General features: G+C 57.1%; 106 protein-coding genes and 1 tRNA gene (1 of these 107 running past the window's edge). 33 read left to right on the forward strand and 74 right to left on the reverse strand.

Features of this window, described 5'->3' with window-relative positions; translation table 11 throughout:
• Together DFP90_RS14525 and DFP90_RS14530 are read right to left on the reverse strand one after the other, a co-directional pair.
• The coding region (locus DFP90_RS14525; RefSeq protein WP_115937238.1) for a VCBS domain-containing protein at nt 1–6,263 on the reverse strand (6,263 nt) is incomplete at its 3' end.
• Between the two features lie 201 nt (nt 6,264–6,464).
• Nucleotides 6,465–7,214: a substrate-binding periplasmic protein gene (locus DFP90_RS14530; RefSeq protein WP_181905371.1), complete on the reverse strand. Its 750-nt coding sequence runs from the start codon at nt 7,212–7,214 to the stop codon at nt 6,465–6,467.
• Nucleotides 7,215–7,422: 208 nt separating this feature from the next.
• Between DFP90_RS14530 and DFP90_RS14535 the strand changes: the two genes are divergently transcribed.
• Both DFP90_RS14535 and DFP90_RS14540 read left to right on the forward strand, forming a co-directional pair.
• Nucleotides 7,423–8,247: a phytanoyl-CoA dioxygenase family protein gene (locus tag DFP90_RS14535; RefSeq protein WP_115937240.1), complete on the forward strand. Its 825-nt coding sequence runs from the start codon at nt 7,423–7,425 to the stop codon at nt 8,245–8,247.
• Between the two features lie 108 nt (nt 8,248–8,355).
• Nucleotides 8,356–9,513, forward strand: a complete 1,158-nt coding sequence (locus DFP90_RS14540; protein WP_115937241.1) for a sterol desaturase family protein — start codon at nt 8,356–8,358, stop codon at nt 9,511–9,513.
• Here the strand turns inward: DFP90_RS14540 and rrtA are convergent.
• From rrtA to DFP90_RS22925, 3 genes are read right to left on the reverse strand one after another with little or no spacing between them, the layout of a single operon-like run.
• Nucleotides 9,455–10,111: a rhombosortase gene (gene rrtA, locus DFP90_RS14545; RefSeq protein WP_115937242.1), complete on the reverse strand. Its 657-nt coding sequence runs from the start codon at nt 10,109–10,111 to the stop codon at nt 9,455–9,457. The genes DFP90_RS14540 and rrtA overlap by 59 nt on opposite strands.
• On the reverse strand, nt 10,108–12,213 hold the full coding sequence (locus tag DFP90_RS14550; RefSeq protein ID WP_218044686.1) for a VIT and vWA domain-containing protein: 2,106 nt from the start codon (nt 12,211–12,213) through the stop codon (nt 10,108–10,110). Before DFP90_RS14550 ends, rrtA begins: the two co-directional genes overlap by 4 nt.
• A 58-nt stretch (nt 12,214–12,271) precedes the next feature.
• Nucleotides 12,272–12,433, reverse strand: a complete 162-nt coding sequence (locus DFP90_RS22925; protein WP_181905372.1) for a hypothetical protein — start codon at nt 12,431–12,433, stop codon at nt 12,272–12,274.
• A 171-nt stretch (nt 12,434–12,604) separates the two neighbouring features.
• Between DFP90_RS22925 and DFP90_RS14555 the strand changes: the two genes are divergently transcribed.
• Entirely contained in the window at nt 12,605–13,210 is a 606-nt protein-coding gene (locus DFP90_RS14555) for a TetR/AcrR family transcriptional regulator (protein ID WP_115937243.1), read from the forward strand.
• A 224-nt stretch (nt 13,211–13,434) separates the two neighbouring features.
• Nucleotides 13,435–13,743: a hypothetical protein gene (locus tag DFP90_RS14560; RefSeq protein ID WP_115937244.1), complete on the forward strand. Its 309-nt coding sequence runs from the start codon at nt 13,435–13,437 to the stop codon at nt 13,741–13,743.
• Nucleotides 13,744–13,792: 49 nt separating this feature from the next.
• On the opposite strand, the gene DFP90_RS14565 is transcribed toward DFP90_RS14560, so the two are convergent.
• From DFP90_RS14565 to DFP90_RS14580, 4 genes are read right to left on the reverse strand one after another with little or no spacing between them, the layout of a single operon-like run.
• The gene (locus DFP90_RS14565; RefSeq protein WP_115937245.1) at nt 13,793–14,041 is read right to left on the reverse strand and encodes a MoaD/ThiS family protein; all 249 of its coding nucleotides are present in this window, start codon (nt 14,039–14,041) and stop codon (nt 13,793–13,795) included.
• A gap of 4 nt (nt 14,042–14,045) precedes the next feature.
• A complete protein-coding gene (locus DFP90_RS14570) occupies nt 14,046–16,313 on the reverse strand; it encodes a xanthine dehydrogenase family protein molybdopterin-binding subunit (RefSeq protein WP_115937246.1) in 2,268 nt (755 codons plus the stop codon).
• Nucleotides 16,314–16,315: 2 nt separating this feature from the next.
• On the reverse strand, nt 16,316–16,792 hold the full coding sequence (locus DFP90_RS14575) for a (2Fe-2S)-binding protein (RefSeq protein WP_115937247.1): 477 nt from the start codon (nt 16,790–16,792) through the stop codon (nt 16,316–16,318).
• 2 nt (nt 16,793–16,794) lie between these two features.
• Nucleotides 16,795–17,655, reverse strand: a complete 861-nt coding sequence (locus DFP90_RS14580; RefSeq protein WP_115937248.1) for an FAD binding domain-containing protein — start codon at nt 17,653–17,655, stop codon at nt 16,795–16,797.
• A gap of 468 nt (nt 17,656–18,123) precedes the next feature.
• Between DFP90_RS14580 and DFP90_RS14590 the strand changes: the two genes are divergently transcribed.
• Nucleotides 18,124–18,200, forward strand: a tRNA-Arg gene (locus DFP90_RS14590).
• Nucleotides 18,201–18,202: 2 nt separating this feature from the next.
• Here DFP90_RS14590 and DFP90_RS14595 read toward each other — a convergent pair.
• Both DFP90_RS14595 and DFP90_RS14600 read right to left on the reverse strand, forming a co-directional pair.
• On the reverse strand, nt 18,203–19,129 hold the full coding sequence (locus DFP90_RS14595) for an HNH endonuclease (RefSeq protein ID WP_115937250.1): 927 nt from the start codon (nt 19,127–19,129) through the stop codon (nt 18,203–18,205).
• 62 nt (nt 19,130–19,191) lie between these two features.
• On the reverse strand, nt 19,192–20,583 hold the full coding sequence (locus tag DFP90_RS14600) for a tetratricopeptide repeat protein (protein WP_147301023.1): 1,392 nt from the start codon (nt 20,581–20,583) through the stop codon (nt 19,192–19,194).
• Nucleotides 20,584–20,746: 163 nt separating this feature from the next.
• Here DFP90_RS14600 and DFP90_RS14605 point away from each other — a divergent pair, with 163 nt between their 5' ends.
• Nucleotides 20,747–21,676 (forward strand): LysR family transcriptional regulator, encoded by a 930-nt coding sequence (locus DFP90_RS14605; protein ID WP_115937252.1) that lies wholly within the window; start codon nt 20,747–20,749, stop codon nt 21,674–21,676.
• Between the two features lie 2 nt (nt 21,677–21,678).
• Here the strand turns inward: DFP90_RS14605 and DFP90_RS23215 are convergent, their stop codons facing one another.
• The 12 genes from DFP90_RS23215 to DFP90_RS14665 form a co-directional block, all read right to left on the reverse strand.
• Nucleotides 21,679–22,179 (reverse strand): alkylphosphonate utilization protein, encoded by a 501-nt coding sequence (locus DFP90_RS23215; RefSeq protein WP_115937253.1) that lies wholly within the window; start codon nt 22,177–22,179, stop codon nt 21,679–21,681.
• A gap of 18 nt (nt 22,180–22,197) precedes the next feature.
• Nucleotides 22,198–24,459: a mechanosensitive ion channel family protein gene (locus DFP90_RS14615; protein WP_115937254.1), complete on the reverse strand. Its 2,262-nt coding sequence runs from the start codon at nt 24,457–24,459 to the stop codon at nt 22,198–22,200.
• Nucleotides 24,460–24,500: 41 nt separating this feature from the next.
• Entirely contained in the window at nt 24,501–26,000 is a 1,500-nt protein-coding gene (locus tag DFP90_RS14620; RefSeq protein ID WP_115937255.1) for an FMN-binding glutamate synthase family protein, read from the reverse strand.
• Nucleotides 26,001–26,152: 152 nt separating this feature from the next.
• Nucleotides 26,153–27,040, reverse strand: a complete 888-nt coding sequence (locus tag DFP90_RS14625) for a DMT family transporter (RefSeq protein WP_115937256.1) — start codon at nt 27,038–27,040, stop codon at nt 26,153–26,155.
• 172 nt (nt 27,041–27,212) lie between these two features.
• Complete coding sequence (gene arsJ, locus DFP90_RS14630; protein ID WP_115937257.1) at nt 27,213–28,448, reverse strand: organoarsenical effux MFS transporter ArsJ; 1,236 nt, start codon at nt 28,446–28,448, stop codon at nt 27,213–27,215.
• Nucleotides 28,448–29,455, reverse strand: coding sequence for an ArsJ-associated glyceraldehyde-3-phosphate dehydrogenase (locus DFP90_RS14635; RefSeq protein ID WP_115937433.1), 1,008 nt, complete (start codon nt 29,453–29,455; stop codon nt 28,448–28,450). The genes arsJ and DFP90_RS14635 overlap by 1 nt, the downstream gene beginning before the upstream one ends.
• 100 nt (nt 29,456–29,555) lie before the next feature.
• A complete protein-coding gene (locus DFP90_RS14640; RefSeq protein ID WP_115937258.1) occupies nt 29,556–30,548 on the reverse strand; it encodes a LacI family DNA-binding transcriptional regulator in 993 nt (330 codons plus the stop codon).
• Nucleotides 30,545–31,519 (reverse strand): ribokinase, encoded by a 975-nt coding sequence (locus DFP90_RS14645; protein ID WP_115937259.1) that lies wholly within the window; start codon nt 31,517–31,519, stop codon nt 30,545–30,547. The genes DFP90_RS14640 and DFP90_RS14645 overlap by 4 nt, the downstream gene beginning before the upstream one ends.
• Nucleotides 31,516–31,926 carry a D-ribose pyranase gene (rbsD, locus tag DFP90_RS14650; RefSeq protein ID WP_115937260.1) on the reverse strand — a complete coding sequence of 137 codons (411 nt, stop codon included), beginning with the start codon at nt 31,924–31,926 and terminating at the stop codon, nt 31,516–31,518. The genes DFP90_RS14645 and rbsD overlap by 4 nt, the downstream gene beginning before the upstream one ends.
• Before the next feature lie 7 nt (nt 31,927–31,933).
• Nucleotides 31,934–32,935: an ABC transporter permease gene (locus tag DFP90_RS14655; protein ID WP_115937261.1), complete on the reverse strand. Its 1,002-nt coding sequence runs from the start codon at nt 32,933–32,935 to the stop codon at nt 31,934–31,936.
• Nucleotides 32,932–34,512 carry a sugar ABC transporter ATP-binding protein gene (locus tag DFP90_RS14660; protein ID WP_115937262.1) on the reverse strand — a complete coding sequence of 527 codons (1,581 nt, stop codon included), beginning with the start codon at nt 34,510–34,512 and terminating at the stop codon, nt 32,932–32,934. The genes DFP90_RS14655 and DFP90_RS14660 overlap by 4 nt, the downstream gene beginning before the upstream one ends.
• A 98-nt stretch (nt 34,513–34,610) precedes the next feature.
• Nucleotides 34,611–35,537: a sugar ABC transporter substrate-binding protein gene (locus DFP90_RS14665; RefSeq protein ID WP_115937263.1), complete on the reverse strand. Its 927-nt coding sequence runs from the start codon at nt 35,535–35,537 to the stop codon at nt 34,611–34,613.
• 245 nt (nt 35,538–35,782) lie between these two features.
• Here DFP90_RS14665 and DFP90_RS14675 point away from each other — a divergent pair, with 245 nt between their 5' ends.
• Complete coding sequence (locus DFP90_RS14675; RefSeq protein WP_245957084.1) at nt 35,783–36,805, forward strand: lipid A deacylase LpxR family protein; 1,023 nt, start codon at nt 35,783–35,785, stop codon at nt 36,803–36,805.
• A 13-nt stretch (nt 36,806–36,818) separates the two neighbouring features.
• Here the strand turns inward: DFP90_RS14675 and DFP90_RS14680 are convergent, their stop codons facing one another.
• The 19 genes from DFP90_RS14680 to DFP90_RS14775 all read right to left on the reverse strand — a co-directional run bounded on the left by DFP90_RS14680 (nt 36,819) and on the right by DFP90_RS14775 (nt 59,356).
• Nucleotides 36,819–37,169: a hypothetical protein gene (locus tag DFP90_RS14680; RefSeq protein ID WP_147301024.1), complete on the reverse strand. Its 351-nt coding sequence runs from the start codon at nt 37,167–37,169 to the stop codon at nt 36,819–36,821.
• Between the two features lie 348 nt (nt 37,170–37,517).
• Entirely contained in the window at nt 37,518–41,375 is a 3,858-nt protein-coding gene (locus DFP90_RS14690; RefSeq protein ID WP_115937268.1) for an ATP-binding protein, read from the reverse strand.
• Nucleotides 41,376–41,422: 47 nt separating this feature from the next.
• A complete protein-coding gene (locus DFP90_RS14695; RefSeq protein WP_115937269.1) occupies nt 41,423–42,790 on the reverse strand; it encodes a glutamine synthetase family protein in 1,368 nt (455 codons plus the stop codon).
• Nucleotides 42,791–42,867: 77 nt separating this feature from the next.
• Nucleotides 42,868–44,040 carry an iron-containing alcohol dehydrogenase gene (locus DFP90_RS14700; RefSeq protein ID WP_115937270.1) on the reverse strand — a complete coding sequence of 391 codons (1,173 nt, stop codon included), beginning with the start codon at nt 44,038–44,040 and terminating at the stop codon, nt 42,868–42,870.
• A gap of 19 nt (nt 44,041–44,059) precedes the next feature.
• Nucleotides 44,060–45,448, reverse strand: a complete 1,389-nt coding sequence (locus DFP90_RS14705; RefSeq protein ID WP_115937271.1) for an aldehyde dehydrogenase family protein — start codon at nt 45,446–45,448, stop codon at nt 44,060–44,062.
• A 320-nt stretch (nt 45,449–45,768) separates the two neighbouring features.
• Entirely contained in the window at nt 45,769–46,683 is a 915-nt protein-coding gene (locus DFP90_RS14710) for a dienelactone hydrolase family protein (RefSeq protein WP_115937272.1), read from the reverse strand.
• 81 nt (nt 46,684–46,764) lie between these two features.
• A complete protein-coding gene (locus tag DFP90_RS14715) occupies nt 46,765–47,160 on the reverse strand; it encodes a RidA family protein (protein WP_115937273.1) in 396 nt (131 codons plus the stop codon).
• A complete protein-coding gene (locus DFP90_RS14720) occupies nt 47,153–47,599 on the reverse strand; it encodes an acyl-CoA thioesterase (RefSeq protein ID WP_115937274.1) in 447 nt (148 codons plus the stop codon). Before DFP90_RS14720 ends, DFP90_RS14715 begins: the two co-directional genes overlap by 8 nt.
• A 2-nt stretch (nt 47,600–47,601) precedes the next feature.
• A complete protein-coding gene (locus DFP90_RS14725; protein WP_425452173.1) occupies nt 47,602–48,291 on the reverse strand; it encodes an ABC transporter ATP-binding protein in 690 nt (229 codons plus the stop codon).
• Complete coding sequence (locus tag DFP90_RS14730) at nt 48,288–49,037, reverse strand: ABC transporter ATP-binding protein (RefSeq protein ID WP_115937275.1); 750 nt, start codon at nt 49,035–49,037, stop codon at nt 48,288–48,290. The genes DFP90_RS14725 and DFP90_RS14730 overlap by 4 nt, the downstream gene beginning before the upstream one ends.
• Nucleotides 49,030–50,013 carry a branched-chain amino acid ABC transporter permease gene (locus DFP90_RS14735; RefSeq protein ID WP_115937276.1) on the reverse strand — a complete coding sequence of 328 codons (984 nt, stop codon included), beginning with the start codon at nt 50,011–50,013 and terminating at the stop codon, nt 49,030–49,032. The genes DFP90_RS14730 and DFP90_RS14735 overlap by 8 nt, the downstream gene beginning before the upstream one ends.
• Complete coding sequence (locus tag DFP90_RS14740; RefSeq protein WP_115937277.1) at nt 50,006–50,926, reverse strand: branched-chain amino acid ABC transporter permease; 921 nt, start codon at nt 50,924–50,926, stop codon at nt 50,006–50,008. Before DFP90_RS14740 ends, DFP90_RS14735 begins: the two co-directional genes overlap by 8 nt.
• 63 nt (nt 50,927–50,989) lie before the next feature.
• Complete coding sequence (locus DFP90_RS14745) at nt 50,990–52,150, reverse strand: ABC transporter substrate-binding protein (protein WP_181905373.1); 1,161 nt, start codon at nt 52,148–52,150, stop codon at nt 50,990–50,992.
• Nucleotides 52,151–52,209: 59 nt separating this feature from the next.
• A complete protein-coding gene (locus DFP90_RS14750) occupies nt 52,210–53,835 on the reverse strand; it encodes a benzoate-CoA ligase family protein (protein WP_115937278.1) in 1,626 nt (541 codons plus the stop codon).
• A gap of 19 nt (nt 53,836–53,854) precedes the next feature.
• On the reverse strand, nt 53,855–55,018 hold the full coding sequence (locus tag DFP90_RS14755; RefSeq protein ID WP_115937279.1) for an acyl-CoA dehydrogenase family protein: 1,164 nt from the start codon (nt 55,016–55,018) through the stop codon (nt 53,855–53,857).
• Nucleotides 55,019–55,021: 3 nt separating this feature from the next.
• A complete protein-coding gene (locus DFP90_RS14760) occupies nt 55,022–55,834 on the reverse strand; it encodes an enoyl-CoA hydratase family protein (RefSeq protein ID WP_115937280.1) in 813 nt (270 codons plus the stop codon).
• On the reverse strand, nt 55,834–56,307 hold the full coding sequence (locus tag DFP90_RS14765) for a MarR family winged helix-turn-helix transcriptional regulator (RefSeq protein ID WP_115937281.1): 474 nt from the start codon (nt 56,305–56,307) through the stop codon (nt 55,834–55,836). The genes DFP90_RS14760 and DFP90_RS14765 overlap by 1 nt, the downstream gene beginning before the upstream one ends.
• Complete coding sequence (locus tag DFP90_RS14770) at nt 56,304–57,068, reverse strand: SDR family NAD(P)-dependent oxidoreductase (RefSeq protein ID WP_342767805.1); 765 nt, start codon at nt 57,066–57,068, stop codon at nt 56,304–56,306. Before DFP90_RS14770 ends, DFP90_RS14765 begins: the two co-directional genes overlap by 4 nt.
• A complete protein-coding gene (locus DFP90_RS14775; protein ID WP_115937282.1) occupies nt 57,068–59,356 on the reverse strand; it encodes a bifunctional salicylyl-CoA 5-hydroxylase/oxidoreductase in 2,289 nt (762 codons plus the stop codon). The genes DFP90_RS14770 and DFP90_RS14775 overlap by 1 nt, the downstream gene beginning before the upstream one ends.
• 165 nt (nt 59,357–59,521) lie before the next feature.
• Here DFP90_RS14775 and DFP90_RS14780 point away from each other — a divergent pair, with 165 nt between their 5' ends.
• Nucleotides 59,522–60,355 carry an alpha/beta hydrolase gene (locus DFP90_RS14780; protein ID WP_115937283.1) on the forward strand — a complete coding sequence of 278 codons (834 nt, stop codon included), beginning with the start codon at nt 59,522–59,524 and terminating at the stop codon, nt 60,353–60,355.
• A 12-nt stretch (nt 60,356–60,367) separates the two neighbouring features.
• Here the strand turns inward: DFP90_RS14780 and DFP90_RS14785 are convergent, their stop codons facing one another.
• Entirely contained in the window at nt 60,368–61,201 is an 834-nt protein-coding gene (locus DFP90_RS14785) for a response regulator (protein ID WP_181905374.1), read from the reverse strand.
• A gap of 327 nt (nt 61,202–61,528) precedes the next feature.
• Between DFP90_RS14785 and msrP the strand changes: the two genes are divergently transcribed.
• Together msrP and DFP90_RS14795 are read left to right on the forward strand one after the other, a co-directional pair.
• Nucleotides 61,529–62,494 (forward strand): protein-methionine-sulfoxide reductase catalytic subunit MsrP, encoded by a 966-nt coding sequence (msrP, locus tag DFP90_RS14790; protein ID WP_115937285.1) that lies wholly within the window; start codon nt 61,529–61,531, stop codon nt 62,492–62,494.
• Nucleotides 62,494–63,141 (forward strand): protein-methionine-sulfoxide reductase heme-binding subunit MsrQ, encoded by a 648-nt coding sequence (locus DFP90_RS14795; RefSeq protein ID WP_115937286.1) that lies wholly within the window; start codon nt 62,494–62,496, stop codon nt 63,139–63,141. The genes msrP and DFP90_RS14795 overlap by 1 nt, the downstream gene beginning before the upstream one ends.
• Here the strand turns inward: DFP90_RS14795 and DFP90_RS14800 are convergent.
• From DFP90_RS14800 to DFP90_RS14810, 3 genes are all read right to left on the reverse strand, one after another.
• Nucleotides 63,112–63,306 carry a hypothetical protein gene (locus tag DFP90_RS14800; RefSeq protein WP_115937287.1) on the reverse strand — a complete coding sequence of 65 codons (195 nt, stop codon included), beginning with the start codon at nt 63,304–63,306 and terminating at the stop codon, nt 63,112–63,114. The two genes, DFP90_RS14795 and DFP90_RS14800, sit on opposite strands and share 30 nt — an antisense overlap.
• Nucleotides 63,307–63,428: 122 nt before the next feature.
• Nucleotides 63,429–66,839 carry an acyl-[ACP]--phospholipid O-acyltransferase gene (locus DFP90_RS14805; RefSeq protein ID WP_181905375.1) on the reverse strand — a complete coding sequence of 1,137 codons (3,411 nt, stop codon included), beginning with the start codon at nt 66,837–66,839 and terminating at the stop codon, nt 63,429–63,431.
• Nucleotides 66,840–66,844: 5 nt separating this feature from the next.
• Nucleotides 66,845–67,816 carry an alpha/beta hydrolase gene (locus DFP90_RS14810; protein ID WP_115937288.1) on the reverse strand — a complete coding sequence of 324 codons (972 nt, stop codon included), beginning with the start codon at nt 67,814–67,816 and terminating at the stop codon, nt 66,845–66,847.
• A gap of 497 nt (nt 67,817–68,313) precedes the next feature.
• Between DFP90_RS14810 and DFP90_RS14815 the strand changes: the two genes are divergently transcribed.
• Nucleotides 68,314–68,742, forward strand: a complete 429-nt coding sequence (locus tag DFP90_RS14815) for a hypothetical protein (RefSeq protein ID WP_115937289.1) — start codon at nt 68,314–68,316, stop codon at nt 68,740–68,742.
• Nucleotides 68,743–68,787: 45 nt separating this feature from the next.
• Here the strand turns inward: DFP90_RS14815 and DFP90_RS14820 are convergent, their stop codons facing one another.
• The 7 genes from DFP90_RS14820 to DFP90_RS14850 form a co-directional block, all read right to left on the reverse strand.
• Nucleotides 68,788–70,005, reverse strand: a complete 1,218-nt coding sequence (locus DFP90_RS14820) for a M24 family metallopeptidase (protein ID WP_115937290.1) — start codon at nt 70,003–70,005, stop codon at nt 68,788–68,790.
• A gap of 93 nt (nt 70,006–70,098) precedes the next feature.
• The gene (locus DFP90_RS14825) at nt 70,099–70,623 is read right to left on the reverse strand and encodes a PAS domain-containing protein (protein ID WP_115937291.1); all 525 of its coding nucleotides are present in this window, start codon (nt 70,621–70,623) and stop codon (nt 70,099–70,101) included.
• A 68-nt stretch (nt 70,624–70,691) separates the two neighbouring features.
• Complete coding sequence (locus DFP90_RS14830) at nt 70,692–71,147, reverse strand: YtoQ family protein (protein WP_115937292.1); 456 nt, start codon at nt 71,145–71,147, stop codon at nt 70,692–70,694.
• A 116-nt stretch (nt 71,148–71,263) separates the two neighbouring features.
• On the reverse strand, nt 71,264–71,710 hold the full coding sequence (arfB, locus tag DFP90_RS14835; RefSeq protein WP_425452174.1) for an alternative ribosome rescue aminoacyl-tRNA hydrolase ArfB: 447 nt from the start codon (nt 71,708–71,710) through the stop codon (nt 71,264–71,266).
• A gap of 60 nt (nt 71,711–71,770) precedes the next feature.
• Nucleotides 71,771–71,998 (reverse strand): DUF1127 domain-containing protein, encoded by a 228-nt coding sequence (locus DFP90_RS14840; RefSeq protein WP_115937293.1) that lies wholly within the window; start codon nt 71,996–71,998, stop codon nt 71,771–71,773.
• 157 nt (nt 71,999–72,155) lie between these two features.
• Nucleotides 72,156–72,893, reverse strand: a complete 738-nt coding sequence (locus DFP90_RS14845; protein WP_115937294.1) for a hypothetical protein — start codon at nt 72,891–72,893, stop codon at nt 72,156–72,158.
• Between the two features lie 22 nt (nt 72,894–72,915).
• Nucleotides 72,916–73,377, reverse strand: coding sequence for a YaiI/YqxD family protein (locus DFP90_RS14850; protein WP_115937295.1), 462 nt, complete (start codon nt 73,375–73,377; stop codon nt 72,916–72,918).
• A gap of 105 nt (nt 73,378–73,482) precedes the next feature.
• Between DFP90_RS14850 and DFP90_RS14855 the strand changes: the two genes are divergently transcribed.
• On the forward strand, nt 73,483–74,013 hold the full coding sequence (locus tag DFP90_RS14855; protein WP_218044687.1) for a protein phosphatase CheZ: 531 nt from the start codon (nt 73,483–73,485) through the stop codon (nt 74,011–74,013).
• A 23-nt stretch (nt 74,014–74,036) separates the two neighbouring features.
• Here DFP90_RS14855 and DFP90_RS14860 read toward each other — a convergent pair whose 3' ends face one another.
• The gene (locus DFP90_RS14860; RefSeq protein ID WP_245957085.1) at nt 74,037–74,228 is read right to left on the reverse strand and encodes a DUF1737 domain-containing protein; all 192 of its coding nucleotides are present in this window, start codon (nt 74,226–74,228) and stop codon (nt 74,037–74,039) included.
• Between the two features lie 148 nt (nt 74,229–74,376).
• Between DFP90_RS14860 and DFP90_RS14865 the strand changes: the two genes are divergently transcribed.
• The gene (locus DFP90_RS14865) at nt 74,377–74,661 is read left to right on the forward strand and encodes a YciI family protein (protein WP_115937298.1); all 285 of its coding nucleotides are present in this window, start codon (nt 74,377–74,379) and stop codon (nt 74,659–74,661) included.
• A gap of 90 nt (nt 74,662–74,751) precedes the next feature.
• Here DFP90_RS14865 and DFP90_RS14870 read toward each other — a convergent pair whose 3' ends face one another.
• Together DFP90_RS14870 and DFP90_RS14875 are read right to left on the reverse strand one after the other, a co-directional pair.
• Nucleotides 74,752–75,681 carry a pseudouridine-5'-phosphate glycosidase gene (locus DFP90_RS14870; RefSeq protein WP_115937299.1) on the reverse strand — a complete coding sequence of 310 codons (930 nt, stop codon included), beginning with the start codon at nt 75,679–75,681 and terminating at the stop codon, nt 74,752–74,754.
• Nucleotides 75,682–75,695: 14 nt separating this feature from the next.
• On the reverse strand, nt 75,696–76,637 hold the full coding sequence (locus tag DFP90_RS14875) for a carbohydrate kinase family protein (RefSeq protein ID WP_181905377.1): 942 nt from the start codon (nt 76,635–76,637) through the stop codon (nt 75,696–75,698).
• Between the two features lie 253 nt (nt 76,638–76,890).
• On the opposite strand from DFP90_RS14875, the gene DFP90_RS14880 reads away from it, so the two are divergent.
• Nucleotides 76,891–77,394 (forward strand): hypothetical protein, encoded by a 504-nt coding sequence (locus tag DFP90_RS14880; protein WP_147301025.1) that lies wholly within the window; start codon nt 76,891–76,893, stop codon nt 77,392–77,394.
• A gap of 49 nt (nt 77,395–77,443) precedes the next feature.
• Here DFP90_RS14880 and DFP90_RS14885 read toward each other — a convergent pair whose 3' ends face one another.
• The 8 genes from DFP90_RS14885 to DFP90_RS14920 form a co-directional block, all read right to left on the reverse strand.
• Entirely contained in the window at nt 77,444–78,028 is a 585-nt protein-coding gene (locus DFP90_RS14885; RefSeq protein WP_115937302.1) for an HD domain-containing protein, read from the reverse strand.
• A gap of 118 nt (nt 78,029–78,146) precedes the next feature.
• Nucleotides 78,147–80,468 carry a response regulator gene (locus tag DFP90_RS14890; RefSeq protein ID WP_181905378.1) on the reverse strand — a complete coding sequence of 774 codons (2,322 nt, stop codon included), beginning with the start codon at nt 80,466–80,468 and terminating at the stop codon, nt 78,147–78,149.
• 189 nt (nt 80,469–80,657) lie between these two features.
• Nucleotides 80,658–81,074: an ATP synthase F1 subunit epsilon gene (atpC, locus tag DFP90_RS14895; RefSeq protein WP_115937304.1), complete on the reverse strand. Its 417-nt coding sequence runs from the start codon at nt 81,072–81,074 to the stop codon at nt 80,658–80,660.
• Between the two features lie 26 nt (nt 81,075–81,100).
• On the reverse strand, nt 81,101–82,522 hold the full coding sequence (gene atpD, locus DFP90_RS14900) for a F0F1 ATP synthase subunit beta (protein ID WP_115937305.1): 1,422 nt from the start codon (nt 82,520–82,522) through the stop codon (nt 81,101–81,103).
• Nucleotides 82,523–82,540: 18 nt separating this feature from the next.
• Nucleotides 82,541–83,425, reverse strand: coding sequence for a F0F1 ATP synthase subunit gamma (locus DFP90_RS14905; protein WP_115937306.1), 885 nt, complete (start codon nt 83,423–83,425; stop codon nt 82,541–82,543).
• A 44-nt stretch (nt 83,426–83,469) separates the two neighbouring features.
• Nucleotides 83,470–84,999 (reverse strand): F0F1 ATP synthase subunit alpha, encoded by a 1,530-nt coding sequence (gene atpA / locus DFP90_RS14910; RefSeq protein ID WP_115937307.1) that lies wholly within the window; start codon nt 84,997–84,999, stop codon nt 83,470–83,472.
• A 3-nt stretch (nt 85,000–85,002) separates the two neighbouring features.
• Nucleotides 85,003–85,557, reverse strand: coding sequence for a F0F1 ATP synthase subunit delta (locus DFP90_RS14915; protein ID WP_115937308.1), 555 nt, complete (start codon nt 85,555–85,557; stop codon nt 85,003–85,005).
• A gap of 284 nt (nt 85,558–85,841) precedes the next feature.
• The gene (locus DFP90_RS14920; RefSeq protein ID WP_115937309.1) at nt 85,842–88,046 is read right to left on the reverse strand and encodes a primosomal protein N'; all 2,205 of its coding nucleotides are present in this window, start codon (nt 88,044–88,046) and stop codon (nt 85,842–85,844) included.
• 158 nt (nt 88,047–88,204) lie between these two features.
• Here DFP90_RS14920 and fsa point away from each other — a divergent pair, with 158 nt between their 5' ends.
• Together fsa and DFP90_RS14930 are read left to right on the forward strand one after the other, a co-directional pair.
• Nucleotides 88,205–88,858, forward strand: a complete 654-nt coding sequence (gene fsa / locus DFP90_RS14925) for a fructose-6-phosphate aldolase (protein WP_115937310.1) — start codon at nt 88,205–88,207, stop codon at nt 88,856–88,858.
• Between the two features lie 40 nt (nt 88,859–88,898).
• Nucleotides 88,899–89,633 (forward strand): DUF484 family protein, encoded by a 735-nt coding sequence (locus DFP90_RS14930; protein ID WP_115937311.1) that lies wholly within the window; start codon nt 88,899–88,901, stop codon nt 89,631–89,633.
• Between the two features lie 8 nt (nt 89,634–89,641).
• On the opposite strand, the gene DFP90_RS14935 is transcribed toward DFP90_RS14930, so the two are convergent.
• Nucleotides 89,642–90,778 (reverse strand): HD domain-containing protein, encoded by a 1,137-nt coding sequence (locus DFP90_RS14935; protein ID WP_181905379.1) that lies wholly within the window; start codon nt 90,776–90,778, stop codon nt 89,642–89,644.
• A gap of 146 nt (nt 90,779–90,924) precedes the next feature.
• A complete protein-coding gene (locus DFP90_RS14940) occupies nt 90,925–91,563 on the reverse strand; it encodes an SCO family protein (RefSeq protein WP_115937439.1) in 639 nt (212 codons plus the stop codon).
• Nucleotides 91,564–91,852: 289 nt separating this feature from the next.
• Between DFP90_RS14940 and DFP90_RS14945 the strand changes: the two genes are divergently transcribed.
• The 3 genes from DFP90_RS14945 (at nt 91,853) to DFP90_RS14955 (ending at nt 94,996) form a co-directional block, all read left to right on the forward strand.
• Nucleotides 91,853–92,551, forward strand: a complete 699-nt coding sequence (locus tag DFP90_RS14945) for a response regulator transcription factor (RefSeq protein ID WP_115937313.1) — start codon at nt 91,853–91,855, stop codon at nt 92,549–92,551.
• Nucleotides 92,552–92,604: 53 nt separating this feature from the next.
• Nucleotides 92,605–94,197: a stimulus-sensing domain-containing protein gene (locus DFP90_RS14950; RefSeq protein ID WP_115937440.1), complete on the forward strand. Its 1,593-nt coding sequence runs from the start codon at nt 92,605–92,607 to the stop codon at nt 94,195–94,197.
• 91 nt (nt 94,198–94,288) lie between these two features.
• A complete protein-coding gene (locus DFP90_RS14955) occupies nt 94,289–94,996 on the forward strand; it encodes an autoinducer binding domain-containing protein (protein ID WP_181905380.1) in 708 nt (235 codons plus the stop codon).
• Nucleotides 94,997–95,002: 6 nt separating this feature from the next.
• Here the strand turns inward: DFP90_RS14955 and DFP90_RS14960 are convergent, their stop codons facing one another.
• Nucleotides 95,003–96,568, reverse strand: a complete 1,566-nt coding sequence (locus DFP90_RS14960; RefSeq protein ID WP_115937315.1) for a sulfatase-like hydrolase/transferase — start codon at nt 96,566–96,568, stop codon at nt 95,003–95,005.
• Nucleotides 96,569–96,735: 167 nt separating this feature from the next.
• Between DFP90_RS14960 and DFP90_RS14965 the strand changes: the two genes are divergently transcribed.
• Nucleotides 96,736–97,125: a hypothetical protein gene (locus tag DFP90_RS14965; protein ID WP_115937316.1), complete on the forward strand. Its 390-nt coding sequence runs from the start codon at nt 96,736–96,738 to the stop codon at nt 97,123–97,125.
• Between the two features lie 33 nt (nt 97,126–97,158).
• Here DFP90_RS14965 and DFP90_RS14970 read toward each other — a convergent pair whose 3' ends face one another.
• A complete protein-coding gene (locus DFP90_RS14970; RefSeq protein WP_181905381.1) occupies nt 97,159–97,986 on the reverse strand; it encodes a DUF1217 domain-containing protein in 828 nt (275 codons plus the stop codon).
• Nucleotides 97,987–98,278: 292 nt separating this feature from the next.
• Between DFP90_RS14970 and phbB the strand changes: the two genes are divergently transcribed.
• From phbB to yddG, 4 genes are all read left to right on the forward strand, one after another.
• Nucleotides 98,279–99,001, forward strand: a complete 723-nt coding sequence (phbB, locus tag DFP90_RS14975) for an acetoacetyl-CoA reductase (protein ID WP_115937318.1) — start codon at nt 98,279–98,281, stop codon at nt 98,999–99,001.
• A 199-nt stretch (nt 99,002–99,200) separates the two neighbouring features.
• Nucleotides 99,201–99,632: an NUDIX hydrolase gene (locus DFP90_RS14980; RefSeq protein ID WP_115937319.1), complete on the forward strand. Its 432-nt coding sequence runs from the start codon at nt 99,201–99,203 to the stop codon at nt 99,630–99,632.
• Between the two features lie 21 nt (nt 99,633–99,653).
• Entirely contained in the window at nt 99,654–100,400 is a 747-nt protein-coding gene (locus DFP90_RS14985) for a helix-turn-helix transcriptional regulator (RefSeq protein WP_115937320.1), read from the forward strand.
• Between the two features lie 103 nt (nt 100,401–100,503).
• Nucleotides 100,504–101,400 (forward strand): aromatic amino acid exporter YddG, encoded by an 897-nt coding sequence (gene yddG, locus DFP90_RS14990; RefSeq protein WP_115937321.1) that lies wholly within the window; start codon nt 100,504–100,506, stop codon nt 101,398–101,400.
• 20 nt (nt 101,401–101,420) lie between these two features.
• Here the strand turns inward: yddG and DFP90_RS14995 are convergent, their stop codons facing one another.
• On the reverse strand, nt 101,421–102,032 hold the full coding sequence (locus tag DFP90_RS14995; protein ID WP_115937322.1) for a pyridoxamine 5'-phosphate oxidase family protein: 612 nt from the start codon (nt 102,030–102,032) through the stop codon (nt 101,421–101,423).
• Between the two features lie 138 nt (nt 102,033–102,170).
• On the opposite strand from DFP90_RS14995, the gene DFP90_RS15000 reads away from it, so the two are divergent.
• Nucleotides 102,171–103,364, forward strand: coding sequence for a VanZ family protein (locus DFP90_RS15000; protein ID WP_115937323.1), 1,194 nt, complete (start codon nt 102,171–102,173; stop codon nt 103,362–103,364).
• Between the two features lie 9 nt (nt 103,365–103,373).
• Here the strand turns inward: DFP90_RS15000 and DFP90_RS15005 are convergent, their stop codons facing one another.
• A complete protein-coding gene (locus DFP90_RS15005; protein WP_115937324.1) occupies nt 103,374–104,264 on the reverse strand; it encodes a transcriptional regulator GcvA in 891 nt (296 codons plus the stop codon).
• A gap of 188 nt (nt 104,265–104,452) precedes the next feature.
• Between DFP90_RS15005 and DFP90_RS15010 the strand changes: the two genes are divergently transcribed.
• Together DFP90_RS15010 and DFP90_RS15015 are read left to right on the forward strand one after the other, a co-directional pair.
• Nucleotides 104,453–104,719 carry a DUF1127 domain-containing protein gene (locus DFP90_RS15010; protein ID WP_245957086.1) on the forward strand — a complete coding sequence of 89 codons (267 nt, stop codon included), beginning with the start codon at nt 104,453–104,455 and terminating at the stop codon, nt 104,717–104,719.
• Nucleotides 104,720–104,930: 211 nt separating this feature from the next.
• On the forward strand, nt 104,931–105,848 hold the full coding sequence (locus tag DFP90_RS15015) for a DMT family transporter (protein WP_115937325.1): 918 nt from the start codon (nt 104,931–104,933) through the stop codon (nt 105,846–105,848).
• Here DFP90_RS15015 and DFP90_RS15020 read toward each other — a convergent pair.
• The 3 genes from DFP90_RS15020 to DFP90_RS15030 are packed head-to-tail and all read right to left on the reverse strand — an operon-like array spanning nt 105,838 to nt 109,192.
• Nucleotides 105,838–107,085, reverse strand: coding sequence for a class I SAM-dependent methyltransferase (locus tag DFP90_RS15020; RefSeq protein ID WP_115937326.1), 1,248 nt, complete (start codon nt 107,083–107,085; stop codon nt 105,838–105,840). The genes DFP90_RS15015 and DFP90_RS15020 overlap by 11 nt on opposite strands.
• 28 nt (nt 107,086–107,113) lie before the next feature.
• Nucleotides 107,114–108,088, reverse strand: a complete 975-nt coding sequence (locus DFP90_RS15025; RefSeq protein ID WP_115937327.1) for an NADPH:quinone oxidoreductase family protein — start codon at nt 108,086–108,088, stop codon at nt 107,114–107,116.
• Between the two features lie 42 nt (nt 108,089–108,130).
• Nucleotides 108,131–109,192 (reverse strand): asparaginase, encoded by a 1,062-nt coding sequence (locus DFP90_RS15030; protein ID WP_218044688.1) that lies wholly within the window; start codon nt 109,190–109,192, stop codon nt 108,131–108,133.
• 171 nt (nt 109,193–109,363) lie between these two features.
• Here DFP90_RS15030 and DFP90_RS15035 point away from each other — a divergent pair, with 171 nt between their 5' ends.
• The 3 genes from DFP90_RS15035 to DFP90_RS15045 all read left to right on the forward strand — a co-directional run bounded on the left by DFP90_RS15035 (nt 109,364) and on the right by DFP90_RS15045 (nt 112,253).
• Entirely contained in the window at nt 109,364–109,897 is a 534-nt protein-coding gene (locus DFP90_RS15035) for an RNA methyltransferase (RefSeq protein WP_115937328.1), read from the forward strand.
• A 138-nt stretch (nt 109,898–110,035) separates the two neighbouring features.
• Nucleotides 110,036–110,575, forward strand: coding sequence for an invasion associated locus B family protein (locus DFP90_RS15040; RefSeq protein WP_181905382.1), 540 nt, complete (start codon nt 110,036–110,038; stop codon nt 110,573–110,575).
• Nucleotides 110,576–110,729: 154 nt separating this feature from the next.
• On the forward strand, nt 110,730–112,253 hold the full coding sequence (locus DFP90_RS15045; RefSeq protein ID WP_115937443.1) for a sigma-54-dependent transcriptional regulator: 1,524 nt from the start codon (nt 110,730–110,732) through the stop codon (nt 112,251–112,253).
• A 35-nt stretch (nt 112,254–112,288) separates the two neighbouring features.
• On the opposite strand, the gene DFP90_RS15050 is transcribed toward DFP90_RS15045, so the two are convergent.
• Nucleotides 112,289–112,687: a helix-turn-helix domain-containing protein gene (locus tag DFP90_RS15050; protein WP_115937330.1), complete on the reverse strand. Its 399-nt coding sequence runs from the start codon at nt 112,685–112,687 to the stop codon at nt 112,289–112,291.
• Nucleotides 112,688–113,027: 340 nt separating this feature from the next.
• On the opposite strand from DFP90_RS15050, the gene ffh reads away from it, so the two are divergent.
• From ffh to rimM, 3 genes are all read left to right on the forward strand, one after another.
• A complete protein-coding gene (gene ffh, locus DFP90_RS15055) occupies nt 113,028–114,401 on the forward strand; it encodes a signal recognition particle protein (RefSeq protein WP_115937331.1) in 1,374 nt (457 codons plus the stop codon).
• A 68-nt stretch (nt 114,402–114,469) separates the two neighbouring features.
• On the forward strand, nt 114,470–114,883 hold the full coding sequence (gene rpsP, locus DFP90_RS15060) for a 30S ribosomal protein S16 (protein ID WP_115937332.1): 414 nt from the start codon (nt 114,470–114,472) through the stop codon (nt 114,881–114,883).
• 40 nt (nt 114,884–114,923) lie between these two features.
• Nucleotides 114,924–115,343 carry the 5' portion of a ribosome maturation factor RimM gene (gene rimM, locus DFP90_RS15065; protein ID WP_115937333.1) on the forward strand. 123 nt of this gene lie beyond the right edge of the window, so only the first 420 of its 543 coding nucleotides appear in the window; its start codon is at nt 114,924–114,926; its stop codon lies beyond the right edge, outside the window.

Below are 115,343 nucleotides of genomic sequence, written 5' to 3' on the forward strand. Positions count from 1 at the left end.
GCCGTATCACTCTGCGCCTGGAAGCCGCTTTCGCCCGCATCCGCATCGGTCGCGGTCAGTGTGCCGCTGGCGGTCAGGGTGGTATCCTCGGTCACAGCGCCACTGTCATCACCGGAAATTTCCGGCGCATCATCGGTGCCGTTGATGGTAATGGTCACGGTTTCTTCCGTGCCGTCCCCGGTCAGGACCGTGAAGCTTTCGGTCAGGCTGTCGCCTGCGCCAAGCGCCTGAACATCAGTGGCGTCATTATCCAGATCATAAGACCAATTGCCATCGGCATCGATCGAGAAGGAACCGTAAGTGCCTTCGGTGTCACTCTGCGCCTGGAAGCCGGACTCGCCCGCATCCGCATCGGTTGCCGTCAGGCTGCCGCTGGCGGTCAGGGTGGTATCCTCGGTCACAGCACCACTGTCATCACCGGAAATTTCCGGTGCATCATCGGTGCCGTTGATGGTCACGGTTATGTCCTGGGTTGTGCCGTCAGTCGCGGTCAGAGTGATCGTATCGGTGACCTGATCGCCCTCATTCAGCCCCTGAACCGCGCCCTGGTCCAGCGTATAGGTCCAGTTGCCGTCGCCATCCAGTTCCAGCGAGCCATATTCGCCGCTGGCCGTGGTCGCTTCAAACACCGGATTGTCACTGGCATCAATATCGCTGATCGCAATGGTGCCGGTGGCCGTGGCCACATCGCCCGCGTCACCTTCAGAGACCGCACCGGTGAAGCTGCCGGATACCTCCGGCGCGTCATCCGTGCCGTCGATGGTAATCGTCACCTGGCTCTCAACACCCTCATCAGTGACAACCGTGAAGGTCTCGGTCAGGCTCTCGCCATCACCCAGCGCCTGCACATCCGCATTGTCATTATCCAGATTAAAGGTCCAGTTACCACTCGGCGTGATCGAGAAGCTGCCGTAAGAACCTTCGGTATTATTCTGGGAGACAAAATCCGCATTGGCATTGTCGGCGTCGTCAATAGACAGGCTGCCCGTGGCCCGGGCGCTGCCGTCCTCTTCCACGGAACCGGTGAAATCACCGCTGACAATGGCATCATCGTCGGTGCCGGTGATGGTCACCGTGATATCCTGGGTCGTGCCATCGCTCGCCGTCAGGGTAATGGTGTCGGTCACCACCTCACCCGCCGTCAGATCCTGTACGGAGCCTTGATCCAGGGTATAGGTCCAGTTGCCGTCGCCATCCAGTTCCAGCGAACCATAGGCACCGCTCTCCGAGGTGGCCTCAAAGACCGGATTGTCGCCCGCATCAATATCACTGATCGCAATGGTACCGGTGGCGGTGGCCACATCGCCTTCGTCGCCTTCCGTCACCGCGCCGGCGAAACTGCCGGACACTTCCGGCGCGTCATCGGTGCCGTTGATGGTGATGGTCACGGTTTCTTCCGTGCCGTCACCGGTCAGGACCGTGAAGCTCTCGGTCAGGCTGTCGCCTGCGCCCAATGCCTGAACATCAGTGGCATCATTTGCCAGGTCATAAGACCAGTTGCCATCCGCATCGATCGAGAAGGAACCATAGGAACCCGCCGTATCACTCTGCGCCTGGAAGCCGCTTTCGCCCGCATCCGCATCGGTCGCGGTCAGTGTGCCGCTGGCGGTCAGGGTGGTATCCTCGGTCACGGCACCACTGTCATCACCGGAAATTTCCGGCGCATCATCGGTGCCGTTGATGGTAATGGTCACGGTCTCTTCCGTGCCGTCACCGGTCAGGACCGTGAAGCTTTCGGTCAGGCTGTCGCCTGCGCCAAGCGCCTGAACATCAGTGGCGTCATTATTCAGGTCATAAGACCAGTTGCCATCCGCATCGATCGAGAAGGAACCGTAAGTGCCGCTGGTACCATCCTGGGTCTGGAAATAGGCCTCTCCCGGATTTTGATCCGTTACGGAAAGCGAGCCGGTTGCGGTCGTGACGCTGTCTTCAGTGGTTTCAACACTATCGTCACCGGTTACCGTTGCCTCAGAAGGCAATTCCGGCCCATCAAGGGTCAGGCTTTCCCAGTTTTTGACCGTCAGACCAAGGGCATCAAAGGTCTGTTCGACACCGGCATTGTCCGGATTGCCGATGAAATCCTGCAATTCATGGAGGGCGGCCACAATATCCGGATTTTCCAGATCTTCCGCGCTATAGCTGACCACCAGGCTGTCGGTGCCGTCCCCGCCGTCATAAATCTCGCCTTCGCCGCCTTCACCCACGGTGAAGAGACCGGTATCCGAGCCGTCACCGCCGCGCACATCATCCACATCCACACCGCCATCCAGCGTGTCATCCCCGCCGCCGCCGATCAGCGTATCATCCCCGGCACCACCGGTGATGACATCGTCACCTTCTTCAAATTCGGCAACTGTCACGGAAATGGTCTGGCTTTCTGAAGCCGTCTCACCATTGAAGGTCTCCGTGCCCGTGGCGGTCACGGTAACATCAAAGCCTTCCGCATCACTTGGCATCGTGATGGTCACACTGCCCAGCGCATCCAGTTCTTCCGCCGACGTGAATGTCCAAACGGTCGGATCGTCGGGATCCTGTGTCCCGGCACTTAAAACGGCATCTTCGGGGACGCCGCTGATGGTGACTGTAAGCGCTTCGTTATCGTCCACCAGTGCCGCCGCAATACCAAGCGGCGCGGTGACCAGATTATCCGGCTCGCCATCACCAACCAAAACATCGCTGCCCGAACCGCCGGCGATCATGTCATCACCACCACCGCCACGCAGATGCTGGTCACTGTCCGAAGCCGACCCGTCGACGGAATCGTCCCCGCCCAGGCCATCAGAATCGGTTGCGGTAACTTCTTCTTCTGCGGTCAGTGTCACGCCATCCGCACCGATATCAACCGTATGGGTCGAAATCGTGCTGGAAGTAACCGTATTGTCGGCATCATCGGAAGAGGCAACAGAGACCTCAAACTCAGTATCCGCCGCCAGATCCGTTCCCGCCACATCTGCAGACCAGGAGCCATCTGCCCCAACGGTCGCGGTGTAATCGGTACCGTTCACGGTGAAACTGACCGTATCACCTTCCGAGATATCGCCGCCGGTCGCCATGCCGGATACGGTAATGTCACCCCCGGCTTCCGTGGCCGTGACAACATCATCACTGGTGATCGCATCAACCGAGACAGTCCCGGCCTCCGCTTGGGTATCAACCATGTGGGTTGAGGTCGTGCTGGAAGTGGTCGTGTTTCCGGCCGCATCAGAGGAGGTTACAGAGACCTCAAACTCGGTATCCGCTGCCAGATCGGCACCAGCAACAACCACGGACCAAGTGCCATTGGCCCCCACCGTGGTGGAATAATCCTTACCATTGACCGTGAAGCTGACCGTATCACCTTCTGAAACATCGCCACCAGCCGCGGTACCGGATACCGTGACATCCTCTCCGGCCTCCGCCACATTAACCACATCATCGCTGGTGATGGCATCAACCGTGACCGTTCCGGCTTCCGCTTGCGTATCAACCGTATGGGTCGAGGTCGCGCTGGAGGTAACCGTGTTGCCTGCCGTATCGGAAGAGTCAACAGAGACCTCAAACTCGGTATCCGCCGCCAGGTCGGCACCGGCAACATCCACGGACCAAGAGCCGTCCGCCCCCACCGTGGTGGAATAATCCGTGCCGTTAACCGTGAAGCTGACCGTGTCGCCTTCGGAAATATCACCGCCCGTCGCTGTGCCGGAAACCGCCACATCACCGCCGGCTTCCGCCGCATTAACCACATCATCGCTGGTGATGGAGGCCACCGTGACAGTGCCCGTTTCCGCTTCAGTATCAACCGTATGGGTCGAAGTTGCGCTGGAGGTGACCTCATTCCCGACAGCATCGGTGGAGGCAACATTAATCTCAAGTTCCGTGTCCGCTGCCAGGTCGGAACCGGCAACATCCACGGACCAGGTGCCATCCGCCCCAACGGTCGTCGAATAGTCTGTGCCATTCACGGTAAAACTGACCGTATCGCCTTCCGAGATATCGCCGCCGATTGCGGTACCGGAAACGGCCACGTCGCCGCCGGCTTCCGCCGCATTAACCACATCATCGCTGGTGATGGCATCAACCGTGACCGTCCCGGCTTCCGCTTGCGTATCAACCGTATGGGTCGAAGTTGCGCTGGAGGTGACCTCATTCCCGACAGCATCGGTGGAGACAACATTAATCTCAAATTCCGTGTCCGCCGCCAGATCCGTTCCCGCCACATCCACGGACCAGGAACCATCGGCCCCAACGGTTGTCGAATAGTCTGTGCCATTCACGGTGAACCTGACCGTATCGCCTTCCGAGATATCACCGCCGGCCGCCATGCCGGAAACGGTCACATCGCCGCCGGTTTCCTGAGCCGAGAGAATGCCGTCACTGGTGATCGGATCTACTGTGACAGAGCCTGCGTCGGCCTCGGTATCCGCCCCATGGACGGAAACACCGGAACTTGTAACCGCGTCACCGCCGCCACTGGTCGAAGAGACATAAACGGTGAATGCCTGATCCGCCGCCAGATCGGACCCGGCCACATCCACAGACCAGGTGCCGTCGGCACCAACCGTCGTGGAATAATCGGTGCCATTGATGGTGAAGCTGACCGTATCACCTTCGGCAATATCACCGCCGGTCGCAGTACCGGAAACCGTGATATCGCTTTCAGATTCTACTCCCGTCACCAGATCATCTTCGGTGATTGCATCCACCGTAACAGTGCCTGGCTCAGGCTGGGTGTCGCTTGGATTCGTGTCAATGCCGTTCCCGGTGCTGGTAACCGTATTGCCAGCCGCATCCGAAGAAGAGACTGTGACTTCAAACTCGGTATCATCCCCCAGCACGCTACCCGGCACATCCGCCTGCCAGTTACCATCTGCATCCACAGTGGTTGTATAGGTGATCGGGCCATCCGGACCGTCAAGTGTGAAACTGACTTCATCACCTTCGGAAATATCACCGCCGATCGCCGTGCCAGACACAGTAATTGTTTCATCATTTTCCGCCGCAGCCTCAATGTCTGCCGCAGAGATGCTGTTCACGGTAACCGTCCCCGGCTCGGCAGTAAGATCTTCATCAACGGTCTCGGAAGACTGAGCTGTCTGACCAGACTGAGTACTGGAACCGCCGCCGCTGCCACCGCCGCCGCCACCGCCGCCGCTACCGCCGAGGGTTTCCGGACCATCGACGTCTTCACCCCCAATATCGTTATCGAGATTATTGAGAAATTCGATATCCGCCACACCGCTGGTCTGAGCCTCCGGCCCAGCCGCGGTTTCAATGCCTTCCAATTCATCCGCGATGGCATCTAAATCCACCTCGGCACTGTCATTAGCATCCTTGATCTCGGAGGGATCGATATCCGGTTGTTTCGGCGAATAGGACAGCGCATTGCCGTAAGTCGCTTTTTGCGCGCCGTCATCCATGAAGAAGACATCACTGTGCACGCCACCAATGTCACTGATGGTGACACTGTCACCAAAGGCGCTGAGCACGGACTGGCCGCCATCGTTGAAGACATTCACTGCGCCTTCAAAAACAGTGATGGTGGATTCGCCATCCAGGGCGCTGACATTGATCCCGTATTTGGTGCCGCGGATCCCAATGGTCGCCACCGGGGTTGTGACGGTGACGCTGTCGGGATCATTTTTGCCGATAACACCGCTGGCAAAGACAAAGGCGCCCTGCACCACGTTAAACACCTGGGTGCCGAGATTGGTGCTGGGGTCATAAACCATCGCGTCCATGACGAGGCGGGCATCCTCACCCATGGACATGGTGCTTTTATCCACAAAGATAATACCAAGGGACCCATCTGCGCCGGTCTGGATGATGTCACCTTCAAAAACCGGATCGCCGGTTGCCAGTTGCACCTTGGTGCCATCGGCCCGGGTCACCGTGATCGTGCCAACGCCATTTTCAACTTCGCCGATCGGCTCGCCGAGGACTTCGGAGGGGCCGGTCTGCGCAACCTGTCCAGGCGCCAGAGGACCCGCCAGCCGCTGAGCGACTGTGGCGGTAATCATTGCGCCGCTTTCGGTGATCAGATCAGGGGGAATATCCTGGTTATAATAATCCTGCAGCACAACGGTTGATCCGTCAGGCCCTTCCAGGATCATGTCCTGGCCGCTGCGGGAATATTCCGCATCCAGGATCAAGAAACCATGAGGCACCGTTACCGTTTCCGGCCCGGTGATTTCAATCACATCAATTGCTCGGGTCGCATCGGACCCTAACGACTGTGATTCGCTAACATTGCCGGTTCCAGAACCGCCAGGTGTTTCAACGACCATCACAACCCCCTGAATACCAATTGCCCCTCAGTATCCAGACCCGGCTATTATGCCTTCTAAGACTTAATAACACATGAACCATATAGGTCACACAAGCAGTATTACCGCATTTTCAAAGAATTTTGATAAAATGAACTACTTATGCAGGCAACAATTAGCCTGTTTCTCCTCTAACAAGCAAGAAAGACTTGATAGCATGCTTCATGAATTTGGGTTCAGGCCCTGAAGATAGGTTTCAATAAGCCGGTCAAGCTCACCGGTTTTTCGCACTTCTTCCAAGGCTGCATCGAACCGGTCCCGCTTGTTTCCCGCATCGGGCCCGCTCTTCGGATAGAGAACATAATGCCCCACTTTATCCGTGGTCAGTTCAAGCACCCGGAAGACACCCGGCACCAAACCGGTTTCACGAATTACGGTCGGCGCGACAAAATTGTTCAGTTCGACAAAATCAACCCGTCCCTGAGCCAGACGGCGCAGACAACTGGCCATGGAAGTTGCCGTGACCCGTTTGAGTCTGCCCTGCTCCACCAGCCGCTCAATCCGCGTGGTGTTGGCATAGCCATTCGGCAGGCAGGTCTGCCGTCCGGTCAGATCATTATATTCATCGGCGAAAAAATCGCTGTCTGACTTGGTGTAAAGCTGGACCAGAACAAACAGGACCGGCGCGGAAAAATAAAATGCCTCGGCCCGTTCATCGGTCAGGATATAGGGGAATGTCGCCTCAAAGCGACCTTCCAACGTTTCCAGATATCCCCGTTTCCAGGGACGAAACGCAAACTCCACGGCCTCTCCGTTCCGATCATAAATCATCCGCACGATCTTAGTGAATAGACCGCCTTCCGGGAGGGTTTCATCCGTAAAAGGAGCATATTCATTGCCTGTCACCAGGAACACAGTCTGGCCCCAGGCCCCACCCTGCGACGGCACAACCATCGCCACAGCGATCATCATCAGGCAACAACCGCATATACTTCTGGCGAATATGCCTCTGATACGACCGATCATCGGTGTCTCCCGATACCTGTTACTTCCGGTTCACAGCGCAGCGTCAGGTTTTCAGGATAGCCGAGCGAGGTAAAAGAAGAGTGAATCAAAAGCTGGTCAGCCACCGCGCCAGCGGATAAACCAGCGGCAAAGTTAAGACGGAGCGCCCCACATCATGCCTGACTGGGCACAGATCAATCCCCATCTGACAATCGGTCAATCAGACTTGGCCAGCCGTCCGCCTATGGGAGGCTGGCCCGACATGGCCACCGTTTCACGAAATCTGGAAGAAGAAGGCTATCTTCAACTGCCCCCGGTTTTCGACAATGCCTGGGTCACACCATTGCGCGATGGGATATGTAATCTGGCCGCTAACGGTCTGCCGCCGGTCTGTATCTATCTTTATGATCAGCCCTGGCATCTGTTTGCTGCGCTCCGACCTCTGGTCAGCCGCTTCCTCGGCGACGATTATCGGTTGCTGCCCAATTTCTGGGCCTGGCATCTCTCGACCGAAGCCGGTTCGCGCGGCTGGCCCGCGCATCGCGATTGCCAGGCGCAAACCCGTTTCCCGGACGGACTTGGCGGCCATCTGCTGATGAGCCTGTCCCTATGGGTCCCGCTCACCGACGCGGACGAGGATAACGGCTGCATGCATGTACTGCCCAGAAGCGTGGAAAACCAATATGATCCACCGCTAGATGATCCGGACCGCATCGATTATCGACAGGGGCGGCCACTGCCCGCAAAAGTCGGGTCTGTGCTGGGCTGGCCTCAGGATCTGTTCCATTGGAGCGGCCGTGCTACCGGCCGCTCAGAAGTGCCGCGCATGAGCCTGTCCCTGGAATTTCAAAATCCAGCCTTTGACCCGCTGCGCACACCGCTATTGGAAATCGACAACCCGCCGCCACTGGAAGTGCGACTATCCCTGATCAAGGACCAGTTCGCGCGTTACCGGCATATGGAAAAAACCACCTTTGACCCCGAGAGCCTCACAGCATAGCTTTCTTGGAGATTGCCTATGCGCCCCTGATGCGTTTATGACAGCATCATGACAAACCGTCTGAATTCCCTTCATCGTGGGAAGGCCAGACGAACAGGGGGAAAATGAATGAATCAGGCCGAATTTCCAAAACGCCAGACCGAGGATATGAGCGATCGCGCCTTTCGCATGGGCGAAGGTAGGATCAGCGGCTTTATCTCCGTTGCGCTCGGCCTGCTGAGCATCCTGGCTGTGCTTTGTTACAAATTCCCAAGCTACCTCACCACACCGGAACTGCGCGCCGCCTATGATCCCGCCCTTTTGCGCGAGATCCTGAAATATGGCATGTGGGCCTCGATCACCTTCGGCCTGCTGACCTTTATCCTGAACCGGCGCAAACGGCTGGGGGCGGTTGGCATTCTGGCGACTTTGACCGCCTTTGCCCTGGGCGGCTATTGGGCCGAGGGCCCAGCCATTGAGCCGACTGCGTATTTTGCAGGCTTGGACTGGCTGGTGCTGGATCTTCTGGCCACGGCCACCGTCTTTATCTTCATTGAGAAGCTCTGGCCGAAATATCGGGAACAGGCGATCCTGCGTCCGGAATGGGGCCATGACCTGGTCTATTTCGCCTTCAATCATCTGATGATCGGTGTGATCCTGTTGATCGTGAACGGTTTTGCGCCAAGCTATTTCAATTGGGCGGTGTCCGCCGGCTTCCAGGCCTGGATCCAGGACCTGCCGCTGATCCTTCAGGTGATCGGTCTGATCTTTGCCGCCGATTTTGCGCAGTATTGGGTCCATCGCCTGTTCCACACGGTGCCGTTCCTCTGGCGCTTTCACGCGGTACATCACAGTTCAGAAAACATGGACTGGCTGGCCGGTTCGCGCACCCATTTTCTGGATACGCTGTGCGTGCGATCCTTCTCCATGGTGATGATCTACCTTTTGGGTGCATCGAAAGAGGCACTGGATATCTATGTGGTCTTCGCCAGTTTCCAGGCGGTCTTCATCCATGCCAATTTCAGCGGCAATTTCGGTCCGCTGCGCTATCTGATCACCACACCGCAGTTTCATCACTGGCATCATTCGTCGGACGCAATCGCGATTGATATGAATTATGCCGCCCATCTGCCGCTGCTGGACAAAATTTTTGGCACTTACCTCATGCCGGGGCAGCATTGGCCGGAAAAATACGGCACCGTTGGCGACCCGCTGCCCCGGGGCATCATCAAGCAGCATCTTTACCCCTTCCTGCCGGCACCAAAATCCGAAACTCAGCCCAAATAGAAGATAGTGCAGCCCAGATCAGGCCCAGAACCCCGCCAGCCAGGAAACCCGCCAGATGGGCGTCCGGCATGGCGGGCCAGGCCAGATCCATCACCAAACTGTTCGTGCTCAGCATTTCATAGCCGATCTTGAAAAGCGCACCCAAGGCAAAGAGCCAACAAATGCGTCGGTCCAGAACATCGCGCAACGCCACAAGGCAAAAAGCCAGTAGGCCGTTCAATATCGCGGAAAGACCACAATAATAGGCGATGTCCGGACGGCCCAGCCAGAGATAGCCATCCAAAACCACCATCAGCACTGCTGAGACAAGGGCCAGCAGAGCGGCGCGGCAGCGGGCAATCATTTCCAGGAACAGGCCGATCAGCACAAAGGCAAGACCGTTCCAGAGCAAATGCTGCGGATCCAGATGAACCAGATGGCCGGTTACCAGCCGCCAATATTCACCGCCGACAATCGCCTCACGGTGGTAGGTAAAGATTTCGGGCACAAAGCCCGCCACACCAGCCAGCGCCAGAAGAACGGCAAGACCACCCAGGGTGAACCAGGGCGGCGTAAGACCGCCCCGGTTTTCCTCGCCAGCCATAATCCAACCGGTCATTTCCGCCTCCCGCGGGACAGCAGCGCCACCCCACCCAGCAGAGCCATGAAGACCGCCCAGAACGGGCCAAGCGCACTGGAGCCGCCGCCACTGGTGCCACCGCCGCTGTAGCTGGGACGCGGTTTCTGAAAGGCCGGTGTCTGTTGGTCCACGCGGTTGCTGGTGACCTGAGCCTGGGCGCGCGCGGCCTGGGCCAGCTGCTCACTTTCAACCCGATCCTTATTCTTCCGGTCAATGCCGCGTTGTTTGAAAACCTCTTCGCGCAGCACGATCATGGAGGTATAGGGTGTCACGATTCCGTTCTCGACCGAGAGATCCACCACCGCCTGCTTTCGGTCCTCATCAGCACCGAAGGTCGCATCATCCTTCATCATGCCTTCAATGGCAGCAAAGGCCCACAGACGCTCAATCTCGGGATTCTCGTCACTGGTCTCCGGGAAGGGAAAACGGGATTGATAGGTGACATCACGGCCCGATATCTTGGCCCGGATCGTCACATCCGCCTCCCCGCCTTTCCAATAATGGCCGAACAGGACCAATTGCTGGCCACGATAGAGGCTGCCGATCCGCTGTGGCTCCAGGCTGGTCACCTTGACCCCATCGATATCGACCGACATATCATGCAGCGCCTCATGCCCCAGCTTGCTGGTGGCGGACATGATCGCACCGACAATATCGTCACTGTTGGAAAGGGCCAGCGCCGTGCCGCCGGATTCGCTCGAAACCTGGGTCAGCAACGGCCGGTTGGCGCTGTTGCCCATCATCATGGTAAAGAGGCGCACATCCTGATTTTGAACCAATTCCAGGAACTTCCGCTTTTCCGTTTCTCCCACATTGGCAACCCCGTCGGTCACCAGGATCAGACCCGTCGTGCGGTCGGCATCCAGTCCCTTGAGCCCCGTGGCCATCCCGGCATAGAGATTGGTGCCATTATCGGGCCGGACGGTTTTCAACAGATCGATCATCGAGCGGACATTCGCCTCGGTCGCGGGCTGGAAATCCCTTGTGAGCTCACGCACCGAACTGTCAAACAGGACGATCCGGAAGCGGTCGTTGGGCGGCACCTTGTGAAGCGCCTGCTCAACCCCTTCCAGCAGTGTATCGAACTTGCCCTCCATGGAGCCGGATTTATCCAGTACAAAGACCCAATCACGCCCCTTGGTGATCGGGGCCAGATCATCCCCCGGTGTCGCCACCAGCATGAAAGTGCCGCGCTTGCCCGCCTCCGGCTTATGGGTGATCAGGTCGATGGATCCAGGCAGGCCGTCTTGATGCCGCCAATAGGTGATGATGTCCGTGTCAAGGCGGAACGGCTGGCTCTTCAGGGCGATTTCGCCCTGACCACCATCAATCGCCACGGCCTCCCCATCGCCTTCATAACCGGCCAACCGGACACCGTTATCCAGATGCACCTTCCATTCATGGTCTTTCAGGCGGGTGATTTGGGCCTGGGGATGTTTCGGCAGGCGCAGGGCTTCGATCGGATAGCCGTTGCGCAGGGTAAGATCGAAAGAGAACCGACCCGTCACCTGGTCCTGGGACGTCCAAAAGGACATTTTTTCAGGATCAACCCCGCCCTCTTCCAGCGGATAGTTATAGCGCCCGACACCGGTATCCATATGGGTTGGCTGGATATATCCCAGGCGGATCCTCACATCCTGGCCAGCGCGTACCGGCCAGACCGAGATATCGAAGGTTTTATAGTCATCCTGCTCGGTCAGCGCCGCCTCGCGGCCGCTGGCCTTTTCCTCTTCGTAGATCTTGCGGGCCTCAGCCTTTTCCATCACCTCCCCCTGAACCGGCTTGCCGTCGATCCAATAGGTGAAGCTGCTGACCGCGGCCTTTTCCGGGACGGGGAAGGAATAGACCGCTTCCAGATCCCGGCCATGGGGATTGGTGAAAACCTGTTCCACCGTGGTGATGGCATAGCCATCCTCGATCACAACATCGACCTTGTGGTCCCGAATCTCCAGCGGCGCTTGCCCGCCATGGACGGGGGTGAGCAGACCGGCCGCTTGCGCGTCGGTCAGGGTTGCCGTGCCCGCCACCAGCAGGCCCGAGAGACAGATCCCTGTCATGAGTTTTCGTTTCAAGGATATCATTGGATTTCTCCTCTATATGAACGCCGTTCAATATTCAGATGAAAAAGGGGATGTCCCGCTATCGGGCAAAGGGGTTTAACCGGTTTTCCAGGACCTGGATCAGGTCCGGTAAAAAAGTTGCCGCCGGTTTTGCCTGCATCAGGTAACTTGATAGAAAGATTGTCAGAATGCCGGCCATGGTGGCCATGGAGGCAGCAAGGAACTGGGATTTACTCAACATGATACCGTCCTTTCATTCTTTTAATGAACATCGTTCATTTTTTAGCGTGAACAAAACCGCTTTCGCGGATTTTCTGAACATCATTTATTGAACGCTGTTCAGTTTATATAGCTTGAACTGATCAGGGGCGCAACCGTAAAATGAACGATGTTCAAATTTTAAGGAAAAACCATGGCCCGCCGGTCCGACCATAACCGAGAAGAACTCTATGCGCTGGCCATGCAGGCCGCCCGTGATATTGCGGTGCATGACGGGCTGAAGGGCCTGACCGCGCGCAATATTGCCAAGCGGATCGGCTATTCCGCGGGCACGCTTTATAACCTGTTCAAGAATCTGGATGAGATCGCTCTGCATGTGAATGCGGGCACGCTGGATCAGTTGCATGACCGCTTGGGCGAAGTGGCATTATCCGGCAAGCCGAAGAAGGATATCCGCCAGCTGCTGGACGCCTATCTTGATTTCATCGGCGGGAATGACCGGCTCTGGTCCCTGCTTTTCGACCATAAGCTGCCCGACGGCACGCCCCTGCCTGACTGGTACCGGGCGCGGATCGCGCGGGTTCTCTCCCTGCTGGAGGCGGCGCTTGCACCGCTTTTCCCGGAACCGGACCATCCGGAATGCCAGCTCTCTGCCCGCGTGCTCTGGTCCAGCCTGCACGGCATCTGCCAGCTGGCCAATGCTGACAAGCTGGAAATTGTCTCGGACGAGGATACAAGGGCGCTGGCCCATGCGCTGGTGGAAAACTACCTGGCGGGGTTGAAGGCACGGCTGGGGTAGTGCCGGGAACCAGTTGATGTGCGTGTTACACTTGAATCCCGTACCATGGCTGAGATAACAGGACACCTTAGAGAAATCCTACCGTACATCTATATGATACCTTGAGTCCCAGTGGACAATCCCCAGATTTTGACGAGATATCTTAGCTTCAGGATTAGTGACCCGAGTTGTCACAGGGCTCAATCAGCGATAGAAAAACCACAAATTCAACGGGGGAGATTGAAATGAGGCGATCGGTAGTTTTCGGAGCATTGTTGCTCGGGGCTTGTCAAACAGTACCAGTCACACAGCACGGGAATGTGCTCGCAGCAGGACCAGACGCCGTGAAAGATTGCAAGAGCGCAGGTATCGTTTTCGGTCAATCCGATAAAGGTGGAGTGTGGATTAAGTACGGAATCAATGAAGCCAAGATTGAAGCCATGGAGCAAGCCGAGCAAATACAAGCGACACACGTGACTTGGCAGGATTTTCAATCTAATAACGGCTGGACCTCCGTAAAAGGAGAAGCTTGGAGATGCAAAGGACTTGACTAAGCCAGGAGAAAGCAGCGCCAATAGCATCATCTAGCCTTAGGCTCTTTCTTCACCCCCCTGCCAGGCGCGGAATGACAAAGACCTCCGCACCTTCGGGGATCGGCTGGAACCAGTCGTCGCGATAGAGGGTGCCGTCAATGGAGACGGCCACCCCTTTCGCGATCAGCGGCCCGAGATCCGGGCAGGCGGCTTCCAGGGATTTCAGCAGCTGGCGGATGTTGTTCCCCTCCAGCTCCAGCGCGGTCAGCCCGGCTGTCTTGGCCACAATCCCCGAAAGCGTCACCTGATGGACCGGCATTGCCTTATTCCGCCGCCAGTTTGGTGGCACCGATGGCTTTCAACACCTTCGGCGGTGACATGGGCAGATCGGTCAGGCGCACACCCGCCGCCGCCGAGACCGAGTTGGCCAGCGCCGCCAGCGGCGGCACGATGCCGGTCTCGCCAACCCCGCGCACCCCATAAGGGTGGCCCGGGTTCGGCACTTCGACAATGACCGTGTCGATCATGGGAAGATCAGACGCCACCGGCAGGCGGTAATCCAGGAAAGTGGCGTTTTGCAGACGGCCATCCTCGCCATAGATATATTCCTCATTCAGGGCCCAGCCGATGCCCTGCACCGCGCCGCCCTGGAACTGGCCTTCCACATAATCGGGATGGATCGCCTTACCCGCATCCTGAACCACGGTGTAGCGCAGAATTTTGACATAGCCGGTTTCCGGATCCACCTCGGTATCAACGATATGGGTGCCGAAGCTGACCCCCGCCCCGTCGGCGTTATATTCATGATGGCCCGCAATCGGCCCGCCGGTCTTGGCGGCAGAGCCTGCGATTTCCTCAATGGTCATTGGCTCGAAATCACCGGCATTGGGACCAGAGGGATGGGCGGCACCTTCCGCCCAATAAACCGCCTCGGCCGGTATGTCCCACATCATGGCGGCTCGTTTGCACATTTCTTCCTTCGCCTTGCGTGCGGCCTTGATCAGGGCCATGCCGCTGGAGAAGGTCACCCGGCTGCCTTCGGTGGTGTCGTTAAAGCCAAGCGCCGAGGTATCGGCCACGATGGCACGCACCCGCTCGTAAGGGACCTCCAGCTCTTCCGCCACCATGATGCACATGCTGGCGCGCGAGCCGCCGATATCCGGGGTGCCGACCGCCAGGGTGATGGTGCCGTCTTCATTGACATTCAAATTCGAGCAGGTCTCTCCACCGAAATTGAACCAGAAGCCACTGGCCACGCCGCGTCCCTGGTTGGGGCCCAAAGGCGCCGCATAATGCGGATGCGCCTTGGCCGCCTCCAGGCATGCCACCAGGCCGATCTTGCCGAATTTCGGACCATAAGAGCTTTTGGAACCGTCGCGCGCTGCGTTTTTCAGGCGCAGATCAAACGGGTCCATGCCGATTTCCTTGGCCAGTTCATCCACCACGCTTTCCACCGCAAAGACCGACATGGGCGCGCCCGGCGCCCGGTAGGCCGCCCCTTTCGGGCGGTTGGTCACCACGTCAAAGGCAACCGCCTTCACATTTTCCAGGTCATAACAGGCAAAGGCCGACATGGCGCCGAAATCCGCCGGCGCACCGGGGAAGGCCCCGCCCTGGTAATTCAGAGATGCCTCACCCGCCGTGATGGTGCCATCCTTCTTCACACCGATTTTGACCCGCATGGAGGAGCTGGCGGTCGGGCCGGAGGCCTTGAACACCTCTTCCCTGGTCATCACCAGCTTGACCGGTCGGCCTGCTTTACGGGACAAGGCCAGGGCCACCGGCTCGATAAAGACCGTGGTCTTGCCGCCAAAACCACCGCCGATCTCGGAGGCTGTCACCCGCAGGCGCGAGACGTCCATGCCCAGCAGGCTGGCACATTGCGAACGCACATGGAAATGCCCCTGGGTGCAGACCCAGAGCTCGGACATGCCATCGGCGCCAACATTGGCGACACAGGCATGGGGCTCGATATAGCCCTGATGGGTGGCGGCCGTCTTGAAATCGCGCTCGATCACGATATCGGCTTGGGCAAAACCTTTCTCCACATCGCCATGGCCAAATTCATGGCGGGCGTTGATGTTGGAGGGTTTGGCCGGTTTTTCGTCCAGGCCCTGGGTAAACATATCGTCATGCAGGATGGGCGCATCCGGCTGCATGGCCGCATCCACATCGGTGACATGGGGCAGGATCTCATAATTGACCTTGATTCGCTTCAACGCCTGCTGGGCCTTGATCCGGCTGGTCGCGGCCACCGCCGCCACCGCATGACCTTCATAGAGCGCCTTGTCGCGCGCCATGATGTTGGTCAGCACATCCCGGTCCTTGGCATCGGCATTGAAATCCTCAGCCGTCACCACGGCCTTAACGCCTGGCATGGCCAGGGCCTCGGAGGCGTCAATGGATTTGATCCGGGCATGGGGATGGGGTGAGCGCAGGATTTTGCCGATCAACTGACCCGGCATATTCATATCCGCGCCAAAGCGTGCCTTGCCGGTCACCTTATCCATACCGTCGGGACGGGCGGGACGGGTGCCGACCACACGGAAATCCTGGGCGCGGTCTGCGTCAAATTCCTGGTTACCAGCCATGATCACGCACTCCTGAGCTCTTGGGCGGCATCCATCACCGCACGGATGATTTTGTCATAACCGGTACAGCGGCACAGATTGCCCGCCAGCCAGTAACGCACTTCTGTTTCGGTCGGGTCCGGATTCTTTTCCAGCAAAGCCTTGGCCGCAACAACAATGCCCGGTGTGCAGACCCCGCATTGCAGGGCCGCATGATCCAGGATTTTCTGCTGCACGGGGTGCAGTTCATTGCCTTGCGCCACGCCTTCGACCGTGCCGATTTCATGGCCGCCCGCTTCCGCGCCCAGCATCAGGCAGGAACAGGTGAGCCGCCCGTCGACGGTGATTGAACAGGCCCCGCAATCGCCGGTGCTACAGCCTTCCTTGGCGCCGGTCATGCCGAGCCGGTCGCGCAGCACATCCAGCATGGTTTCTTCCGGCTCGCAGACATAATCGATCTGGTCACCGTTGATGGTGGTGGAAACGTGAATGCCGCTCATGATTATTTGCCTCCCGCCCGTTTGTAGGCGATTTTCGCCGCGCGCTTTGCCAGCACACCGGCCACGTCCACGCGGAACTCAATGGTGCCGCGCTTGTCATTAATGGGGTTGCAGGCAGCACTTGCCGCCGCCGCCAATTTCTCCAGCGCCGCCTCGTCCAGTTTGGAGCCGATGATGGCTTTCGCCGCATCCTCGACATCCAGAACGGTGGGCGCAACCGCGCCAAGGCCGACACCGGCCTCCGTTATGGTGCCATCCGCGTCCAGGGTCAGGCTGACGCCGACGCCAACGACGGCGATATCCATCTCGGTGCGCGGGATGAAGCGCAGATAGGCATCGCCCGAGCGTTCCGGCCGCTTGGGCAGGAAGATGCTCTCGACGATCTCACCTTTTTTCAGGTTGCTCTTGCCCGGCCCCGCCGGGATATCCTTGACCAGGATCTCGCGCCGGCCCTCCGGACCGACCACGGTGGCCACCGCCTTGGCCGCAACCAAGCCCGGGACCGAATCCGCCGCCGGGCCGCAATTACACAGGTTTCCGGTCATGGTGGCGCGGCCCTGCACCTGGGTGGAGCCGATCAATTCCGCCCCTTCGACCACGCCGGGCCAGGCCGCGACCAGGGCCGCATGTTCGCCCATGCGCGCGCAACTGACCCCGGCCCCGATGCGGAAACCGCCGTTTTCCTCCACAATGTCCATCATGGCCGGGATGCGTTTCACATCGACCACCAGGTCCGGTTCGATCATGCCGGCGCGCAATTGCACCAACAGATCCGTGCCGCCCGCCAGGACGCGGGCAATCCCGCTTTCCCGGGCCAGCAGGGTTGCCGCCTCTTCTATGGTGCCGGGTGCTTCATATCGCATGAATGTGCCTTCCGTCTTGTCATGTCCCTGTGGGGCCTTGGAGCGCCAGGGCCGCCTTTGATCCGGATTGTTGCAGCCCGGTTGGACCGGGCCTGATTTGTCTAAGCGCGATGCTGCCGCAAGGCCAGGATAGTGTCAATCAGCCCCGCAGCCTGTACTGCCGCCGCCATGTTCCGTTCCGCAACCGCCACGGCGTATTTGTGATCACATTTTGACAAAAGCCTCAGCCGCCCGCAAGGGAAAAGGCGCAAAAAACCGCCCTTGGGCCGGGATACCGCCCGGACCGCCGCCACGCCGCCGCCCTTGGGGGATAATTCCCTGAGCCCCGGAATTTTTTGTGGCCGCAATCAGGATTGTGGCGCGCCAAATCGGGAATATGCAATTTTCATCTTTTCAAGCCGGTCCGGGCGCGATATACAACCCCGGTTCGCGGCGCTCCGCAGAGACGCCACCTTATGCGACAGAGATGCACCCGTAGCTCAGCTGGATAGAGCGCTGCCCTCCGAAGGCAGAGGCCAGAGGTTCGAATCCTCTCGGGTGCGCCACTTCACCCCTTAAAAACCACCCGCCGATGATAGTCCAAGAATCTTGGATGCGGCCGGAAATCCGGGTTCTCAGGCAGGATCAGTTTGCGCTCTTTGCGGATCAGCCGGTCTATGGTGTCGGGCACCTTGTCCTTGGCGGTCAGGATGGTGAAATCATCCTCCAGGCTGATCAGGCCGCGGTCGAACATCCAATGGACCGTGCCAGAGAGCGCGATGCCATTGCGGATGGAATCGGGGCCTTTGTCCGCCACCGGGCGGATATGGGCCGCCTGCACTTCCGGACGTCCACCGCCATTGATGATCTTCCATCCCGTGATGCCGCATTGATTGCCATAGGCCTGTTTGACCTGGCGGGCAAAGGCATGATCGCGAAAACGGCGGCGCTGCAGGCGTTCCACCATCGGGCGTTCGGTCACGCCATGGTCGAAGGTGGCCGTCTCTTCGCCCAAGCTAAACCGCCCTTCTTCCCCATCCTCCGAGATATCCGGGATGAAATCCATTTCATCAGCACGGAAACCCGCTTTAAGGATCCGGTCATATTCCAGATCTTCCAACAGGCGCACGGATCGGCCAAACGCGCCCTTGTTGGTGGAGCCGTCAGCTTTTTGCAGGTTACTCTCATAATAGTCTCCGCCCTGACGGAACATTACCGGCCGGTCAAATTCCAGATAGCCCTCAACCCTGGCATAATGATGATCCTCCAGGACTGGATCAGGCAGAATCTCCACCAGCCTTGCGGTCGCGAAATAGCGCTGTCGGCCACCAGCGCTCATCAGGTCGCCGCTGGACCGCCGCGGCCCGGAATAGAGGATCCAGTCACCAATGGCCTGGGACACCTGATTCAGATAACTGCACGGAAAATGATAATGGATTTCCGGTAAGTCATCATAGTCAGGCAGGATTTTCGTGGAGAAAACAGCTTTAACCATAAAGTCTTCATTATCTGAGCCTTAAAGCCCAATCCCACCAAACCGTTTCGATCGCGCCCGATTCAGACACCCGTTGCATCAGCCCGCTTCTCAACCTCCAACGCACCAATCCGCCGCGCCACGCCGGCCCAGTCGCCGTCCTTTTCCTGGCGGATCAGGCGCAGGCTTGGATACCAGGAGGTCTGATCGCCTGTTGGGCCCCAGCGGAAATCGGGAACATTGGATAACAGCAGCCAGGTCGGCACATCCAGGGCCCCGGCCAGATGGCCCATGGCCGTATCCACCGTGATCATCAGATCCAGGCCCGGCATGGTGGCGGCAATCGCTGCCATGTCCAGATACCCGCAATCCCGCATGAAGGCGCATTTTGCCATCAAAGCGCGGTCCTTTTCATTTATGTCCCGCTGGAAACTGATCAGCTCTATATTGCCAAAGCGCTTGTGCAGCGCCTGCAAGCCCGGCATCAGCTTTGCCAGAGTGGTTGAACGCCGGTGGTCATTGGGCTGGATCGGATTTCCAGCCCATGCCAGGCCTATTTTCAAGGGGCCCGGTTGCAAAGCCAGCGCTTGTGACGGATCCGGGCACAGTTTTGGAAAGTCACGGAGTGGCCCATCGGCATAAACCCGGTGCGGCAAAGCCTCCAACGGGCAATGCCGATCAAAATCCACCAGGCCTTCCTCCGCCGATTGGATTTCCACCTGCCCCCCTAAATCCGGCAGCAACGACAGCAGTCCGGCCTGGATCCGCAGGATGACCTTTGATGCCTTTGATTGCGCCACTGCCAAGGGCACATAGCGCAGGAACTGGATCGTATCGCCCAATCCCTGTTCCGCATGGATCAAAAGAACCTCGCCTGCCATCGCCACCCCATCCCAAAGCGGCTTGCCGCCCTGGAAAACCGCCGAGGTCAGCCGCTGTCCGCGCCAACGATATTCATGCAGCGCCCAGCCTTCGCGATAGTCACCTTTGAAAAGCAGGAAATAACCCAGTTCCTTGTGGCAATCCGCATTATCCGGCGCAACCTCCACCGCTTTGCGGTAGCTGGCTTCCGCGGCGGCCATGTCCCCCTTCAGCCGTTGCAGATAACCCAGAGTGGTATGGTTACTGCCATTGTCCGAGGCAATTTTTAGGGCCTGGCGGAGGGGTTTTTCCGCCTCCTTCAGCAAACCCTGCTCGCAAAGTGTCATCCCCAGATTACGATGAAGATAGTCCAACCTGTCATTGCCCTTTATCGCCTTGCGATAAAAGATCTTGGCCTGTTTGTAATTGTGGCGCTGATGAGCAATGCGCCCCAACCGGAACAGGATCTCCGGGGCCTCCGGGTTATGGCGGAGCAGGTCGAGATAAAGCGTTTCCGCCTGATCCAGTTCCAGACGGGCATAATGCCGCTCTGCGCGGTCAAAAACCATGGATGCCATATTGGCCGCCATGCCGGATGAAGGATGCCGCTGCACTTGAACCCCCAGCTGATGATAACCGGGCAGCAGCCTATTCAGATCCTGCCGATTGTTCAATAGGCCGCAATGCCTCTCTTGGGCATATGATTCCGCCCCAAAAGACACCAGCAAGCATCACCAGGGAAATTCATGACTTTGCCCGTCACTATAAATGTGATTTATGAAGTCCCTCATACCGAAAGCAGGCATCCCCGAGGTTTTGATGGGCATCACCTATCCCCAGATGAAGGCGCTGAACGCGGTGGCGCGGCGCAGGAATATCACCCATGCGGCGCAAGATCTGGGGATCAGCCAGCCGGCGGTGACCGCCCAAATCCGCAAACTGGAAAACGACTATAACAAGCAGGTGATCGAGCGCGGGCCAAACGGGGTCCAGCTCACCCCCTTCGGGCTACAGCTCTACCGTGTCACCCAGGAGCTGGATGATATGGAGGCCGCGGCCAACGCATTGTTGGAAAACACGCCGGGCCTGGGCCAGGTGCCGTTGAAACTGGCCACCTCCTCCTCCCAGGTGTTCATGCCGGTCATTGCCGCCTTCACAAAGAAATTCCCTGAGGTGCGGCTGGAAATCGAACATGCGGATACCGACATCGTTTTTAAAAGCCTGCTGGAACAGCGCGCCGATATCGGCCTGATGCCGGAACGGCCGGAGGACAACCGTCTGGAAGTAATGCGGTTCTGCCAAAACCCGCTGGCCGCGGTCCTATCAAAAGCGCACCCACTGGCCACTTTTGATAGGATCTCGATCCAGGATCTACGCAATGAGACCTTCATTTCCGGCGAACCCAATTCCGTCACCCAGGTGATGACGGAAAAGCTGTTGAAGCAGGCGAAACTAAAGAAAAAAACCAGCCTGCTGCTCTATTCCCGGGAGGCGATCCACGAGGCGGTCGCCAATAATATCGGCATTACCATCAGTTTCCAGCGTGACGTGCCGCCCGATCCCCGGTTCCGGGTGCTGCCCATTTCCGATATCACGGTGGATGTCTGGGAATGCCTGATCTGGCGAAAACAGCGCTCCGACATCCCCGTGATCCAGGAATTCATCAAGATCGCCGACAGTTTCCGCTATCGGCAGAATGCCGAATAACCTCAGACCGATTTCTTGACGAATTCGGTCAGGATCACGATCTGCTGTCCGTTAACCCGGCCTTCGATATGCTTCTCATTGCTGGGCGAGAGCGAGATGTTGCGCACCGCCGTGCCGCGCTTGGCGGTAAAACCCGCGCCCTTGACCGGCAAATCCTTGATCAATGTCACCGTGTCGCCGGCGGCCAGCACCGCCCCGTTGCTGTCCCGATGCACCAAATCATCATCATCCGCGCCGGCCTGGCCGGCACGCGCCCAGGCCTCCACTTCTTCCTCCAGATAAAGCATCTCCAGCTGGTCATTGGCCCAGGCTTCGCCTGCCGTCGCCAGCCGGTTCAATAGCCGCCAGGCCGTGACCTGGACCGCCGGGACCGGGGTCCACATGCTGTCATTGAGGCAGCGCCAATGATGCGGGTCCAGATCCGCGCCCGCGATCTGGACCCGGCAGCTGTCACAGGCCAGGATATGATCGTCGGCGTCACCATGGCGCGCAGGCTCGACCACGGCAAACTGCCCCCGGGGTCAGGACGGCGTCTGGTCCTTTTCCGGCTGGTCCTGGGCACGGGTTGCGGCATGGGCCGCGCCCGCCTCCATCTGGCGGGTTGCCTGTTTGACCTTTTCCGCATTGGCGGCATCGTCATTTTCCTCTGCGCGCACCCGGATCTCGGGCCGGGCAAATTCGATGCCGTTCTGGGCAAAGGCCTCCTGCACCGCCATGAAGGCATAGCGCCGGATCAGGAATTGCCGCCCCGGCTTGCACATGAATTTCGCGCGCACCACCAGGCCGTAATCATCCACCTCCAAAACCCCCTGGGATTTGAACGGCTGGATGAAATCCTCGCCAATCTCGGGATGTTCCAACAGTTTCAGCCCCACCTTCTTGATCACTTTGCGGACTTTCTCAATGTCGGTATCAAAAGTCACCCGGAAGGGCAGCTTCATGATCGCCCAGTCGCGGCTGAAATTGGACAGGGTGCGGATCTCGCCGAACGGCACCGTATTGACCGCGCCCAGATGATGGCGCAGCTGAAAGGAACGGATGGTAATCTTCTCCACCGATCCCTTCACATGGCCGACACTGACATATTCGCCTAGCCGGAAAGCATCATCCAACAGGAAGAACAGGCCGGAAACGATATCACGCACCAATGCCTGGGACCCGAAGCCGACCGCCAGGCCGACCACACCGGCCCCTGCCAGCAACGGCCCAATATCAACACCAAGGGCGGAGAGCGCGACAATCACTGCGATCGCCCCGATGGTAATCTGGACCGTGCGTTTTGCCAAAGGCAACAAGGTGCGGATCCGCGACAGGCCGGTGCCGCCAATCTCCATCTCGGCCAGATCCATGCCCTCTTGGGCAAAGGCTTTATCTTCTTCCGCGATTTTCTTATCGATCCAGATCCGGGCCGCACTCCAGCAGACATAAGCGACCAGGATCGTCACCCCCACCTGGAACAGCGCATTGACCACCTGGCCGCTCAGCCCCGATCCGGCCATACCGGTGACATCAATCCGCCAGGCCATGGCCAGAAACACAATAGTCGCCACAAAGGCACAAACCTTGGCCGCGCGCAGCATGGCCGCGCGCACCTCTTCCTCTTTTGCGATGAAGCGCCTGGCCTCCCGTTCGAGCGCCATGATGATGCCCGGTGCCAACAGCAACAGCGCAATGGAAAAAAGCGCCGCGCCATAATGCGGGGTCAGCCCCAAAAGTGCGGTCAGCACCACCCCGATCCAGATCAGCGCAATGATCGCGGCAAAGGCCCAGGGCCAGGCGGCCGCCATATAGAGCCGGATCATGCTTTGCTTTTGGTCCTCATGCAGCAGATCTTCTTTAAGTGCATGACGCCCCAGAATCACGGTCGCCATCATGCCCAGGGTGATCATGGTGCCGACCAGGATCAACAGCAGCTGATGCACCCGCCCGCCAATGCCCAGAACGCCAAACAGCGCACAGCTGAAATAACCGAACGCGCCCAGGATGACCGTGGCAGAAACTGCCCGACGCACCCCCCCCGCATCACGGTCGGAATAATGGGGAATGCGTAGATTGGGATGATCCGGGCAAAAGAAAATATCTGCCCCTGTGATGACCAGCCGGATGATCAGGATCGCCGCCATATAAAAGACAAAGGTTGTCCGGTAATAACCATCGCCCGCCGCCAGCAACAGCATGCCGCCCACGGTCGCCAGGGTGAAAAGAAAGATTCCTAAGAGATCAGTCACCAGGAGAAAGCCCAGCGCCGCGGCTTTTTCCCCATCGCTGTCACAGGTCCGTTCTCGCACGGCCTCCCGCGCAGCCTTCATGCGGCGGCGCAGCAGATATTCCGCCCCGGCCCCGATCACCAGCGCGGCGATAAAGGCTAGCAGGAACCGGTCCACCCCCCCTTTCCCCCGATCCTGGTTCAACGCCTCAAAGGCCCGGGGGAAAATGCCCGGCAATTCCGGAAAGGCACCAAAGATGGCCGAGGCCTCACTATGCAGCCGCCCCAGATGGCCCTGCAGCTGGAACGCCGTGATCGCCGGATTGAACGATTTCTCAGCGTCTGGCGCTCGCTCCCGCAGCCGTTCCAGCAGCAGCGCACGCACCTCCGCATCAGACAGCCTGGCCAGCGCCGCCTCCGGGTTATCATCCAGTGCCTTTTGAGCCGACTGATCCTGCACCGGTTCCAGCGGGGAATGAGTCGCGGTCAACCCCGCCGCCTGCGCCACCGCTGACGACAGCAGAAAACAGATCAGAAGCAACCAATTGGGAAGCGATCCCCGCGCGACCTTTTGCATGTTTTGCTTCCTCCCTGGTTAAATTCAGTTCATCGGAGGGTTTATGAACCCGTCCGATATTCCGGATAGATCTCTTCCAGCGGCACCGAACGCCCGTTTTCCTGTACCACCCGGCAATGATAGCGCCGGAGGTCGCGGGGTTCGCGTACGCCACAGGAATGGGCAATCACGCCAACACTATATTCCATATTGCGTTTGTAATGGGCGACCCGCACCGATTTATCCACCGGATCCAACCCTTTTTGCAGACCGGGATCATGGGTGGTTATGCCGGTTGGGCAGGTGTTTTTGTTGCATTGCAGGGCCTGGATACAGCCCAGCGCAAACATGAAGCCCCTGGCCGAAACGCAAAAATCCGCGCCCATGGCCAGCGCCCAGGCCACATCCGCCCCATTGACCAGCTTGCCACCGGCAATCACCCGAACCCGGTCGCGCAGGCCGTGTTTGTGCAACAGATCCACCACCAAAGGCAGGCTTTCTTTCAAGGGCAGCCCCATATAGTCCATCAACCCCATGGGCGCCGCCCCGGTGCCGCCATCGGCGGAATCGATGGTGAAGAAATCCGGCGCGCTCTCGATCCCGCGCCGGTTAATCTCGGTAAACAAATCCTCCAGCCAGCCATAGGCCCCAATCACCGCCTTCAGGCCGGTCGGTTTGCCCGTCACCTCGCGCACATGGGCGATCATATCCAGCATGTCAGCCACCGTTTCATGCTCCGGATGGCGGTTCGGGCTGATCGAATCACAACCAGCCGGGATGCCGCGAATGGCCGCAATTTCCTCCGTCACCTTGGCACCGGGCAATATCCCGCCTTTGCCAGGCTTCGCCCCCTGGCTGAGCTTGATCTCAATCATCTTCATCTGGTCGTGAGCGGCGATCGCCCGCAACCGGTCATCGCTCAATCGCCCTTCGGCATCGCGCACCCCATATTTGGCAGTCCCGATCTGGAAAACGATATCCGCACCACCTTCCAGATGATAGGGCGACAAGCCGCCCTCTCCGGTATTCATCCAGGCCCCGGATTCCTTGGCCCCCTTGGAAAGCGCGCGAATCGCAGGCTTGGAAATCGCCCCGAAACTCATGCCCGAAATATTAAAAAAAGACCGGGTGCTGTAGGGTTCGCGGCAATAAGGCCCGATCACCAGCGGCTCCGGTTCGGCGCTATGCTGATCGATTGGCGGGAACGCCCCATTGACGAACAGGATCGTGCCCACGGGACTGAGATCCCGGGTCGAGCCAAAAGCGATGGTATTGTCCAGGTTCTTGGCCGATCGGTAAATCCAGCTGCGCTGGGCCCGGTTGAAGGGCATTTCCTCCCGATCCTGGGCAAAGAAATACTGACGGAAAAACTCGCCCATATGTTCAAAGAAATACCGGAATCGTCCGATCACGGGAAAATTCCGCCGGATCGCGTGTTTGGTCTGGGTCACATCCAGAATGTAAAGAACCGCCACCACAAGAATGGCAATACCCAGCCCCAGAATCAGCAACGTCACCAATATCTGGTTGGCCGACTGCACCAGGGAAAATGTCTCTTCCATCTATCGTCCGATCCGCGGGCCTTCTTCCCGGCCAGCCTGCTGTTCCTAATCCTCATGATCTATAAGCCCATGGCATCACAGGCAAATGACATTATCATCGCAAGGCCGTGAGCCAGGCAAGCAGACTTATGCCATTGATCGGAAGAGACCGGCTATTTCCGGAAGGCCTTGGACCGGGTGATCAGGCCGACACCGGCCAGCACAATCGCGCAGGACCCAGCCATATGCCAGGTCAGATCCTCGCCCAGCACCAAGGTGGTGGCGATCATGGCAATCACCGGCACCAGCAGGGTGAAAGGCACCAGGAAGCTGATTGGCTGTTGACGCAGCAGCCAGGCCCAGGACCCATGGGCAATAATGCTGGAGACAACCGCCACATAGCTGATGCCCAACCAGGCTTTCAGGCTGACCTCCGGCAGGGTCACCAGGGGGCTAGGCTCATTGATAAGCGCGATCGCCCAGCAGAGCGGCGTCCCGAAAGCAGAGGTCCAACAAATGATCGCGAGTGGGGAAATCCCCTGCCATCGGCGCACCAAGACCATATAGGCGCCGACACAAAACGCCGACCCCAAAGCCAGGATCAGGGGCCGGAAATTATCCAGGAAAGCCGGCTCATAAAACAGCACCACCACCCCGATAAACGCGATGGTCAGTCCCGCGATCCGCTTAACACCCGGTTTGTCACCGAACATCGGCCAGGCCAGAAGGATCGAAAAAGCCGGGTTCATCTGCACGATCACAGAGACCGCGCCGACACTGTTGGTGGTCTCAACCGCCCAGAAAAGCAGGCCGAAATGCCCAGGCACCAGCACCGCCGAGATGACCAGAAGCGGCACCAACTGCCCCTTGGGAAAACGGATGAAGGGCAGCAGGATCACACTGACCAGCGAGAAACGGACCGCCAGCGCCGTCCAGACCGGCATTTCCGAGACACCGAATTTGATTGCCAGGAAGTTGAGTGCCCACAGGATCAGAACCGCCGCAAGAACCGCATATTCTTTCGGGCTGACCGGCTGGTCCTGACTGCTAAGCACGCTCATTGGGCAATAATCCTGTGATATACCGATATAACTCCGTCTTCGGTAGCGCGCGCTCGGTATCGGCGGCAAGGCCGATTTTACACCGCGCGAAGAAAGCGAGTGCAGCAAGCAATCAAAATATTGAAATTACTATGAAATCATCCCATGTCCAAAACGGCACAAGAGATATTCCCTAGGCCGTTTTTGGATCTGCAACCCGACTGAGCGGAAACATGGAGAGCCAGGCGACCAAAACCATAAAGGCGGAAACCGCCAGACAAAACCCAAGCCCGCCCAGTTGAAAAGCCAGGCCGGACAGCAGGGTCCCGGCAAACCGCCCCACCGCATTGGCCATGTAATAAAAACCAACGGAGAGCGCTACGGTCTCGCGTTCCGCATAGGCGACAATCAGATAGGAATGCAGGGCCGAATTGACCGCGAAAACCCCGCCAAAAAACAACAGCCCCCCCAGCAAGACCATGTCTTGTTCCACCGGTGACAACACACCTTCCTGCAGAGCAGCGGTCAGGGCCAGCATCACCAGCAATAACCCGCCGGCCCATCGCCGTGCCGATCTGGCCCCTTCCAGGTTGCTGTCGATCTTGCGGGTGAAACGCGGCACAACCGCCTGAATTATGCCATAGCCCACAATCCATAGCGCCATAAAGGCGCTGACCTGATCAAAGCGCCAATTCAGGGAGGAATAGAGGTAGATCGGCAGGCCAACGACGAACCAGACGTCGCGGCTGGCAAACAGGAACACCCGGGCGAAAGAAAGATAATTGATCTCCCGGCTTTTCGAAAAAAGCTCGGCGCCTTTGATCTTACGTTTGGCCTTGCCCAGTTCTTGGCGGATCACGACGATAACCGTGATCAGGATCAGCACCAGACCGGCAGCCATTGCCCACAGAGCCTGCTGGAAACCCAGATATTCCAACAACAGCCCGCCCATCAGAAAACCGACCCCTTTCAGGGCATTTTTCGACCCCGTCAGCAGCGCCACCCATTTGAAGAGGAGATTGTTCGACCCCTCCGTTTCCTTCACCACCAGCTTGACCGCGCTTTTGGAACTCATCTTGGTCAGGTCCTTGGCAACCCCGGAGAGCGCCTGTGCCCCCATCACATAGGCAACCGACATGATCCCGACCCAGCCCGGGTTCAGAAAGGACAGCGCGGTCAGCGCCACAATCTGGGTGGTCAATCCGGCATAAAGGGTAGAACGCAGGCCGAACCTTGTGCCGATCCAGCCCCCCAGGAAATTGGTGACAACCCCCATCGCTTCATAAAGCAGGAACAGGAAGGCAAGATCCAGCGGGCTGTATCCCAGAGCGTGGAAATGCAACAACACCAGCATACGCAGTGCGCCATCAGTCAGGGTGAAGCCCCAATAAGCGGCTGTGACGGCGATGTAATCGCGGATATTGGCCATCAGAGGCTGCGCGCTACCATGCGCGCCACATCGGTCAGACGGTTCACATAGCCCCATTCATTGTCATACCAGGCATAGATTTTCAGCTGAGTGCCCTCGACCACCATGGTGCTGGGGCCGTCAATGATGGTGGACCGGGGATCACCCACAAAATCGCTGGAGACCAGCGGACGGGATTCAAATCCCAGGATGCCGTTCAACTCACCTTCGGCGGCAGCGGCAAACAATCCGTTCACCTCTTCCACGGTGACCGCACGCTGCATTTCAAAGACACAATCGGTCAGGGATCCGTTCAAGGTCGGCACCCGGACCGCATGACCGTTCAGCTTACCCTTCAATTCCGGATAAATGATGGTGATCGCTGTTGCCGACCCGGTTGTTGTCGGGATCAATGCCTGCAAACCGGACCGCGCCCGGCGCAGATCCTTATGCGGCATGTCCACCATCACCTGGGTATTGGTCACGTCATGAATGGTGGTGATCGATCCATGTTTAATGCCAATATTACCCTGCAACACCTTCACCACCGGAGCCAGGCAGTTGGTGGTGCAACTGGCGGCCGTTACCAGATCCTGGCTGCCATCATAGAGATGGTGATTGACCCCATAGACGATATTGAGCGCGCCCTCGGTTTTGACCGGTGCCGCCACCACGACCTTTTTCACGCCGCGCTGATAATAGGGTTGGACAAGATCGGTGGTTTTGAACACCCCTGTGCATTCCAGCACCATATCCACGCCAAGTCCCGCCCAGTCAACTGCACCCGGATCCTGTTCGGCAGAGAAGGAAATCTCGCGGCCATCCACAAGGATTTTTTCACCATCATGGGAAATCGACCGATCCCAACGGCCCTGGATTGTATCAAATTCCAAAAGATGGGCCGCGCATTCCACCCCGCCCTTGATCTCATTCACATGAACGATTTCGAAATCCGGATTGTCAAAAGCCGCCCGCAGCACAAGTTTGCCCATGCGCCCAAAACCGTTGATGGCCACTTTCACCGTCATTTCTTTCTCCATGGAATACCAAAACTGTCCGATCCTGCGCAGTATAGGCCGCACGACCGGCGCAAGCTATAGTCGGCAACGGTTACAGAATTATGAATATTCAGGCAACCGGCCCGGAAGAACCGCGCACGATCAGGCGGCCGGGAAACTGGGTATGGCTGCCGGCGGGACGGGGGTCCAGCACCGCGTCTATGGCGGCTTCGGCTAGGGCGGCGACCGACTGGCGGATAGTGGTCAGCCTGGGCGTGACCAAACCGGCCAGAGGGATATCATCAAATCCGACCACAGACAGATCCTGGGGCACCTGCAAGTCAAGATCCCGGGCTGCGCGCATCACGCCAATCGCCTGCTGGTCACTGGCCGTGGCAATGGCGGTCGGCCGCTCACCGACTGGACGTTGCAGCAATTCCCGGCCCAATTCCTCGCCTGTGGCAAAATCAAAGGCCCCGCGCACGGTTTCAACCCGCACCGCCAAACCGGTATCCGCCTGCCCCTTTTCAATGCCCGCACGGAAGCCCGATTCGCGAGCACGTGCAACGGCAGTACCTTCCGGCCCCGCTATGTAGGCTATATGGCTGTGGCCGTTTTCCAGGAGATGCAGGGCCGCCAGACTGGCGCTCCATTCATGGTCGGTGGCAATGGCGGGATAGCGAGCATATTGGCGGTCAACCGCAACAATGGGAATATCCGTCTCCAGGATCGCGGTTTGATCATCGGTCGCGCTGACCACCAAAATACCACGGGGCGAGCGCTCCAGCAGATTTTCGATCTGCTGTTTTTCATACAAAGGATCATCATGGGTATTGGCCAGCATCACGAAGAGGCCTCTGGCCGCGGCCACCGTCTCCACATGCTTGGCCAGTTCAGCAAAGAACGGGTTGGTGATGTCCGGCACAATCAGGCCGATCACGTCCGAACGGCTCATGCGGAAGGCGCGGGCCAGGTGGTTCGGTTTATAGTTCAGGTCGCGGACAGCCTGCTCGACTTTTTCCCGAAGGCGCGGTTTGACCGTATCATTCTTGGAGAGCACCCGGGAGACGGTCCCCACCGATACGCCGGCCCTGGCGGCCACATCCCTGATTGTCGTTGTCATCCTGCCCCTGCAAAAGTCTCTGCCGCTGCTTGCACCCGATCATCTGCAGCGTGACCGCCACTATTCACAAAGCGCATCACTTCGTCAAACGAAGGTGCGGCGACCGCCGCCCCGGGCCGCGTAGTGGCCAGCGCGCCGGCATGGCTCGCAAAGGCCACCGCCTCTTCAAAGGCCATTTTCCGAGCCAGGCCAACCGCCAGAGCGGCATTAAAACAATCCCCTGCCGCCACCGTATCCACCACATCCACACAAGGGGCCGCCACCTGGCCGGTCGCGCCGTCATGGCACCAGGCAGCGCCCAGACCGCCCATAGTGACAATCGCGCTGCCGCCAGTATTCGAGACGATTTCCGCCGCCGCCTGCCGAGCTTGATCCAGGGTTGCCGGTTCCCAGCCGATCAGCACCGCCACCTCATGTTGGTTGGGGGTCAGTATATCGAAATGTTCCAGTGTTTCTTCGTTCCAGGCCTCTTTTGGCATCGGGGCCGGGTCCATGACCACGGTCGTCCCGCTGGTCTTGGCAATACGAGCCGCCGCCAGAGCCGCCGCCAGCGGCACTTCATTTTGCAGCAGCAACAGATCCGCTTCGACAATGACATCCCGATAGCGTTCAGCCAGCGCCACATCCACCAGGCCATTGGCACCACTGGCGATCCGGATGCTGTTGGAACCATCAGACGCCACGTCAATCAGCGCCAGTCCCGTAGTCTCTTCCGGATGTTCCGCCAGCGCCATATAGACCCGTTCTTCCGCCAGGGTCTTGCGGGCAGTTTCCCCATGGCTGTCATCACCGACCGCGCCAATCATCCAGGTATCAAGCCCGAGCCTGCTGGCAGCAATCGCTTGATTGGCCCCCTTGCCGCCCATGGCCATGGCCAGTTTTTCGGCCATCAGGGTTTCCCCCGGCACCGGATGCCGGTCCAAATAGGCGGTGATATCAATATTGATGCTGCCGAAAACCGCGATACTCAAAAGACAACTCCGCTGATCAGGATGACATTGGCATAGGGCGTTGTTTCGCCGGTGCGGATGACCGCTTTGGCCCTGCCCGTCCGCTGTTTGAAGCTTTCATGGGATTGGGTTTCAACTGCAATGGGCTTGCCCTGCTCGACCGCCCAGGCGGAAAGCACCGATTCCAATTGGCCGCGAAACGGTCCCTGCGCCTCATCGGCCAGGACCACCTGTTCCACCGCCAGTTCAGTGCGGACCGCCTCCAAAAGATCGAAGAACCCCGGCACCCCGGCCAGCACAGCCAGATCAATACACCTGACCCCGTCCGGTACCGGCAGACCGGCATCGGCAATCACGATTTCATCAAGATGGCCCAGGCTGGCAATCAGCGCGCTCACATCCCGGTTCAGCAAAGCCGTTCTTTTCATCGCCGCCTCACCCTTTGGTCAGTTTCGCGCGATAGTGATCCAGGATCACTGCCACGATGATGACGACGCCGGTGATCATCTGGCGCATGAAATCGCTCAAACCCAACAGGATCAGGCCATTTGCCAGAACCCCAATGATGAAGGCCCCAAGCAGGGTACCCAGGACCGATCCCCGGCCGCCGGACAGGCTGGTTCCGCCGATGATTACGGCGGCAATGGCATTCAATTCAAACCCGCTGCCGGCAATGGGGCTGGCGATATTGAGCCTTGCCATATAGATGATGGCGGCAATACCGGCGGTAAAACCACAGATCGTGAAGGCTGCGACTTTGAGCCAGAAAACCGAATGGCCGGCCAGGCGCACCGCCTCCTCACTGTTGCCAAGCCCATAGATCAGGCGGCCAAAGACCGTGCGCGACAGTACCAACCAGGCGACCAGCGCCAAGCCCAACGCCACCAGGAAGACCACCGGCAGCCCCCAGACCGTCAGCGATCCAAAATTATTGAATTCGACCGGAAAGGAATAAATCGTGCGTGCATCCGAGATCTGCAACGCCGCCCCGCGCGCGATATTGAGCATACCCAGTGTGATGATAAAGGATGGCAATCCCCACCAGGCGCTGACCACGCCATTCAGGATACCGCAGAGTGTGCCGGCCACCATAGCCGCCAGCACCGCCAACGCGATCGCTTCTGCAGGGCCCAGGCCCGGCATGCTGATCGCCTTGCCCGCAACCACCGCCGCCAGGGCCAGGACTGATCCCACCGACAGATCAATCCCACCGATCAGGATGACAAAGGTCATGCCCACCGCCAGAATCAGATTGATGGTGATCTGGGTCAGGATATTAGTGATGTTATTGGCGGTCAGAAAATGTTCTGAGGCCAGGGAAAACACGATAATCAGCCCGATCAAGGCCAGGCCGATCCCCGCTTCGCGCATGATCGCACGGATGGAAAACCCCTTCGATCCGGGCTTGCCCGCGGTATCGGTTACAGCAGCGGTCATTCTTCAGTCCCCTCTTCTTCCCTGCGATAGGCAAGACGCAGGATCTTTTCTTCTGAAAATTCTGTATGGTGCAATTCACCCTGGATCTTGTGATCGGCCAGCACCAGGATCCGGTCGCACAGCGTGATCAATTCCGGCAGTTCTGACGAAACCACAAGCAGTGCCACCCCTTTGGCCGCCTGCTCGCGTAAAATCGCATAAATCTCGGCCTTGGCACCGACATCGACCCCCCGGGTGGGTTCATCCAGCAACAGCACCTTGGGCTGTCGGGCGAGCCATTTTGCCAATACGACCTTCTGCTGGTTGCCACCGGACAGGCTCGACGCCGCATCCTTGACGGTGCCACATTTCAGATTGAGGCCAGCCCCCAGTTCTTCCGCCAGATTCCGTTCCCGGCCCCCCAGCAAAAATCCGTTGGAGGAAACCTGGTCCAGGGCTGCCAGCGAACTGTTGGCGGCGATGGACATATCCAGGATCAACCCTTCATCCTTGCGGTCTTCGGTCACAAAACCAATGCCCGCCGAAATGGCCTTGTCCGGGCCGGTAATCTCAGTCACCGCACCTTCGCGCAGCATTTGCCCCGAAACCGGTTTCTGCAGACCAAAGATGGTGCGCAGAATCTCAGTGCGCCCGGCGCCGACCAGGCCTGCGATTCCTAAAATCTCGCCATAATGAAGATCAAAGCTGACCCCATCACTGTGCGGGGATTGAGGCACCTGCAGACAGTCCAGCCGCAAGGCGCTGTCTCCGATATGGTCATGATCCACCTTTTGCGCCATTTCGGCGGCAAGCCTGCGGCCAACCATATGGGCCACAACCCGATCCGGCGAGGTGTCGGCGATATCCTCGGTGATGATTGTCTCACCGCTGCGCAGGACCGTCACCCGGTCGCAAATCTCAAACACCTCGTTCAGGTGATGTGAGACAAAAACAACCGCCACCCCTTTTGCCTGGATCGAGCGCACGATATCAAACAAGCGCTCTGTCTCCCGGTCGGTCAGGGTCGCAGTCGGCTCGTCCAGGATCAGGATCCGGCTTTCCGACTGCAGGGCGCGCGCAATCTCGACCAATTGGCGGTGCGCGATCCCCAGATCCTTGACCGGTGATTTGACATCCACATCACTCAGCCCGATCGCGTCCAGAGCCTGGCGGGCGCGCGCATTCATCCGGGTTTTATCGAGAAAACCGAACCGGTTGCGCGGCAAGGCTTCGAAACTGATGTTTTCCGCAACAGAGAGATGCGGCAGGAGATTGAATTCCTGGTGGACCACTTGCAGGCCCTTTGCCTTTGCGTCCCTCGGGCCCGCGGGGGCGTAGGCCGCATTTTCCAACCGGATCTCTCCGCTATCGGCTGGAAATGAGCCGGACAGGATCTTGATCAGGGTGGATTTACCCGCGCCATTTTCACCGACCAGGGCATGCACTTCGCCCGGTCGCAAATCAAAGGTCACCCCTCGGAGTGCCTTCACGCCACCAAAGCTTTTCCGGATATCCTTCACCACAAGCAGGGAAGATACTTGGGAAGATGCGTTTTCGACGGGGGATTGGGGCGCGATTTTTACGGCGCTGCTATCCATGGCTCTTTCCATCACTGGCTGCTTCACTGATTGAAAGAACCGGTCCAGCAAGGGGTCGCGCCGGACCGGTCTCTCAGTTTCAGGCCGCTACGGGCCGGTTAGTTGCCGGTCACCAGTTCGATCGGGGTTTTCACCCAACCCTGCGGCTCCGGCGCGCCCTTGACCACTTCCAGGGCCTGATCGATGGCATTGGCCGCCATGTCACGGCCGAACTGATCAACAGTCGCCAGCAGACGGCCATCTTTCAGCATCGGGCCGACAGCTGGGATGTTATCGAAACCGACAACCTGGATCTCGCCGGCCTTACCAGCGGATTCCAGCGCCTTCACAACGCCGATCGCCATGGAATCGTTAGCCGCCATGATGCCCTGGATATCGGGATGCGCGGTCAGCATGTTGGTGGCAACCGTATTGGCTTCTTCGGTTTCCCAATGGGCGGTCCGGGAATCGAGAAGTTCCAGACCGCCTTCCTTAATCGCGTCTTCAAAACCCAGTTTCCGCTGCAGCGCATTGTCTGCGCCCGGATTGCCTTCCAGGATCACAACCTTGGCACCCTTGCCAAGCTTCGCTGCCAGCGCTTCACCGGCCAGTTTCGCACCCCCGCGGTTGTCGGGGCCGACAAAGGCCAGCTCAACACCGTTCTGCTCTTTCGCTTTCGGATCGAGTGATACATCAAAATTAATCACGGTGATGCCAGCTTCCATGGCACGTTTCAACGGCGGCACCATGGCGCGGGAATCGGCCGGAGCGATCACAATGGCATCAACCCCCTGGGTTATGAAATTTTCGACCGCGTTGATCTGGGATTCGATATCGGATTCGTTTTTCATGCCGACGGCTTTAAGAACATAATCACCGCGCTTGGCTTCATGTTCCTTCGCCCCTTCCAGCATATCCTTGAAAAACTCATTAGCCAGCGACTTCATCACAAGGCCGACCACCGGTTTTTTCTCGTCTGCGGATGCACCGCCAGCCGCCATCATCAAGGATACCGCTGCGGCGGTTACAAATTTGGTGAACTTCATGGAGAATCTCCCTGTTTAACCATGCCGCAACCAAAATCACCCAACAACAGGCGGCATGTTTTCGTTGATGACGGCAATTATGACGGAATGATGAAACGCGTCAATATGAAACGTATCATTTTTTTGAAACGTTTCATTTTCGAGCCTTTTCAAGGCGGCATTGCTGCCCGGTTATTTTCGAACTATTTGCACAATTCCGTCACAATCCGGTACATAATGGGGCTGGCTGATAAGGGGAAAAAATCTTGAACGCTCGATTAAGGATGTTGGCAGTCACAGTGACCTTCGGCCTGTGGTTCGCACAGACCCCGGCCTTTGCGGAGGAAACTGATCCTGTGCTGCGGGACCGCGAAGATGAACGCGGCACCTATAGCTTTGTTCTGGAGAATGACAAATTCGCCGGCAAGGATGACGGCTATACAAATGGCGTGCGTATCTCCTGGCTGTCACCGGAAACCGATATTCCGGATTGGATTGATGAAGGTGCCGACTATGTGCCCTTCTTCTCCCATCAGGGCCGCCGGCGTTACGGCTTTTCTTTGGGTCAGACCATGTATGCCCCCGATGACCTGACGGTCAAACAACTGCAAGATGACGACAGGCCCTATGCGGGCTTCCTGTTCGGCTCTGTTGGCATTCTGTCCGACACCGGTTACCGGCTGGACAATCTTCAACTGACCCTGGGGGTGGTCGGCCCCGCCTCCCTTGCTGCGGAAACCCAGGATTTTGTTCATCATAGCTTGGATACCACCGACCCCCAGGGATGGGATAACCAATTGCATAACGAACCGGGATTTATCCTGACCTACGAGCGGAAATGGCGTGGCATATATGAATTTTCGCCTTTCGGCTTGGCGATGGACATGACCCCGCATCTGGGCGCCAGTCTGGGCAACATCCATACCCATATCACAACCGGTGCCACAGCCCGGATCGGCTTTGATCTCCCGGCGGATTACGGCCCGCCCTTGATCCAGCCCAGCCTGCCCGGCTCCGATTTTTTCGCGCCCAGCCGGAAATTGGGTGGTTATCTATTCGCCGGTGTCGAAGGCCGCGCGGTACTGCATAATATCTTCCTGGACGGAAACACCTTCCGGGACAGCCATTCGGTTGATAAAAAACCCTTTGTCGGCGGCATCCAGGTTGGCGTGGCCCTGACCTATGGCGATGCCCGGCTGGCCTATACCCACCTGTTCCGCACCAAGGAATTTGACGGTCAGGACAGTGCCGATGAATTTGGCGCCATCACCTTGAGTTATCGGTTCTAAAGCACCTACACCGTCATTCGGCCAGAGAAACCCGGCGGCAATGCCAGCGCAGATGCCCATCAGGCTCACAGACCATATGAAGCGCAAACTGTTTCCGCCCGGGGATGATTTCCAAATCATGGACCACCAGATCCCGGAAATCCTCCCGGTCGCATTCCAGGCCCGAAACCTCTTCAAAAACCAAATCCACCGGCCGTTCCCCGGCATAACCGGGAATGCCGATAAAATCACTGTCTAGGTCATCAAGGGATATTTTCAAACGTGCCTGTCCCGGCTCCCAGGCAAAGGCTGTTATAGAGGCGCTGTGAACGCCACCATGATCTTCAAAGAAACCGACCGGATCTTCCAGCAATTTTGTAACCATGACCATACCCCGCTTTCATACTGGGCAGAATGGCGTTTATCGTAACATAATTTTCCATTACGTTAATTAAATTCCTGTTACGAAATCAATGCTTGGTCCAACCCTTCTTCTGCATGAACAATTCCGTGCGGGTTGAATGACCTTTTTCGTCCCTTACGGGAAAGGGCTGGAACGCGGTATGGATGGTTATTCCCTCAGTCGGCAGTTTCTCGCACGTTCTGCCGACTTACCGGTCCGCCTCGCGGACACCGGTTTTCCCGCGCAGGGTAAATTAGACTGCCGCCGGCTTCATCTTGAACCGGCGGTTTTTTCTTAGGCTCTTCGGTCCGTGCCAGCCGAAGTCATCAATCAATGGATCGTCGGATCCCGATCCAGGAAACCTTCCTCCAGAACACGCCGGATTTCGAGCAAAAGCAGGCCCAACGCCGATACCAGAGATTCCGGATCCGGTGGAACAACATCCTCGTTTTTTCGGCAATCATCCAGTTCCTTTTTGAACAATCTGGCCGCTTTTTCCAGACCTGTTGCACCAATGGTCCCGCTCAATCCGCAAAACGTATGGACAAAGCGGGCGGCTTCTTCGCTTGGACCCGATGCCAGCAATATTGAAAGCTCCCCTTCAAAATCGCTGTATTTGTCCAGATAGTCCCGCAGCATCTTTTGATAGAGTGACCGACGGCCATCCAGATTGGCCAAGCCGCCTTCCAGGGATAGATGCTCAAGGGGATCTCCCGGCACTGCCACCAGGTCCTCACTCTTTGCCATCGGTACTGCGTCTCGCCCGCTCCTTCTCGACCAGCGGGAAATCACCTCGATGGCATGGCTGGGGTTGATCGGTTTCGCCAGATAATCATTCATGCCGTGGTGATGGCATTTATCCACCACTTCCTGGAACACCTCGGCAGTCAGCGCGATCACCGGAAGTTCTTCCGGGCCAAAATCCCGCCGGATCAGACGCACCGCCTCAAACCCGTCCATGACCGGCATATGCAGATCCATCAGGACGATGTCAAAAGCATCCGCACCCCGGTCCCGGATCAGATCCAGGGCATGACGACCATTGCCGGCAATGGTGATCTCTGCTCCCGCATCGCCCATCAGTTCCTCAACCACAAACTGGTTCTGCTCGTTATCCTCCACCAGCAGGATCCGGACATCCGCCAGAGGGCGGTCCCGGCCGCCGGGGCTGAGCGGCAGATGCGGGGCATCAATCTCCATATTCAACAGGGTGCCAATCGAACTTTTCAACCGGCTGATACGCACGGGCCGCGACAGAACCGCGTCCAGAATACCGGTATCCAGCATACGTTCATCTTCCGTCGTGATTGATTGGGTCACGGCAATCACCGCCAGCTTATCCCGCACTCCTGAAGCCTTCAGCCCGGCCAGCATGGCCTGTTTGGCCGGTTTATCCTGATCCCAGTCCATCAGCAGGACCTCAAAAGGGTGATCGGAAACGGCCGCCGCCTTCAGGATATCCACCGCACCGGCATCAAAACCAGCCGTAACCGGCATCATGGAAAGCCTGGAGAAAAGCCGTTCCAGACTGTTCAATTCCCGCTCATCATTGCTGATGGTCAGCACATGAACCGGTGAATCCAGACCGGCAAACGGGTTTTCCTTATCCTGCGCCGCCAGGCCCATCGGTACCTGGAACCGGAAACAGCTGCCCTCGCCCGGTTTGCTCTCCACCGAGATGCTGCCCCCCATCAACTGGACCAGGGTTTTCGATATGGCCAATCCCAGCCCGGTGCCGCCATATTCGCGCGTGGTTGCGCTGTCGGCCTGGGTGAAAGCATTGAAGATGCTTTCCATCTTGTCTTTGGGAATGCCAATCCCGGTATCTCGCACATTGAAAAAGAGTTCCGCCCGATCCCCATCTAAGGGGTCAAAGCGGATATCGCACTCAACATAGCCCTGATGGGTGAATTTGATGGCATTCGTAATCAGATTCAGCAAAACCTGCTGCAGTTTCAAGGGATCGCCGACCAGTTTCCGGTCCAGATTGGCCGGGCGCAACAAATAGGCATCGATCGATTTCTCCGCCAGCATGGGACGGATATGGATCGAAAGATCATCCAGAACATCGTCAAGATCGAATTCGACCGCTTCGGCCTTCAATTTCCCCACATCCATCTTGGTAATATCCAGGATGTCATTGATGATCTTGAGCAGGATCTTTCCGGCCTTGTTCAAGTTCAGCAGATACCGGTTCTGGGCCGGCAGATGTTCCTTCATCAACAAAAGATGGCCGATCCCGACAATGGAATTGAGCGGTGTGCGGATCTCGTGGCTCATATTGGCGAGGAAATTCTGCTTGGCCGCCGCCGCCTGCAAAGCCACCTGTTTCGCGCCTTCCAATTCCGCCGTGCGCTCTTCCACCATCTGTTCCAGATGGCTTCGATACAGCGCGACCTCATCTTCAGCCTGCTTCCTCTTGGTCACATCAATCACGCCGGTGACCAGGGCATCCTCGCCCATAAAGCTGATTGCGCAGGTGGAAACCGACATCCAGAAACGGGTTCCGTCCAGACGCCTGGCCGGGATGACAAAATCGCTGACCACATTGGTGGTCTGCAGCTTCAACAGCAATTGCGCCCGGTCTGCGGGATCATCATAAAAATCCAGGAAGCGCAGCTTATGCTCATCTTCCTCCGGGGGAATGGCGAACAATTCCCGCAGACGCCGGTTCAAATAGAGGACCTTGCCGTCAGAACGCCTGGCGATCACCAGCCCTTCGGGCAGAGATTCGGCTATCAATCGGAACCGGTTCTCGCTTTCCCGCAGCTCTTCAAACGACATGGATAGCTGGTCACGCATCCGGTTGATGGTGCTGCCCAGCAAGTCAATTTCGGTAAAGCCCTTTTCGCGCAGCGGCCGGACCGAAACCCCGCCCAACGGCGAGGCGCTGATCTCACCGGTCATGGCGGCCAGCGGCCGGACCAGCGCCCGGCGCAGCCAAAGGAAAGCGCCGGCCATGCTGACCAGGATAATCGCAATCAACACGGTCAGGATCTGTCCCGTCACCTCACTGGCCCGGTCAATAAGCGGCTGTTGCGGGGTCACCACCACAATCTTCCAATAGACCTTGGGCATGATGAACATGGAGACCAGGACCGGCTCTCCCAGGATCAGATCCTTGCTCATGGAAAAGCGCACCGAGCTTTTGAAATCACCTGCCCCATTGCCGGGGGAGAGCGGATCGGCAAAGGTGGCGGAGATCATCTGGGCTTCATGGCGGTTGATCTGATAACTTTCATTGGCGATCAGTTCCGAAAGCCCCGGATCATAGCCACCATGTTCCTGGGCCAGGGACAGCAGTTGATCGGAAAATTCCTGCAACCTTGCGGCAATGGGTTTGAAATCCGGATGGCGGGTGGCAAATTCCCGCACCGTCACAAATTCCCGTGCCTGATTCTGCTTGCCCGGCACATTCACCACCTTGACCATATCCAGCGCCGGGTAGGACAGAAATTTATTATTGCGGTCGACCGCAAAAGCATAACCGCCAAGCTTTTCCGCACGGGTGGCAAAAAACTGCTGCAAGCCGGCCAGCTTCACATCAACCGTCGCCACCCCAACCATTTCCTCCTCCCGATGCATCGGCACCGAACAGGTGACCATCGGTTCCAGGGAATAGGGATCCATATAGGATTTCGACCAGAAGCAGCGGTCGCGCCCAACATATTTTGCGGGCACGTACCATTCCTCACGATGATAGCCCAGCCCTTCCGGCGCGTTATAATCGTCGTAATATTTCAGTTGGTTATCAAACTTGCGCGCCCAGAAAAAACTGCGCCGTTCCCGGGATGGGTCAAATTGATAAGGTTCCGGCCAGACCCCGCCGCCCGCGATGATCTCCTCATTGCCGCCGGTTTTCATCAGATGCGGCACAACCTGCTTATAAAGCTTTTCGTCAAAAGGAAGCCGCTCCACCAGGCTGGCGATGGAGCGGGTCAGGGCCTCGGTCGCTTCAACCTGCTGGCCAAGCTCGGTCACCAAACCGGTGCCGGCCTGTTCCACCAGGTCGAAGTTATTCTCGATCAGGACGGAACGCAGCAGGGTCTGGTTCACTGTCATGAAAGCCAGGATCAGAATACCCAAGATCACCAGAAGGCCGATAGAGAGCCTAAACTGCAGGCTCTCATACCATTGCACCGGCCTTGGCAGGGCCTTGCCGACCTTGTCTTCCAACTGTTCCGCCATACAACAGGCCGGCGGGTCCGGCCCTCACTCCCGTCTTGGTTATGAGATCAGATGATCTCGAAATAGCGGCTCATCTCCCAATCGGTGATCGCCTTGCGAAACTCCCGCTCTTCCCATTCGCGCGACTGCGCCCAATGGGTGACGAATTCTTCCCCGAAAAGTTCCGCAGCCGCCTTGGATTTGCGCAGACGACCAGCCGCTTCAAACAATGTCTGCGGCAGCTTCATCTCATCGGGATAGCTGCCTTCATAGGCATTGCCCTGGATCGGGTCGGTCGGCTCGATTTTATTTTCAATCCCATAGAGCCCGGAACCGATGGAGGCTGCAAGCGCAATATAGGGGTTAATGTCCGCGGCCGAAATACGGTATTCCACACGCTGGGATTTCGGGCTGCCCGGAATGGCGCGCAGGGCACAGGTCCGGTTTTCAACACCCCAGGTCGCTTCGGTCGGCGCCCAAAAACCGGGAATCAGTCGGGTATAGCTGTTGACCGTGCAGGCGATCATGGAGAGAAACTCCGGCATCAGGGCTTGTTGACCGCCAATGAAATGGCGCATCGTGTCGGACATATTGTGCGGCTTGCTCTCGTCATGGAAGACCGGGCTGCCATCCTTGCCCTTCAGCGAAATATGGATATGCCCGGACTGGCCCGGCCAGTCGGGGGACCATTTCGCCATGAAGGTGGCCATCAGACCATGGCGCTGGGCCATCACCTTGGTAAAGGTCTTGAAGAGCGCCGCCTTGTCGGCCGCATTCAGGGCATCGTCATGGGCAAGGGCTGCCTCCAGGACACCGGGCCCGGTTTCCGTATGCAGGCCTTCGATGGGCATGTCCATGTCGGTACACATGTTCAACAGCTCATGATAAAGCTCCGCATGGACGGAATTACGGATCATGGAATAGCCGAAGAAACCAGGAGTCAGGTTCTGCAGGTCCTTATAGTTCTTTTCCCGGACCGTTTCCGGGGTCTCGTCAAAGACAAAGAATTCAAATTCACAGGCCGCACTGGCGGTCAGGCCCATATCCTCGGCCTTTTTCAAAACCCGGCGCAGGGTGCCGCGCGGGCAGATTTCTTCCGCCTTGCCTTCAAACTCACCGATGAAGAGCAGGGTGTTTTCCTCAAACGGCACTTCGCGGCAGCTTTCCGGGATCACACGCACCGGCGCATCCGGATAGGCGGTGTGCCAGCCGGTATAAGTGGCGGAATCATAGAGCTGGTCATTGGAATCCCAGCCCAGCACCACGTCACAGAAGGCAAAACCGTTATCCAGGGATGAGAAAAACTTCTCTTTCGACATATATTTGCCGCGCATGATGCCGTCGGCATCAAAAATCCCGATCTTGATATAATCGATGCCGCGTTCGGAGATGATCCGCTTGGCATCCTCGATTGTTTTTACATCTCTTGCTTCCATGACCTCACCTGTCTTTTTCTTGTCTTTGAAGGAAGGACGCCCCGGCGCAGGTTGCGGCCGGGGCGCCCGAAATTTTCTTAAAGCGTGCCGTTCACCGCATTGCGGAAGATATTGGCATATTCTTCCGCGCTGAACGGGATCGGGTTGGTGCCCGCCGTCGGATCATTGACCGCCATCTGGCCGACCTTTTCCGCCTGGGCGTCGTCAATGCCGATCTCTGCCAGGGTATGCGGGATGCCGATCCGCTCGCGCAGGTCCAAAACCCAGTTCAGGAAACCGTCAAAGGTCTGGTCCTCCAACCCCATGGAGCGAGCCAACTCCGCAATGCGGGTTTCGATCGAGGACCGGTTGGCCACCAGGATATAGGGCATCACCACCGCGTTCAGCATGCCATGATGGGCATCATAAAGCGCACCCAGCGGATGAGCGAGCGAATGCATACCGCCAAGCCCGATCTGGAAGGCCGTCGCCCCCATGGCGCTGGCCGCCATCATTTTCGCACGGGCATCGATATTGGCACCATCTTCACAGGCAGTGACCAGGGACTCATTCACCAGACGGATGCCTTCCACGGCAATGCCGATGGCCATTGGGTGGAACCCCGGCGCACAATAGGCTTCCAGGTTATGGGAGAGCGCATCCATGCCGGTGGCCGCAGTCACATGCGGCGGCAGACCGACTGTCAGCGCCGGGTCGGCCAGCACCAGGGCGGGCAGCATCTTGGGATGGAAGATGATCCGCTTGATGTGGTTATCCTCATCGGTGATGACAGAGGCACGGCCCACTTCGGATCCGGTGCCCGATGTTGTCGGCACCGCAACGACGGGAGCGATTTTCGCCTCATCCGCGCGCAGCCAATTATCGCCTTCATCGACGAAATCAAAGACCGGACGGCCCTGTTTCGCGACCAGCGCAATCGCCTTGGCTGCATCCAGCGCAGAGCCGCCGCCAAAAGCGATGATACCGTCATGACCACCGGCATTGAAGGCATCAACGCCATCGGCCACGTTTTTACCGGTCGGGTTGCCCTTGATCTCGGAGAAGAGCGCGACCTTCAGGCCGCCCTTTTCCACGATCGCCATGGCCTCGCCGATCATCGGCAGGGCCGCAAGGCCCGGATCGGTGACCAGCAGCGGGTTTTCCATGCCGAGCGCCTTGCAGCAGTCGGCCAGTTCGGCAATGCGCCCCGCGCCAAAACGCATGGCGGTGGGATAGTTCCAGTTGCCGTTCAAATTGGATTGTCCTGACATATTATGATGCCTTTTATTCTTATGCGTGTTTCAGATGATAGGATTTCGGGCGGGTCAGCGCCTCATATCCCAGTTTCGAGAGCGAACATCCGCGCCCGGTATTCTTGACCCCGGTCCAGGCCAGCGCCGGGTCCAGGTAATCGCATCGGTTCATGAAGAAGGTACCGGTATTGATCTGGTCGCCCAGCTCCACCGCCTTGGCCAGATCCTTGGTCCAGATGGAGGCGGTCAGGCCAAATTCGGAATCGTTCATCAATGCAACCGCTTCCTCATCAGAGGAAACCTTCATGATACCGACCACCGGGCCGAAGCTTTCTTCCGTCATCACCGACATGGAATGGTCCACATCGACCAGGACTTGGGGCGCCAGATAGGACCCTTCACCATCATCTGCGGGGAAATCGGCTACACTCACCAGCGCCCGGGCACCGGCCGCCACCGCATCCTTGATCTGCTGGCGGACAAAATTGGCAGCCTTCGCATTGACCACGGGGCCGAGCGTCGTCTCTTCATCCAGGGGCGAGCCCAGCTTGTAACCGCTGACCAGTTTGGCCGCGCCATCGACAAAGGCGTCATAGACACTTTCATGCACATAAATGCGCTCGATCCCGCAGCAGGACTGGCCGCTGTTGAACATGGCACCATCCACCAGGCCATCAACCGCCTGATCAATATCCGCATCGGCGCGCACATAGGCCGGATCCTTACCACCCAGTTCCAGGCCAGTGCCCAGGAAATGGCCGCTGGCAGCCTTTTCAATCTCGGAACCGCCGCGCACCGAACCGGTGAAGGAGACATAATTCACCTGGCCGGAGCCGATGATATCAGCGGCATCCTGATGGCTGAGATGCAGCGCCTGGAACAGGCCGTCGGGCAAGCCCGCCGCGGCGAACGCATCAGCAAAACGCTCGGCACAGCCCAGCGTCTGGGTTGCATGTTTCAAGATCACAGCATTGCCCGCCATCAGGGCCGGGATCACGGAATTAACCGCGGTCATATAAGGGAAATTCCAGGGCGCGATGGTGAAAACCACCCCGACCGGCTCCCGCTTGATATAGCGGGTAAAACCGTCCTTCTCCCCAACCTGGACATCCCGCAGGGCCTCTTCGGCAACGGAAATCATATAGGTGGCGCGTTCCACCAGACCGCCAACCTCGCCTTTGCCATACCGGATCGGGCGGCCCATCTGCCAGGCCAGTTCTTCCGCATGGCGGTCGGCCTCGCCTTGGAATGCCTCAACAAAGGCGGTGCAGATCTTTGCACGCTCCGCAACCGTTTTGCGGGCCCAATCCTTTTGGGCAGCATTGGCTTTGGCGAGGGCCGCGTCGATCGCTTCGCTGGATGCGGTTTCACGCTCCAGATAAACGGACCCGTCGACCGGGGAGATGCATTTCAAAATCGTGGACATATGGTGGCTACCCTTATTCGCTGCGCTATTGTGACACAAAGACCGGATCAACGCTTTACATCCCGGCGCTTTTCACCCCAGCGCTTTACATCAATGACGGGCCGCAGGCTATCATCCCTGCGGCATCCTCACCGGTTTATAGAAGGGCGGCTTTTTCGGAAAGCCAAGAAAAGATCATGGCTGGCGGATGGAAAAGATCATGGTGGAACCGCCCGCCATAACCCCCGCTATTCCCCCGGAGGCCCGCGTAAGATATGCCCGCATAGGCAACCTCGCTAGAGCCAGTCTGAACGGATGAAGCGACCAATTCCCGCACATAATCAGTCCAGATTGGCTTCCAGGAATAACCTAACCTTTTCATGGGTCTTGCGGGCGGCATCCTCATCATAGCCAATGCTGGCCCCCTTGGCAGCTGGGCTGTAGATATTCTGAACATGTTCGATGAAATGCAACGCGCCAGCCCCTTCATCATCATAGCCATGGGCCGCGCCCGGATATTTGACATAATCGACCGGGTTTGCCTTGCCCACGGCCGCAGCCGCCGTTTTGTCGCATTCCTTAGCAAAGGTCCAATCATCCGACGCGCCGATATGGATGGCGAGCGGCAGATAAAACTCACCGCTGGTCATATCCTTGCAATAAGGATAGATCGCGACCGCCGCCTTGAATTTCTGCGGGTAAAATTTCTGCTGGCCGTTGGTGACCACCGCGCTCATGATCGGGCTGAAGCCCCAGCCCATCAAGGCAACATTGTCGCCATCAATGAACGGCAGTTCCTTCAAATAGGCCAACGCGCCATAGCTGTCGGCGGAATTATTGCTGCCAACCCCAAGGTAAAAGGCATCATTCAGGTTGCTGCAGGTTTCCTCGATATTGCGCGGGCCAAAACTGTCGACCTGCAGGGCCACATAGCCCCAGTCTGCCAGCTTCCTGGCCCAATCCTCCTGATAAGGCTGGATCCCGAAACAGCTGTGGATCAACACCACCGCCGGAAACGGCCCATCGCCAGCAGGTTTATGCAGGATGCCCCGGATCTCAATGCCGGGTTTGGTCTCCAGAGTGATCCCCTTGGCCTTCGCCCGGCGCAGCTCAAACGCGGTCGGCGGTGTACCCGCACTGTTGAATTGGACAGTTTCGGTATGAATCGTCGCATCGGCGAAAGCAACACCGCTCAGCAGCCCGATTACCAACCCGCATAAAACCCCAAGAACACCAATTGGTACTCGCGCTGTCATAGCAGCCTCCCCCTGTTTTCTGTCCTGGGGGAATTTATAACATGGCACCGGTCAGTCTGGAATGTTTTGTTCCCCCGCCACTTATGCCGGCACCACCGCCGTCGCTTCGATCTCCACTTGCGCGCGATCTTCGATCAGATCGGCGACCTGGACCATGGCCATGGCGGGAAAGTTCTTGCCCATGGTGTCGCGATAGGCCGCCCCCACATCCTTGAGTCTGGCCAGGTAAACCTGTTTGTCGGTCACATACCAGGTCAGGCGCACCACATGTTCCGGCCCGGCCCCGCCCTCTTCCAGGATGGCGATGATGTTGGCCAGCGCCTGGCGCACCTGATCGACGAAATCGTCGGATTCAAATTCCTGGTCGCCATTCCAGCCGATTTGGCCGCCCACATAGATCTGGCGGCCGCTGGCCACCACGCCGTTGGCATAGCCGATGGGTTTCTTCCAGGCTTTGGGGTGAAGCTGTTCATGCATTGTTATTCTCCTGCTCTTTTGAGCTTATGATGAAAGTCTTAAGGGCCTGTGAAAGGTCGGCGGGCCAGCGCAGGGCCCTGCCCGTCTCCATGCTGAAATAGACCAGGGTCAGCTTGCCTTCGAACCGCAGCACATGATCCGCGCGGCCGGTGACGGCAAAGACGCAATCCGCGCTGGACCCGCCCAGCTTTTCCACGCCGATCTCAAAGATCAGTTCCTCGCCCAGGCGGCTGGGCTTTTTGAAATCCACCTCCAGATGGGCGGTCGGCACGCCGGTTTTGCGGTTGAGATGCATCTCGGCGAAGGAGCAATTCAGCGCCTCTTCGAACCATTCTTCCACCACGCCGTTGAGCATCTCGAAATAGCGCGGGTAAAAAACAATCCCCGCCGGATCACAATGGTTGAATAGTACCTTCTGGATCGATTGATAGGCCGTCATGATCACACTCCCAGGAACCGGTCCTGCAGATCCCGGTCAGCAGAAAGCGCGTCCGGTGTGCCGGTCCAGACATCGCGGCCCTTTTCCAGGATCACACAACGATCGGCAATGGGCAGCAGTTCTTTCAAGGTCTTGTCAATGATCAGGGTCGCCTGCCCAGCGGCTTTCAAGGTGCGGATCGCCGACCATATTTCCTGCCGGATCAGCGGCGCCAAGCCTTCGGTCGCCTCATCCAGGATCAATAGTTTCGGGTTGGTCATGAGCGCGCGGCCCACGGCCAGCATCTGCTGCTCGCCGCCGGACAGAGTCTGTGCCGACTGATTGGCGCGTTCCTTCAGCCTCGGGAACAGGTCATAGACTTTTTCCAGGGTCCAAGATCCTGCGCGTTCGGTCGCCACCAGATTTTCCCAGACCGACAGATTGGGAAAACAGCGCCGTCCCTCCGGCACCAGTCCGATGCCGAGCCTGGCCACCTTATAGGCCGGCAGGCCTTTGGTCTCGGTGCCGCTAAATCGGATGGTGCCGCGCTTTGGCTGGCTGAGATTGCAGATGGAGCGCACGGTCGTGGTTTTGCCCATGCCGTTCCGGCCCAGCAGCGCCACCATCTCGCCCTCGCCAATTTCCAGACTGACCCCGTGAAGGGCCTGAGAGGGACCGTAAAAGGTTTCAATATTCTCCAATGCCAGCATCATTCCTCCTCCCCCAGATAGGCTTCGCGCACCTGGGCGGATTGCCGGATTTGATCCACCGTACCGGTTTCAATCACCCGGCCATAAACCAGCACCGAAATCCGGTCGGCCAGTTGAAAGACCGCATCCATGTCATGCTCGATCAACAGGATTCCAACTTCAGCCTTCAGGCTTTCCAGGAACTCGGTCAACCGCTGCGAGCCACCGGCCCCCAGCCCCGCCATGGGTTCATCCAGCAGCAGCAATTTTGGTTTCAGCGCCAGGGCACAGGCCACTTCCAATTGACGGCGTTGGCCATGGGACAGTTCCGACGTAACCGTCCGGGCGCTGTCCGCCAGGCCGACACGCTCCAACTGGATCATGGCCTCATCCATCAATCCCTGGTCGGACCGCACCTGTTTCCAGAATTTGAAACTGGATCCTTCCCTGGCCTGCACCGCCAGTATGACGTTTTTCAGCGCGGAAACCTCCATCGCCAGGGACGAGATCTGGAAGGACCGGCCAAGCCCCATCCGGGCGCGCTTTGCCACCGACAGTGGGATCACATCGCGATTGAGAAACCGGATCTGTCCTTCATCAGGTTTCAACCCGCCGGCAATCTGGCCGATCAGGGTGGATTTCCCGGCCCCGTTCGGCCCGATCAGGGCATGGATCTCGCCCGCCTGCACATCCAGATTCACATCATCGGTCGCTTTGAGTGCGCCAAAGCTTTTGCGCAGTCCCTTGATTTCAAGCAGGGTCTCAGTCATGGCGTGCCCTCCCGGCGATCAGGCCCATCAAGCCGCCTTTGGCAAACAGGACCACACCCAGCAGGATGAGTCCTAGGAAAAACTGCCAGCGGTCGGTAAAGCCACCGATGAAGAATTCCAGCAGGATAAAGAGTGCCGCCCCCGCCAACGGGCCATAAAGCCGTCCGACACCGCCCAGGATCACAAAGATCATGATCTCACCAGACCGGTGCCAGCTCAGCATTGAGGGGCCGACAAAGCCATTGAGTTCGGCAAAAAGCGCCCCTGCCAGACCGGTGATCATGGCCGAGAGCACAAAGCCGGTCAGCTTCACCGGGAAGGGGGCGATGCCAACAGTCGCCAAGCGCACCTCATTCATGCGCGCGGTCTGCAAAGCCGCGCCGAACCGGCTGCCAATAATCCGGGAGGAGAGGAAAATCCCACCCATCAGCAGGGCATAACAGACCAGGAAGAATGTCAACGGATCATCGCTGGAAACCACCGGCAATTGGTTGCGGACATAGATCGGCAAGCCATCTTCGCCACCATAGGTCGGGATCGAAATGCCCAGATAATAGATCATCTGCGCGAAGGCCAGTGTGATCATGATGAAATAAACACCGGTCGTACGCAGGCTGAACAGGCCAATCAGGATCGCCAGCCCGCCACAGAGGATGATCGCCATTGGCCAGATCAGCAGCAATTGATCGGTTGCGGCAAAAAGGCCCAGAAAATCCGACCCCTCAAACATATGATGGGCTGAAATGCCGGCCACATAGCCGCCGACGCCAAAGAAAGCCGCATGGCCGAAGCTGATCATGCCACCATAGCCCAGCGCCAGATTCAGGCCGACCCCCGCCAGGGACAGGATCGCCACCTTGGTCGCCAGGCTGATATAAAAAGGCTCATCCAGCGCCAGCGCCAGCATGGGCGCCGCCAGAAGCAAAAAGGCCAGGCTGATATTGACGATTGTTTCTCGGTTCAGGGTATCAGTCATGGGCGGCAAACAACCCCTTCGGCTTCCAGATCAACACAATGGCCATCAGGATATAAATGGAGGTGGAAGAGAGCGCGGAACCGACAGAAGTGGCGGCGCTCGGCTCCATGAAAAGGGCGAAGAACTGGGGCAGGAAAACACGCCCCAGAGTATCAACCAGCCCCACCAGGACAGACGCCACCAGCGCCCCTTCGATCGAACCGATGCCGCCGATCACGATCACCACAAAGGCCAGGATCAATACCGGTTCACCCATTCCGACCTGTACGGACTGCAGAGCGCCGACAAAGGAACCAGCCACACCGGCCAACGCCGCGCCTAAGGCAAACACCACCGTATAGAGGGTTGCGATATTGATGCCCAAGGCACCGATCATTTCACGGTCGCTCTCGCCCGCCCGGATCTGCATCCCCAAACGCGTCTTGGTGATCAGCATATAAAGCCCGATGGCCAGCGCCACCCCGACCAAAATGATCGCCAGGCGATACAGCGGATAGGAAACCCCAAAGGGCAGATCCACCGCCCCGGACAAAAGCTGCGGAATATCCAGCCACAAGGGCTGGTCGCCAAAAAGCCAGCGTGTGCCTTCGGAAAAGATCAGGATCATGGCGAATGTGGCCAGTACCTGATCCAGATGGTCCCGTTGGTAAAGCCTGCGGATCACCAGGATTTCCATCAAGGCCCCCACGGCCGCTGCCGCCAGCAAACCCGCCACCAGACCGATCCAGAAGGACCCGATCCAGCCGGAAACCCAGGCGCAGACAAAGGCACCGATCATATAAAGTGATCCATGGGCCAGGTTGATCAGTCCCATGACGCCGAAAACCAGGGTCAGCCCGGCCGCCATCAGGAACAGCATCACCCCGAACTGCACGCCATTCAGGATCTGTTCGATTACAAAAGCGCTCGTCATATCAGGAAACTTTTAAAAGAAAGCGGCGGGAGGCCGCACGGGGCTGCCTCCCGCCGGATAAGATTACATCTTGCACTGATCCACATAGGCATTGGCATGGCCTTTCAGACCCACCGCCACAATCTTATTGGTCAGCACATCACCTTCCTTCACCACTTCGCGAACATAGATGTCCTGAATGGGGTGGTTATTGGAAGCGAATTTGAAATCACCGCGAACCGAGGTGAATTCCGCTGCTTTCAGCGCCGCCCGGAAGGCATCGGCATCTTTCGCGCCGCCCGCTTTTTCCACGGCGGAGATAATCAGGTTCGCAGAATCAAAACCCTGGCTGGCATAGAGCGACGGCAGACGGCCATATTCCTTCTGGAAGCTCTCAACGAAGGCCTTGTTGGCCGGGGTGTCGATATCCTTGGACCATTGCGAACTGTTTTTCACACCAACCGCCGCATCGCCGACAGCGGCCAGAATGCCCTGGTCGAAGCTGAAGGCCGGGCCGAATACCGGGGTGCTCACACCGGACTGGCTGTATTGCTTCATGAAGGCGATACCCATACCGCCGGGCAGGAAGAAATACACGCTGTCCGCGCCGCTGGCCTTGATCTGGGCAATCTCGGCAGCGTAATCGGTCTGGCCCAGCTTGGTATAAACCTCGCCCGCCAGCTCGCCGGTATAGAACCGCTTAAATCCGGTCAGCGCATCTTTGCCCGCCGGGTAGTTCGGCGCCAGGATAAAAGGTTTCTTATGGCCTTCGGCGCTCACATACCCGCCCATGGCTTCATGCAGGTTGTCATTTTGCCAGGCCGCATTGAAATAGTTTTCATGACAGGCCTTGCCCGCAAGTGCGCTGGGGCCCGCATTGGGAGAGATATAAAACACACCCTGGCGCACCGCAGGCGGTACCACGGCCATGGCCAGGTTCGACCAGATGATGCCGGTCAAAATGTCGACCTTTTCCTTCTGGATGAACTTATCCGAGATCTGTTTGGCCACATCCGGCTTCCTGGCGTCATCCTCGATCATGACGTCGATATCGGTTCGACCGGATTGTTTGATCGCGAGCATGAAGCCGTCCCGCACATCAATGCCCAGTGAGGAACCGCCACCGGACAAGGTGGTGATCATACCGATCTTCACATTTTCCGCCATGGCCGATGCCATGCCGCCGACGCCCACTGCCGTGGATACCGCCAGCGCGGATAAGGTCTTCAATAGATTATTTTTCATAATACCCATCCCTGTTTCATGGATAAGAGTTTCCGGTTTTTAGGCTTGTTGCTGTGCTTCTAGTTTTCCCGGAGTTTGAACCGCTGCAGCTTGCCCGTCTGGGTTTTTGGCAGCTTATCCGCAAAGATGATTGAGCGCGGATATTTGTAAGGCGCAATGGTTGCCTTCACATGATCCTGCAGTTTCTTTGCGCATTCTTCTGACGTTGCCACCCCCTCTTTCAGCACCACATGGGCCTGGACGATGGTGCCCCGCTCGGGGTCCGACGCGCCGACCACAGCGCATTCTGCCACATCATCATGGGATAGCAACGCCTCTTCCACCTCGGGTCCGGCGATGTTGTAACCGCTGGAGATGATCATGTCATCGGCCCGCGCGGCAAAGTGGAAAACGCCCTCTTCGTCCCTGGAAAAGGCATCGCCGGTGACATTCCAGCCATCTTTCACATAGCTCAATTGACGGTCATCCGCCAGATAGCGGCAACCGGTCGGACCGCGCACCGCCAGGTTGCCCACCTCACCCGCCGGCAGCTCATTCATGTCCGCATCGACAATCTTTGCCTCATAGCCCGGCACCACTGTGCCGGTGACGCCGGGGCCGAATTTATCCTGCCGGTTGGAAATGAAGATATGCAGCATTTCGGTTGCCCCGATCCCGTCCAGGATCGGCACCCCGATTTTGTCCATCCACTGTTCAAACACCGGCACCGGCAGGCTTTCCCCGGCGGAGACCGCAACCCGAAGCGAGGAGAGCCGCATATGGCCTTCCTGGGCATTCATCATGGCCAGATAGGCGGTCGGCGCGGTGAAACAGATGGTCGCCTTATATTGCTGGATAATATCCAGAAGATTTGCCGGGCTCGCCTGTTCCAGCAGGCAGGCCGCCGCCCCGAAACGCAGCGGGAAAATCGCCAGGCCGCCAAGGCCAAAAGTGAAGGCCAGCGGCGGCGAGCCGACAAAGATATCCTCTGGTGTTACCTGCAAAATGTTTTTGGCATAGCCATCGGCAATGATCATCAGGTCACGGTGAAAATGCATGGTTGCCTTAGGCACACCCGTCGTACCGGACGTAAAGCCAAGCAGCGCCACATCATCCTGGGAGGTCTGCACGGCTTCAAACCGAACTGGCTTGTTCAGTGCCAGTTCATCCAGCTCGGCTTCATGATTGGACGTGCCATCAAAAGCCACCACCCGTTCCAACAGGCTATCCGCATCCGCCACGCAAGGCTCGATCTCTTCCAGCATGCGGCTGTCGCAAAGCGCGATCTTAATCTCCGCCTTATCGATGATTTTCTTCAATTCCACCGTGCGCAGCAACGGCATGGTATTGACCGCGACGGCGCCGACCTTGGTCACCGCCAGCCACGCCGCCACCATGGCCGGATTGTTGGCAGAGCGAATCAGAACACGGTTTCCGGGTTGGACCCCCAGATCCTCCACCAGCACATGGGCCAACCGGTTGGTCCAGTCCAGCAATTCCTTGTAAGTGCGTTGGCGCCCATGGCCGATCAGGGCCACATGATCACCAAAGCCCTTTTCCACCATCCGGTCGGTCAGTTCCACCGCGGCATTCAGCTTGTCCGGATAATGGAACTCACCCTGTTCCAGCATCAAATCCGGCCACTGATCAACGGGCGGCAGATTATCGCGCGTGAATGTATCCACATGTGCTGATGGTTTCAGCATCTCTTCTTTCCTCCCATCGTCAGGAGGCGCTCGCAGCCTCCAGAGCCTGTCTTGCAATGACAATCTTCTGGACGTCCGACGCCCCTTCATAAATGCGGAGTGCCCGGATCTCCCGGTAGAGCTTCTCTACCGGATGGCCGGATTTCACCCCGTCGCCTCCATGTATCTGGACCGCTTTATCGATTATTTTCTGTGCGGCCTCTGTCGCATATAGTTTGGCCATCGCGGCTTCCCGCGTGACCCGGGCTGCGCCCTGGTCCTTGGTCCAGGCCGCCCGGTAAATCAGCAGGGCGGCGGCATCCACATCCAGTGCCATATCGGCCAGATGCCCCTGCACCATCTGCAAGTCGCTGAGCGGCCCGCCAAATAGCTCTCGGTTGCTGGCGCGGTTCAAAGCTTCATTCAGTGCGCGCCGTCCCATGCCAAGCGCCGCCGCGCCCACGGTAGACCGGAACACATCCAAAACCGACATGGCGATCTTGAAGCCCTGGCCGGGTTGTCCGATCAAGGCGCTGGCGGGCAGTTTAATATTGTTAAAACGCAGACGGGCCAGGGGATGGGGGGCCATCACCTCCAGCCGTTCCGCGATGTCCAGGCCGGGGGTGTCGGCCGGCAACACGAATGCCGACAGCCCCCTGGCGCCTGGCGCTTCACCCGTTCGGGCAAAGACGGTGTAGAGATCCGCGATCCCGCCATTGGAGATCCAGGTTTTTTCCCCGTTGAGGATGTAATGATCCCCCTCCCGGGTCGCGGTGGTTTCCATATTGGCCACATCGGACCCGGATTTTGGTTCGGTCAGGGCAAAGGCGGTGATCGCCTCGCCTTTCCTGGACCGCCGCAGCCATTCCCGCTGTTCCGCAGAGCCAAACAGCGACAGCGCGCCAGTGCCAAGCCCTTGCATCGCAAAAGCAAAATCCGCCAGCGCATCATGCCGGGCCAGGGTTTCCCGGATCAGGCAGAGCGCGCGCACATCCAAGGGGTTTTCCGGGCTATCCGGATCAACCGCGCTATGGGTCAGCCAGCCGTCACGGCCCAACCGGGCGACAATTTCACGGCAGGCATTATCAGTGTCGCTATGATCAATATCGGCAAGATTCCGGGTGGCCCAATCATCCAGCATCGCGGAAAGCGCACGGTGACGGTCTTCAAAAAACGGCCAATCCAGGAAGCTCTTGTCCGACATGGTTCAGTCCCCCTTGAAATCCGGTTTGGATTTGGCGGCAAAGGCCTTGTAGGCACGCTCGAAATCTTTCGTCTGCATACAGATCGCCTGGGCCTGGGCCTCCGCCTCGATGGCCTGCTCCAGGCTCATATTCCATTCCTGGTTCAGCTGGGTCTTGGTGATCATGTGGCCAAAGGTCGGACCGTCGGCCAGCCTGGCCGCCATGGCGATGGCTTCCGCCTCCAATTGATCTGCCTCGACAAGGCGGTTGTAATAGCCCCAGTCGAATCCTTCCTGCGCCGACATGGACCGGCCCAGATACAACAACTCCGCCGCCCGGCCCTGGCCGATGATCCGGGGCAGCATGGCACAAGCGCCCATGTCACAGCCGGCAAGCCCGACCTTGGTGAATAGAAAAGCGGTCTTGGCCTCTGGTGTTGCCAGGCGTAGATCCGATGCCATGGTGATGATGGCCCCCGCCCCGACGGCCACACCGTCGACAGCGGCTATAATCGGCTGCGGGCAATTGATCATGGCCTTGACCAGATCACCGGTCATGCGGGTGAATTCCAGCAGGCCCTTCATATCCTTGTCCAGAAGCGGCGCAATAATGTCATGCACGTCACCGCCGGAACAGAAATTGCCACCGTTAGGGGCGAACACAACCGCCTTCACATCGTCGGCATAAACCAGGTCACGGAAAGTGTCGCGCAGTTCGGCATAGCTCTCAAATGTCAGCGGGTTCTTGCGATCCGGCCGATCCAGTTGGATCACCGCAACCGGGCCCTTCATGCGCCATTTGAAATGGGTCGGGTTCAGATCCGCCATTTTGGTCATTACTCAACACCCCCGGCTTCATTTTTCAGCTGTTCCAGAACAGCGATCATCTCATCAATGCGGGCCTCATTGAGGCTCTCCATCATTTCATCGATCCAGCTTTCATGGGCTTCCGCCATGATCTCAAACTCGCCCTTGCCTTTCGGCGTCAGTTGAACGGTTGTAGCGCGCCGGTCATTGGCAATAGGCACACGTAGAACAAAACCATCCTTGGTCAGGCGGTCGACAATGCCGGTCACGTTGCCGTTGGAAACCTCCAGATCCCGGGAAAGAGCGGTCATGGTCAGCCCCTCCGGATGGCGGTAGAGCGCCGCCAGCACGTCAAAACGCGGCAAGGTCACATCAAAGGTCTTTTTCAACCGCTCGCGCACTTCATTTTCAATGGTCTTGCTGGCGCGCAGCATGCGCAGCCACAGGCGCAGGCGCTGCTTGCTCAAACTCAGATTGTTATTCTCGGCTGCCATGACCTTCATATCTCTCCTCCGGACAGGGACAGGGCCTGGCCGGTAACCGAAGCCGCCCCTTCGCCGCACAGCCACAAGACCATGTCGGCCACTTCTTGCACCTGAATGAAACGGCCCTGCGGATTATCTTTCACCAGTGATTTCCGGGCCTCTTCTTCCGAACGACCGGTTTTTTCCATAATGTTGCGAATGGATTCATCCAGCATTGGCGTTTCCATGAAACCGGGGCAGACCGCATTGACGGTAATCCCGGTTTTCGCCGCTTCCAGGGCCAGGGATTTCACCAGCCCGACCACGCCATGTTTTGCCGCCGAATAGCCTGACACATAGGGATAGCCGCGAAGACCAGCTGTGGAGGCAATGGCGATGATCCGCCCCCAGCCCAGCCCTTTCATATCCTCATACCCGGCCTGAGCCGTTAGATAGGTGCCCGTCAGATTGACCGAGAGCATCCGGTTCCACAGCTCCATATCCATGCGGTGAAACGGTGCGCTTTCAGCCGCGCCTGCATTGGCGATCACAATGCCCGCCGGGCCATGGTCGGCGCTGGCCGCATCAAAGGCGGCAAAGAGTGAATCCATGTCTGTCACATCCGCAGCCTGGCAATGGATGTTGGCATGCTGATCCGCCAGCGCCATCAGCGGTTCCATCCGGCGTCCCATGACGGTAACCACCGCACCAGCATCGGCAAGGGCTACGGCAATTGCCGCCCCGGCACCGCTGCCGCCGCCGGTCACCACCGCATGTTTGCCGGTCAGATCCACCATCATCACACCTTGATTGCCTGGGTTTCAGCCCGTTCCGCCAAGCGGTAAAGCTGATCCCGGCCCGCCTCATAGGGTTTCGGCCAAGTAACCGTCTTGTCCTGCAACTGGGCCGCTGAATGAAGCGTCCAATAGGGGTCAGCCAGATGCGGCCTTGCCAGACAGCAGAGATCCGCACGCCCCGCCATCAGGATCGAGTTCACATGATCGGGTTCATAAATATTGCCCACCGCCATGGTCTTGAGACCGGTCTCGTTCCGGATCCGGTCGGAAAACGGCGTCTGGAACATGCGGCCATAGACCGGTTGGGCTTTTTTGGAAGTTTGTCCGGCGGATACATCGATGATATCGACACCGGCCTCACCCAGCATGCGGGCAATCTCCACCGCCTCTTCCGGGGTGACCCCTTCGTCACCGACCCAATCATTGGCGGAAATACGAACCGAGATCGGCTTGCCGTCGGGCCAAACATCGCGCACCGCCTGAAATACCTCCAGTGGGAAACGCATGCGGTTTTCAAGGCTTCCGCCATATTCATCGGTGCGCTTGTTGGTGAGCGGCGTGATGAAGGAAGACATCAGATAGCCATGGGCATAATGCAGTTCCAGCCAGTCAAAACCGCAACGGTCCGCCATTTTGGCCGAAGCAACAAATTGGTCGCGAATCTGGTCCATATCCGCGCGTGTCATTTCGCGCGGCACCTGATTGCGGTCCGACCAGGGCACGGCGGATGCCGCCAGCAGATCCCAATTCCCCTCTTTCAAGGGGGCATCCATCTCTTCCCAACCAACCTGGGTCGAACCTTTCGGCCCCGCATGGCCAATCTGCATGGCCATTTTTGCATCGGTCTCGGCATGGACAAAATCAACGATCCGTTTCCAGCTGGCTTCATGGTCCGGCGCATAAAGCCCCGGACAGCCCGGCGTGATCCGGCCATCGGCGGAAATACAGGTCATTTCCGCATAGACCAGCGCCGCGCCCCCTTTGGCACGCTCGGCATAATGGACCAGATGCCAATCGGTCGGGCAGCCATCCACCGCCTTATATTGCGCCATGGGCGAGACCACGATGCGGTTTTTCAATTCCACATCACGCAGCTTGAACGGGGTGAACATCGGCGCATGGGGCTTTTTGGAGGGATACCCCGCCTGTTCGGCAAACCAGGCCTCTGCACTTTCCAGCCATTCCCGATCGCGCAGGCGCAAATTTTCATGACTGATGCGCTGTGACCTGGTCAGCAGGGAATAATTGAACTGGGTCGGATCCATATCCAGATAGCGTTCGACCTGCTCGAACCACTCCAGAGAATTCCTGGCGGCCGATTGCAGGCGCAGCACTTCCAGACGACGCTCTTCTTCATAGCGCTCGAAGGCCGCTTCCATACTGTCTTCTGTATGGAGATATTCGGCCAGCGCGATGGCGCTTTCAAAAGCCAATTTGGACCCGGATCCGATAGAGAAATGCGCGGTCGCGGCCGCATCCCCCATCAGAACGATATTCTTGTAAGACCATTTTTCGCACAGGACCCGCGGAAAATTGATCCAGGCGGAGCCGCGGATATGGTTGGCATTGGTCATCAGCGCATGACCATCAAGATGATCAGCAAAAATCTTTTCGCAAACAGCGATGCTTTCCTGCTGGTTCATTTCGCCAAAGCCGAATTTGGCCCAGGTCTCTTCCGTGCATTCCACGATGAAGGTCGCGGTCTCGTCATCAAACTGATAGGCATGGGCCCAGACCCAGCCATGTTCGGTCTCTTCAAAGATGAAGGTAAAGGCATCATCAAATTTCTGATTGGTGCCCAACCAGACGAATTTGCAAAGGCGGGTATCGATATCCGGCTTGAAATGATCCGCATGCTGCATCCGTGTTTTCGAATTCAGCCCGTCACTGGCGACGATCAAGTCAAAATCGGCAAAATCATCCGTGCTGTCCGCTTCGGTCTGGAAACGCATTTCAATGCCAAGCTCCCGGGCGCGATCCTGCAATAGGACCAGCAGCTTCATCCGGCCGATACCGCAAAAACCATGACCGGTGGAAAGCGTGCTCACCCCCTTATGGACGACGGCAATATCATCCCAATAGGCAAAATTGTCGCCGATGGCTTTGGCGCTGACCGGGTCATTTTCACGCAAATTGTCCAAGGTTTCATCGGACAGGACCACTCCCCATCCGAAAGTATCATCGGGGCGGTTGCGCTCGATCACCACAATCTCATGATCAGGATCCCGCAATTTCATGCTGATGGCGAAATAAAGCCCCGCAGGTCCACCGCCAAGACAAGCAATACGCATGATCAAAACTCCCAGTCGACATTTATTTTTCTGCTGCCGTTGAAAGAATGGTCTCAGTTTTCTAAATTTATTTCAAGCTTAAAATATCAAAGTTTAAAATTACTGCTGTGCAATCGGCGAAAACCAGCTAGCATGGCCAAAATGTAAGCGGGGAGAGAGTGTAAAATGCCGTGGCGGAATTATTCCAGCATCGATCTGGAACGACAGTATAATCCGAGATTATCGATTCCGGATTTTGATTATGTCATTGCACCATTCCAGGTCCTGTCCGAGGAAACCCGCAACCGGCACCCCCACCGGAATGATGTGCGCTATGGCCCGGGCAACAAGGAAACGTTTGATTTTTTCCCGGCCAGCGAACCCAACGCGCCGATCCATATCTTTTTCCACGGCGGTTATTGGCGCGCCCAGGACAAGCGCGAACATGCCTTTGTGGCGCGTGATCTGGTCGGCGAGGGCTTTAATGTGATCATCGCCAATTATGACCTCTGCCCGGATGTCACTATCGAGGAAATTATCGAACAGGCGATCCGTTGCGTGCTCTACACCCACAAGCACGGGCATGAATTGGGCGGCGATCCGTCCCGAATCAGCATTTCCGGCCATAGTGCTGGCGGCCAGATCGTGGCCAAGCTCTGCGCCAACCGCTTCAGCGGCCCTCTAATCAAGGCCGCAGTCGCCATTTCCGGCGTTTTCCATCTGGAACCGCTGCGCTTCACCTCCATCAACGAAGCTGCACGCATGACCGAGGAAACGGCAAAAATCAATTCGCCCTATCATGATCCCGCCCCGGAGAATGTCGCGCCGCTCCTGATGTTAGGCGGCGGCGAATCAGAGGAATTTCACCGCCAAAGCGAAGAATATGCGGAAAAATGCCGGATCGCCGGCCATGAGGTCGACGTGATCCCCGTCGGCACCTGCAACCATATCGATGTATTGCCTGAAATATATCTCAAAGGCGGCGAAGGATATAGGGCCTTCTTAAAAGCGATCACCTAACGCCCGGCGCGCTCAGCCTTCCAAATCAAGATTCTGCAGTGAACCGATCACATCTTGAATGGTGGCACGGGCATGGCGCAGATTATCCGATCGCTCAGACACCATCTGTTCCAGCGCCTCCCGATTTTTCTTCAACGCCACATGGGTGCGGATACGCGCGCGCAAAATGGCGGGTTTAACGGGTCGCGCTACATAATCGGCCGCGCCCAATTCCAACCCCGTTGCCTCTTCTTCCTGATCATCCAGCACGGTCAGGAAGATCACCGGGATATTTTCGGTCAGGAAGTTACCCTTCAATTCCCGGCAGACCTCATGGCCATTCATGCCGGGCATCTGCACATCCAGCAAGATCAGATCAATGTCGGGGGTTTCCTGGGCCGCCTTCAGGGCATAGCGACCATTGGTCTCAGCGATAATTTCATATTCATCCTGCAGCAGCTCGGTCATCATGGTGATGTTCATAGGCTCGTCATCAACCAGCAGGATCTTGCCCTGCTTCTCGCCGCTGGCGGCCTCTCGCGATTCCGTCTGTGTAACAGCCTCTTCACTGACATCATTAATATCTGGGTTTTGCACGATTTTCTGGGTGACCCGGGCAATGCTTTCAATCGACGGCGAAACCGTGCTGACAAACAACTCGCCCGCCGCCGTGAGGGAAAGCGCCTTGCCGCTGCGTTCAAACAGGGTGGTGCCCAGGAAATCTTCCAGCAGGCGAATCTGGCGGCTGACCGCCTCCCGGGTGACCAGTAATTCCTGCGAGGTTTTGGTGAAATTCAGCTGCCGGGCGGCCGCCTCAAACACCACAAGCGAGGTCAGGGGCGGTAGCGCCCGTCGAAGATTTCCCATATGTCTTGCTTCCTGTTCGCAGGCCCGGTTCATCCCAGGCTCTGATCTTGATTGGGGAAGGCCGCGCCCTCACGCCCCCTTCCCCTTAATTCCGAACCGCTGTTATAGCGGCCCCGCCCCCAGGCTGGCCATATCAAATCGCATCCTAAAGAATGGCCAGTTGGGCCTGACACTGAAAAGGGAAAAAATATGTCGCAATCTAAGTAACTTTCTTTTCACACCCACGCGGCAATAACGTCTTTGTTATTTCTGTTTAGTCGCCTTTTTCCCTCGGCAACGCCATATTCCCCTCAACTGCTGATGCATTCATTGAGGTAAAACCGGATCATGTTGCTGAAAGAAAAAAAAACCTGGGCCCTTCCCTATTCTGCGGTCACACCGAAAGCGGATTACCTGAACCGTCGGGACATTCTGAAAGCCATGGGCATGGCTGCCGCGGCCGGCACCGGCCTGGCCATGGGCTTTCGCCCTTCCGGCGCCCGCGCGGCAGGAAAGGCGCTGGAATATCGGAAAACCGGCTATTCGGTGGATGAGCCGCTGACCGATCGGGAGTTGGCGACGCAATATAACAACTTCTATGAATTCACCACGTCAAAGGAAGCGGTCGTGGCGGAAGCCCGTGATTTCAATACAAGCCCCTGGACGGTCAAGGTTTCCGGTTTGGCGGATAAAACCGGTACTTATGATCTTGCTGATCTCATCGACTATAACGCACTGGAAGAACGGATCTACCGCTTCCGCTGTGTCGAAACATGGTCGATGATCGTGCCCTGGATCGGTGTACCGCTGGCCGATGTGGTCAAGAAACTGGGACCGCAGCCAGGGGCGAAATATGTCCGGTTCCAGACCTTGGTGGATGAAGAACAGATGCCGGGACTCAATCGGATAAATATTCCCTGGCCCTATCAGGAGGGCCTGCGCATGGATGAAGCGATGAACGCCCTCCCCCTGCTGACCGTTGGTATGTATGGCGAGATTCTGCCCAACCAAAACGGCGCGCCCATCCGCCTGATCGTGCCATGGAAATATGGTTTCAAAAGCATCAAATCCATTGTCGGTCTTCATTTCACCGATCAGGAGCCAAAGACCACCTGGAACATCCTGGCCCCCAATGAATATGGTTTTTATGCCAATGTGAACCCGGATGTCTCTCACCCGCGCTGGAGCCAGTCATCCGAGCGCCGCTTGGGGGCAGGCCTGTTTGACGGGCGTGAAGACACCCTCTTCATGAACGGTTATGCCGACGAGGTGGTCTCCCTCTATGACGGCATGGATCTCAAGAAGCATTACTGATGGATATCAACAAAACCCTCCGGCATGGGCTGGCCAAACCGGTTCTCCATCTTTTAGCGCTGCTACCGGCCTTCTGGCTGGGATGGCTGGTGCTGAGTAACGATCTGGGGGCCAACCCGATCGAGCGGGTCAATCGCTTCACCGGGGACTGGGCGCTTTACATGCTGCTGATCGCGCTGGCCGTGACCCCGGCAAAACTGCTGAGCGGCTGGAAAAGCCTGCCACGTTTCCGACGGATGCTGGGCCTATACAGTTTCTTTTATGCCAGCCTGCATTTGACCAGCTATCTGGTGCTCGACCACCAGCTTCATTGGGGCCGGATCATCGAGGATATCACCAAGCGCCCCTATATCATGGTCGGCCTGGCCTGTGTCATCATCCTGACCATGCTGGCCGTAACCTCGCCCAAGGCGGCGATCCGCAAACTCGGCGCAAAAGCCTGGCAAAAGTTGCATAAGCTGGTCTATGCGGCCGGCTGTCTTGGCGTTATCCATTATTATCTTCTGGTCAAGGCCGATATCCGCCAACCCCTGCTGATGGCCGGCATTTTGCTCTTGCTGTTCGGGATCCGTTTCTGGCACCACCGACGCGCAGCCAGCAGCCCCCCCAAAAAGACGTCAGTGGATCGTCCCGGCCACGCAGTCTGAACAGAAAGCCTCAATCGCCCACAAGACCTGGGTCCAGATTTCCAGCTCACCGTCATCCCCATCTTCCAGCAGCCTGTCATAATGCTCCGCCGCCACCAGATAGGCATCCTCGCCGTGGCGGTGCAGCAGATCCGCCGCCGATTTCAACACTTCATTGGTAAACACGCTCTACTCCCGGACAATTCATACGCATGATACCAATCAAAATTGATGCCAAAGAGCGTGAAGATGAATCAGACCGCGGGGAAACCAGCCTTGGTCTGGCCAGCCTCCCCGCCGCCTTGGGCCTATGCGGCAAGTTCCGCCGCCCTCTGATAGTCAATTTTGCCGGTTCCCAGCAGTGGCACCGCCGCCACCACGCGCACCTCACGCGGCACCATCAGTTCGGCCACGCCTTCCTCTTTGGCATGGGCTGATAGGGCGGCCCTGGAGGCATCATCGCGATCAGTCACCAAAACCAGTTGTTCGCCTTTCCTGGCATCCGGCACGGCAATCACCGCATGAAGGCTGTCCGGCCAGAGTTTGGCCGCCTGCCCCTCCACTGCTGTAAGCGAAACCATTTCACCCGCGATCTTGGCAAAGCGCTTGGCCCGCCCCTGGATGGTGACAAACCCATCCGCATCGATTGAGACAATATCGCCGGTATCGTACCAGCCGCCAGCCGGAGGCTGTAACTCACCCGGCCGGTCCGCCATCAGATAGCCTTTCATGATATTGGGACCGGAAACATACAACCTGCCGCCTTTCTCAATACCCGGCACCGGTTTCAGTTCGGCCCGGATGCCTGGCAGCAGGCGCCCGACCGTACCTGCCTGGAAATGCATTGGTGAATTCACCGCGAGCACCGGTGCCGTCTCGGTCGCGCCATAACCTTCCAACAGGCGCAGCCCGAACTTATCGAACCAGACCTTTCGGGTTTCATCCTTCACCTTTTCCGCCCCGGCAAAGACATAGCGCAGGCTATAGAAATCATAGGCATGGGCTGTGCGGGCATAACCGGCAAGGAAGGTATCGGTGCCGAACAGGATGGTGGCATTCACCTCATAGGCCAGGGCCGGCACGATCCGGTAATGCAGCGGCGATGGATAGAGGAAAGTACGAATGCCCGACAGGACCGGCAGCAGCATACCACCGGTCAGACCAAAACTATGGAAAATCGGCAGCGCATTGAAAACAGTATCCTTCGGGCTGAAATCCACCGTCGCCGCCAGCTGTTGGCGGTTGGCCAGCAGGTTTTCGTGAGACAGGACCACCCCTTTCGGCTGCCCTTCCGACCCCGAGGTGAACAAGATCACCGCCGCATCCTCCGGCTTAACCCGTAACCGCCCATGCAGGAAACCCGCAAAGGGACGCGCCAGAAGGCCCCTGATTTTATCAAGGAAACCAATCTCGGCCTTTACGTCCTCCAGATAAATGATCCGGCATTCGCGCGCCAAATGGGCCACAGCCTCTTCCAGCTTGGCCGCCGCAACAAACCGTCTGGACGTCAAAATGGCATTCAGTTCCGCGGTTTTGCAGGCGGAACGCATATTGCTGAGACCCGCAGAGAAATTCAGCATGGCGGGCACCCGGCCGTAGGCCTGGAGGGCAAAGAAGGTCACAGCCGCCCCCACGCTGTTGGGTAGCAGCATGCCGACCGCCTCACCGCGTTCTGTCGATTTGGCCAGCTTGCCACCCAGCAGGCGTGCGCCCAGAACCAGACGGCTATAGCCGACCGGCTTGCGCTCAATATCTTCCAGAACCGGCATCCTGCCGCCGTGGATCGCCTTGGCATCCAAGACAGCCTGGAACAATGTCTGGTTTCTTTCCTGAGTTTCAAACATTAGTTCCGCCATCACATCATGCAGCTTGCGACCCGCCATTTCCCGGCGTCGGCGTCCTTTCAATGACGGGTCCAGCGCAAATTTACGCGGCGCCAGAACCTGCAGCGATACCTTCGGCAGCAATCGGCGGCGTACCACGCCTTTCAACCGGGAAAAGATGCTGTATTGCGCGCCATCAATGCGCACCGGCACGATCGGCGCATCCGCCTTATCCGCGATCATGCCCGGCCCTTCATGGATCTTCATCAAAGAACCGGTAACGGTAATCCGCCCTTCCGGGAAGATCACACATTGACGACCGGCGCGAACCGCCTGGATCAACCCCTTGACCGCCATGGGGTTGGTCGGATCCATGGGATAGGCATCCACCAGGCCCAGGAACGGCCGCACCCACCAACGCCGTGCCGTATGGCTATTGATCGCAAAGGTCGGTTTACCGGGCAGGAACGCCGCCAACAGTACCGCATCCAGAAAGGATACATGATTGACCACATAAACTGCGCGATCACCAAGCGCGTCACATTGCTCCAGCCCTTTGACACGGACACGGAACAGCACACGCAAGCACCATTTCAAGACGCTCTTCAAAACCGTTTCCGGCAACAGGCCGCAGATATAGATCGCCACCAGACCGTTCAGCGCCGCCAGCGCCAGGAAGAGGGACGATAATTCCAGCCCCACCGCCATAAGCGCGGTTACCGCCAAGGTGCCCGCCACGATGAAGGCAGCATTTAGGATATTGTTGGCCGCCACCATCCGGGACCGACTGGCGGAGCAGGATTTCGCCTGTAACAGGGCATAAAGCGGAACGATGAACAGCCCCCCGCAGATCGCGATACCGGACAGATCCAGCATGATACGCCAATTGGCCGCTTCAACCACAAAGCTTCCAATTCCCTGCATCATCAAGGGATCTGCCGGTTGATAGCCCGCCAGGGCAAAATAAAAATCCAGAATGAACAGGGTCATGCCCAAGGCACCCAACGGCACATGGCGGGCCAAAAGCTCACCTTTCAGCAGGCGGTTACAGGCCAGGGAACCGATTGCGATCCCGGCAGAGAATAATGTCAGGAAAAGAGTGACGATCTCTGCTTTGGCGAACAGCACATCCTTGGCCAGATTCGGGAATTGCGCCAGGAAAGTCGCCCCGACAAGCCAGAACCAGGAAATCCCGAGGATCGACAGGAAGACCGGCCGGTTTTCCTTTGCCAACGTCAAGATCCGACAAGTCTCGGCAACGAAATTTGCATTGATCTTCAAGTCCGGACAGGCAACCTGCGCCTTTGGAATAACCAGGCTCGCGAGCCAGCCCAAAAGCGCCATTGCCACAATGGCGATAGACACCAGCGTGGCGCCACCTTCCACCGTGATCATCAAACCACCGGCAATGGTGCCCACCAAAATCGCCAGGAATGTACCCGCTTCCACCAGGGCGTTAGCCCCGATCAGGTCAGCTTCTTCCAAATGATCGGGCAGGATTGAATATTTCAATGGGCCAAACAGGCTCGATTGCACGCCCATCAGGAACAGGACCGCCATCAAGGCCACAACATTGCTGGACAGGAAGGCCGCCGCGCCCCCCGCCATAATCACCAGCTCGGACAGTTTAACGCAACGGATCAGCCGGGATTTCTCAAACCGGTCCGCCAGTTGCCCGGCCAGGGCGGAAAACAGGAAGAAGGGCAGGATAAAAAGGCCCGCGGCAAGGGTGACCATCAACGGCCCGTCAAACCCGTCTTGCGCGGCCAACCGATAAGCGATCAGGATGACCAACGCATTCTTAAACAGGTTGTCATTCATCGCGCCCAAAAACTGGGTCAGGAACAACGGTAGGAAACGACCGCTCTTCATCAGGGAAAATGCAGCTTTGCCCATGGTTTTCACTCCTCGGCTTCCGCTTGGGAAAATCGGCCCTCAGCAAAGAAGGCCAAGACCGCATCCCCGGTTCGGGGATCGGACAGGATTGTTGAATGTAATGCAGGCAGGACCAGGAAATCCGCCATTCCGGACAGCCGGGTTTCCACTACCCGGACCACCCCATCATCATCGCCCTCGAGAAACGGGTTATAGCCCTCACCATCATTTCGACCGCCCGCAATCACCGCAAACGGAACCCTTGGCGGCATGGGGATCAATTGGGCAGCTTCAGGTGTGAGCTGCAGGCCGGGTCGACCATAAACCGCCCGATAGGCTGGCAGGGCCTGAACATCTTGGGCCAAGGCTGAACCCCGGTTTGGCGGGGCGATCATCACTGCCCGCAGGATCTCGATCCGATCAGTCCAGGTCGGTTTATCACCCAGGGCCTGGCGCAGCACCAACGCACCCATGCTGTGAGTGACAAAACTGACCGAGGACACATCTTCCAACTGATCCATCAGGCTGTTCAGGTTGGCACCATGCTGCTCAAGGGTCAGACGGGTACTGGCATAGCTCAGTCCCGCGACGGCATACCCCTCTGCCTCCAGGCGGCTGGCCAGGCTGGAAAAGGAACCGCCGGATCGCAAAATCCCATGCAACATGATGACCAGATGCCGATCCGGCTGGCCTGCCTTCTCACGGTAACGGAGCTGAAACATTTGCAGACAATGATCATAACTGCCCCAGGCTCGTCTTGTATCATCGGGATCTAGCAATCGCGCGTGGCCGGTCAGCACATTTTCCTGGATCCGCCAGCCCTGCCGGTAATAGCGGTCGGTCCAGACTTGCTTGCCGCCCAGGGTCGGGAACGGCAGATTGAGATCGGCTTCATCCGCTTGCGCCACGTCAGTACCGGACTGTGAAACCATACCAACGGTCAAAAGCGCCCACAAACCCAGCATAACCCGATAACGTGATTTTTCCCGGTGGCACATTTTGTTTCCTCGATTCGCAGCTGTACAAATGAACGTTGCTCAATATATAAATGAACGGCGTTCAATTAACAAGGTGATTTTTGCCTCCGAACTCTCTCCCAGGCGATATCACATCAAAACAGGCGAGAAATACACTTAGCCGTAGGCGATTGTGGGCGGTGCTGAAATGAACAAGCAGGCATTTTATGCCTGCCAAACACGTATACAGATTTACAATTTTTGCTCCGGAAAAATTGTAAGTATGTGGAAAAGCAAATTTTTTTGGGAGAGTAATTAATAGCAAAAAACTTGGCTTATTAATTGCATTTTCTTAGATACAAAATTTCTATTTCCGGCAGATGAAATTAAACAAAATATAAATGTTATTATTCGTCGTTATTTATTTTATCGTTTTTTTATGTATTTTGACTTTTCAATAAAATGTCGTTCTTTTCTATTTGACCTTCTTTGAGTTTTATTTATCTTCACTGAAAATAAAGATCACACAGGGGCAGGTCGTGACCAATCAAACCCATGAGCTTAAAGCTGTCATGGAACGGATGATTGCATCCGAAATCCACCGTTTGGCATCAGAGGCGGATATATGCGTTTTCGCGCTGTATGACCCCAAACGATCCACAGCAGAACCGATTGATTTTGAATGTATCGACCGGCGCGAAACCGGCTCTATCGATATGGAAGTCTCACTGGATTTTGAAGGAATCGGTGTCTGGTATCTCGCCTATCGGGAGGGCGAGACATTCCATTCCAAGAAAGTCTTGCTGCAGGTAACCGATGGTCGCTTCACCCATGGTCAAATGGGCAGTTTTGAAGGCTATTGGGAAGAGTTTCCGCAATATGTCGCGGAAGATCGCTGGGTTCTGGCCCAGCTCAGCAAAGGGGCCGCCAACGACCAACAGCCCCACCGGCGGAACACCGCCCTATAGAAAAGAAGCGGGCCGAAAATCAATTTTCGGCCCAAAAAAATATCATCACGCACCCAAGCCAAACGGATCATCAATGGAATGGGAGGGCTGAGTGAACCAAACCGGCCCGTCTGATCCCATATAGAAATGATCCTCCAGACGGACTCCAAATTCTCCATAAAGACAGATCATCGGCTCGTTGCTGAAACACATGCCGGGTTTAAGCGGGGTTTTGTCCCCTTGCACCAGATAGGCCCATTCGTGAATATCCATGCCCACGCCATGTCCGGTGCGATGCGGCAGCCCCGGCACCTTATAGCCGGGTCCGAAACCAGCCGCCTCGATCACCCCACGTGCCGCCCTATCCACATCTTCACATAATGCGCCCAGCTGTGCCGCCTCAAAGGCCGCCGCCTGCGCGGCCTTTTCCAGATCCCAGATCTGGCGCTGGCGGTCATTCGGGGCGCCAAAGACATAGCTCCGCGTAATATCGGACTGATATCCATGAAGCGAACAGCCCGTATCGATCAGCACCATATCGCCTTCCTGCAATTCCTGGGCATAGCTCACCCCATGCGGATAAGCGGTCGCCTCGCCAAACAGGACAATACAGAAGGTGGAGCCGTTATCCGCGCCCATTTTGCGATGGGCCTTATCAATGAACTCGACCACCTCGGTGGTTTTGATCCCCGGCCGCAAAATCCGCGCTGTCGCCTTCTGCACTTCCAGGGTCATATCCTTCGCCTGCTGCATCAGCGCAAGCTCCGGCGCTGTCTTGCACATCCGACAGCCGGCCGTGACTGTTTTGGCATTGACCAGATCAAAACCGCCATTTTGCGCCCTCAAACCGTCAAACAGGAAAAACGGCGCCTGCTCATCCAGGCCGACCGTGGCCCCTGGACCTACAAGGCTGATCAGCATTTCGGTTAGTAGGGCAAAGGGGCTTTCATGCTCTTCCCAGCAATGAATTTTTGGGGTTCCGCTTAGGCCCTCGCGCAGCTTCTCTTCTTCAAAAGCCGGACAGATAAAAGCAAGATCCCCGGCGGCTGTCAGCACCGCGCCGATGATGCGCTCACTTTGATAAAAGCGGGCTCCGGTGAAATAGGTGAGCGAGCTGGTTGCATCCAGATAGATAGCGTCAATCCCGTTTTCCCGCATCAGGGTCTGCGCGCGGCCCACCCGCTCGGCACGCTCCTGGTCACCGATGAGCACCGCCCGCGCCCGACAGGAATTCAAACGCGCCAATTCTGCTTCCATTGTGGAACCGCCAACACCCAGGGTCATGGGATTATATCCTTATATCGAAATTAGTATATCACTGATATATTCATACGCTCGCAAGATGACAAGCGATCAATTCACCCACCCGGCCTTGCTTCAGGAATAGACCGTGGCCGCCAGGATGATCTCACATTTCCCACTGTCCCCCACCAAGGGCAGCATGACACGCTCGATAATCTTGTAATCGGAAACATGGTAATGCGCAGGGCCTTTGCGATAGCTGGGGCCTGCCTCTTCCGCCAGATAGACATAGTCGGGATAGCCGGGCCCTTCCAGAAATCCGGGAAACGCATCGTCAATCCACATACCGGTCGGGTCGAACCCGATCGCATCAACATGCTCGGTTCCCATCAGGCGGAATTTAAACCGCAATGGATCGCGATGGACATCCACCATCCACACCCATCGCAAAATATCCGCGAGATCCAGCGGATCCAGGTCCTGTCGGCGCGGCAGGCCACCATCGGCCTGGTGGATCGACTGCCAATAGCGATAAAGACGCAGAATGCGGCGATGCCATTCAGCAACACCGGCCTCTGCCGCCTCGCAGCCATGATGCAGGATCACCTCCTGCATGCCATTCTGGTCTTCAAATGCCAATCCATACTCCGGTTGCAACATGAACAGATAGCAACCGGCAGTCTAAGCAGACTTACCCCACCGCGCCAAGGAATTATTAGCAGGCTGTGTTATAGGCTGCCATCAATCACATAATTGAGGATCCGAACCACCTGTTCCGGCGTTTCGGCCACCGCCAATGCCGCGCCATCCACTTCCTTCAAAGGATGCGTCAACTCGGCATCATGCAGGGTGATGACCGGCTTGCCCTTGGCAGCAGCAAATCCTGCGTCAAAGGCGGCATTCCACTGGCGGTATTTATCACCGAAGCGAACAACGACAATGTCGGATTTTTCAATCAAAGTCTGGGTCCGGATTGCATTCATCCGTGCGCCTTTCTGATCTTTCCAGAACCCCTTTTCTTCCGCGCCTAATATCTCCACTCCACAATCATCGCTTTTGCCGTGATCGGTCACCGGCGCATGAAAGGAGATCGGCAGGCCGCGTGCCTCACAGCCGCGTTCAATCTGCTCGCGCCAGTCCGTGTGGATTTCGCCTGAAAGATAGACGGTCCAGTTTGATTTCATAGGGTCTCTCCTGATCAAATATTTCCTGCTTCAAGAGATAGTGCCCAAGCGATCCGGTCGCAAGCGGGCGTCTGCTTCAATTTCCGAAGACTCTCTCAAATTTCGCGAAACGAGCGTCAATCCAACCGAACCCGGCCCCGGCCCTTCTTGGTCTCACTGCGCTGTTTCTTTCCCTCCAGCCTTCGCTTCTTGGAGGCCATTGTGGGCCTGGTCGGGCGGCGCTTCTTCGGCACCACCAGGGCATCACGGATCAGATTGACCAGCCGTTCGACCGCATCCTCGCGGTTGCGTTCCTGACTGCGATATTTTTCAGCCGTCAGGACGATTTCACCCGCCTGTGTCATGCGACTGCCGGCCAGCGCGCGCAAGCGTGCAAAAACCTCAGGGCGGATTGCCTCGCAATTGGCCGCGTCAAAGCGCAGTTGGACTGCGGTCTCCACCTTGTTGACATTTTGCCCGCCGGGGCCGCTGGCCCGGATGAATTTGAACTGCACCGCCTCATCGGGCAGCCGGATATTTCTCGAAACCTCTATCATGGCAGCATCATAAACCCGATCGGGCAAAACAAAAGCCCCCGGTGCGCAAACCGGGGGCTTCATGTTTCTGATTGATGGGCCTTCGGATTAGATCCGGGCAACAACCGCGTCGATATCGGTCCGTTCCAGACCAATATCGGCCAGTTGATCGGCACTCAGCGCTTCCAACTCGGAGCGGGTGCGAGCCTGCCGGTAAGCTTTGACAAAAGCATCGGATGCAACAACCAGGGCACCGCCGATCGCCAGGGTTGCACGCATCAGAGCGTCAGCGAGCGGGTGGGCGGAAACGAACTGGTTATAGGTGGTTACGGTCATAATCCTAACTCCGTCTTATCATCCAGGCGTCAGATCCGGCGCCGTTTTAATCATTTGCTGGAACGGTATATACGCCGACTTTTTTTTTCTTGAAACGCGCTGGTTTAGCAGCCCAGCCATGCAAATCATGCATATCAACGGAGAATCGGATCGAGAATCAGATCTTCGCCACCTTTTGATAGATCACAAAACTGAGCACTGAGAAATAGCCAGAGATCGCCGCAAACAGAAGCGCCTGTAGAATGAATATAGGGTATGGCAGCCCCTTCATCAGCTGCAGCAGGGTGACATGCAGCATCGTCATCACATAAAAGGCGAACATCGCCAGCCCCAACAGCCCCAGTCGTTTTCCACGGGTCAGGTCAACACTGCGTGACATGGTGGCTATCACCGGTCGGTTCTCCAGCAGGCATATTGGGGTAAACAGGAAGAAATAGACAAATTGCAGCCCATACAGGCCCAGCGCAAATAACAGACCGAACATGGATCCCGGCGCCAGTCGCGCAATCTGATACAACAGCGAATAGACTAGGGCAAAAACCACCAGACGGGGCGCCGCGGCGATTACGCCATAGACCAGTCTGGGAAAACTGACCGGCACCCCTTTGGCCATGAGATATACCCCCAGGACCACAATTCCGTCAGCCAACGCGCCAAGCGCCGAGCTAGCCAGGTCCAGCCAGTCAATGTCATCGGTCCTCATCCCGCCCTTCAAAACCAGATCGGGGTAGTTTTCCAGCGACCAGCCCGCCAGATGTAATTGCCAGGCATATTCCGGCAGCCGCAGCAATAGAAACACGCCGACCAACAGCGGTAAATAGGCACGCGACAGCACCGCAGCCTCGATCAGACAGGGAAAAAGCCGGAAGGGAGCGGCAGGCGGGAATTGCGACATTATTCTTTCATATCCTCTGGCATTATTCCGTCGGGTGTGACCGCAACGCGTTTTTCACCGCCGTTTCAAAGGCACTCAGAAACCGGGAGCGGTCCTGTTTGCCAAAACCGCCACCGCCGCTTTTCACCTCGCCCTGGTCACGCAGTTCCGACATCAGATCCCGCATGGCCACCTTCATGCCAATGCTCTCCTTGGTAAAAGCCCGGCCATCCGGCCCCAGCACCAGGGCACCATTTTCAAGGCCGCGCGCCGCCAGCAGGATATCGGCAGTAACCACCAGATCCCCCGGCCCCGCATGCTCGGCGATCCAGTCATCGGCGGCATCCGGCGTTTCCGGCACCACGACCTGATGAACCAGGGGATGATTGGCATTGCGATGCCAGCTGTTGGCCACCAGATGCACCTGCACCTGATTGCGCACCGCTACTTTCAGGACCTCATCCTTGACCGGACAGGCATCACCATCCACGAAAATCGCTACCATGAACCGCCGTCCAATCCGCAGAATCTGAAAAAAAATAATTTAGGCAGTTTACCAGTCCCGCATTTATGAGGAAAATATTGTAAAGCAATAACGAAAGTGGGTGCCTTGGCAAACATAAATGAACAATTGAGTAACGAAGTCCACAATCTGTTGGCCTATGTAGAGCGTTTGCGCAAGGAACTGGCTGGTACCATTCTGGAGGAAGAGAACAAAACGCCGTTTGAGAGCATGTCCTCCACCCTGGATGCCATTGCAACCTCTACCCTGGAAGCCTCCGAAACCATCCTGGGGGCGTCGGAGGAAATTGCCAACCTTTCGGACAGCCTGCGCGAAAAGCTGGAGGATGAGGAAGCCATCGCCCTTTGTGACCAGATCGCGGCCAAATCCATGGAAAGCATGGAAGCCTGCAGTTTTCAGGATCTGACCGGACAACGCGTTTCCAAAGTGATCCGCTCACTGCAATTTGTCGAGGAACGGGTTGATGCCATGGTGGCGCTATGCGGCCATGACACGATCCGGCAACTGAGCGAAGAGGCCGCCGCGGAAATCCCCGAACCGGAAGATGTCCAAATGCATGGGCCGCAAGCTGCGGGCGATGCGATTTCTCAGGCAGAAATCGACGCTCTGTTCGACTGACCCGAGGCGCCGGGAACGGTAAATCAATCCGCCTTCACATGGGGGCGGATAACCGCCTGCGCAACCATCATACGCCCGGTATCGCTATTGAAGGTGCAACTGGGCGACCCATAAAGCACAAATCCCTGTTTCAGGGCCGCCGACACCCGATGGCAAAACGCCGCATCATCCGGCCCGGTCAGCAATCGATAGTCGGGCAAATTCTCGTCAGACATGATCTTCATTCTTCCCTGAAATTTTGAACCGGCAGCCTATCGGCTTGTTCATGCCAGGGCAAAGGCAAATTCACGCTTGAAACTTGATCCATTGCGGGCGACTGTTGCCGCCGGAAACATCCACTGAAAAAGATTAAGGAATACCAAAATGGCTGTTGTCATCGAATGCCTGGACAAAGACGGCGCGCTGGAAATTCGCAAAGCAAACCGGGAAGCCCATCTCGCCCATCTCAAAAGCCATATGGACAAGATCATCGCGGCCGGGCCGCTGCTGGACGACGCCAATGAAACCATGGTCGGTTCGGTCCTGGTGATGGATTTTGCCGACAAGGAAGCCGCACAGGATTTCTGCGACAACGACCCCTATGCCAAAGCCGGCCTGTTTAAATCGGTCAGCATTAAGAACTGGAAGAAAGTCCTGCCGGCGGACTGATCCCGGCACCGGACCAGGCAACCAAACAGGGCGTGGCGGCAATGATGCTTCCACGCCCTGTTTTTATGCCTCACATCAATTTACCAGGGCTCAGCCCTTGGCAAATTCGCGCGCGATATGGGCCGCCACGCGGGCGTTATTTTTCACCAAAGCCAGGTTAGCGTCGATGGACTTCCCGCCGCTCAGCTCAGCCAGCTTGGACAAGAGGTAGGGCGTTACTTTTTTGCCAATTACACCGTCGGCATCCGCTGCCTTAAGCGCATCCTCGATCCAGCCGTCGATCACGGCTTTTTCAATGGCCGCCTCTTCCGGGATCGGGTTTGCGATGATCTCGCCACCAATCAGGCCCAGCTCTTCCCGAACCTGCAGGATAGCCGCAACTTCTTCCGCACCGGTCAGTTTCTGATCCACATAAAGGCCGCTTTCCCGGCTGTGGAAAGCCGGGAATTCCTCAACGCCATAGCCCAGGACCGGCACACCATGAGTTTCCAGATATTCCAATGTCTTCGGCAGATCCAGAATGGATTTTGCACCGGAACAGACCACCGCAACCGGGGTTGCCGCCAATTCGCGCAGGTCCGCGGAAATATCCATGCTGGTTTCCGCGCCGCGATGAACACCGCCGATACCGCCGGTGGCAAAAACCCGGATCCCCGCCATGGCCGCGATGATCATCGTGGTCGCAACCGTGGTTGCGCCATGCTGTTTCAACGCGACCACAGTGGCCAGGTCGCGCCGGCTGATCTTGGTAACCTTCACATCTTGTTTCGGATCGCCTGCGCGGGCAAACTCGGTGATCTGCTCGTCATTCAGCCCCACCGTAATCCGGCCATTGAAAACGCCGACCGTGGCCGGCACAGCACCATTTTCCCGGATAATATTCTCCAGATCACGCGCCAGATCCAAATTCGCGGGCCAGGGCAGGCCATGGGAGATAATGGTCGATTCCAGAGCCACAACCGGCTTGCCATGGCGCAGGGCCTCTGCAACTTCGGGGCTCATTTCCAACTCTATTGTCATATTTCTTCCAACTGTTAGAGGGTGATCGGCGCCGGAACAGCCTGCTCGCGCTGTTCCAGAGCCTGGAGGGTGAATGCGGGATTGACAGGATCATGAGACTCCGCCGTCAGGCTGGCTTTAGCCAGACCATGACGCACAGCACCAACCGCCGTGCCACCGGACCGGTGGGCGGCCACAAACCCGGAAAAGAAAGAATCACCGGCACCATTAACATCAACCACCCTGGTCGGTGGTGCCGGGAAATGCAGAACCTCGTCCTTGGTCACCAGGACCGCGCCATCCGGCCCCAAAGTCACCACCAGGATCTGGCGATCCGACTGTTGCAGGCTGGCCGCAGCGCGGGCCGCCTCAAGCGCGGTATCAGCGCCAAGCCCTGACAGGGCCTCAATTTCGTATTTATTGCAGATCATCACATCCGCACGCCCCAGAGCGGGCTTCACCCGTGGTGCCTTCGCGACAGAGACCGGTGCCAGGTAAAGCGGTCGATCACCATGATGATCAGCCAGATAACAGATCGCCTCTTCCGGCAGGTTGGCGTCAATGATCCAACCGGGCCAGTGTTCCGCCTGGGCCAGCATCCCGGAAACCAACGCCACATCCATTGCGTCATAGATCGCCATATCCGCCAGCCCGACCGCCAATTCCCCGGTCTCATCCAGAACAGCAATATAGCTGGCCGATGTGAACTGATGATGACGATGCACCAATTGATGATCAATGCCATAGCTGTCCAGGGTCCGGACCAACAGGTCGCCATCATCATCCCCAATGAGCGAGGCCATGCCCACCGGCAGGCTCAATTGCGCCAGGTTGCGCGCGATATTATGCGCAACCCCGCCCGGCGTGCGATGGGTCCGGACCGGATTGGACGCCCGTGCGCGATAAGGCCCGATACATTCCGCGATACTATCGAAATGCAAGGCCCCAAAACAAAGAACAGCGTTGGCGGCTTTCATTGGCCTAATCTTCCCCATTTAGAATAGTGAACGCCATCCCGACCAATTGGCCAGCAGCGCGAAACTACAGGTCTTAAACAGACTCCCCCCCCCTCTTCAAGCCATTATCACAGGACCGGAAAGCCGATTAAGATTTTCCTTACCTTTTATTGATATTTTAAATATTCGAAGGCGGCTTGTCACAAGCACCGCCGCTATCGAACAGTGCGGTTCACATCATAAAGTCACAACAGACTTCTCTTGGGTTGGGGGAATGGAAACAGGAGCAAGCACTGGCGTGGCGGCGACCCATCATGTGGCGCATATCGCCCCTGTTGCCCAAGCCGCCAAGAGCCAGCTGAACGTCAAGGAAGCCGCGAACGACCCTGTTAAACAGGCGCCGACCGAAACCGCTAGGCAGGCCCAACAACCCGGCATTCCCAACAAGGCCCAGCCCGCGCTCAACAGCGCCACGGCTATCGCACTCCAGACGTTGGCCAGTCAGGAAAAGATCAATCCCGATGCCCAGCGCCAGCAATTTGCCTTCAAACGCCCCGAACGGGGGGATACGCCCAGCGAGCTTCAGGCCCTCGATGACGAGGCCCGGCGCGGTGTTGCGCCCGGTTATGCCAAGGCAGCAGCCGGGGCCTTCGAGAAGGCACGTCAATTAAAACCGGCAGGGCGGCCCGGCGAAGAGACATCCGGTGTTGCCATATTCGGCCCCAACGGTACCCATCCGGGCGCAGAACGCGGCGGCATCGTGAATATCTCTGTCTAGAAAGGAAGATCGCCCGCCGAAAGCAGTCCCGAGGGGACTTTGACAGATTTTATTCCGCAGCAGCCATCGGTTTCAGATGGGCCGGATCAAAAGCCTTTCGGGAAAACACCAGTTCCATGACCGGACGGAAGGCTTCCAGTTCCAGGCTGTCATAGTCCGGGTCAAAGCAGTTTTCATCATAAAGCTCGCAAAACCGGACCGCGTCATCGAACCAGGGATGGCCCTTGAACCGGTCACGGGCATTTTTGTCCCATCCCAGTTTGTCCGCATAATAGAATTTCTGAAATTCCGCATGGTTGGCAACAATCCAGCAGGTCTTTTCCGAGACATAGGGCCGCAGGATCGCCGCCGCCATTTCCTGATGATTATGGGGGGCCAGCATATCGCCAATATCATGGAGCAGAATCGCCACAACCATTTCATCTTCCTCGCCCGCGCGCAAAGCCCGGGTCGCCCCCTGCAGGCTATGCTCCAGCCGCGAAACCTGATAGCCGCTCAGGCTTTCATCCAGCAAACGCAAATGGGCAAACAGCCGATCCACCACCCCCCGGCAATAATCCTCCTCCAATTCATAGAGATAGGCATATTCCTCTTTGGTGCCATCCTGCAGCCGGGTGAATGAAACTTTTTCCATGATCCTGATCCTTGTTGGCGTACTTTATTCGCTGGCCACCATCTTCCATGATACCCCATCCTTGGTACACTATAAAAAGCGGAGCCATTGCATCAGTTTTTGTTATGAAAGTTTCAGTTTAGCGGATTGCAAAATCCGCCAGCGCCTGCCGGAGATGCGCCTGTTCGATCGGTTTTGCGATGATTGTATTCATGCCGGCCAGCGCGCAGACCTGGCGATCATCCTCCATCACATTAGCTGTCACACCGACAATGGGAATACCTGCCGCGCCGTTTGGCAGCGCCCGGATCTGCCGGGTTGCCTCCAGCCCATCCATCACCGGCATCTGCACATCCATTAATATGATGTCGTAACTGTTTTCTTGTGCCGCCTTCACTGCTTGCGCGCCATCAGAGCAGGTTTCCACCATATGGCCATCTGCCTCCAATATCCGCTGAATCAAAACCGTGTTGATTTCATTATCCTCGACCACCAGGATCTTGCGGGGCGGCACAGAAATGTTGTTTGACTGAGCTGCCCCCGCCGAAACCACAGGTGCTTTGCAGGGTCTATAGGGGATGGTTACGGTAAAATGCGACCCTTTCCCTTCTTCACTCTTTGCTCCGAGAGTCCCCCCCATCAATTCAACCAAGCTGCCCACAATCGACAGGCCCAGGCCGGTTCCTTCTACCTGGGCCCCGTTGGCCTCTTCCACCTGCTCGAACCGGTCGAAAATGCGACCGAGATTTATCGCGCTTATGCCGATCCCGTTATCAGTCACGGCGATTTCAAGCATTTCTTCGTCTTCAACTAACCTCCGCCGGAAAGATAGGGTAACCGTCCCGTTTTCAGTGAACTTCACTGCATTGCTGCACAGATTCAACAAGATCTGGGTAATGCGGCCCTCATCCCCCGCAATCCATTCGCTTAAATCCGGATCAATCTGTTTCTCAAGCTTCGTACCCCGCGCGGCCGCCTTGTCGGAGAGTATCGAGATGGTCAGGTCCGCCATATGCGTGATACAGCAAGGCACAACCACAAGATTTATCTTGCCTTCGTTCAGTTTGGAGAAATCCAGAATATCATTCACCAGGCTCTTCAATACTTCGCCACTTTGGCGCACCATGCCTGTTAGCTTTTTCTGATCCTCGGTCAGCGGGCTGCTTAACAATAACTCGGACATACCGATGATGCCATTCAAGGGCGTGCGCAATTCATGACTGACATTGGCAACAAAACGGGATTTGGTTTCCATCGCAGCCGCCGTGCGGTCCCGTTCCATCGTGATTTCATGCAATTGGCTCTGCAACCGATCGAGCAGACCGTTAATTTCCTGCTGCACAGAGATGAAATCCGGGTTATTCAGATCAATGCGCCAATCTGCGGTTCTGTCCCCGGATATCCCGGCCACCTTTTCCTTCAACCGGTCAATGGGATCCAGCATCCCCCGTTTCACCAGATAACCGATGAAGATCGTCAGCAGCATCAACGCCAACCCCACCCCGATCAGCACGACTGCAAGCCAACCGCCAATATCGTCGATCGAATGATCCACCTGCAGTTTACGCTGCTGCAACCTGAGCGTCATTGCCGCATCCAACTTGTCCAGCGCCTCCAGCGCCGCACCATCATCCACCCGGACCATGTCGTCGATTTCCGAGATATCCATACCGAGCGGTCGCAGGTTTTCCGCCCGCTCGATGGAATGCCGATAGGCCGTAACCGTGGCCAGTAACGCCATCATATGACGTTGTTCGACATCGGTCGGATCAAGGGTCAGGAAATCCTCAACCAGAGACCGGACGGCCACAGCTCTTTCCCGCGCCTGATCCAGATAGTCTTCATCCCCACGTAACAGATAATTCTTAAAAGCGTGGATCATACCGCCGTATCCAAGCTGCGCGCGGATCGATGCGAGATTGCGCAACCGTCGCCTGTCGCTTCCCCTCAAGCCTTCGCCGATGTGAAAGGCGATGTTTTCAAGATTTGTCAACGCGCTCAGCGCCGCAGCGTCGCTGACCCGGACGCGTCGGTCAATCACAGTGGGGGATTCCCCGGCTTCGATTAACAATTCCAACAGCCCAAGCTTGTCCTCGTAGTCCGATACGGTCAACTCGATGGCCCGCAAATCAGCCTCTTCCGCTGCGCTTGGCCCCAGTTTACGATATTCCTCCAGATGCCTTTTGAGATTGAGGAAGCTGGTTTCAAGGCCGGGAACCAGACCAAGATCATGGCGCAGAACCAAATTTTTGAACTTGTGGATCATTCCGCCAAACCCCAGATCACCACGCAGCTTGTTGAGCAGCACAAAACGCTCTGACCGAGCGGTTGTATAAAGATGCCAGGCATCACTAATTTCTAACACCCGGAAATGAACAGAAACGCCGACCCCGACCACCCCTAGAATGGTCAGACAAAGAAAAAGAATAATGCCTCGGTAGGATTGCCTGAGCGATATCAACCTGCGGCCTTCCATCGTCGATAAGGTTGTAAATCATGCGCAGAATATCGCGTTACGATTTAAAGATTGGTTAATGCTGTTTGCCCGCCGTTGATGGCATCATCATCGCCGGTTAAACCACGCTCACGACACAAAAAAACGCCCGGGGAAGCCCCCGGGCGTTTCTTCAATCAGTCTTTAGACCGATGATCAGGCGTAAGCCGGTGATACCGCTGCTTCCAGCTTGGCTTCGGCAACCGCGAGGGCGGCTTCGGCCTTGGCACGTGCAGCGTCATCCTTTGCGACCTTCACATCATCCTGGAGATCAGCAATCTCCTGCTTGGCGGCCGTCTGGTCGATATCCTCGACCGCGATTGCCGTTTCCGCCAGGACGGTGCAGCGTTCCGGGGTGATTTCCAGAAAACCGCCCGCAACGAAGATCCGCTTTTCAACCGTGTTGCCCTTGAACACCGCAATGGTGCCAGGACGGACGGTTGCGATCACCGGGGAGTGGCCGGGCTGGACACCCAGATCACCTTCTGACCCCGGAAGAATGGCCAGTTCGACCTCTTCCGACATCAGAAGCTTTTCCGGCGATACCAGTTCCAGTGCAACTGTGTCAGCCATGTCCAATCTCCTTCAGCGCGTTGGCGTTAGGCAGCTTCCGCCGCCATTTTCTTGGCTTTCTCGACAACTTCGTCGATACCGCCAACCATGTAGAACGCTGCTTCCGGAAGATCGTCATATTCACCGTCAACGATGGCTTTGAAGCCTTTGATGGTGTCTTCCAGCTCAACGAATTTACCAGGGGAGCCGGTAAAGACCTCAGCAACGTGGAACGGCTGGGACAGGAAGCGCTGCAGCTTACGGGCACGGGCCACGGTCAGCTTGTCTTCCTCGCTCAGCTCGTCCATGCCGAGAATGGCGATGATTTCCTGCAGGTTTTTGTACTGCTGCAGGGTTTCCTGCACGCGGCGTGCAACCTGGTAATGTTCATCACCGACAGAGGACGGTTCCAGAATACGGGAGGTGGAATCCAGCGGATCCACAGCCGGGTAAATACCCAGCTCCGCGATGGAGCGGTTCAATACGGTGGTGGCGTCCAAATGGGCAAAGGTCGTTGCCGGCGCCGGGTCGGTCAAGTCATCCGCCGGAACGTAAACGGCCTGTACGGAGGTGATGGAACCCTTCTTGGTGGAGGTAATACGCTCCTGCATGGCACCCATGTCGGTACCCAGTGTCGGCTGATAACCCACAGCAGACGGGATACGGCCGAGAAGTGCGGACACCTCGGAACCGGCCTGGGTGAAGCGGAAGATGTTATCCACGAAGAACAGAACGTCCTGGCCTTCTTCATCACGGAAATATTCCGCCTGGGTCAGACCGGTCAGCGCAACACGGGCACGTGCACCCGGCGGCTCGTTCATCTGGCCGTAAACCAGGGCCACTTTGGAATCGCCATCCAGGTTGATAACGCCGGATTCGATCATTTCGTGGTAAAGGTCGTTCCCTTCACGGGTACGCTCACCAACGCCTGCGAATACAGAGTAACCACCATGGCCTTTTGCGATGTTGTTGATCAATTCCATGATCAATACGGTTTTACCAACACCCGCGCCGCCGAACAGGCCGATCTTGCCGCCTTTCGGATACGGGGTCAGCAGATCCACAACCTTAATGCCGGTTACCAGCTGTTCGGTGTCGGTTGCCTGGTCGGTATATTCCGGAGCCGCCCGGTGAATCGGGAATGCCTGCTTGGTGCCAACCGGGCCACGTTCGTCAACCGGCTCACCGATCACGTTCATGATACGACCCAGGGTTTCCGGACCAACCGGAACCTTGATCGCGTCACCGGTGTCGGCAACCGCCTGACCACGAACCAAACCGTCAGTGGTGTCCATAGCAATCGTACGGACGGTGTTTTCACCCAGATGCTGGGCAACTTCCAGAACCAGGGTGCGATCCCCGATTTCGGTGGTGAGGGAGTTCAGGATCGCCGGCAGTTCGCCGTCAAACTGAACGTCTACGACCGCGCCGAGTACCTGCACGATTTTACCTGTAGATGTGTTAGCCATTCTATTGCTCCTGTTGGCTTACAACGCTTCCGCGCCGGAGATAATCTCGATCAGCTCGGAGGTGATCTGAGCCTGGCGCGTGCGGTTATAAGTAATCGACAGCTTGTTGATCATGTCGCCGGCGTTGCGGGTCGCGTTGTCCATCGCGGTCATCCGGGCACCCTGCTCGGAAGCAAAGCTTTCCAGCATGGCACGGAAGGCCTGGACAGACAGGTTTTTCGGCAACAATGCTTCGAGGATGGCCTCTTCTTCCGGCTCATACTCATATTGCGCGTCGCCTGCGCCTGCTTCGGCAGCTTCCCCGGTCTCTTCCGAGGCAAACGGGATCAGCTGCAGCGGGGTCACTTCCTGGGTCAGAGCCGAGACGAATTTGTTGTAGATCAGCGTGCAAACGTCAAATTCGCCCGCCTCAAACATATCCGTGATTTTCTCGCAAACCTCGCTGGCACCCTCAAAGGAAGGTTCCGGCTTGGAGAGCTCTTCATAGGTTGCGACAATTTTGTCAGCATGATCACGCTTGAGAAGGGTGACACCCTTCCGGCCGATAATGATCAGTTTCACGGTTTTACCGGCTGCGGTGAGCGAATCGATCCGATTGCGCACATCGCGGGCCAGGTTACCGTTGAAGCCACCGCACAAACCACGGTCGGAGGAGACCAGCACGATGAGGTGCGTGTCGTCCTTACCGGTGCCCGCGAGCAGCTTCGGTGCATTTTCACCTTTCGAACCTGAGGCCAGAGAGCCCAGCATCCGCTCCATCCGCTCGGCATAGGGCCTAGCGGCTTCGGCGTTGATCTGGGCTTTGCGCAGCTTCGCGGCGGCGACCATTTTCATGGCCGACGTAATCCGTCGCGTGGACTGCACACTGGCGATCCGGTTTTTAAGGTCCTTCAGACTTGCCATTTTCTAGCTGTCCTTTCGGTTCCTCTTCCAGTTCCGGTCCTCGATCAGGCGAAGGTCCGAGCGAATGCGTCCAGAAGAGCTTTCATTTTCTCTTCGGACTCCTCAGACAGCTGACCGGTGCTGTTGATTTCGTTCAACAGATCGGAAGCGTCTGCACGGGCATGTTCCAGCAGCTTTTCTTCAAAGCGGCGGACATCCGCGATAGCAACCTTGTCGAGGTAGCCTTTGGTACCGGCATAAATGCTGAGAACCTGTTCGGCCACGGACAGCGGAGAATATTGAGCCTGTTTCAACAGCTCGGTCAGACGGGCACCACGGGCCAGCAGCTGCTGGGTTGCGGCATCCAGGTCGGACGCGAACTGGGAGAAGGCTTCCATCTCACGATACTGAGCCAGTTCCAGCTTCACAGAGCCGGCGACTTTTTTCATCGCCTTGGTCTGTGCGGAGGAACCCACACGGGATACGGACAGACCAACGTTAATGGCCGGACGGATCCCTTTGTAGAACAGTTCGGTTTCCAGGAAGATCTGACCGTCGGTGATGGAAATCACGTTGGTCGGAATGAACGCGGATACGTCACCGCCCTGGGTTTCGATCACCGGCAATGCGGTCATGGAACCAGCGCCGTTTTCTTCGTTCAGCTTCGCCGCGCGCTCGAGCAGGCGGGAGTGAATGTAGAATACGTCACCCGGATATGCTTCACGGCCCGGCGGGCGGCGCAGCAACAGGGACATCTGACGATAAGCAACAGCCTGTTTGGTCAAATCATCATGGATGATCAGGGCATGCATGCCGTTGTCGCGGAAATATTCGCCCATGGCGGAACCGGTGTAGGGTGCCAGGAACTGCAGCGGCGCCGGGTCGGACGCGGTCGCGGCAACTACGATGGAATATTCCATCGCGCCCATTTCCTCCAGGGTTTTCACAACCTGGGCAACGGTGGAGCGCTTCTGACCGACCGCAACATAGATGCAGTACAGTTTTTTGCTCTCATCGTCGGTGGCGTTCACCTGTTTCTGGTTCAGGATCGCATCAACAGCAACGGCGGTTTTACCGGTCTGACGGTCACCAATGATCAGCTCGCGCTGGCCACGACCGACAGGCACCAGGGCGTCAAGCGCCTTGATACCGGTCTGTACCGGCTCATGAACGGATTTACGCGGGATGATGCCCGGCGCTTTTACTTCAACCAGCTGGCGGCTGTCAGATTCGATCGGGCCTTTGCCGTCAATCGGGTTACCCAGACCGTCGACAACACGACCCAGCAGGCCTTTGCCAACCGGAACGTCCACGATGGCACCGGTACGCTTAACCGTATCGCCTTCTTTAATGGCGCGGTCGTCACCGAAAATCACGACACCGACGTTGTCGGTTTCGAGGTTCAGCGCCATACCCTTAATGCCACCGGGGAATTCGACCATTTCACCTGCCTGAACATTGTCCAGACCGTGAACACGGGCAACACCATCCCCTACGGAGATAACCTGACCGACTTCGGCGACATCTGCTTCGGCACCGAAATTGGCAATCTGATCTTTGAGAATCGCGGAGATTTCCGCGGCGCGGAGTTCCATTCTCTAAGCTCCCTTCATTGCAAGCTTGAGTTTCTGCAGCTGCGTGCTGACTGAAGAATCAACCATACGGCTGCCGACCTTTACGATCAGACCGCCGATGATGTCCGGATTGACGTGAGAAGTAACGGCCACCTTGCTGCCAATCGCCTCCTTGAGGGCCTTTTCAATGGCCGTCAGGCGGGTTTTGGTCAGCGGCTTGGCTGAGGTTACTTCCGCGGTTACTTCGCCCCGGCGTTCCGCCAGCGCAGCAAGATAACCTTTAATCATGGCACGCAACGCAAACGCACGGCGATTTGCGGCAACGTAACCCACGAATTTTTTGGTGAGGTCCTGGACATCCATCTTTTCCAAGACGGCAACCAGGCCTTTTTGTTGATCGTCGCGACTAATCACGGGGCTTTGAACCAAGCTCCGGAGATCTTCACTGTCGTCGAGCATGGAGTTTAGCTGGCGCAGATCGTCCGCTACTGCATCCAACTGCTTTTGATCTTCTGCAAGATCGAACAGCGCAGTCGCATAGCGACCGGCTATTTCATTAACGCCACTTGAGGCTGCCACGGCTGGGAGACCCCCTATTCTAGAAACCTAGTTAAAAAGCCACGGAGGCAGGTCGTCGGGTTCCCCACCCGGAAGACGCCCTACCCGTCCCGAAGCGCGCACGGTGTAGCACGGGGTTATTGGAGTTGCAATATGACTCCCCGCAGATTCTTATTCATTTGCGCACAATAACTGTGGATTTGGCGTCACATCATCCAAGGGAAAAACAGCCTATCCTGCTCATAACACATGAAAAGATGCGAGCCGCTCGCAGCTACACGTAATTTGTTAAGATTATGTGATTCCTACATAAAACTGACGGGATCTATATCGATCTGGGTGCGGACCGACGAGGGTTCCTTGACCTGGTTCAGCCATTGCGGAATCAATTTTTGCAGGCTGATCCGTTTATCCGCCTTGATCAAAAACCGCCGCCTGTGACGTCCGCGCAGCAGAGCCATAGGCGCGGGCGCCGGCCCCAATACCAGGACCCCATCCATACGCGGGGCTTTGCGCGCCAATTCACCGCAGAAACGATCGACCGCCACCTCATCCATCCCAGATATGATAAGTGCCGCCAGACGGCCGAAGGGCGGCATGCGGGAAAGCTCGCGCATATTGGATTCGGCCTCCAGGAACCCATCACGGTCGCCTTTGGCCAGGGCCTCCATCACCGGGCTATCCACATTGGCCGACTGGATCAGCACCCGGCCCTTATGCCCCTCGCGCCCGGCCCGGCCTGCCACCTGATGCAATAATTGATAGGTCCGTTCCGCCGCGCGCAAGTCGCCACCCGCCAGGCCCAGATCCGCATCCACCACCCCGACCAGGGTCAGTTTGGGAAAATGATAGCCCTTGGCGACAATCTGGGTGCCGATGATCAAATTGGTTTCACCCGATGTCACCCGATCGACAAAGGCCGAGGCCGCCGCCGGGCCGTATATATTGTCGGAGGTAACCAGTTCGGCCCTGGCCTCCGGCAGAATCAACTCCACCTCTTCCGCCAGGCGCTCCACCCCCGGACCGCAGGCACGGAACGAATCATGCGCCCCGCATTCCGGACAGTCATCGGGCTTCCGGGTCGCATAGCCGCAATGATGGCATTCCAGGCGCTTGGAGAATCGGTGCTCCACCAACCAGGCCGAACAGTTGGGGCATTCCAACCGGTGTCCGCAGCCGTCACACAAGGTCAGCGGCGCATAGCCCCGACGATTCAGGAAAAGCAGCGCCTGCTCCCCGCGGGCCAGTGTTTCCTTCAGGGCCGTTTCCAGGGGCGGCGAGATCCAGCGCTGCCGTCCCAGTGAATTTTTCAAAATATCCACCAGCTCAATGGTCGGCAGTTCCGCCACACCATGGCGTTCCGGCAGCTCCAGTTTATGGAACCGGCCTTCGCGCACATTCACCACCGTTTCCAGGCTGGGCGTGGCCGATGCCAGGATTACCGGACATTGCGCCAGGCGGCCGCGCACGATACCCATATCACGCGCGTTATAGATGACCCCTTCCTCTTGTTTGAAGGATTGGTCATGTTCTTCATCAATCACAATCAACCCCAGATCCGGGAACGGCAGATGCAGCGCTGATCGCGCGCCGACCAGCACCTGGATCTTGCCCTCCGCGACAGCTTTCCAGCTGTCACGCCTTTTGGATTGGGTCAGATCCGAATGCCAGACGGCCGGTGCCACACCGAATCGACGTTCGAACCGGCTGAGCCACTGGGTAGAGAGTGCAATCTCCGGCAGCAGGACCACCACTTGGCGACCTTGGCGCAGACTTTCAGCCACCGCTTCGAAATAAACCTCTGTCTTGCCCGAGCCGGTCACCCCGTCCAGCAGGGTGACCGAAAAATCCCGTGCCTTCACATGTTCAGCCATTTCCAGGGCGGCTTTGGATTGCAATTCCGACAAGCCTGGCCCCGGCAGGTCGGGATCGGGTTGGGGCCAGTAACCGCCAGGGGCCACCGAGATCCGCTTCAGCGCGCCAGCATCCGCGAGCCCCGTCACCACGCCGGTGGAAACACCGGCATCACGCGCCAAATCGGATGCCGGGCGCGCCGGTCCGTCCGCCGCCACCGTCAAAACACGTTTGCGCGCCGCAGTCAGACGGATATCCGGAAGTTCTTCCATCGGCTCGTACAGCGTGATCGGTTTCACCGGCTCAAAAACGGCGGGCACGCTCATGGCCATACGCAGGACGGCACCTTGAGGAGCCAGGCAATAGGCTGAGATCCAATCCACGAGATCCCGGTTGGCCTGCGGCAGGTCCGGCAGGGGCAGGACCGAATCGAGATCCTTGATCCGGGAAGCCTCAAGCCCGCTGTCGCCGCCTTCGCCCCAGACAACCCCGACCAGCCGCCGAGGCCCGAAAGGCACGCGGACAAAGCGCCCCGGCCAGACATCCATGCCCGGCGGCACCCGATAATCATAGGGACCCGCCAGGGGCAACGGCAGCAAAACCTTGACCAATTGGCTGTCATTGGCAAAAAGATCGGTAGAAGCTTGGGACTTCATCGGTTAAGTTCTAGGCACCTTGGGGACCGCAGTCCGAAATGAGGAATGTTCATCCTTTCTTTGTGACTGGTTCACCCCCCTGAGGGCAATAGATTTTTAGATGGGGGTCGCCCCCGAACCTGGCCCAAGCGGCCGGACAGAAATAACGGACGGAAGACATGAAATTTTTTGTAGATACCGCGGATATCGATGCAATCCGGGAACTGGCCGCCACCGGCCTTGTTGACGGAGTCACCACCAACCCGTCCCTGATCGCCCAGTCCGGCCGTGACTTTTTTGAAGTGATCAAGGAAATTGCTTCCGTGGTTGACGGCCCGGTCAGCGCCGAAACCGTTGCCATGGATCATGAGACCATGCTGCAGGAAGGCCGCAAACTGGCGGCGCTCGCCGACAATATCGCGGTCAAGGTGCCGCTGACCCCGGCCGGCCTGAAAACCTGTAAGGCCCTTTCTGACGACGGCATCAAGGTAAACGTGACCCTTTGTTTCTCCGCCGGTCAGGCCCTGCTCGCCGCCAAGGCGGGTGCCGCATTCATTTCGCCCTTCGTTGGCCGCCTGGATGATATTTCCTATGACGGCTTGGATCTGATCGAAGACATCTGCCAGATCTATGCAAATTACGATTTCGACACCGAAGTGCTGGTGGCCAGCTGCCGCGGCCCGCTGCATGTGACCGAAGCCGCCAAAATCGGCGCCGATATCGCAACCGTTCCGCCGAAGGTCCTGCATCAGCTTTATAACCATCCGCTGACCGACAAGGGCCTGGACGCCTTCATGAAGGATTGGGCCGCCACCGGCCAGAGCATCCTCTAAGTCACTTGAATATAAGACGGTAGAAAAGGGAAATCGGGGTATGGCACAGGATAACGGAGCCCAGGATAATGACATCCAATCGGGCACCCTCCCCAGTGAAAAACAGGTGGAAGACTATCTGCGTGCACATCCCGATTTTCTCTACCGTCATCAGGAGCTGTTTCAGATCCTGACCCCGCCGGCCCGGGAATTGGGCGACGGGGTCACCGATCTGCAGCAGGCCATGATCAGCCATCTGCGCCAGCAAATCGCCAAGACCGAGGATCTGGCCCAGATTCTGATCGATAATTCCCGTGACAACCTAACCAGCCAAAACCAGATCCATGATTGTGTGCTGGCCTTGCTGTCTGCCAACACCTTCCAGGAACTGGTGGAGATCACCACCACAGATCTGGCCGTGGTTTTAGGCCTGGACGTGATCGCACTTTGTGTTGAGACCGGGGACGATCTGGATATCGGCATCCGCGGCCTGCAATATATCTCACCCGGCCTTATTGACGAATATGTCGGCGGCCAGAAAGGCATCCTGCTCAGGTCCCAGACCAGCGGTGATCCGGAAATTTATGGCGGGGCCGCGCCGCTGATCATGTCGGATGCCATGGTGCGCCTTGACATTTCGCCGGAGATTGCCCCGGCCATGATCGCTTTCGGCAGCCGTGACGCCAATCGTTTCAACGAAAACCAGGCGACCGAGTTGTTGCATTTCCTCAGTCGTGCCATGGCAGAATTGATCCGCATCTGGCTGGTTCTGCCGCAGGACAGTGATGAAGACTGAGCCTTCGCTCACATCTCACCGCCCGCGCCTGAGCGGATCATATCCTCAAATTTTTTCAGGCAGTTCGGCTCCAGATGATGGCCGGACATCTCGCGCATGATTTCCAGCGATTCCTGTGGTGTAAAGGGGCGCTTGTAGGAACGTTTGTCGGTCAGGGCGGAATAGATGTCCATGATGCAGGCCACCAGGCTGGGATCATCCATCTGCGCCCCGGTCAAGCCGTGCGGGTAACCGCTGCCATCCATCTTTTCGTGATGATGTTCGGCGATATTAACGATACAGGGATCGATGCCCGGCGTATTGCGCAAAATCTCACCGGAGAGCGGCACATGTTTTTGCATCTCACCCCACTCATCCGGATCCAGTTGCCCCGGCTTACTGAGCAGGTGCTGTGGGGTTTGGGACTTACCGATATCATGCAGCAGACCGCCCTGAGCCAACAATTCCAGATCATGCTGGTTCATGCCGACATGAACCCCGAAAATGGTCATTAAGGATGCCACCTTGAGCGAATGCACAAGAGTATAGCTGTGATGCATTTTAAGCCCGTCCAGGATCGGGCCCAATGTTTCGGTCTTAGCCCCATCCACCACAAGTTTTCCGGCGTTTATCGCCAAATCAGGTTCAATCGCCCCTTTGGCCCCAGCTTCGCTGAAAATCCTTTTCAGATTCGTTTTTGTGACCTTCAAAAGCTTATTCTGCAGCGGGCTTAAGGTCTGTTTCCAGGAGCGCTCCACTTCCAGATCAGCGAGTTCCCAAATCAAGGTCAGGCAATCGCCGGCATGGAACGGTGCTTCCAGAAGCAGATCGCAATCGCCCTCGTCGCGGCAGGCCTCCGCCCGCTCCCGGTCTTCCTGGTTATGCAGGAAAATCACCGGTGTCCGGCGTCGGTTACCGCTCTCTACTTTCTTCAACAGATTAAAGCCGCTCAATCCCGGTAGATCGGCATCAATCAGGATGCCGGAATAATGCCTGCGATTGATCTCTTCCAGCGCCTGCCAGCCATCGTGGATTTCAAAGACGCGGTAATCCTGGGAAAGTGCAGGGGTAACCGATTTAAACAGGGATTGCCGGGGACTGGCTATCAACAGTGAGGAAAGCAGCAACGGGCTGTCCATCGCATCTGTCAAATCGGCATCATGCATATATGCCATTCCCCCGACGGATTCATTTTTTAAACCGGTAGGTCTGGATCCCCTTCGGGAATCACTAGGACGATCACATCCTGAGATTGAAAATCCAGCCAGAAACCAGGATACAGGCCCACCGCTAAAAAATGATTAATCGGGGTTCAACCTCGGTCCGCGCGTATAATTTTCCGGATGGTTTCCGCCATTTTTTCCGGGTCGGACCCGTGACCAAAATGGGTGCGATACAGCCCGTCGGGTCCCATTAGATAGGTCAGCGCGGAATGATCCACCAGATAATCCCCGTCGGCGTCCGGTTCATTCAAATTATAATAGATCCGATAGGCCTTAGCCATACTCGCCGTCGCCTGGTCGTCGCCGGACAGGCCAATCATACGGTCATGGAAATTGACCACAAACTCCTTCAATACCTCCGGCCGGTCACGCCCCGGATCCACCGTCACAAAAACCGGCTGGACCTGGTTGGCCAATTCCGGTGCTGTTTCTTCCAGCGAGGCCATTGCCTGGCCCAGGATATAGAGATCCGTGGGGCAGACATCGGGACAAAAACTGTAACCAAAATAAACCAGTTTGAATTTGTCCGGAAAACTTGCCTGCGTGACCGTATTGCCAAACTGGTCCTGCATTTCAAAGGCCCCGCCAATCTGAACATTCGCCGATGACGCCGCGCCCCCCAATTCCTGCTGGCGGGTCTGGTAAACCAACACGAAAGCCGCAAGGGCAATGGCCGCAAGGGCTGCAAGCCCACCAACAAGTACCGGCGCGGAAAATAATCGCTTCATTACGGTCATCACCTTGATTTTGGTTGAATCAATCCTCTTGCTTAGCAGGATAGATATGCCCCGCAAGCCCTTCTGTGACAACATGTCTCTCCATGGCGTCGCCACAGATCGGCTGCAAACCGCTAATTTGCAAATTCCCTCCCCCTGCCACAGACCCGCCCCATTTCCGCCACATGCTCTAGGGATTGTGTGAAGAGATTCAAAAGCCTAAATTAACGGGAAACAGGCTGGCGGCACGGGACGGGCTGCACGTTCCAAAAGACCGGCCAGACCAAAGTGGGAAGTGAACATGAAACATAAAATCGCCCTCGTCGACGATGACCGCAATATTCTGACATCCGTTTCTATGGCCCTGGAGGCCGAGGGCTATGATGTCATGACCTATACCGATGGTGAAACCGCGCTGGCCGGTCTGAATACCAGCAATGTCGACCTGGCGGTGCTGGATATCAAGATGCCACGGATGGACGGTATGGAACTGTTGCAGCGGCTGCGTAAGACCAATGCCCTGCCGGTGATTTTCCTCACCTCAAAAGATGATGAAGTTGATGAATTGCTGGGCCTGCGCATGGGCGCGGATGATTACATCAAGAAACCATTTTCACAGCGCCTGTTGATTGAACGCATCCGGGCGCTCTTGCGCCGATCGTCGGTGGAAGAGGGTGAAACAACCAGCAACGGCAACTCCGTGCTGACCCGAGGTGAACTGGTGTTGGATTCCAGCCGCCATGTCTGCACCTGGAAGGGTGAGCCCGTTCAATTGACCGTCACTGAGTTCCTGATCCTCAAGGCCCTTGCCGTCCGACCGGGCCATGTGAAGAACCGGGATCAATTGATGGATGCCGCTTATGGCGAAAATATTTATGTCGATGACAGAACTATCGACAGCCATATCAAACGCCTGCGTAAAAAATTCCGCCAGCTGGATAAGGAATTTTCCAACATTGAGACACTCTACGGTGTCGGATACCGCTACGCCGAAGAGTGACCCTGACCCTTATGGCCGATCAAGAGCCCCAGAGAACGACCGCGCCGAATAAGGTGAAACGAAAGCTGCTGTCGCCGCTGACACGGCGAATTCTGGCCGTCAACCTGCTGGCGCTGGCCATTCCGGTTGCCGGCCTGTTGTATCTTGGCACCTATCGCGATCAGCTGATCACCCAGGAAATGGAAGCCCTGCGCACCCAGGGTGAGATCTTTTCCGGTGCCTTGGGGGAAGGTGCCATCACCATACTCGACAACGGCACCGAGATGATGAGCCTGGTGCCGGCGCGCCATATCGTGCGTCGACTTTCCACCCCAACCCGTGTGCGCGCCCGATTGTTCCTGCCCGATGGCAGCCTGGTGGCGGACAGTCGTTTGCTGGGCGGGTTCGGCCAGGCGGTTCAGGTGGAAACCCTGCCTGAACCCGGTGGATCGGCGCCAGTCATTGATCCGGTTCTTGATTTCATCGATCAACTGGCCTCGCTTTTGCCCGGCAACATCCTGCCAACCTTCCGGGAGGACTCGCTTGCCAGCATCAATGACTATCCTGAAGCAATCGAAGCACTCAGAGGCGATATTTCCGGCTATGTCCGGCAAACACCTGGCGGCGATCTGATCCTGACCGTTGCCCTGCCCGTACAGCGTTATTACCAGATTAACGGCGCACTGCTGCTCTCTAAAGGCGGCGGCGAGATTGAGGCAGCCATGCGTGAAGTGCGCCTGAATATCCTCTTTGTCTTCACCGGTGCCCTGATCATCACAACGCTGATGTCCTTCTATCTGGCCGGGACCATCGCCAGGCCAGTGCATAGGCTGGCCGATGCCGCTGAACGGGTGCGCCATTCCATTGGCCGCAATGATGAACATATTCCGGATTTCTCCGACCGGCGCGACGAAATCGGCGACCTGTCCAAGGCGCTGCGGGATATGACCAACGCATTGCGAGCCCGCCTGACCGCCATCGAACGCTTTGCTGCTGATGTTTCGCACGAGTTGAAAAACCCGCTCACATCCCTGCGCAGCGCTGTTGAGACGGCCGCCCGCGTCAGTGACCCGGAACAGGTTCAGAAACTGAACCGGATCATTCAAGATGACGTTGTCCGGCTTGACCGGTTGATCACCGATATTTCCGACGCGTCACGCTTGGATGCGGAATTGTCGCGTGCTGATCTGGAACGGATCGACCTGGCGCAATTGCTGGCGACTTTGAGCGACATGCACAATACCACGGCCGCTGACAGAGAATTGCCCGAGGTGGCATTGGATTGCCTGGGCGAAGGACCATTTGGTGTTAATGGCATCGAATCGCGCCTGGTGCAGGTCTTCCGAAACCTGATCGGCAACGCCATCAGCTTCTCCCCGAAAGGTGGCAGGATCGTCTTGCGCCTGGAACGGGAAAAAAATCAGATCACAGCCATTGTCGAAGATGACGGCCCGGGCATTCCTGAAAACAAACTCTCCAACATCTTCGACCGTTTTTATACCGAACGGCCGGAAGGCGAACAGTTTGGCACTCATTCCGGCCTGGGCCTCGCGATTTCCAAACAGATCATCGAAGCCCATGACGGCAGCATTCATGCCGAAAACCGCCATGACCATGCCGGAAACCGCAAAGGCGCGCGCTTCGTGATTACCCTTCCGGTTGCGTGAATTTATCATCGAACTTATCTGATAAGTTGATAGAAGCCGCGCAACATGCATAAATACCGGAAGGGTATGGTCATTTCGGGGATGGGCCTCAGTGTATCAAGCGCTGGAGACATATCATGACCGGCTGCGCAATCAGCCGTCAGAAGAGGCGTTTTTGGAGAGCCTCTGGTCTGAACTGCGCAGGATCGGGGTACAGGATTTCAATTTGGGAATTCTGTTGAATGATGATTCGAAAACCCCCGGAAAATGTTTAAAATTCCGCAGCTGGCATTCTCCCTGGGATGATTTCTATCTGGAACAGAATTACCAGTCCCAGGATTATCTGGTGGATTATGCCCGCTATAATACCGCACCGATTTTCTGGGATGACCCGGTTTTTGATCCCTTGATGAGTGATATTCAGGAACGGATCATCCGGGAATCCACCCAGTTCGGCATCTATGGCGGACGGACATACCCTCTGGTGGAAACCGCAACGGCGCAAGGCGGCCTATTTAACATTGTCCAGCGCTCACCCTTTGACAGCAGCTTTAAAAGCTGGGTCGGCCGGGACGAAGAATTGCACAGTCTGCTGACATTCGCCCTTCTGGCCCTGTCCGAATTTCATGCGGTTAAGCCGCATCCAGAAGCCTCTGACTTAACTACGGAAGAAAAGACCAGCCTGGAACGATTACTCGGCAAGCAACCAATGACAGAGTTGAATTTGAGCAGGCTGTATTCAGCCCGGCGCAAGCTTTCCGCCAAAAGCAACCATGAGGCTGTGCTGCAGGCCTACCGCCTTGGCATGATCACGCCCTGACGGACACTACCATTCGCCAAAAACCACCCCCTTCTTGAGCCAACTGTCCGTGCGCTGTTCCACCGCTTCATCTGAGAGGGTCGCCCTGATATTCCGGCCTTCGGTCAGCCAAGTGAAAAGGCGTGCCTGAAAAGCACGGCTCCTTTCCTGGTGATCCGATTGCCGCCCAAGATCCTCCAACTCATCCGGGTCATTTTCAAGATCAAAGAGCTGCGGCTCAAAGCCCTGGAAAGCCACATATTTCCAACGGCCGTCAAACAGCATCCAGCCCCGGCAATCATTAACACCCCGCCCCAGTTCCAAACGTGCGCCGCGATGGCTGTAATCCAGCTCTGATATCACCACATCCCGCCACTGCCGGGGGGCATTGCCTTTCAAGAGGGGTAACAGTGAGCGCCCTTCCAACCTGTGGGACGGCACCTCCCCGCCAAGCGCATCGATGAAGGTTGGAACCAGATCGATCGCCTCCACCAACCGGTCCTCCACACCCCCTTTCGCCAGGCCAGGCCCGCTGATGATCAGGGGCAGCCGGACCGAGCAATCATGGAAAAGCTCTTTTTCGCCCAGCCAGTGATCCCCCAGATAGTCCCCATGATCCGCCGTGAAAACGATCAAGGTATCGTCAAGACGGCCCATCTCCTCCAGCTCTGCCATCAGGCGGCCAATTTCGTCATCCAACTGTTTGATCAGCGCCATATAGGCCGGGATCACCTTTTCCCGCACGCCGGGTTTAGAGAAGTTCCGCCCCTCTGCATGGTTCATGAAGGCCCGCATGACGGGATGCGCCTGTGAGCGCTCTTCTTCCGCCCGGTTGACCGGACAGACATCTTCCGCCCCGAACATGGAGAAATAGGGTTCCGGTGCCATATAAGGCCAGTGGGGTTTGATATAGCTGAGATGCAGGCACCAGGGCGCTTCTCCCTGCTCCCGTATGAAAGACAGCGCCTGGTCGGTCATCCAGGGGGTTTCGGAATGTTCCGCCCGGATCCGGGCCGGAAATTGCGCGTTTCTGAGATACCAGCCGGACAGGATTTCGCCCTCTTCCCCTTCCGCGCTATTGGCCCAGTCGTGCCATGGGTTGTCGCCGTCATATCCCTGGACCGCCAAATACCGGTTATAGGCCAGGTCCGGTGAAACGGATTGACTTGGATGCAGGCCATCATCCCGAATATAGGGTTCGAACCCGCATTGGCTGGCCAGCACACCATCCGCACTTTCCGGGTCCAGACCCAGCCGCCCCATTCCTTCCAGATCCGCCGGCATATGGGTCTTGCCCGCCAGCGCCACTCGAAGACCCAGCGGCCTTAGATAATCCCCCAGAGTCCATTCCCCGATATTAAGCGGCACCTGATTCCAGGTCGATCCGTGCGAAGTGACGTAGCGGCCGGTGTAAAAAGACATCCGCGATGGGCCGCAGATAGCCGATTGTGCATAGGCGCGATTGAAACGCACCCCGTTGGCCGCCAGCCTGTCCAGATGGGGGGTCGGCATCCCCGGATGGCCATAGGCGCTCAGATAATCCCAGCGCAACTGATCAGCCATGATGAACAGGATATTGCGGATTTCGGCCATGAAGCCCCCCCTTGAACACTCGTTGCACTTTCAACAATTGGCAATCTATGGGACGATGGCGGGCCGCGCAATCTCCGTGGTGTGCGACAATTGCCGGTTTACTCTTAATCTCCATTAGGATAACAGAACGCCCCAACCCCGAGACATTCAGCATAAAGGTTCCTGGCATGTATGAACTGCGTTTCACCGTCTGGCAATTTGTCCGGTTGATGGTTCAACTGGAAAAAAGCATCGAAAATGTGAAAACAGGCCCTTTGCGGACCCTCTATGACGGTTGGGAGGATATCTGGGTCGACCTGGATGCCAGGCTTGTGGATCTGGGCAAGCATGACCCGGAAGCCTTTGCCGAACTGATGATGGATCAGGAAGTTGTCTGCAACGATGTTTCCAAGGATGACAGTGCTCTGGTCGCCGAACAGCTAGCTCTGGCTGTGAATGAGATCAAAGGCCTGCTCAAGGAAACAGATGATCAGGAAACCGTTGAAGATCTCTCCTTCGAGCGCGACGAATTGCAGGAATTGGCGAAAGACATCAAAAAGCAGGCTGGCCTGAAATAAGGGCTATGCTGTTATCGGGGCCAAGAGACCGGCTCAGCTCAGAATATTCACCAGACCTCCGCCGCCGCCCAATATGGACAGCGCCCCGGTATCGGGGGATTGCTGGCGATCCATATTGTTCAGATAGGTGACAGCGATATCACGCACATAATGATCATTCTCTTCCAGGGCCTGAAAATCGAGCGCCCCGGCCAATTTCAGATATTGTTCCTCAATGGGCAGGGCTTTGTCACGGTCTGAAAACCCAAGCGCGCCATACACCACATCACGCAGCCGGGGATTGGCCAGGATATCCATGGGGGTGTCGACGGTTGACGCCTTGCGTTCAAAATAAAAGGCATCGGCCGCCGCCGGGCTGGTCAGGGCCGCCGCGGCCTCGAACTGGATCGAAACCACCGAGTTTTCAATCGCCTCCTGATATTCTGTATCCTTTAACAGACCAAGCGTATCGCCCGCCGCCTTGAAATCCTTGCCCATGGCAATAAGGCCCTTGTCCCGGGTCCGACCGAGCAAAGAGGTGGGGTCATCCGGATCCGTCATCATGATTTTTGCGAAGCGGTCTGGCGATTGCTGCAGGATTTCGACCTCATAGATCGAGGACATGACTTTATGCACAGTCGGATCGGCCAGCGCCTGTTCCAGGTTATCTGCCTTGGCCACCGCCTCGCGAAAGGCACGCATATCCCGTTTCACCTGCGAGGAAGCGGCAATTTCCTCGCGCTTCTCCAGTTGATCCGCCACTAGGGACTGATGGACAGATTTTGCCGGGACGGATGTTTTTGCATTCACGTAGGAAAAAACGTCATCCTGTTTCAGGCCGCCGGTCAGGATGGAAAGATAGTTCAACTGTGTGTTGATCATGGTTTTTTCCGGATTTTTCAATTTCGCTGTCTTTATCCAAGCAAGATCCAGGCCACCAAAAAACGTGATCACTTTTTCGCGCATTGGCTGTAGTCATCAACCCGTCATAATTGCCGGTTAAAAAAAGGCCACATCATTCAGAAGTCATTGTTTCAGTCCGCATATCGTGGTTTGATAATTCAATAAGGCTTCCGGAGCGGGTTCTCTCCCTCTGCGACCAGAAAGAGAGATCCGCAACCGCGTGGCAAGAATATGTGCGGGTGAACTTATTTAACGGTTAAGGAGCTTTGTCATGGGTAGAGTAGCAGTTGTAACAGGTGGAACGCGCGGCATTGGTGGGGCGATTTCTGTTGGGTTGAAAAATGCCGGTTATGCGGTGGCCGCCAATTATGGCGGCAATGACGAAGCTGCCCAGAAATTCAAGGAAGAAACCGGCATCGATGTGTTCAAATTCGATGTGTCCGATTACGAATCCTGCGTGGACGGCATTGCCGCCGTTGAAGAAACTTTGGGTCCGGTCGAGGTTCTGGTCAACAATGCCGGCATCACCCGTGACGGCACCATTCACCGCATGAGCCAGGAAAACTGGCAACAGGTTGTCGACACAAATCTCGGCTCCTGCTTCAACATGTGCCGTTGCGTGATTGACGGCATGCGCGAACGCGGCTTCGGCCGGATCGTCAATATCGGCTCCATCAACGGTCAGGCAGGCCAGTATGGCCAGGTTAACTATGCCGCCGCCAAGTCCGGCATCCATGGCTTCACCAAAGCCCTCGCCCAGGAAGGGGCCGCCAAAGGCATCACCGTCAACGCCATCGCACCGGGTTATATCGATACCGACATGGTCCGTGCCGTGCCGGAAGCGGTGCTGGAGAAAATTGTCGCAAAAATCCCGGTGGGCCGCCTGGGCCATGCCGAGGAGATTGCCCGCGGCGTCCTGTTCCTGGTCGCTGATGAAGGCGGCTTCATCACCGGCTCCACCCTGTCCATCAACGGTGGCCAGCATATGTATTGATCCGCCGGAACAAGGCTGTTCTGGGATCGGGGTGCTTCGGCACCCCGTTTCTTTTGGGTGGGGACTACAATGGCGACATGACATGCGCAAAGAAGCCTCCGCACCAGACAATTCTTGCATGATGCCCGCCCGCATGCAGAACTGTTCATCTGGCGGCTTTTGTAGAAGCCTGTAGTTTGAAAAAAAGAGGCGAAGTTTCATGCCCCTGGATTTTTCGCGGCCGGTGATCGGCGTGGGTGTCGTTGTCTTAAAAGACGATCAGGTTCTGCTCATCCGGCGCAAAAACCCGCCGGAGGCCGGCCATTGGAGCCTGCCTGGGGGCAAGCAGGATGCAGGCGAGACCATCCGGGAGACCGCCGCGCGCGAGGTGATGGAGGAAACCGGCATCACCATCACACCGCCCATCCTGTTGGATGTGGTGGACAGCATCCATCATGCGCCGGGCGGCCAGATCGACTATCATTACACATTGATCGATTTCCAGGCGGAATGGCAGGGCGGTAATCCGGTGCCCGGCGACGATGCCCTGGACGCCCAATGGGTTGCGCTGGACGAGATCGGCAAACTTGGCCTGTGGAAAGAGACCTTGCGTGTCATCCGTCTGGCCCATGCGCGGTCACAGGGCCGGTGATCCAGACCGGGGAGACGGCAGATGCCAGATGAAATTGACGAGCCGCATATCGGTATCCGGGAATATCATGCGCTGGAAGACAGCCACGCCCATGATTATCACCAGATCCTATTGCCACTGCGCGGTACACTTGGCATGGAAACCGGTGGTAGGGAAGGTCTGGCCGGCGGCAATGCAGGTGTTGTCATCCCGCGGAGCGCCACCCACCGCTTCTGGTGCGAGGATAAAAGCCAGTTCCTGGTGATTGACCTTCCTGCCGAAAGCCTGGAAATCCCCAAGAAATCACAAAGCGGTTTTTTCTCACTCTCTCCGGCCTTGCAGCATCTGACCCGCTTTGCTGAACTGGCCGTGCGGGAAAACCGCTATGAGGATATCCGGCCGCTGATCATCCCGCTGGTCACCCAGGTCCTGAAATCCGACGGCTTTGCCCGCGACCATCAAATGGTGGCACAGCTGTCCGCCGCCTGCGCGCTCATTGACCGGCATTTCGCCGAGCCGCTCAGTTATGAAGTGATCGCGGATAAAAGCGGCCTGTCGGTTTCTCGCCTCATCAGCCTGTTCAAACGCTGGATGAATTGCACGCCGGCGGACTATCTTTCTGCCGTCCGCCTGAAAGAGGCCCGGCAGTTGCTGCAGGCAAGCGGCCACTCCATTGCCGAGATCAGCCACCGGTGCGGCTTTTCCGAGCAATCCGCCCTCACCCGCGCCTTCAAAAGACAGTTTGGGATTACGCCCGCCGCCTTTCGAAAAACCATGGAAACCCGATAAACTGGTTTTCAGTCAAAACTGCCGCGGTTCCGGTCAAGACCAGTGCGCAAGTAAAGGGTTATCAAAAGGCTAGGTATAACTTAGAGATAATTGCAGAACCCACATGACCGAATTGAGAGCCACCCTCATTGGATCCACCGCCGTTTTGTTGTGGGGCGCTCTTGCGCTCTTCACCACTTGGACCGGTGAGATCCCGCCATTCCAGCTTGTAGCCATGACTTTTTCGATGGCCTTCTTACTGGCCGCAGTGAAATGGGTCATCCGGGGTGAACCGGTCACCAGGCATCTGCGCCATGACTGGCCCGTCTGGGCCTTGGGCGTGCTCGGCCTGTTTGGGTATCACTTTTTTTACTTCATGGCGTTGCGCAACGCGCCCGCTGTCGATGCCAGCCTGATTGCCTATCTCTGGCCCCTGTTGATCGTCGTGTTTTCCGCCCTGCTGCCAGGTGAGTCCCTGCGCTGGTATCATCTGGCAGGTGCATTGCTTGGTCTTGGCGGCTGCGCGCTTCTGGTCACCAACGGCGGCCAGATCCAGTTCCGCAATGAATATCTGACCGGCTATCTCGCGGCGATGGCCTGTGCGCTGACCTGGTCGACCTATTCCGTGGTCAGTCGGAAATTTGGCAAGGTGCCGACCGATACCGTGGGATGGTTTTGCGGCGCAACCGCCCTGTTGGGCCTGTTCTGCCACCTGCTGTTCGAAACCACCGTCTGGCCGGGGAATTGGGCGGAATGGCTGGCGGTGATTGGCCTGGGTTTGGGGCCTGTGGGCGCTGCTTTTTTCACCTGGGATATTGGCGTGAAACGCGGCAATATCAAGGCGCTTGGCGCTTTTTCCTACGCCGCCCCGCTGCTCTCGGCGCTGCTGTTGATCCTATTCGGTCAGGCCCAGGCAAGCTGGCCGGTTCTGGCTGCCTGCCTCGCCATCGTCGGTGGAGCCGTTCTCGCGGCTAAAGACATGTTTTTCCGACGCAAGGCCTTGAAAATGGCTCGAGCCTAGGGAATGGAACAAAAGGCGCTCTAATAGAGCGCCTTTTTATATCGGGCTTCCATCTCCTGCTGACTTTCCGCCGGACCTTGTTCTCCGATTTGATCATTGATCATCCGGCCCATCGTGGGGAGATCCTTACGATCAATCTGGATTTCTGACGACCAGAGGTTTGAGCGCATCATCGACTTGGCGCAATGGAGATAGGCTTCCCGGACCGTGATCTTCAAGACCGTGACCGGGCGCTTGCCATCAACCACGCATAAATCCAGGAGATCCTCATCGGTGCTGATTTCAGCCTCGCCGTTAATCCGGAAGGTTTCATTGACACCGGGCAGAAAGAAAATCAGGGAGACCGCTGGATTTTCAATAATATTGTTCAAACTGTCCAACCGGTTATTGCCCGGCCGGTCCGGCAGGATCACCGTATGATCATCCAAAACCTTGACAAAACCCGGGAGATCTCCGCGCGGGGAAACATCCCCCATGCCACCGGCTGTGCTGGTGCCCAGGACCAGGAAGGGGGATTTAGCAATGAAATTGCGGCCGTGAAATTCCAGGTGATCCAGCTGTTTTTGCAGCGCGCGCCCTTGGGGTTTACGATAGATCTCGCGGAGCGCTTTGACAGTTTCAATCCTGGCCATGCCAATATTCCCTTCCCGTAAAATGATTGATCGCAGAACCAATATCCTGTCACGACGGATAAATCATCCCAGATAAAGAATAATTTCTACCGGCAAAGCCCCTTGCCGCTCACTGCCGATCTGAATAGGGTTTCAACAATGACCGGCGATCCACCGTCATTGCTTCTCACCGGGGCTTTTCTTTCCGACCACTCATACGGATTTGCGATGCGCGCGCTATTTTACCTCTCCCTTTTCATGCTGGTTTACGGAAGCCTCTATCCCTTTTCATACGGCTTCACCCCGCTTGATCAGATCGATTGGTTTCCTGATACCGCAACGGTCAGCAAAGCGGATATCCTGGGTAATGTCGCGCTTTGTATCCCTGCCGGACTTTTTGGCGCGCTGTACGGCATGGAAAAACGATATTGGTTCTGGATCCGTCTGAGCCTCACGGTCCTGTTCGCGATCCTAGTTCAATTCGCCCAGATCTTCATTGCCGGCCGCGTGCCCAGCATGCTGGATGTGGTCTTCAATCTGATCGGCCTGGGGACTGGCCTCATTGCCGCCTTCTGCCTGCGCGGTTTCCTGAAACGTTACCCGATGCCACTGCCGCCCATTGTCTTCATGCTACTGGGTGCGTTTCTGATCTATCAGTTGATCCCTTTTGTCCCTTCCCTTGATTGGGGGCTGGTCAAAGGTAATCTCAAATCCAGCCTCGCCGCCTCTGAAAATTTCAGCATCGAATCCATGCTGCGCTACTTGGCCTATTGGTTCACTTTGGGCGCGGTGTTCCTAGCCGGGGCGCGGGACCAAAACCGCACCGGCTGGATTTTCGGGCTTTTGCTGCTGGGTGCCGTCACTGTCTTTCCACTGCGCATACTCATTCTCAAGAATGATCCGACCCTGGCACAGTTTTTCGGTGCCTTCCTGGGGAGCATCCTATTCCTGGCAATGACAAAACTGCGCGAGAAACGCATTTATCTGGCGATAGGCCTGATCGTGCTGGTCTTGTTAAATAACGGCCTGACGCCTTTCATCTTCCGGGAAGAGGCACAAATGATCTCGCTTATGCCGTTCGGCGGTTTCCTGTCCGGTTCCATGTTGGCCAATCTGATCGCACTCTCCTGGAAGCTGTTCATCTATTCCCAGCTCATTTTCCTGCTGATCATTTCCGGCCTGACACCCTGGCGGGCCGGTGGGGCCGTCGCGGTTCTCTTGTTGAGTATGGAAACCGCCCAGATTTTCCTGGCTGCCGGAACGCCGGAAATCACCGATCCTATTCTGGCCCTTTTGCTAGGCGCGATCATGCCGGGGCTGATGCAGGCGGGCAATCAACGCTCAACCGCCTAACCGATCCGATCAGGATGTTTCCGCCTCGGAAAACAGCCATTCGCGGAAGGCTTTGGTCTTCGGGCGGTCAAACGCCGCTTCCGGGCAGACGAAATAATAGGCGTAATCACTGGGCAGGGTTAGATCGAACGGTTTGACCAATTGCCCGCTGCGAAGCGCACGCTGTGCCAGGATCGACCGGCCCAGCGCCACGCCTTGGCCGTCAATAGCGGCCTGCAGAACCATATCGGATTGATTGAGGCTGGTGCCGCGGCTGGCATCCACCCCCTTCACCCCCGCCGCCATCAGCCACATCCGCCAGTCAGTTTCCATATCGTCATGCAACAGTGTGTGATATTTCAGATCTTCCGGGCAGGATAGCGGCCGGTCAGGATCATTCAGCAGGCCCGGGCTGCAAACGGGAAAAATATCCTCGGTCCGGAAATGCACAGAGGCCAGCCCCGGATAGCGCCCCTTGCCGAACCGGATTGCCACATCCACATCGTCACGATCAAAATCCACCATGTCGAAATTGGCCGAGATCCGAAGATCAATATCGGGATGCGCCGTCTGGAACCGCCCCAAACGCGGCACCATCCAGGAAGAGGCAAAAGAGGGCAGCATACTGACCGTCAAGGTGCCGGACCGCTCCTGCTCGCGCAGTTTGGCAACCGCGTTCCCCAGGATCGACAGGGATTCACGCACTGCCGGCAACAGGACCTGCCCTTCTTCCGTCAACAGCAACGCCCGGTTCAATCGCCGGAACAGCTTTACATCCAGCGCCTCTTCCAATGTCTTGATTTGATGACTGATCGCCGCCTGTGTCACAAATAATTCTTCTGCCGCCTTGGTGAAAGACAGATAGCGGCAAGAAGCCTCAAAGGCTCGCAGCGTGTTCAAAGGGGGCAGTTTACGCGCCATAGCGGATAACCTTTGTGTGACGAACAAATGACATTCGGATAAATACTTCTTATTCGAAACATGAAAATTTGTCCATTGTGATTATCCCTGATGCCCCCTATTTGTAAGCCATCAAGAGGTTGACAACCGGATGGGCCTCTTCCAAACAGTCCGGTTTCAGAATAATTCTATTGATTAGGAGACGTGAAATGGCCGCGAAATTTCACATGAACTACGAAGCTCCCTTCGTCAGCGCCATGGGTGATTTTGCCGAGCATCTGGTAGAGACCGCCGGCAAAACGGTTGGGGCGATGAAGGCTGCGGTAACCACCGTGCTGACCCATCTGCATGTCTGGCAGATCCGCATTGACCAGCGCCGTCACCTGCAGGAACTGGATCGCCGTCTGCTCTCCGACATGGGTTTTTCCTTTGAACAGGCAGACCGGGAAGCAGCCAAACCTTTCTGGCGTGGCTGACAGTTCCCTGCCCCGGGGCCTAAACCGGGCCAGGAAACAAAAAGACCCCCTATCCGATTTCGGATAAAAGACGCGGCACCTCCCTCAAACAAGGTGCCGCGTTTCCTATTTTTGGGAGGTGGATGAGGCCATAGAGAACCTCACCACCTAAGTAGAATGCCTTTCAAGCCGCATTTCGGCCTGATCCGGCGCAAGATGATTGGGGAAGGGCATGCAAAATCTCGGGCTGTATCTATCAACCGTTTTGATCTGGGGGTCCACCTGGATCGTGATCACCTTCCAGTTGGGTGTGGTCGACCCGATCTTATCCTTGGCCTATCGCTTTGGCCTGGGCGCGTTGATCCTGTTTGCCTTTTGCCTGGTCATGGGCCGCCTGCGCAATAAAGCGCTTGGGACCCGCAACCATCTTTTCATAGCCCTGCAGGGTTTATTTCTCTTCTGTCTGAATTACTGGGTGTTCTACATTGCCACCGGTTATCTGGCCAGCGGCCTGGTTGCGGTTATGTTTTCCACAATTGCGGTGATGAATATCATCAACCAGGCGATATTTTTCAAAATCCGGGTGAAATTGCAGGTGGTCATCGCCGCTATCTTCGGCCTGGCCGGTATTGCCCTTGTCTTTCGGCCTGAGATTGAGACCCTGGACCTGTCCGACAATTCCGTGATCGGCCTGGCGCTGTGCCTGCTGGCGACTTATCTCGCCTCGATCGGCAATATGTTCGTGATCCGGAACCGACGCGCCAATCTGCCGGTCATCGAAACCAATGCCTATGGCATGGCCTATGGGGCCGCCATATCGTTCCTGATCGCGATCGCTGCCGACGTGCCTGTCACCTTCGACACCTCCTTCGACTATATCTGGTCGCTGGTCTATCTGGCGGTGTTGGGATCCGCCATCGCTTTTGGCTGTTATCTTACCCTGGTGGGACGCATCGGCGCGGACCGGGCATCCTATGCAGCAGTGCTTTTCCCCGTGGTGGCGTTGACGTTATCAACCCTGTTTGAAGGCTATGTCTGGAGCCTGGACGCCATCTTCGGTGTCAGCCTGATCCTGGTCGGCAATGTACTGGCACTCAGCCCCAGTAGCCTGTTGACCGGGCTATTCAGGAAATCCGCGCTCAGCGGTTAATCCGGCAGAGGAACAGCATGCCCACGGCATTAAGCGCCTTGAAAACCTGTGCAAAGGTTGTCGCAAAAGCAATCCAGTCCGGCGATCCCGGCATCATTTTGCGGATCTCCTCCAGGCTGCGTTTGCCGTCAATCGCCTTTAGGACGATCGCCGCCTGAGGCGGTAATGGCAGCGGGATGGAAAGGCCATCGGCCTCAACATTCGGCTGGGCACCGGGCGGCATCTGATGCAGCATCGCCGCGGTTTCCCGGTCCTTGAAAACCGGTACCGCCTTGGGATCACCAACAGTAGCCGTGATTTCTCTGCCGCGTCCGGAATGGGTCAGATAACAGACATGCTTCCTGAGATTGCCTGACAGCAATTCAGCGAAGGCCGCCTGTTTCAATGGATCCAGTGCGGCCATGCGGGCCCGCAACTCCGTTTTTTTCACCATCAGTTTCGGGTCATAGCGCGATGGGTCGATGAAGGAGACGATCTCAAGCCCGGCAGCAGCCACAACATCCGCCAGCTGCGGCACCGTATAGGCCCGGTCCTGGGAGTGCAGAAACAGATCGTAAAGACCCGCATCGGATTCCCGATGATCATGAATTTGAGGGTTTTTATTCAGCCAATTGGTTGCCGGCAATTCAGCGATCAAGGATTTGGCCACCGACACCCTCTCATCTTCCGGACCATCCGGCGCGATCATGCGCAACATCTCCTGGACGTGATAAACACCGGTCCGGCCCAACTCGCCATAAACCATGATGCCCATACCGCCATCGGGGGCCAACGCGCCTTTCAGCGCCCGGAAACCGGTGCCCGGTTGTTCCAAATGATGGAGCACACCACAGCAATCGATGTAATCGAATGCACCGAGGTCTGAAGCCTCCAGCAAAGAGCCGCTATGGAATGTGATGTTGTTCAGCTTGCGGATGGCGGCCCGCTTTTCTGCAATCGCGCGCGACGCGCTCGACAGATCGAGATAATGGATATCCGCCTCGACCCCGGCATCAGCCAGTTGCTGGGCCAGCATGATCAACGCATCCCCCGTGCCGCCCCCGGCCACCAACACCCTGAAAGGCCGGTTCAGCGCGAGATGTCCCTTGAACAGATAATGCACCAATTCCGGCAAACGGCTCGGCGATCCGGTCACAAGGCGTTTTTTCTCATCCCGCGGATCGCGATGCGGATAAGGGAAATCCTCATATTGCGCGCGAACCTTGCCGCCGTTGCGGGCCGTTTTCTTTGCCGCCATGCCTAATGCCTTGTGCCTGATAATACAGTCAGTCGTGAATATGGAGCACGACCTTACCCACGCGCCTGCGTTCTGCAAGCAACTTGTAGGCTTCCATCGCTTTTTCAAACGGAAAGACATGGCCAACATAAGGGGTCATGCGACCGTCCGAGATCGCATGGGCCAGGCTGCTGAACCCCTGTCGCACTGCCTCCCAATGGCCAGGCAGGTAGCCGCCCAGCTCAAAACCGATCAGATCGATATTCCGCCACAGCAATTCATCGGCATGCATCTCCTGGATCTCGCCCCCGGCATATCCTAAGGAGATAATCCGGCCTTCGTGGCTGATTGTGGAAAGGGCCTGGCGGAACAGATCCCCGCCCACCGGATCAAACACCACATCCGCCTTAATATTCAGCGCCGCCATGCGATCGGCAAGATCCTCGGTATTCACATCAATCACATGATCCGCCCCCATCGTCCGGGCCAATTCACATTTCTCCGCCCCACCGGCTGCGGCCACGATCTGGACGCCCTTGATCCGTCCCAGCGCCACTGCCGCCGCCCCCATGGCACCGCCCGCGCCCAATACCAGCAATGTCTCATCATCCGCTAGCCGGGCACGGCGGTTAAGTGCTAGATGCGCGGTACCGTATGACATCAAATAGGCCGCCGTTTCCACCATGGAGAGGGACCGCGGCGCGACCCAGCAACAGCCGCTATCGACAATCACTTCCTCTGCCAAACCACCGTAGGGCAGCCAGGCCATGACATGATCCCCCGGGAAAACCCCAAAGGCATCATCATGCTGGTCCACCACGGTGCCCGCCACTTCCATGCCGGGCATATAGGGAAATTGCGGCTGGCGGGGATGATGTCCATCAATCATCTGGAGGTCCGCGGAATTCAGCCCAATCGCCCCGACCCGGACCCGGATCTGGCCATCCGATGGCTTTGGAATATCCCGCTCAACCATTTCCAGGCTGGCAAGGTTACCCGCCTCTTTCACGATCCAGGCTTTCATCACGCCTCGCGGATTAGGAAAACGTCCTTATCCTACACAGATTTAGAAAGATAGAAAACCTTCCGCCGGGCGGATTTCACCAACCTTGAAATTGCGCCGGTTAACCAACGGCACAGACTTCAAAGCCGCCATCTGCTGAAGGTCCTTATCCTCGATCACACCAATATGGCGCAAAACAGCTGCCAGCATCACCTCAACCCCGCGCTTGGCCCCGTCTTCGCATTTCATCGCAACGCCCAGTCCATATTCGGGAAGGGAGGCACAATAAACCCCTTCCGCGCCATATTTCACAAATGCGCGCTGCCCCAGAACCGTCATAACATCCGTGCACCAGCGCCCGGAACCGGCCACCATGAAGGGTTCTTCCGCCACGGCGGCGGCAATCTGCCGACAAGCCTGCGCCCGAATTTCCGGCAGGTCATCTGGCGCACCGAACCGGGCAAAACCGTAGGCCGCATTTTCCAACGGGATCGCCCAAGTCGGCACCGAACAACCATCGCGCTCACGCGGGGCCTCCGCCAGATGGACACCGCACATGGCCTCCATCGTGCCCAGAATCCGCTGCTGCACCGGATGGGTGATGTCCGTGTAACCTTTGGTATCCGCCCCCAGTTTTCTGGCCAGCGCCAGCATGCCTGCATGTTTGCCCGAACAATTGTTATGGCGCTGGCCCGGCATCTGGCCGGCCGCCGCCAAAGCAAAGGCACTTTCTTCATGGGTCGGCCAGTGAACACCACATTCCAGGTCTTCTTCACCCAGCCCAATTTTCTCCAGCATGGCTTCCACTGTCTTCACATGCCCAGCCTCCCCCCCGTGAGAGGCACAGCACAGCGAGATTTCCGCAGGTGTAAAACCAAACTCCTCAGCAGCACCGGTCTCCACCAGCGGCAATGCCTGAAAGGCCTTGATCGCGCTTCTGGGATAAACCGGACGGGTGATGTCACCTGCCGCCAATTGAACCTGGCCTTGAACATCCACCACAGCGACAGAACCGCGATGGCGGCTTTCCACAATCGCGCCCCGGGTCACTTCCACCGTTACCGGCTCCGCACCGGAAAAATCCATATTGATTTTGGGGTTTTCATGATCACCAGATTTGCGCACTGCTTTCAGCCTTTTCATGACGGAGAAGAGAAAAATAACGTCTGGAACTTGCCTTGAGCACCGCCACAAGGCAAGTTCCCGCCGACCTTTGCCGGACAAAATAGCCTGCAATGGTATATAGTTTGATGATAAATGCCCTGATCCGGGCCTTGAAGAAAAAGGTTTAAGACCATGCGCGGATATTTTGGCCTCGGCGTGGAAGGCATCTCGAAACCCCGCAATGTGGGCGCGCTTTTCCGGTCCGCCCACGCTTTTGGCGGCAGCTTCGTTTTTGCCATTGCCCCCCATGTCAATGTCCGTGAGGTCTATGCCGCCGACACGTCCGAAACCGCGGCCCAGGTGCCATTACATGTTTACGATTCGGTTTCCGGCCTGGCCCTGCCGAAGGGCTGTAAGCTGGTCGGGGTGGAATTGACCGATGATGCGGTCGAATTGCCCAGCTTCCGTCATCCGACCCAGGCGGCTTATGTGCTGGGTCCGGAGCGCGGCTCCCTGTCGCCTGAATTGATAGAGCGCTGTGACTTCACGGTGAAAATTCCCACCAAATTCTGCATCAATGTCAGCGTTGCCGGCGCTTTGGTCTTGTATGACCGGCTGATTTCCAAGGGCAAGTTCGGTGCCCGCCCCCTGATGCCCGGCGGGGAAATCGGTGAGGTCAAAGAACATGTGCACGGTCTCCAGAAATTTAGAACCGAGAAAAAATAATCTAACGCTTGAAATGCCTGCCTGGATATTGCCTTAATTCTTTCCTAAGTAATGACGGCCAGCGGGCAATTCTGGCGCGCGCCCGGCCAGACAGAAGCGCCCTGCCCTGACGAGACTCACGTAAATACAGGATTGCATATGACCCTCATGCAGAAACCGGCAGTAAAAATTTTGGCTTTCGCCCTCACCGCAACCATTTCCCTCGCGACCGGCTCCGCCCTTGCCGAAGACAGCAACAAGGATCTCGGCGAATATAAGAAATGGCAGGCCCATTCCTATGTGGATGCCGGTGCAAAAGTGTGCAACATGTGGTCCGAACCCACCAAACATGAAGAGGGGGGGAAACAACGGGGCCAGATTTTTGCATTCATCACCCATCGGGCATCGTCCAAGCGCTTTCATGAAGTCAGCTTTGACATGGGATATCCGCTCAAGAGCGGCTCGGAAGTCACCGTCAAAATCGGTTCCAAGACCTTTAAGCTCTTTACCCAGGATTCATCCGCCTTTGCCTTCAAGGAAGATGACAAGGCGCTGGTAAAAGCCATGCGCGGCGGCAGCACCATGATTGTCACCGGTGAATCTCAACGTGGGACAAAAACCAAGGATACATACTCCTTAAGCGGTTTTACCAAAGCCCATAACACCATTAGCAAAGCCTGCAAGGCTGGCAAGCTCTAGCCCTTGACGGCGACTTGATCCAACGGGTCGAGGCCCAGTGATTTCCTTTTCCCCCATCTGCCGCTATAAAGGTGATGGGGGAAATCATTATTTGCAGATCCAATTTTGCCCGCAAGCCCCCGTTGCCCTTGCGGTGGAGGAGTTTAGGACGCCTATGGCGGAGAAACCGGTCGTCATCCTGATTGAGGATACCCCCTCACTGTCCATGCTGTATGAACAGTATCTGTCCGATGAGGATGTGGATGTGCGCGTTGCCGAAACCGGCGCAAAAGGGCTGGAGCTGATCCGCCAGCATCCCCCGGCGGTCCTGCTGCTCGATATCGAACTGCCCGATATGAACGGGTTGGAAATCCTGCGCTACATGAAATCAGAACAGCATCCGGGGGCAGTTGTCGTGATCACGGCCCACGGTTCGGTCAACGTCGCCGTTGAGGCCATGCGGGCCGGGGCCTATGATTTTATCGTCAAACCGTTTAACGCCAACCGTCTGCGAGTCACGGTCAATAACGCGCTGGAACGTCATAAGCTGAGCCAATTGGTGGAAACCATCCAGGCCGGCGCCCGTTCAGGCTATGAAGGTTTCATTGGTCGTTCGCTGGCCATGCAGGCGGTGTATCGGATCATCGATTCCGCCTCCAAATCCAAGGCGACCGTTTTCATCACCGGCGAATCGGGTACCGGTAAAGAGGTTTGCGCACAGGCAATCCACAAACAAAGCGAACGCAAAAACGGACCCTTTGTTGCCATCAACTGTGGCGCGATCCCGCGAGAATTGATGGAATCGGAGATATTTGGCCACAAGAAAGGTGCTTTCACCGGCGCGGTTGCAGATCGCGACGGGGCCGCTTCCCAGGCGCATCAGGGAACGTTGTTTCTTGATGAGATCGGTGAAATGCCGATGGATCTGCAGACCAAGTTGCTCCGGTTCATTCAAACTGGCACCTTCCAGAAAGTCGGCGGCAGTCGCCTGGAAAAAGTCGACGTTCGGTTTGTCTGTGCCACCAACCGGGACGTCCTGGCCGAAGTGGAGCGCGGCAATTTCCGTGAAGATCTCTATTACCGCCTGCATGTGATCCCGATTGCCATGCCCCCATTACGAGACCGTGACGAAGATGTCCTGGAAATCGCCCAAAGCTATCTGGAAGAATATGCCAGAGAGGAAGAGCGCCAATTTATCGGCTTTGCCCCGGACGTCCAGGCCATGATCCAGGCCTATAGCTGGCCCGGCAACGTGCGTGAGCTGCAAAATATCATCCGCAATGTGGTCGTTTTGAATGACGGAAAGCGGGTCACATCCGATATGCTGCCAGCACCACTCTCACGCATCGTTCCGGAACAGGGGCGTGAAATCCCGCAACCAACAACCTCCCCTATGCTGCCCCAGCCAGGCTTCAGTCGCAATTCCGGGTCCTTTCATGCAACGCCGCCGCCGGTACCGCCGGCAGACTCCAGGTTAGCAACCCCCGCCACGAATTCGTCCGACGGAAAACCCAAGCCACTTTGGCAGATTGAAAAAGAAGCAATTGAGGCCGCCATTGCCCAATGCGGTGGCAACATTCCAAAAGCAGCAGAAATGTTGGAAATCGCCCCTTCCACCATCTATCGAAAAAAGGCCAGTTGGGAAAAACAGGAAAAATCAGCCACCCCTGTCTTTACCGACAGTCCCTGGCCGCGCTGATTGCCGGGAGCCGCCATCCTTTCTTGATCCTTCGATCAATCACTGGCGATGGTTCGGACAAGTTCCAACAATTCCCTTCGCGCCGCACCATCATGCATGCGGACATAGTTATCCACCAAGCGCGTCAGCTCATCCAGGCGGGGCTGCTCTGCATTGTCCACATAAGCGCGCTCATCCACCTCCGACAGGCCTTCAAAAAATCTCTCGACTTTCACATTAAGATACTTGCCAAAGGAATAGAGCATCCCGGCGGAGACCCGGTTTTCACCATTTTCATATTTGCGGATCTGTTTGAAACTAATGCCGGCGGTCGCCCCCAACTCCTGCTGGGTGACTCGTTTTTCTTTTCGAAGGGCGCGAATCTGCCGCCCGACATGCCTGTCGATATCATTGGGGCGCCGACCGCCGCTTTGATTGCCGTTACAGTTTTCCATGGCACGGATCCTATTTTATTCTATTTGAACAGGCAATCTGATCTCTGCCCGGGGAACAGGATTATCGGCTGCCGGTGGCAATCTAGGCCTTCCCTTCTCAGGTGGATTTGAGATAAATCAGATTCTCGGAAAGAATTGTCGGCCAAATGTCGTCCTCTCCGGCGGAAATGCAGCATTTGCTTGACTCTCTTGATCCCAGCTTGTATCTACCCTTCCAAATTCAGGTCATCCAAGTGCCATTCGGTTCCGAGGAGCCCCGCCAGTCCGCGAGTTTCGCGCACTGGCGTTAAGTGCTTTGTGGCCTGTTTGTTGATTAATTCGAGAAGGCAGAGAAGCATATATGTTCGACTCGCTCACCAGCCGGCTAGGCAGCGTATTTGAAGGTCTGAAACGTCGTGGCGCCCTGAAGGAAGCCGACGTTAAGGAAGCCATGCGCGAAGTCCGACTTGCCCTGCTGGAAGCGGATGTCGCCCTGCCGGTGGTGAAAAGCTTCATTAAGACCGTCACCGATAAAGCCGTTGGCGCGGAAGTTCTGAAATCCGTGACGCCGGGCCAGCAGGTGGTCAAGATCGTCAATGATGCGCTGGTCGAAATGCTGGGGTCGGAAAATACCGGCCTTAATCTGTTGGGTGAGCCGCCGGTCGCGATCATGATGGTTGGTCTGCAGGGATCGGGTAAAACCACATCCACCGCCAAGATCGCCAAGCGCCTGACGGAAAAAGAGCGTAAGAAGGTCATGATGGCCTCCCTCGACGTGGCCCGCCCTGCCGCACAGGAACAGTTGGCTGTGCTCGGTGAGCAGGTTGAGGTCAAAACGCTGCCGATCGTTCCCGGCCAGCAGCCGGTCGATATCGCCAAACGCGCCATGCAGGCCGCCCGCCTCGGCGGTTTTGACGTGGTCATGCTCGATACAGCAGGCCGGTTGCATATTGATGATTCGCTGATGGATGAAGTGGCTGCTGTTAAGGCTGCTGCTGGTCCGTCCGAAACCATCCTGGTGGCCGACGCCATGACCGGTCAGGATGCGGTTACCGTTGCCGACAGCTTCCATAAGCGGATCGGCCTTTCCGGCATCATGCTGACCCGGATTGACGGTGACGCCCGTGGCGGTGCCGCGCTTTCCATGCGCCAGGTCACCGATTGCCCGATCAAATTCCTCGGCACCGGCGAAAAAATGGACGAGTTGGAGGAATTCCATGCCGACCGTATCGCCGGGCGCATCCTGGGCATGGGCGATGTTGTTTCCCTGGTGGAAAAAGCCGCCGAGACCATTGAGCAGGAAGAAGCCGAAGCGCTGGCCAAGAAGATGCAGAAGGGCGAATTCGACCTGGATGACATGGCCAAGCAGCTCAAGCAGATGCGCAAGATGGGCGGCATGGAAGGCCTGATGGGCATGCTGCCGGGCGTTGGCAAAATGAAACAACAGATGGCCGGCGCCAATATCGACGACAAGATGATTTTGCGTCAGGAGGCGATCATTTCCTCCATGACCAAGAAAGAACGCCAGAACCCGAAAGTGATCCATGCTTCCCGTAAGAAGCGCATCGCTGCCGGTTCTGGAACCAGCGTCCAGGACGTCAACAAACTGCTGAAACAGCATCTGATGATGTCCAAGATGATGAAAAAGGTAAGCAAGTTGGGCAAGAAAGGCTTCATGCGATCGCTCGGTAACATGATGCCGCCCAATATGATGCCGCCGGGCGGCATGCGTTAAGCATTCCCCGGCAAGCCCCGAGATTTTAATTTAAGTATTCGACGATTTTGTAAACTGGAGACTAGACTATGAGCTTGAAAATTCGTCTCGCACGTGGCGGCGCCAAAAAGCGTCCTTACTACCGGATCGTGGTTGCGGATTCCCGCTCCCCGCGTGATGGCCGCTACATCGAGAAAGTGGGTACCCATAACCCGATGGTTGCCAAAGACCACGCTGAACGCGTTGTTCTGAACGAAGAGCGGATCAAACATTGGCTGTCCGTTGGCGCCCAGCCGACCGACCGCGTTGCCCGTTTCCTGGCCGCTGCCGACCTGGTTGGTGAGCGTACCTTCAACGAGCAGCCGAAGAAATCCCAGCCGTCTGCAAAGACCCTGGAGCGGATCCGCGAGAAAGAAGAAAAAGCCCGCGAAGCTGCTGAAGCCGCTGCTGCCGCAGCTGCAGAAGCTGCTGAAGCTCCGGCTGAAGAAGCCGCTGAAGCCTAAGGCTCTCAGCGCTTTCCTCTGATTGGATGGATCGACGGTTATGAAGAACCAACTCTGCCTCGGCGTGATAACGGGCGCACATGGCATACGTGGCCAGGTTCGGGTGAAAAGCTTCACGGAAGCGCCCGAACAGCTGACCGCGTACGGCCCGCTGTCTGATGAATCCGGCGAGCAGACCTTCAAACTGAAAATCACCGGCCAGAGCAAGGGCAGCCTGATTGTCAGCATCAAGGGGATCAACGACCGCAACCTTGCGGAAGACCTCAAGGGCACAGAACTCTACATTGACCGGGACAAGCTGCCTGCAGCCAATACCGAAGATGATGAATTCTACCATGCGGACCTGATCGGCCTGAAGGCGGAAACCGTGGAAGGCGCCGGTTACGGCACTATCAAGGCGGTCCACAATTTCGGTGCCGGCGACATCCTGGATATCAACCTGATCGATGGTGGTGCAGAA

The sequence above is a fragment of the Aestuariispira insulae genome (genome assembly GCF_003385955.1).
GTDB lineage: Bacteria > Pseudomonadota > Alphaproteobacteria > UBA8366 > Aestuariispiraceae > Aestuariispira > Aestuariispira insulae.

Bases quoted from the DNA above. Each gene is read 5' to 3' on its own strand.
- rpsP (WP_115937332.1), top strand. From the start codon at position 114,470: ATGAGCTTGAAAATTCGTCTCGCACGTGGCGGCGCCAAAAAGCGTCCT.
- DFP90_RS14930 (WP_115937311.1), top strand. From the start codon at position 88,899: ATGGCACAGGATAACGGAGCCCAGGATAATGACATCCAATCGGGCACC.
- DFP90_RS14735 (WP_115937276.1), bottom strand. From the start codon at position 50,013: ATGACTGATACCCTGAACCGAGAAACAATCGTCAATATCAGCCTGGCC.
- DFP90_RS14755 (WP_115937279.1), bottom strand. From the start codon at position 55,018: ATGTCGGACAAGAGCTTCCTGGATTGGCCGTTTTTTGAAGACCGTCAC.
- DFP90_RS14765 (WP_115937281.1), bottom strand. From the start codon at position 56,307: ATGAAGGTCATGGCAGCCGAGAATAACAATCTGAGTTTGAGCAAGCAG.
- DFP90_RS14825 (WP_115937291.1), bottom strand. From the start codon at position 70,623: ATGTTGCAACCGGAGTATGGATTGGCATTTGAAGACCAGAATGGCATG.
- DFP90_RS22925 (WP_181905372.1), bottom strand. From the start codon at position 12,433: ATGTTGAGTAAATCCCAGTTCCTTGCTGCCTCCATGGCCACCATGGCC.
- DFP90_RS14820 (WP_115937290.1), bottom strand. From the start codon at position 70,005: ATGACCCTGGGTGTTGGCGGTTCCACAATGGAAGCAGAATTGGCGCGT.
- phbB (WP_115937318.1), top strand. From the start codon at position 98,279: ATGGGTAGAGTAGCAGTTGTAACAGGTGGAACGCGCGGCATTGGTGGG.
- DFP90_RS15000 (WP_115937323.1), top strand. From the start codon at position 102,171: ATGACCGGCGATCCACCGTCATTGCTTCTCACCGGGGCTTTTCTTTCC.
- DFP90_RS14680 (WP_147301024.1), bottom strand. From the start codon at position 37,169: ATGGTTACAAAATTGCTGGAAGATCCGGTCGGTTTCTTTGAAGATCAT.
- DFP90_RS14720 (WP_115937274.1), bottom strand. From the start codon at position 47,599: ATGACGGCCTATCAATCGATCCAGAAGGTACTATTCAACCATTGTGAT.
- DFP90_RS14620 (WP_115937255.1), bottom strand. From the start codon at position 26,000: ATGGAAGAGACATTTTCCCTGGTGCAGTCGGCCAACCAGATATTGGTG.
- DFP90_RS14750 (WP_115937278.1), bottom strand. From the start codon at position 53,835: ATGCTGAAACCATCAGCACATGTGGATACATTCACGCGCGATAATCTG.
- DFP90_RS14655 (WP_115937261.1), bottom strand. From the start codon at position 32,935: ATGACCGCTGCTGTAACCGATACCGCGGGCAAGCCCGGATCGAAGGGG.
- atpC (WP_115937304.1), bottom strand. From the start codon at position 81,074: ATGGCTGACACAGTTGCACTGGAACTGGTATCGCCGGAAAAGCTTCTG.
- fsa (WP_115937310.1), top strand. From the start codon at position 88,205: ATGAAATTTTTTGTAGATACCGCGGATATCGATGCAATCCGGGAACTG.
- rbsD (WP_115937260.1), bottom strand. From the start codon at position 31,926: ATGAAAAGAACGGCTTTGCTGAACCGGGATGTGAGCGCGCTGATTGCC.
- DFP90_RS14710 (WP_115937272.1), bottom strand. From the start codon at position 46,683: ATGACAGCGCGAGTACCAATTGGTGTTCTTGGGGTTTTATGCGGGTTG.
- DFP90_RS14985 (WP_115937320.1), top strand. From the start codon at position 99,654: ATGCCAGATGAAATTGACGAGCCGCATATCGGTATCCGGGAATATCAT.
- DFP90_RS14745 (WP_181905373.1), bottom strand. From the start codon at position 52,150: ATGAAAAATAATCTATTGAAGACCTTATCCGCGCTGGCGGTATCCACG.
- DFP90_RS14935 (WP_181905379.1), bottom strand. From the start codon at position 90,778: ATGCATGATGCCGATTTGACAGATGCGATGGACAGCCCGTTGCTGCTT.
- DFP90_RS14780 (WP_115937283.1), top strand. From the start codon at position 59,522: ATGCCGTGGCGGAATTATTCCAGCATCGATCTGGAACGACAGTATAAT.
- DFP90_RS14615 (WP_115937254.1), bottom strand. From the start codon at position 24,459: ATGCAAAAGGTCGCGCGGGGATCGCTTCCCAATTGGTTGCTTCTGATC.
- DFP90_RS14640 (WP_115937258.1), bottom strand. From the start codon at position 30,548: ATGACAACGACAATCAGGGATGTGGCCGCCAGGGCCGGCGTATCGGTG.
- DFP90_RS15045 (WP_115937443.1), top strand. From the start codon at position 110,730: ATGGCGGAGAAACCGGTCGTCATCCTGATTGAGGATACCCCCTCACTG.
- DFP90_RS14970 (WP_181905381.1), bottom strand. From the start codon at position 97,986: ATGATCAACACACAGTTGAACTATCTTTCCATCCTGACCGGCGGCCTG.
- DFP90_RS15010 (WP_245957086.1), top strand. From the start codon at position 104,453: ATGGCCGCGAAATTTCACATGAACTACGAAGCTCCCTTCGTCAGCGCC.
- DFP90_RS14880 (WP_147301025.1), top strand. From the start codon at position 76,891: ATGGAAACAGGAGCAAGCACTGGCGTGGCGGCGACCCATCATGTGGCG.
- DFP90_RS14665 (WP_115937263.1), bottom strand. From the start codon at position 35,537: ATGAAGTTCACCAAATTTGTAACCGCCGCAGCGGTATCCTTGATGATG.
- DFP90_RS14945 (WP_115937313.1), top strand. From the start codon at position 91,853: ATGAAACATAAAATCGCCCTCGTCGACGATGACCGCAATATTCTGACA.
- DFP90_RS14625 (WP_115937256.1), bottom strand. From the start codon at position 27,040: ATGAGCGTGCTTAGCAGTCAGGACCAGCCGGTCAGCCCGAAAGAATAT.
- DFP90_RS14920 (WP_115937309.1), bottom strand. From the start codon at position 88,046: ATGAAGTCCCAAGCTTCTACCGATCTTTTTGCCAATGACAGCCAATTG.
- DFP90_RS14865 (WP_115937298.1), top strand. From the start codon at position 74,377: ATGGCTGTTGTCATCGAATGCCTGGACAAAGACGGCGCGCTGGAAATT.
- DFP90_RS14965 (WP_115937316.1), top strand. From the start codon at position 96,736: ATGTATGAACTGCGTTTCACCGTCTGGCAATTTGTCCGGTTGATGGTT.
- DFP90_RS14560 (WP_115937244.1), top strand. From the start codon at position 13,435: ATGAGGCGATCGGTAGTTTTCGGAGCATTGTTGCTCGGGGCTTGTCAA.
- DFP90_RS14785 (WP_181905374.1), bottom strand. From the start codon at position 61,201: ATGGGAAATCTTCGACGGGCGCTACCGCCCCTGACCTCGCTTGTGGTG.
- DFP90_RS14700 (WP_115937270.1), bottom strand. From the start codon at position 44,040: ATGTCAGGACAATCCAATTTGAACGGCAACTGGAACTATCCCACCGCC.
- DFP90_RS14715 (WP_115937273.1), bottom strand. From the start codon at position 47,160: ATGCATGAACAGCTTCACCCCAAAGCCTGGAAGAAACCCATCGGCTAT.
- DFP90_RS14570 (WP_115937246.1), bottom strand. From the start codon at position 16,313: ATGGCTGGTAACCAGGAATTTGACGCAGACCGCGCCCAGGATTTCCGT.
- DFP90_RS14795 (WP_115937286.1), top strand. From the start codon at position 62,494: ATGGATATCAACAAAACCCTCCGGCATGGGCTGGCCAAACCGGTTCTC.
- DFP90_RS14530 (WP_181905371.1), bottom strand. From the start codon at position 7,214: ATGATGATCGCTGTGGCGATGGTTGTGCCGTCGCAGGGTGGGGCCTGG.
- DFP90_RS14725 (WP_425452173.1), bottom strand. From the start codon at position 48,291: ATGATGCTGGCATTGGAGAATATTGAAACCTTTTACGGTCCCTCTCAG.
- DFP90_RS14860 (WP_245957085.1), bottom strand. From the start codon at position 74,228: ATGTCTGACGAGAATTTGCCCGACTATCGATTGCTGACCGGGCCGGAT.
- arsJ (WP_115937257.1), bottom strand. From the start codon at position 28,448: ATGGCCAATATCCGCGATTACATCGCCGTCACAGCCGCTTATTGGGGC.
- DFP90_RS14605 (WP_115937252.1), top strand. From the start codon at position 20,747: ATGAAGTCCCTCATACCGAAAGCAGGCATCCCCGAGGTTTTGATGGGC.
- DFP90_RS14810 (WP_115937288.1), bottom strand. From the start codon at position 67,816: ATGTGCCACCGGGAAAAATCACGTTATCGGGTTATGCTGGGTTTGTGG.
- DFP90_RS14705 (WP_115937271.1), bottom strand. From the start codon at position 45,448: ATGTCCACGATTTTGAAATGCATCTCCCCGGTCGACGGGTCCGTTTAT.
- DFP90_RS14775 (WP_115937282.1), bottom strand. From the start codon at position 59,356: ATGCGTATTGCTTGTCTTGGCGGTGGACCTGCGGGGCTTTATTTCGCC.
- atpD (WP_115937305.1), bottom strand. From the start codon at position 82,522: ATGGCTAACACATCTACAGGTAAAATCGTGCAGGTACTCGGCGCGGTC.
- DFP90_RS14635 (WP_115937433.1), bottom strand. From the start codon at position 29,455: ATGACGGTGAAAGTGGCCATCAACGGTTTTGGGCGCATGGGCAAACTT.
- DFP90_RS14555 (WP_115937243.1), top strand. From the start codon at position 12,605: ATGGCCCGCCGGTCCGACCATAACCGAGAAGAACTCTATGCGCTGGCC.
- DFP90_RS14540 (WP_115937241.1), top strand. From the start codon at position 8,356: ATGAATCAGGCCGAATTTCCAAAACGCCAGACCGAGGATATGAGCGAT.
- DFP90_RS14770 (WP_342767805.1), bottom strand. From the start codon at position 57,068: ATGATGGTGGATCTGACCGGCAAACATGCGGTGGTGACCGGCGGCGGC.
- DFP90_RS14550 (WP_218044686.1), bottom strand. From the start codon at position 12,213: ATGATATCCTTGAAACGAAAACTCATGACAGGGATCTGTCTCTCGGGC.
- DFP90_RS14760 (WP_115937280.1), bottom strand. From the start codon at position 55,834: ATGACCAAAATGGCGGATCTGAACCCGACCCATTTCAAATGGCGCATG.
- DFP90_RS14940 (WP_115937439.1), bottom strand. From the start codon at position 91,563: ATGAAGCGATTATTTTCCGCGCCGGTACTTGTTGGTGGGCTTGCAGCC.
- rrtA (WP_115937242.1), bottom strand. From the start codon at position 10,111: ATGACCGGTTGGATTATGGCTGGCGAGGAAAACCGGGGCGGTCTTACG.
- ffh (WP_115937331.1), top strand. From the start codon at position 113,028: ATGTTCGACTCGCTCACCAGCCGGCTAGGCAGCGTATTTGAAGGTCTG.
- DFP90_RS14805 (WP_181905375.1), bottom strand. From the start codon at position 66,839: ATGGGCAAAGCTGCATTTTCCCTGATGAAGAGCGGTCGTTTCCTACCG.
- DFP90_RS15005 (WP_115937324.1), bottom strand. From the start codon at position 104,264: ATGGCGCGTAAACTGCCCCCTTTGAACACGCTGCGAGCCTTTGAGGCT.
- DFP90_RS15050 (WP_115937330.1), bottom strand. From the start codon at position 112,687: ATGGAAAACTGTAACGGCAATCAAAGCGGCGGTCGGCGCCCCAATGAT.
- DFP90_RS14565 (WP_115937245.1), bottom strand. From the start codon at position 14,041: ATGCCGGTCCATCAGGTGACGCTTTCGGGGATTGTGGCCAAGACAGCC.
- DFP90_RS14595 (WP_115937250.1), bottom strand. From the start codon at position 19,129: ATGGTTAAAGCTGTTTTCTCCACGAAAATCCTGCCTGACTATGATGAC.
- DFP90_RS14885 (WP_115937302.1), bottom strand. From the start codon at position 78,028: ATGGAAAAAGTTTCATTCACCCGGCTGCAGGATGGCACCAAAGAGGAA.
- msrP (WP_115937285.1), top strand. From the start codon at position 61,529: ATGTTGCTGAAAGAAAAAAAAACCTGGGCCCTTCCCTATTCTGCGGTC.
- DFP90_RS14575 (WP_115937247.1), bottom strand. From the start codon at position 16,792: ATGAGCGGCATTCACGTTTCCACCACCATCAACGGTGACCAGATCGAT.
- atpA (WP_115937307.1), bottom strand. From the start codon at position 84,999: ATGGAACTCCGCGCCGCGGAAATCTCCGCGATTCTCAAAGATCAGATT.
- DFP90_RS14535 (WP_115937240.1), top strand. From the start codon at position 7,423: ATGCCTGACTGGGCACAGATCAATCCCCATCTGACAATCGGTCAATCA.
- DFP90_RS14995 (WP_115937322.1), bottom strand. From the start codon at position 102,032: ATGGCCAGGATTGAAACTGTCAAAGCGCTCCGCGAGATCTATCGTAAA.
- yddG (WP_115937321.1), top strand. From the start codon at position 100,504: ATGACCGAATTGAGAGCCACCCTCATTGGATCCACCGCCGTTTTGTTG.
- DFP90_RS15035 (WP_115937328.1), top strand. From the start codon at position 109,364: ATGCGCGGATATTTTGGCCTCGGCGTGGAAGGCATCTCGAAACCCCGC.
- DFP90_RS14875 (WP_181905377.1), bottom strand. From the start codon at position 76,637: ATGAAAGCCGCCAACGCTGTTCTTTGTTTTGGGGCCTTGCATTTCGAT.
- DFP90_RS14840 (WP_115937293.1), bottom strand. From the start codon at position 71,998: ATGACCGTAACCACCTATAACCAGTTCGTTTCCGCCCACCCGCTCGCT.
- DFP90_RS15040 (WP_181905382.1), top strand. From the start codon at position 110,036: ATGACCCTCATGCAGAAACCGGCAGTAAAAATTTTGGCTTTCGCCCTC.
- DFP90_RS14870 (WP_115937299.1), bottom strand. From the start codon at position 75,681: ATGACAATAGAGTTGGAAATGAGCCCCGAAGTTGCAGAGGCCCTGCGC.
- DFP90_RS14845 (WP_115937294.1), bottom strand. From the start codon at position 72,893: ATGTCGCAATTCCCGCCTGCCGCTCCCTTCCGGCTTTTTCCCTGTCTG.
- DFP90_RS14695 (WP_115937269.1), bottom strand. From the start codon at position 42,790: ATGGAAGCAAGAGATGTAAAAACAATCGAGGATGCCAAGCGGATCATC.
- DFP90_RS14660 (WP_115937262.1), bottom strand. From the start codon at position 34,512: ATGGATAGCAGCGCCGTAAAAATCGCGCCCCAATCCCCCGTCGAAAAC.
- DFP90_RS14980 (WP_115937319.1), top strand. From the start codon at position 99,201: ATGCCCCTGGATTTTTCGCGGCCGGTGATCGGCGTGGGTGTCGTTGTC.
- DFP90_RS15025 (WP_115937327.1), bottom strand. From the start codon at position 108,088: ATGAAAGCCTGGATCGTGAAAGAGGCGGGTAACCTTGCCAGCCTGGAA.
- DFP90_RS14690 (WP_115937268.1), bottom strand. From the start codon at position 41,375: ATGGCGGAACAGTTGGAAGACAAGGTCGGCAAGGCCCTGCCAAGGCCG.
- DFP90_RS14850 (WP_115937295.1), bottom strand. From the start codon at position 73,377: ATGGTAGCGATTTTCGTGGATGGTGATGCCTGTCCGGTCAAGGATGAG.
- DFP90_RS14580 (WP_115937248.1), bottom strand. From the start codon at position 17,655: ATGCGATATGAAGCACCCGGCACCATAGAAGAGGCGGCAACCCTGCTG.
- DFP90_RS14830 (WP_115937292.1), bottom strand. From the start codon at position 71,147: ATGAAATCAAACTGGACCGTCTATCTTTCAGGCGAAATCCACACGGAC.
- DFP90_RS14730 (WP_115937275.1), bottom strand. From the start codon at position 49,037: ATGACTGAGACCCTGCTTGAAATCAAGGGACTGCGCAAAAGCTTTGGC.
- DFP90_RS14740 (WP_115937277.1), bottom strand. From the start codon at position 50,926: ATGACGAGCGCTTTTGTAATCGAACAGATCCTGAATGGCGTGCAGTTC.
- DFP90_RS14905 (WP_115937306.1), bottom strand. From the start codon at position 83,425: ATGGCAAGTCTGAAGGACCTTAAAAACCGGATCGCCAGTGTGCAGTCC.
- DFP90_RS14960 (WP_115937315.1), bottom strand. From the start codon at position 96,568: ATGGCCGAAATCCGCAATATCCTGTTCATCATGGCTGATCAGTTGCGC.
- DFP90_RS15020 (WP_115937326.1), bottom strand. From the start codon at position 107,085: ATGGCGGCAAAGAAAACGGCCCGCAACGGCGGCAAGGTTCGCGCGCAA.
- DFP90_RS15015 (WP_115937325.1), top strand. From the start codon at position 104,931: ATGCAAAATCTCGGGCTGTATCTATCAACCGTTTTGATCTGGGGGTCC.